Below are 107,546 nucleotides of genomic sequence, written 5' to 3'. Positions count from 1 at the left end.
AGGTGATCCGCTGTGACAACGGTCCGGAGCTGATCAGCCAGGCCCTCGCCGACTGGGCCGGGCAGAAGGTCGGACTGCACTACATCCCGCCGGGGGCACCATGGCGTAACGGCTATGTGGAGTCCTTCAACAGCAGGATCCGGGATGAGTGCTTGAACATCAACAGCTTCTACTCCCTGCTCCACGCGAGGGTCGTGATCAGCGACTGGAAGTATGACTACAATCACCACCGGCGGCACTCCTCACTGGGCTACCAACCCCCAGCGGCCTACGCCGCAGCCTGCCGCCACACAAGAGAAGATCAACCCCCGCAGCTCACATAAGAACTGGACCTAACACCGGGGGCATTCCAATGTCGTCGTGAGGACTGCGATGCCGAGTAAGGCAGAGGTGGTCCTCCAGCCGAGGAGGTCTGTTGAGTAGGTGACAGTGGGGATGAAGATTGGTCCGGCCAGTCCTGTGATCAGGGTGAGGATTCCCGCAGCTTTGTTTCGTTGTTCACGGGGAAACCATTGTTGGATAGCGATGAAACCTGGATCGAAGAGCACCATCGCGCTGCCTGGTCCGATGAAACCCCACCAGGCCAGCAGTACATGCCACGGCTCAGTAGCCACCGAGAAGATGAGGAAGCCAGTGCAGACAAGGATTCCGCCGAGTCCGATAATGCCTCGTATGCCGTGAGCGTCAGCATGACGTCCGATATGAACAGCGAACGCCGCACCGACCAAGACGGAGCCGGAGAAGGCGGTCGACAGCAGCGAGATGGAGAAGACCGATCCCGCTGCTTGGGAAGTCAGCATCACGGAGGTGCCGAAGAGAATCGCTCCGAAGCTGACCCCGATGCTGGTGGCCAGGGAATAGACGAGACGGCGGAAATGAGGTGCGCGGGCTGAGTGGGTCATGGATCTTTCTTGTGGTCGTGGGCATCAAAAGATGCCGACTCCACTCCTGAAGGTTTCTATCCCTTGAGATCCACGCTGCTGCTCATTGTGAGTGGCTGCGTATCGCGGCGCTTGAACCAGTCTCGACGTCGTGCGTCGACGGAACCCTAGCCGCCAGTGCTGGCCGGTGATCCATAGTGTACGCGTTCTTCCGTCCTGTGAGGTTGGCGGCATGCCATTGGGACATTGTGGATGAGGAACTTCTGGAGAAAGCTCAGCAGCTTGAGGACGACGACAAGCTGGAACTCGCCTACGCATTGCTGCGAACAGTGCAGGCTTCAGAGCCGGTCAGTCCGGAGACTGCCGCCCTGATCGATCAGCGAGTTGCTCATGCTGAGCAGCACCGTCTGGAGGAGCATGCGCGGTCGGGTGAATACGTCAGTAGTGACAAACTGGTCATTGAAAGCCTGCGAGATCATCTGGGGGAGCCGCAGGTCGATGAAGTTCCTGGGTGAACTCCAGCTTCCACGGCGCTCCGGATCTACATGGAGGAGTTCGCCACCGTGGTCCGTACCGCTCAGGTAGCCGCAGCCTCCTGGCCCACTTAGTTGCCCATCTTCTCGACAGAGTGACTATTACCGCTTGTTGATATTATCGCGGAGCGGTAATATTGGGTTGTGATCCAGTCGTTCAGAGATTCAGTCACGGAACAGGTTTGGACCACTGGTAAGCACAGAAAGTTCGATCCCCGCATTCTGAAGGTGGCGGTACGGAAGCTGCAGCAGCTCCACTACGCCCACGACCTCAACGACCTCAGGGTCCCTCCAGCCAATCACTTAGAAGCAATGGTCGGCGACCGTCGCGGACAGTACAGTATCCGCATCAACAAGCAATGGCGTATCTGCTTCACCTGGACGGCCTCCGGCCCTGCCGATGTTGAAATCACTGACTATCACTGAAATATGGAAGGAGCCACAGCGATGAGTCTTACGCACCACGTACATCCTGGAGAGATCCTGCTTGAGGATTTCCTCAAGCCCATGGGGATTTCTCAGTACCGGCTTGCCCAGGACATCGGAGTTAAGCCTACTCGGATCAACGCTATCGTTCACGGAAAGCGCGGGATCACTCCCGATACTGCGCTGCGTCTTGGTCGATACTTCGGGATGAACCCTGAGTTCTGGACCAATGCCCAGACTCACTACGACCTGGAGATTCAGAAAGCCGTGCATGCCGCGGAGCTGGAAGCAATCCGCCCTCTCCAAGCCGCGTAGAGCAGACCGAAGAAGCCAACGAGTGGGTCTAGTCGACGGCTTGGATGGCGAGCGTTGCTGCCATGACGATGAGGGCTGCGCCTGCTCCGCCTTCGATGATGCGGGTCCAGCGTTGACTCATCGCCCGGCGCAGACCGGCGATGAATCCTGCGCAGATGAAGCACCACAGCAGCGAGGACGCCATGAATGCGGCGAAGAACACCAGCAGTGCGCTGAGGGCTGCGTCTTCTCCGAGTGCGCCGCCGACGGCTCCTCCTGCTCCGCCCCAATAGACCACGTTCCACACGCTGGCTAAGGACATCAGGGCTCCAGCGACAAGGGGACCACTCTTCGTGCTGGTGGGTTCCGTTGCTGCACCTGAGGTGTTGGGTGTCGGTGTTTTGAGTGCTGCGTGGATTCCTTGTCCGCCGAGGAAAAGGAGAACCAGGCAGCCTGCCAGGGTGATCGGTATATGCAGATGCGGCTGGGTCAGCAGGGCAGCTGCTCCTGCCAGGCCGAGGATCGCCCAGGCTGCATCTCCGACCAGGGAGCCGGTCTGCACGCCAAAGGCGGGACCGAATCCGCCTCTGACTCCACGTCGCAGCGATTCGGTAAAGACGGGTCCGGGGGCGGCGTTGAAGACCAGTCCCAGCCAGAAGCCGGTGAGGATGACTTGAATCATGGCATCCAGAATCTCGCAGAGAAAGCACTCGGAACCCCTGCGGCAGCCATGTGCCTATCCTATGAGCCCCGTGCTGACGAGGTGAGGTGTGCTCCGCGCCAAGGCCACGTCATCAGGGCCCACACCACAGCGACCAGCACCGCTAACCAGAACACGTAGACCGGCCAGGGCCCCAAGAAATCAATAAGTGACGCCCCATCCGGCGGGCGATTCAGAAACGCATAGTTTGTGCCTAAAACCGCGTTAGCAGGCATCACCAGTCCCGCCCATGCTGCGGCCAACCCGTAGGCCACCGCGAAATCTCTCCACTGTGGGCGCCACCCGGTGGTCAGCAAGGCCAGCGGAGCCAGCAAGACCGCGATATGAGTCACCCAGTAGAACCCCGCATTCACGGAGAAATCCAGCATGGTGGGATGCGGGGTCACCAGCGCCTGGGAATTCAACGTCAGCCCCCAGAAATAGGTCACCGCCACCGCCCACTGTGCTCGGCGGATGAGCGCATAGGCGGTGATGTAGCGCAAGGCATCCGAATAGTGCAACGGCAGAGACTGCTCCAGGTCCCACTGACCGGGCAGCAGCAGCCACACCGTGTACATCACCGAAATGACCAGCAGCACCCACCCGGCGGTCGGCAAAACCCAGTTCTGTGCCGGCGTCGTACGGATCCGACGCATGCCGAAGACCACCAGCACCCCCAGGGCACCTGCGAGCCCGAGCAGCCCCCAGTGCAGGCCTGAGAACATCTCGGGCCGCCCCGCCGCAGCGATGAGTGCGCCCATGGGCTAGCGGGTGACAGTCGCCGTGGCGTCCAGGGCCTGTGTGAAATCCCGGTAGAGATCCTCGACATCCTCGATCCCCACCGATAACCGCAGCATGCCCTCTGGCACCGAATCGGGTTCGCCGGGATGACGACGACGCCGCTCGACTAAGGACTCCACCCCACCCAGGCTGGTGGCAGGGGTCCACACTCGGAGGTTCTCCAGCACCGCATCAGCGGCCTCGAGGCTGCCAGTGTCCACGGTGATGATGGCGCCGAACCCGCCCAGTTGCTCCGCGGCCCGTTCGTGCTGCGGGTGAGTGGGTAACCCCGGATAGGTCACAGAAACCAGGGTGGGGTCGACGTCGTCGTCGACACGTTGGTGCAACCGTGCCGCCAGCACGCCTGCGTTGCGTTCAGCAGCATCCAGCCGGACAGCCAGAGTACGCACCCCGCGCAGGGCCAGGAACACCTCCATGGGTCCAGGGATGGTCCCATGCAGGTTGCGGTGGGCATGCAGGGCGGTGAACAGCTGCTCATCGGAGGTGATTGCCGCACCCATGATGACGTCGGAGTGTCCAGAAAGGAACTTCGTTACCGAATGAACCACCACATCGGCCCCCCAGGCCAGCGGATTCTGACGCAGCGGAGTGGCGAAGGTGTTATCCACCGCGGTGCGTACCCCCAGCCGGTTAGCCTCCGCCAGCAGCGCCGGAACATCGGCGACCTCCAGCATGGGGTTGGTGGGAGACTCAATCCACAGCAGGGCCTCGGTTTGCTCAGCAGAAGCGACCTGAGCGACGTCCCTCAGCTGAGCGAGCACCTCGTCGGTCTCAGCGATATCCGCCCGATGCACCGTCAGCAATCCCTTGGCAGCCATCTGCTGGACCATGGAGTAATACCCCATGTAAGCGTGGCGCGGAATGATGAGGTGGGCCCCCAGCGGCAACTGCTGGACCACCGCGCTGATCGCCGAAAGCCCCGAGGAGAACACCAGGCCATGCCGCCCACCTTCCAGCTCTGCGAGCAACTCCTCCAACGGAGTGAAGCTGGGAATCCCCTCCCGAGCGTAGACCTGCGGGTAGTCGACACTGGGACGGTAGACGTAGGTGGAGGTGAAATTCACCGGCGGATTGACCGGAGAGTTCGGCTCATGGGGTCGCCCAGCCGCCACGACTCGAGTCCGCTTGTTGTGTTCCATAAGAGATCAGCCTAGCCATTGCCGGGATATCGGCGCGGCACATGGGACCATGGGAGCCATGACCGAAACGTCCCCGACTGTCAGCCAGGAGGGCGAGGACGCCGTCCTCGCCATCATCCGCGAAACCCTCGAACCGCACAACAGCGCAGTGGCGGAAAGTGGCCTGCTCCTGGGGCCAGGCGACGACGCCGCCGTGCTGCGGTCGGTAGCCGGAGGCGACACCGTGCTCACCACTGACACGATGAGTCAGGACCGGGACTTCCGACTCAGCTGGTGGAAAGACGCCGACGCCGGCGCCTACGACATTGGCATCAAAGCTGCCGCCCAAAACCTCTCCGACCTCAGCGCCATGGGGGCAGTACCCCGGGCCCTGCTCGTCAGCCTGACCCTGCCGGCGGAGACCACCGTCAGCTGGGTGAAAGCTTTCTGCGCCGGGCTCATCCGTGCTTGCACCGCAGACCGCACCCCCTACTGTGCTGTGGCCGGAGGGGACCTCGGTTCCGCGGAGAGCATCTCGGTGACGATCACCGCGGTGGGGACCCTCGGCGAGGATGGGTCGGCTCTGACCCGGGCCGGAGCCCAACCGGGGGAGCGACTGGCGATCGCCGGGCCTCTGGGCCGGGCCGCGGCCGGGCTGGCTCTGCTTGAGCGGCCACTGAGCGCCCCGGCCACCGAGACCCAGCGCAGCATCTGGCAGAAACACCGTGAGGTGTTCACCGCCTGTCTGAAAGCCCAAACCCGCCCGGACCCCGACCTGGGAGCCGGGCCGGCGGCGCTGGAAGCCGGAGCCACTGCCGGGATGGACATCTCCGATGGGCTGCTGCGCGATGCCCGCCGGCTCGCCCAGGCCTCCGGGGTCCGGCTCATCATCGACGAAGACATCATCGCCGCCGACGCCGAAGCACTGACCCCGGTGGCCCGCATGCTGGGCCAGGGCACCGCCGCAGCCGTGGATTGGGTCCTCAACGGGGGAGAGGACTACGCCCTGCTCGCGACATTCCCGCACGACGTCGAGGTGCCGGCAGGATTCCGCACGATCGGTTACGTCGAAGCAGGATCACCAGAGGCGGTCACCCAGCTGCGGCCCGGTCGCGACGGATGGGACTCACTCAGCGACTGAAGAGGAAAGGGGCCGAGGCCGCAGAGATGGAGCCAGTGGTGGCCGTGGCTGTGTTTATGCCCCGTCGCTGGAGAGCCCGTGGTCACCTTCGGGGTTGTTGCGCACCAGTTCGGTGAGCTGGTGGGCTGCTGCCACCACCACCGGAGCGAACTTCCGTCCTGGCTGGCGAGACAGCCGCTCGATCGGTCCGGAGATGGACACCGCGGCGATAACCCGCCCCGAAGGCCCGCGCACCGGTGCGGAGACCGACGCTACGCCAGCTTCGCGCTCGGCCAGCGACTCACCCCAGCCGCGACGGCGGACCCCCGCCAGCACCGTGGGAGTGAAGCGGGCACCCTGCAGGCCCTCCACCAGACGTTCGTGATCCTCCCACGCCAGCAGCACCTGGGCCGCCGACCCTGCCTTCATCGACAGCTGAGTGCCCACCGGGATCGAATCGCGCAGCCCAATGGGCCGCTCCGCTGAGGCGACGCAGATGCGTGCTTCACCTTGACGACGGTACAGCTGCGAGGATTCACCCGTCGCGTCTCGCAATTTGAGAAGAATAGGTCCAGCTGCTGAGACGAGCTGATCGTCCCCCGCGGCGGATGCCAGCTCAGCCAATCGCGAGCCGATGACATACCGGCCCCGGACATCCCGCGTCAGATACCGGTGATGGACCAGTGCGGAGGCGATACGGTGCACCGTGGGCCGAGCCAGGCCGGTGCACTCGACGAGCTGGGCCAGCGTCGCTGGGCCGGCCTCGAGCGCATCCATAATCATCACCGACTTATCCACCACACCGATCCCCGAGGGGGAGTGCAGCGGGCGAGGCGGGTCCGGAGGCAGGGCGGAACTGGGTCCAGCAGAATTGTTCGTCACCACGAGCCCTATATTATCTCGAATATTGAGATCGGCGTCGTGATCTGTGGAACTCTTCCAGCCACGAGTGGTTCTATCGATACCAGGAGCTTGTACCCGAGCTGCCCGACGCCGCATCCCACACCCCGGGGTCTGCGGCGGAAGAACTGACCTGGAGGAATGATGGCGGAGAAGCCGCTCACGCTCGCAGAGAAGGTCTGGCGCGACCACGTCGTCGTCCGTGGTGAGGACAAAGACGGTCAGCGCTCCCCGGATCTCATTTACATCGACCTGCACATGGTCCACGAGGTCACCAGCCCACAGGCCTTCGAAGGCCTGCGCCTGGCCGGCCGACCGCTGCGTCGACCCGACCTCACCATTGCCACGGAGGACCACAACACCCCCACCCTGGAGATCGATAAGCCGATCGCCGACCCCATCAGCCGCAAACAGGTGGACACCCTGCGGGCTAATGCGGAGGAATTCGGGGTGCGCATCCACTCCCTGGGGGATGAGAACCAGGGCATCGTCCACGTGGTGGGCCCCCAGCTGGGACTCACCCAGCCGGGGATGACCATTGTCTGCGGAGACTCCCACACCTCCACTCACGGGGCTTTCGGCTCCCTGGCCATGGGTATCGGCACCAGCGAGGTGGAGCACGTCCTGGCCACCCAGACCCTGCCGCTGAAGCCGTTTAAGACCATGGCCATCACCGTCAACGGCACGCTGAAGCCCGGGGTGTCCTCCAAGGACATCATCCTGGCGGTCATCGCCAAGATCGGCACCGGCGGTGGGCAGGGATACGTTCTGGAGTATCGCGGCAGTGCGATCGAGCAGCTGTCCATGGAAGCCCGGATGACCATCTGCAATATGAGCATCGAGGCCGGGGCCCGGGCCGGGATGATCGCTCCGGATGAGACCACCTTCGAATACGTCAAAGGCCGCCCGCACGCCCCCACCGGGGAGGACTGGGAAGCGGCAGTGGAGTACTGGCGCAGTCTGCGCACCGATGAGGGAGCGCAGTTCGACGCCGAAGTCATCATCGACGCCGATGAACTTGAACCCTTCGTCACCTGGGGAACTAACCCCGGGCAGGGAGTCAGTCTCAACGACGTCGTCCCCGACCCGAAGAACTTCCACGACCCTGGCGAGCGCGAATCCGCTGAACGGGCACTGCAGTACATGGACTTAGAGCCCGGAACTGCCATGAAGGACATCCGGGTCGACACCGTTTTCCTGGGCTCCTGCACCAACGCCCGGCTCGAGGACCTGCGCGCTGCAGCTGAGATCATCCGGGGCCGGCAGAAAGACCCGGATGTGCGCATGATCGTGGTACCGGGCTCACATAAAGTCCGCCTCGACGCCGAAGCCGAAGGGCTCGATGAGATCTTCAAGGACTTCGGGGCAGAATGGCGTTTCGCCGGCTGCTCCATGTGCCTGGGCATGAACCCCGACCAGCTCGCCGAGGGCGAACGGTGTGCCTCTACTTCCAACCGGAATTTCGAAGGCCGGCAGGGCAAAGGTGGGCGCACCCACCTGGTCTCCCCGGTGGTAGCCGCTGCCACCGCCGTGCGTGGCACATTGTCCGCACCCTCTGATGTGCTTCAGCCCGTTCCCGCCTAATCCAGCACCCCAAGGACCTCCCCATGGAACCGATTACCACCCACACCGGAATCGGCGTGCCGCTGAAGCAGGGCAACGTCGACACCGACCAGATCATCCCCGCCGTCTACCTCAAACGTGTCACGAAGACCGGGTTCGACGACGCCCTCTTCGCCAGTTGGCGGAAGAAACCTGAGTTCATCCTCAACCAGGAGCCCTACCGTCACGGCAGTGTGCTGGTGGCTGGTCCCGACTTCGGCACCGGCTCCTCTCGTGAGCACGCGGTCTGGGCACTACGCGACTATGGCTTCAAAGTAGTGATCTCCTCCCGCTTTGCCGATATCTTCTACGGCAACGCCGCGAAGAACGGAGTCCTGGCCGCCAAAGTGGCCCAGCCCGACGTCGAGCTCATCTGGAAAGAACTCGAAAAGGAGCCCGGGACTGAGATCACCGTCAGTCTCGAAGACTGCACAGTGCGCTGCGGATCGGTGGATACCACCTTCGATATCGACAACTACACCCGCTGGCGGCTCATGGAAGGTCTCGACGACATCTCCTTGACCCTGCGGCACGAAGACGCCATCACCCGCTTCGAGGAGACCCGTCCCGGCTTCAAGCCGAAGACCCTGCCCGTCAAAGTCTGACAGGCTCGTCTCCGATTCGTCACCGAATCGTTGTGCACCTCCACCGGGGAAACCGACGATCTCCCAGGCTCCGTTGGGTACAGTGTCCACGGCTGAGATTCCGCCTGCCACACGAAGGGACCCGACACGCACATGGCCAAACTGCTCACCATTCAGGGCGGGAAACCGCTTCAGGGAACCGTCCACGTCCGCGGCGCCAAAAACCTGGTGCCCAAAGCGATGGTGGCCTCCCTGCTGGGCAGTGAAACTTCCGAGCTGCGCAACGTCCCGGAGATCAAAGACGTCGAGATCGTCACCAACCTGCTCTCCATCCACGGGGTCAAAGTCGTCGCAGACCCGCAGACCGGAGACCTCAGCCTCGACCCCCGGGAAACCTACTCCGCAGAGCACTCCGAGATCGACGCGTACGCCGGCGACTCCCGGATCCCCATCCTGTTCTGCGGTCCCCTGATGCACAAGAACGGGGAAGCCTTCATCCCTGACCTCGGCGGCTGCCGCATCGGCGACCGCCCCATCAACTACCACCTGGAAGTACTGCGTAACTTCGGTGCGGTGGTAGACAAACAAGTCCACGGCATCCACATCACCGCACCCAAGGGGCTGCGCGGGGCCAAACTGGAACTTCCCTACCCCTCGGTCGGTGCCACTGAGCAGGTGCTGCTGACCGCGGTGATGGCCGAAGGCATCACCGAACTGAAGAACGCCGCGGTCGAACCCGAAGTCCACGACCTGATCGCCATCCTGCAGCAGATGGGCGCGATCATCACCGTTTACACCGACCGGACGATACGAATCGAAGGTGTGGAGAAACTCTCCGGGTTCAAACACCGCGCCATCCCCGACCGCAACGAGTCGGCCTCCTGGGCCTCAGCCGCCCTGGTCACCCGCGGGGACATCTACGTCAAAGGAGCAGTCCAGCGGGATCTGACCGCGTTTTTGAACACCTACCGGAAGATCGGCGGGGAGTTCGAGGTCGACGACGACGGCATCCGCTTCTGGCACGCCGGCCACCCCTTGCAGCCCCTCGTGCTGGAGACTGACGTCCACCCCGGCTTCATGACCGACTGGCAGCAACCCATGGTAGTGGCACTGACCCAGGCCCACGGGGTCAGCATCGTCCACGAGACCGTTTATGAGAATCGCTTCGGCTTCACCGAGGCGCTGAAACGCATGGGCGCCTCCATTCAGTTGCACCGCGAATGTCTCGGTTCCAACCCGTGCCGGTTCGGGCAACGGAACTTCCTGCACTCAGCGGTCATCTCCGGCCCCAGTGAACTGACCGGCACCGACATCGACGTCCCCGACCTACGCGGCGGGTTCTCACACCTCATCGCCGCCTTGGCGGCCACTGGAACCTCCCGGGTCACCGGCATCGAGATCATCAACCGTGGCTACGAGCACTTCATCGAGAAGATCGAAGCGCTCGGTGCTGACATCACCATCACCGAGCGGTGAGCCCCATGAACCCCCTGCTACCGGACGGTCCCATCACCCCCGGAGTACACGCCGCTGCCACTGTGCTGCGCCCGGTGATGAACGCTGCGGTGAGCAAGCAGTGGCACGGACTGGACCGGCTGCCCTCCGGTGGCTGTATCGCCGTGGCCAACCACGTCAGCGAACTTGACCCGGTCGCCGTCGCCCACGCCATCTACAGCAGTGGACGCACCCCGCACTTCCTGGCCAAGGATTCGCTGTTTCGTCTGCCGGTGGTCGGTCAGGCCCTCACCCGGTTGAAGCAGATCCCCGTGGCCCGCGGAGACCGCCAACGAGCCCAGGCCTCCCTCGAGGTCGCCCGGGAAGTACTCGCCGAGGGCGGGTGCATCGTGGTCTACCCCGAAGGCACCCTGACCCGTGACCCGGATTTGTGGCCCATGCGGATGAAAACCGGCGCAGCCCGTCTGGCCCTGTCCACCTCCTCACCGGTGGTGCCGGTGACCCACTGGGGGGTTCAGCAGGTCCTGCCGCCCTATGCCAAGGTGCCCCGCCCGGTGCCTCGTAAACGCTACCGCCTCCAGGTGGGCGACCCGGTGGACCTCGAGGACCTACGCAGCCGGCCGATGACCCGCACGGTCCTGGCTGAGGCCACCGAACGCATCGAAACCGCCCTGACGCAGGGCGTGGCTCAACTGCGCGGAGAGACACCCCCCGAAGGCATCTGGGACCGGGCGCTGAACCAACGGGTCCCCCGCGGCCAGTTGCGCGCCGCCGCCGAGCAGCAGAACCGGAACCGGCAGCCTCTCGACCCCCACGAGAAAACCACCCCGTCCGATGACACCAGCGGGGACGAGCGCCCGGAGGAGACGGCATGACCCGTATCGCCGTGCTCGGGGCCGGCTCCTGGGGGACCACCTTCGCCAAGGTGCTCGCCGACTCCAACGAAGCCACCGACGTCGTCCTCTGGGCCCGCCGGGAAGAAATCGCCGAGGAAATCACCTCCCGGCACACCAACACCAGCTACTTGGGTCCCATCGGTCTCCCGGAAACCATCCACGCCACCACGGAGATCACCGAAGCGGTGACCGGTGCTGAGCTGGTGGCCCTCGCTCTGCCCGCTCAGAGCCTGCGGGAACACCTCGAACATCTACGGGGCAGACTCGATAACGACGCCGTCGTCGTCTCCCTCATCAAAGGACTTGAACGCGGCACTCACTTGAGGATGACCGAGGTCATCACCGAAGTCCTCGGTATCCCCGGTGAACGTACCGCAGTGATCTCCGGACCCAACCTCGCCATGGAAATCGCCCGGGAGGAACCCACCGCCTCCGTGGTCGCCTCCGCGGCGATGCCCGTGGCCGAACGCATCGCCGGACTCTGCAGCACCCGGTACTTCCGGCCCTACACAAACACCGATGTGGTGGGTGTGGAGCTCGCCGGATTGGTGAAGAACATCATTGCCCTGGCCGTGGGGATCTGCGACGGTCAGCGGCTGGGGGATAACTCCAAAGCCAGTGTCATCACCCGAGGCCTGGCCGAAACGACCCGCCTGGCCACCGCCCTGGGGGGACGACTGGAGACTTTCTCCGGACTCGCCGGGCTCGGGGACCTGGTGGCCACCTGCGCGTCCCCGCTGTCCCGCAACCGCACCGCTGGCCGCCTGCTGGGGGAGGGGCGTACTGCCGCCGAAGTTGCCGCGGAGATGACCCAGACCGCTGAGGGGATGAAGTCGGCCTCCGCCGTGCTCGAACTTGCCGGTGAGTACCAGGTGGACATGCCGATCACCCAGGCCGTGGTCGCCGTGCTGGAGGGTACCCTCGCAGTGGAGAACATCGCCTCACTACTGCTGGCGCGTCACTTAAAGCCCGAAGGAGGCTGAGCAGATGGCCGATACTGCCCGCAAGCCCCGGGTCCTCGTGCTCTACGGGGGGCAATCCTCCGAGCATGCGGTCAGCTGTGTGACCGCAGCCGGGGTACTTAACGCCATCGACACCGATGCCTTCGACGTCGTCGAAGTCGGCATTACCGCCGAGGGGCAGTGGACTTCACCGGCGGTCGACCCCCGCACCCACCGGTTCGACGCCGACCAGATGCCGCGGGTGGTGCCCACTGATTCCTCTGTCCACCTGCACCCGGGGGCAGGCGGATCGGCGCAGCGCAGCGCTGAACTGCTGCAGATCAGCCCAGATTTGACCACCACATCCCTAGGCAGAGTCGACGTCGTGTTGCCGCTGCTGCACGGGCCCTTCGGTGAGGACGGCACCATCCAGGGGCTCTGCGAACTCGCCGGTGTGCCCTACGTCGGCGCCGGAGTGCTGAGCTCCGCGGTGGGAATGGACAAGCACTTCATGAAGCTGGCTTTTGCCGCCGCAGGATTGACCGTGGGGGCGTGGGAGACCATTACCGCTCGGCAGTGGGCTCGGGCTCCGCAGGCCTGCGTGCAGCGGGTCCGCCGACTGCGGCTGCCGGTCTTCGTCAAACCCGCCCGCGCCGGCTCATCCACTGGAGTCACTCGGGTCACCGACTGGGCTCAGCTCGATGAAGCCCTGGCTGCAGCCAGCAAATACGACCCCAAGGTGATTGTGGAGGAAGGCATCGAGGGTCGGGAGATCGAATGCGGAGTGCTCGGATCCCCTGGGGATCAGCCCGCCCGGGCCTCGGTGTGCGGGGAGATCACCGTGGACGCCGATGTCTCCAATCACCAGTTCTACGACTTCGAAGCGAAATACACCGACGACGCCGCAGCGCAGCTCTCCTGCCCCGCCCAGCTTCCTGAGGCGGTCAGTGAGGAGGTCCGGCGCCAGGCAGTCATCGCTTTCGACGCGGTGGACGCCGAGGGAATCTCCCGGGTCGATTTCTTCTACACCACCGATGGGGAGATCCTCATCAACGAGATCAACACCATGCCGGGCTTCACCCCCATCAGCATGTACCCCCAGATGTGGAAAGCCACCGGGGTGGGCTACACCGAGCTCATCACCGAGCTCATCGAGCTAGCTCTTCAGCGGCCCACCGGCCTCCGATAGCCGGGTCAGGACCGTCACAGCAGTGGGCCCTAGGTCCTATCGCCGGGTCTAACTTTTCAGCCGACCCCCGGAAATCCGCGGAAGTACGGTTGATTGTCCAGGTTGTGCCCAGCTTTTTTGCCCTACGATCCTGAAGCGAAGCGGAGCTAATTCCGAACTCTCAGGACGGGTACATGAGGACGGATACTGGGGTAGCAGTGCGCTCGATTAGCGCGGTCCCGGAGACCCTGGACCAGGCGCTGGAGCACATCCACGCCCTGAATGAACGTGACTGGGCCGTGCTCATCAGCAGTGAGCGTGAACACGCCCAGCGTCGCCGGCTGGTCTACCACGCGCGCGCAGCCGTGGAGGAGTCCCGGGTGGCCTTCCACGTCAGCGGGCTCTCCCCGCTAGGAATCCACGTGCTGGAGGAGCTGGCCCAGCAACTACGCCAGGTGGTCCCGGCCCACCAGTTGCTGGGTGCCCTGGCCGCTGTGGAGACCCGGATCCGGTGCTTGAGTGTCACCGACACGGTGACTTCCATGAACGCCCCGCCGGTGCCGTTTTTGCTGTATCTGCGCAGTTGGCTTCCCGGCGGAACCTACATCGCTGAGCTGGATCGCCGCCCACGGGCCTATTCCGCCAAGCACCCAGAGAAAGCGCTGCGACACATCGACCCGGCAGCTGAGAAGACAGTCGTTGCCGTGGCCCGGTCCACTGATGAAGGAGCCCGGGGCCGCCGGATCAACGACTGCCTCGATCAGTTGCTTGAGCACCTTCACCCCAGCCACACCGTGGAACTCGACAATCCGCAGCCGCAGTGGTGGGGCTCAGCCCGCGCCGGACAAGTGGTCGTCGCCCCAGTCCTGGAACTCGACGAGCCTGAGCGAAACCTTCCCCAGGCCGAACCCCGGGTCATGGAGGTTCCAGCGAAGGTGCTCTGTGACCTGAACCAGACCGCCGAAGAGGAGAACCGGTGAACCCCAAACAGCTGCGCGGACTGTTGACCCTGCTGCTCTCCGGACTGGGAGCAGTAGCGGTCTTCTTCGGGGTGGCTTCCTACGTCAACGATGTCCGGGCCGAGGTAGGTCCCACCACAGAGGTCTACGTGGCCGCCGAAGATATCGGGGTCTACGAGGAAATCGACCCCGAGCGGCTCGACACCGTCGATGTGCCGGAGAAATACCTCACCGAGCAGATGATTACCGATCCGGGCCAGCTCGAAGACCAGAAGGCCACCACGGTCATCACCGCCGGATCCTGGCTCTTTGAAGACATGGTGGAACCGACCTCCTCCTTAGAAGACGGTCAGCGGGAAATTTCCATCAACTTTGAAGGTGACATGGGCATCCACGGACGAGTCCAGCCCGGGGACCGGGTCGACGTCGTCGCCTCTTTTGCGCGCGATCAGAGCGGGGACGGCGGCACCGAGGACGCCGAACAAACTGCTGACATTCCCTACAACGTAGCGGGGATGCTCGTTGAAGACGCCCTGGTGGTCTCCGTGGGTCAACCCATGGACGGTGCCGCCGCACCGGGGGCCGCCTCCGGAGGAGCTGATCCCACCACGGTGGTGCCGGTGACCTTCGTGGTCTCGGTCGCTGAGGCCAACCGGCTGGCCTACGGGGAGTCCTTCGCCGTCTCGATGCGCATGATCCGCTCCGGCAACAACGAAACGGGTGAGGCCGTCACCGATGACGACCGATCCTTCCAGGACCCCGACCTCGGCCCGAACTTCAGCACCCCCGGGGAGGGGTCCGACGACGACAGCGATGAGGAGGCCGAGGACGAGTGAGCGTGCCAACAGCAGTCCTGTGCTGCACTGAGAATGACCGCACCGAAGAGCTCCGCCAGGCGCTCAGCGACGCCGGAGTGGAGGTCACCCGCCACTACGCCTCCAGCCAGGCGTTGCTCTCCGGACTGTCCCAGGGCGCAGACACCGACACTGACGTTCTGGTGGTCGATGAGTCCAGTGCACCGATGGCCATGTGGGACCTCGCCGCCGAGGTAGCTGGCCGGTACCCCTCCATCGCGGTGCTTACCGTGGTCAACCAGCCCACCGGCCAGGACTACGCCACCGCCCTGGACCGCGGTGTTCGCGGTGTCATCACCTACCCGCTGACCTTCGAAGACGTCGCAGCCCGGGTACAGTCGGCCACCAGCTGGGGGAGCAGCCTACGCAACGCGGTCCAGCGCACCCTGGATGACGAATCCTCTGTGGTCAGCGGGAAGATGGTGGCGGTGGCCTCCGCCAAAGGCGGGGCCGGATCCTCCACGGCAGCCCTGCATGTCGCCCTGCACACTGCCCAGCACACCGGTCGCCGGGTCGTGCTGGTGGACCTGGACCTGCAAAAGCCAGACCAGTCGATTCTGCTGGACGCGCCCCGGCAGCGGGACATCACCGACCTGTTGCCCGTGGTCGAAGAACTTTCACCCCGGTTCATCTCTGATGTGCTCTTCGAACACCCCAACGGGCTCTCGGTGCTGTTCGGCCCCGCCGAAGGGGAACGGGGTGAACTCATCAGTGAGGCGGCTGCCCAGAAGATCCTCGGCATGTTGCGGACTCGATTCGACGTCGTCATTGTCGACGTCGGCTCGGTGATGGGAGAGGCCAATACCGCCGCAGTGGAAATGGCCGACGACGTCTGCATCCTCACCCACACCGATGTGCTCGCTCTGCGTGGGGTCCGGAGGCTGACCGCCCTGTGGGAGCGGCTCGGAGTACGTCGGCCCGATGATGTGAAAGTCGTCTTCAACGCCGTGGACAAGCGCGCCGACATTCAACCCGCCGCCGCGAAGAAGATCGTAGGACTCAGCGTGCTGGACACCATGCTGCCCAAGACGCAACGCAGCCTGGAGCAGGCGGTCAACCGCAGGGAACCGGAGGTCGCGGGGGAACAGTGGTTCCAACGCATCGAACAACTGGCCGCCGAACTGGGTCTGCTGCCCGCAGCGGAGGAGAAACCCTCCCGGCGCGGCAAACGGCGGCGCGGAGGTAAGCACCGCCCACCGTCCGAACCGAGGCAATCCGGGGCGAAACAACCCACCCCGGAGCAGGATCCGGCGAAGACCGATGCAGCTGGTTCGGTGGAGAAGACCACCCAGGGTGCAGCCTCATCCAATGGACGCAGACGGCGCTTGGCCGGCGTCGGCGGGGACCGAGGCCAGTCCACCCTCGAATTCGCGGGAATGTTCGCCTTGTGGCTGGTCACCGCCATGGTGGCTCTGCAGCTCATCATCGTCGGCACCACCTGGGTTTTCGCCTCCCACGCGGCCTCAGAGGCTGCTCGGGCGGCCTCAGTGGACGCCTCGGTGGAGGAGGCGGCTGCGAACTCAACCCCGGGGGCCTGGCGAGATGAGATGACGGTCGAACACCACGGCGACCGGGTGCGCGTCGAACTGCGTGCGCCGGTGCTGGTGCCCGCCAGTGACAGTTTCGCATTCAGAATTCCAGCCAGTTCCGGAGTGACGGAGGAACCATGAACCGAGCAACACAGAAGACATCGCGTCTGAGGCAGACACGGGGTTCCGTGAGCATGGAGTTTCTGGGAACCTTCCTGTGGGTCTTCGTCATGGTCCTGGTGACCTGGCAGGGCTTTTTAGCGATGCATGCCCTCAGTCAAGCCAACACTGCAGCCCGAGACGCCGCCCGCGCCGAGTCGGTGACCCCAGGGACGGGACCGACCCAGGGTGCTGCCGCTGTCTCCGAGTCCCTCCACAGCGGAACGAGTGTCAGCTGTAGTCCGATCGCCCCGGATTCGGCGGTCTCCTGCACTGCCGAGGTCGAGGTGCCAGTGTTGGGGATGGACTGGGTGGCTGAGATGTTCCCCGAGTGGCGGGTCTCCCGATCGGCAACGATGCCCGCGGAGGCCGGGGCCTAATGGCGCTGCTGCGACGAGCAGAGAACAACCGGATCGCCCAGGGGTCCCCCGCGGACCACCAGCAGGAGAACACGGGCACACACCCGCAGCGCCGGCGTCGTCGGGGTCGGCCCCAGCGGGTCAACGCCGCCGACCGGGCCGTAGCCGAATACCACCAGCTCCTGGTTGAAGAGATCAACCTCGAAGAACTCTCCCGCTTGGACCCGGCCCAGCAGCGAGTCCGTCTGGAACGGGTCATGAGCCACCTGGTCTCCCGGCAAGGACCCGTGCTGACCTCCCGGGAACGGCAGACCATCATCCGCCGGGTCGTCGATGAGGCTCTGGGGTTGGGCATCCTCGAGCCCTTGCTGGCTGACCCTTCAGTCACCGAGATCATGGTCAATGGGCCCGACGATATTTACGTAGAACGGTCCGGGCGGCTGGAGAAACTCGACTACGGGTTCTCCAGTGCCGGCCAGCTGATGCAGACCATCGACCGGATCGTCGCCGGAGTCAACCGGCGAGTCGATGAGTCCTCACCCATGGTGGACGCCCGGTTACCCACCGGAGAACGCGTCAACATCATCGTTCCGCCCTTGGCGCTCGACGGCGCTGCGGTGACCATCCGTCGATTCCCCACCCCCTTCACCCTCGATGACCTGGTGGACAAAGGCAGCTTCGACCAGGCAACGTCCCAGTTACTGACTGCCTGTGTGAAGGCTCGACTCAACGTCGTGGTCTCCGGGGGAACCGGGACGGGGAAGACCACGCTGCTCAATGCGCTCTCCGGGCAGATTCCCGATGAAGAACGAATCGTCACCATCGAGGACTCCGCGGAGCTGCAATTGCAGCAACCCCACGTCATTCGTCTGGAGTCCCGACCGCCGAACGTCGAAGGCAAAGGGCAGATCACCATCCGCGACCTGGTTCGCAACAGCCTGCGTATGCGCCCGGACCGCATCATCGTCGGTGAGGTCCGCGGCGGTGAGACCCTCGACATGCTCCAGGCGATGAACACCGGCCACGACGGGTCCCTGGTCACCGTCCACGCCAACAACACCGAAGACGCCGTCTCCCGGTTGGAGACTCTGGCGAGTATGAGCGAACTGAACATGCCGTATCAGGCTCTGCGCGATCAGATCAACAGTGCGGTGGACATCATCGTGCAGCTGACCCGCACCGCCGACGGCGCACGTCGGGTCACCGAAGTGGCCACAGTTGCCTCCCGCGGACGGGAGGAATTCCTGCTGCGACCGCTGATGCGCTTTGAACAGGAGCCCCTGCAGAGCGACCGGGTCGTCCGTGGGGCCGTGCGGCTCTACGAGGTCCCCGCCGCACTGGCCGACCGGCTCTGGCTGGCCGGGAACCCGCTGCCGGAGTTCGTCCCGGTCGAAGACGGTGCGGTGTGCCGCCAGCGGGAGGTCACCGCGTGAGTCCCGGAGTGCTGCTGCTGGTGCTCGCCGGAGTGCTCGTGCTTGCGGTCATGGGGGTGATGATCTTCTCCTCCGGCACCGCCGACCAGCGGGCGGTTATCCGGGCCGAATCCGGCGGGCTGCGGGGAAACCTCCGGCTCAGCGTAGTCCGCCCCCTGGACCGACTGCTGCAGGCCCTGCCGGTAGGCCGTCGACTGGTCACCGCCCTCACCGAGGCGAACCTGCGGTCCCTCTACGCCTCGGAATACGCTCTGCTTGGTGTTGGTGTGGTGCTGGCGGTCCTGACCATCGCCATGCAACAGGTGGCCTGGTTCTACGCGGTCCTGGCCGGTATCGCAACCGGGTGGGGATTGCTCGTGCTGCTGAACCGGCTCCGCGAACGCCAGCGGCAGCGCTTCGTGGCCCAACTGCCCGAGCTGGCCCGGGTGCTGGCCAACTCCACCAACGCCGGGATGTCCATCAAAGGCGCACTGGAAGTTGCCGAACATGAACTGCGCGACCCCGCTGCCCGAGAAATCGCCGCGGTGAACCGGGAACTGACCGTTGGAACACCACTGGATGTGGCACTCGAACGCCTCGAGGAACGGCTCCCCGGACGTGACCTCAGTGTGTTGGTCTCCACCCTGGTGATCTCGCAGCGCTCCGGAGGCTCGCTGATCTCCGCCTTGCGGGGAATGTCCGTAGCGCTCGAGGCCCGGAAGGAAACCGCACGGGAAGTGAAGACCCTGATGACCCAATCCCAGTTCACCGGGTGGATGATGATCGCCTTCGGGGTGGGGACAGTGCTGCTGTTCAACGTCTTCTCCCCGGGCCTGCTGCACCAGATGACCACCACCATCGTGGGGCAGGCGGCAATCCTCATCGCCGCTGTGGCCTATGTGGTGGGCCTGGCCTTGATTAGCCGGATCTCGAAGGTGCGTGTCTGATGCAGGGACTCCTCTATGGTGCCGGTGCCGCCGCGGTCCTGGTGGGCTCACTGACCGGAGTGTCCTGGCTGCGTTCCGACCCGCTGGAGGGACTCTCCGAGGAAGACCGCGCCTTGCTGAACACCCGTTCGGCACGCCGGCGTCGACGTGGACCACTGGGCTGGGTCGGACAACGCCTGGGCCCGGAGATCGCCGCGTGGATGGGCCCGAACTACCGGGAGTTCATCGAACAGCGGGTCCTTTACGCACAGAGCCCGCACTTCGCGGATGCCTCGGACTTCTTCGCTATGAAGGCCCGGCTACTGCTTATCTTCGGGCTCGGGGCTCTCGGGGTGTGGGCACTGACCGGATGGTGGTTGGTTGCGGTAGTGATCGTCGTCGTCGGTTTCGCTCTGCCGGATCTGCTCATCTACTCCGCCGGACGCGCACGCGGCCGAGCGATCGACGCCGCCCTGCCGGACTTTCTCGACGTGCTGGCCGTGACGGTCTCTGCCGGGCTTTCCTTCCGCAGCTCTCTGCACCGGGTCACCGAACGGTTCGACGGTCCACTCAGCGAGGAGATGAGCACGGTCATTCAACACATGGAGGTCGGTGTCTCCCGCCGGGAAGCGTTCCGCCGCCTGCGGGAGAGGACCCAGTCCGAACCATTGGATGCGTTTATCACCGCGATGATTCAAGCCGAGGAGCTCGGTGCCCCGCTGGTTGACGCCCTGGAGCAGATCGCCGAGGACATGCGCCAGACTCGGGCGCAGGCCGCGCGTCAGGAGGCCAGCCGGGCGGCGCCGAAGATCACTGCGGTCAGCACCATCGTGATGGTGCCGGGAACGCTGGCGCTCATGGTCGCCAGTGTGTACTTTACTTCTGGGATCGACTTCGCCGAGTTCCTGGGGGTGATGGATTGATACGTGCGCCGCAGACTGCCATGCGGGAAGGCATCATCACCCAGTGCGGCAAGATCGCGCTGATCCTGCGGCTGTTGTGCACCTGCCCGGTGGTGCTCATCTGGGCCGAGACCCGGGATGTGGTGGAGCTGCTGTTGCTGCTGACCGCCATCGGTCTCTCCCTGGTGGCCCTGCTGGGCTGGGAACGGGTCGCCCCTCTGTTGCGTCGGCACCCGGTCCTCATCAGTGCCGACATTCTCATCACCTTGTTGATCTTCCTCAACGCCCCCACCCCCAGCGCCTATCTGGGGTACTTGGCTGCCACCGCTCTGCTGGTGGGGATTTTCTGCCATGTGGTCAGCTGTCTGCTGATGACCGGTTTCGTGGCGGTGGGTTACTTCGCAGTCATGGTTTACCAGTCCCAACGGCACGAGGACCTCAGCATTGGGCCCACCTCTGCGGTGGTCTCGGTGGTGCTTTTCGCCGTGGTGGCCTATGTGGGTCAGTCGATGCGGGCATTGCAGGACCAGGTCAACGAGGCACTCGACGGGGTGCGCACTGCTGCCGCGGAGGCCGCGCTGGGACGGGAACGGTCCCGATTGGCCCGGGAACTGCACGACTCCCTGGTGAAGACCCTGGTAGGCATCGATTTGCACGCCCAAGCGCTGAAGGCCTCTGGTGCCGCCGGTGAGGGGGCCGAGCAGATCAGTGCCGCGGCTAAGGATGCAGTCCGCGAATCCCGGCGCCTGCTGACCGGAATGCGCACGGCGGCGGTGCCCTCGCTGGCCGAGACCCTGGAGCACACCGCAGTGGAGTTGCAGGCGATGTACCCGGTCTGTATTGAGGTCGACGTCGACGAGCCCGCGGCATTAAGCCCGCAGTTGCGCTACGAGCTGGCCAAGATCGCGTGTGAGGCGCTACGCAACGCCGCTCAGCATTCTGGCACCGACCAGATCCGGTGCGCCGGGTGGGTGGCCGCCGGCCGCTTCTACCTGCGGGTCACCGACTACGGGCAGGGGTTCAGCCTGAAGTCCGCGGAGAAATCGGGGCACTACGGTCTGGCCGGGATGCGGGACCGCGCCCACGGGGTCGGCGCAGAGTTCGAGATCGACACGGAGACAGGCAGCGGCACCCGGGTCACCCTCAACGTGGCCTTGGAGACCTCCGCTGCACGGGGTGATGAAGGGAAAGAACGTGAACCAGACACTGCGCGTGCTGATCGCCGATGACAACAGTGTGGTCCGTATGGGCCTCTCCCAGGTGCTCGACGCCGCCGAGGGAGTCGAAGTCGTCGGGGCGGCGGAGAACGGAAAACAGGCCACAGACTTAGCCACTGCCGAAGCCCCCGATGTCTGCCTGCTCGATGTGCGCATGCCGGAGATGAACGGCATCGAAGCCTCCCGGCTGATCTCCGAGATCTGCCCGGTGGTGATGCTCACCCACAGTGAGGATGCTGAGACCGTGGCCGCGGCGATGAAGAACGGTGCCAAAGGGTATGTGGTCTACGGGGAACTGGAAGTCGAACAGCTCGTCGAGGCACTCAGTGCGGTAGCCCAGGGCGGGATGCTGATGTCGCCCTCGGCCTCCACTGCGGTCATGGCGAATCTTCCACAGCACGACGACGCCGGCTCCCCCCAGGATCAGCCACCTGCCGCTGAGCAGCCAGTCACCTTGGGATCCTCTCCGTTCGGGTTGAGCACCCGGGAGGCCGAGGTCATGGGCCTGGTCGCCGAGGGGATCAGCAACGGGGAGATCGCCCAACGGCTCTTCCTCAGCGAGAAGACGGTGAAGAACCACATCAACCGGATCTTCTCCAAGATGGCGGTCACCACCCGGGCTGAGGCGGTCAGCGTGTGGTTCCGCAATCAGCAGGTCTCAGCCCCGGGCCCGGCTTAGGCCCGGAGTCTCAAAGCCCCGGTTGGTGCTGTTCATGGGCCCCGGTGCCCTACTCCTTCGGCGCGGAGCCGACCAGCATAGTGAGTGCAGGTCAACACCGACGACGAAAGGAACAGCCATGACTCTGCAGACTCAGAACATCACCGAGGACACTCAGGCTCAGGACCTCCAGCAGGACAAGGAGGCCGGCCAGGGCGCCATCGAGTACATGGGTATCGCTCTGGTGGCGCTCATCGTCATTGCCGGCGCTGTGGCCCTGTTCGACAACCTCCTCGGCGGCGACGACGGCGGAACCATCGGTAGCTTCATCGACGGCATCGTGGACAGCGTCTTCAGCTGGTGATCTCCCGCTGAAGGATGATCCCTCCGCGGTGGCAGCCGGTAGATACCGGCTGCCACCGTCGCAGTTCTAGGACTTTAGCTGGGCCCGAGGGCTCTATCACCCCCGCAGAGCGGAATTTACCCTGTGGACCCGAGAACGGAATCTCAGGAGGACAGATGATGCGATGGGTTCAATGGCAGCGCTCAGCTGCTCTCTTCTGCGTGGGTGCCGTAGCTCTGGCCGGTTGTGCCCCCTCGGACACCGAAGAAGACACCGCAGACCAGGGCGAAACCCGCACTGAGGAAAGCGACCAGGACACTGGCGATGAAGCGGAGGAATCCCCGGACACCGAGGGTGAAGCGGAAAAAGACAGTGCGGATGAATCCGACGCCGATGAAGAGGGGATGACCGCCGCGGACGGGTACTGGCGGCCAGCAGTCTTCCCGGAACCGATCGCCACTACAGAAGTCTCTGCGCGCACCGAAGACGGTCTCGCCGAAGCGCAGCTGGAGGTACTCTCCCTGGACCGTGAGGGTGACACCGCCCGGCTCGTGCTGGCGTGGACTCCACCGCAGGACGCCGAGGCCTTCCTCGGAGCAGCGGACGCCCTACCGCATCCCAGCCGGGGTGGACGCGGATTCGAAGCTGAACGCAACGCTCCCCGGGTCGCCTTGGTTGACCACAGCAGCGACGAAGTGCTGGAACCGCTGTGGGTGGAACAGGATGAGTTCGACCCAGAGGCCTCCCCGGAACGTGAGGACTTCCCCGAGGCTGAGGTCGACGCCATGGACTACGAGTGCGCCTGCGCCCGCGCGTCCCTGCGCACCGAGGCTCACGCTGGTGAGGAGCCCGAAAGCGTCGAACTCATCTACTTAGACTTCCCCGCTCCCGAAGGTGATGAAGTGGATGTTCTGCCCGGGCGCTGGATCGAACCTGTGCCTTCGGTGCCGGTCAGTGACTCCGAGCCGCTTGAGTTGCCCGAAGACGAGACCTACACCATCACCGTGGGTGTCGACGAGACTTTGGACCAGTTGCCCGAAGAATACGGCGCCGGAGGGCGCTACGAACGACGTCTGGATCTGACGGCCCGCTCGGAGACCGCAGAGGGAGTCAACACTATTGAGGACGAGGACTCCCAGCAGATGAGTGTCCCGGCCGATGTGCTCTTCGACTTCGGCTCTGATGAGCTGGACTCTGAAGCTCACAGCATCATTGAGGATGCCGCAGAGATTCTCAATGACGAAGCCGCAGGCCAAACGGTGACGGTGGAGGGCCACACTGACAACGTAGGCGGTGAGGAACTCAACCAAGACCTCTCCGAACGGCGGGCCGAGGCGGTGGCCGAGGTGCTCACCGACCACCTCGACTCCGGCATCGAGCTGGAAACCGAAGGCCATGCCTTCCACCGTCCACTGGTGCCAAACACCGACGCTGAAGGCAACGACATTGAGGAGAACCAGGCCCTCAACCGACGGGTCAGTTTCCGTTATGAGCCCTCAGAGGAACGCTCCGAACACCGGATTGAGACCGGACAGGAAGCCGAGGAGATTCCTGAAGCAGAGGAAACTGACACTGCCGAGGGGGCGGAGGCCTCCTTCCTCATCGACCATCCGGACAGCGACGAAAACGGCGATGACCCGCAAGTGCGCTTGGACCTGCTTCAGGTCGAACGCGACGACGACTTAGTCACCCTGCGCGTTGCCTATGCGCACCCCGAAGGTACTGACGAGACAGTTTTCGACGGGCTCTTCTCCGCCCACTTTGGGCCGACGCCGTATGGCGGGGGTCCGGTGGACCCACCGACACCGAATATGGTCAACGCCAGTGTGCTCGACCTCGAGGCCGGAGAAATCCACCACCCAGTCACCGGCGGGACCGACCACTGCCTCTGCACCGGTTTCTCGCCGTCGGGCAGTGAGCTGTTTGCCGACCCGGTTCCCATGTACGCGCAGTTCCGGTTCCCCGAAGACCTCAGCGAGGACCTCGAACTGCGCATCGGAGAGGTCGCCCGGCTGCCCCTACCCGAATCATTGACGGACGAACTCAGCGGAAGCTAAGAGAGGACCCAGACGCCATGGCCGCGAAGCCCCCCACCCCGCTGGCCCGAGTGCACCGAGCTGCCCACACGGTGCAGTTGCGGACCCCAGCCGGTGAGGTCTTCGAAGTCCCGTTCGCCGGGACCGCGTGGCGGCGGTTAAAGGGTCTGCTCCCCGGCGGGGAGACTCTCCTGCTCTACCCCTGCCGCAGCGTGCACGGAGTCGGCATGCGCCAGCGGCTTGAGGTCGCCTACCTGGATCAGCAGCTGTGCATCGTTGATATCGCCCGGCTGCAGCCTGGAGGGTTCCACCGGCCACGGTGGTCGGCGGTTGCCGCCTGGGAAGCCCCGCCCGGTTTCTTCCGAGAGCACGGCCTAGTCCCCGGCAATCGCCTGAACCTGATGGAGTCCCCTGTAGGTAGGCAGGTGAGCTGAGATGGACATCCTGCGCTCCTGGGTCATCGCCACAGTGGTCTTCATCGGGCTGAGCCTGCTGCTGGAGGCCTCGGTAGGCCGGCACAGCTGGACCGCGCCGCTCTATCTCATTCCGCCGGCGCTGGCTGCCGCCTGTGCCTGTGCTTACCACGCTGAACACGGCACCGGCGGGTGGCTGCGGCATCTAGCGGCGGTTTTCCCTCTGCCGGTGCTCCTGCAGTCGCGGCACGTCATCCTCAACGGTGTCCCCGAGGTCACTGCTGAATGGGTCGACGCCGGCCAGGAGGTTGGGATCGCTGGAGGCACCGCCGCTGTCGGATTCCTCATCGTCATGACAACCCGGGCGCTCATGCTCTCCCGACGGCAACACTCCGTATCCGCATCCGAAGGTGGGATCCGAACCCATGCCACACGCTACTGAACTCCCGACCGTACACGACACCGCGCCCCGCGCACGGCACACAGCACCGCGCAGGGGCCGCGGAGATGCTGGTCAGATCTCCCAGATGAACATCGTTCTTGCCATCACGGTGCTCATCGCCGGGATGGGTCTGTTCATCTTTGGGCAGGCCAGCGACTCCCGCGGTAAAGCGCAGAAAGCCGCTGACGCTGCGGCTCTGGCCGCGGCGCAGGACATCCGGACCGACTGGGCGCAGACCTGGATCGAAAACCAGACCGCACCCACCTCCCCGGATTCCACCCCCAGCGTCACCGACGCCGGAAACTTTGCCTACCCCACTGGCTCCACCGGACATGCCTCTGCGGTGAACTACGCCACCCACAATGACAACTCCTCGGTGACTCACTTCGCCTCATCCAACGCCGGGTACCGCACCATCCACGTGCGGGTCGACACACTGGCCGAAGACACTGAGGAGGTCGGCACCGCCGATCGGTTTACTGGCGCCCCTCAGGCCGAGGCCAACGCCACCGCTGAAGTGCAGTGGGCGCCCGGGGTCAGCTGCTCGGTGGTGGATGTGGAGTTCGACGACGACGAACTGGAATCCTGGGCTATCCGCTGCACCGGTGCCAGTGCCGGCACTGTCCGCATCGAATACGAGGGCTCCGGTACCTTGGATGCCTCCTATGACCCCGACGAGGTCGCCAGTCTGTTCGAGGTTCGCCTTGTCGACTAGCCAGCGGCTACTGGCGGCGGGGGTCGCCCTCGCCAGTGTGACTCTGGTTGTGGTGGCCACCGAGCCGACTCTGGCTCGGTTCGCTTTACTATTACTCGCCGTCGTCGGGCCTTTTTTGGCGGCAGTCGACATTCAACAGCGGTGCCTCCCCGATGTCATGACTCTGCCCTTGGCGGCCGGTTGTGGAACTCTCCTCACGGTCACCGCGCTCCTTGACGGTGACCTCAGCCGCGGGTTGGTCGCCCTCGCTTGCGGGGTGGGTTCGGTCGGGTTCTTCTTTCTGCTGCATCTGCGGTCCCCGGGTGAGCTGGGATTCGGCGATGTGAAACTCATGCTGAGCCTGGGCCCGCTTCTGGGATGGCAAGGGGTCACTGCGACCCTGTTGGGCATCATGGCCGGGCTGGTCTCCGCACTGATTCTGGGTGGCATCCTCATCCTCACAGGGCGGGGGAGTCGGCGCTCACACCTGGCCCTGGGTCCACACCTGATCCTGGGAGCCTTCGTGGCGGGCCTTCTCACCTACTAGTGCGCAGTCGTAGAATTGGCCTATGAGCATCTTCGCCCACGCTGACTTCACGATGCACACCGCCGATCCGGCGAGTTCCCCGGCCCCCGGCGGCGCCGCGACGATCGAGCGGCAGACCACTCCTCAGGTGTCCGAACCCGGTGACCACGAGCGGTTCGCGCACTACGTGAAGAAGGACAAGATCACCCAGTCCATGGTGGAGGGCAACGCCGTCGTCGCCCTCTGCGGGAAGGTCTGGGTGCCCTCCCGGGACCCGAAGAACTTCCCCGTGTGCCCGGAGTGCAAGGAGATCTACGAGAACTTCGGCGAGTCCGGGGATGACTCCGGCTCCGGGAAAGGCCGCAGCTTCTTCGGCTTCGGCAAGAACTGAGGGTGAGTTCGCCCCACGCTGACGCCTCAGCCACGCTCTTCGACGTCGGTACCGACGTGGGAGCCCAGCTGCCCCCGGCGTATCCGCACCGAGCTCCGCGCGGCACCGCTGGAACGCTCCGCCAGTGGCAGCAGGAAGCCCTGGACCTCTACATCCAGAAGCGCCCCCGGGACTTCCTCACCGTGGCAACCCCCGGTGCCGGTAAGACGACCTTCGCTCTCCGTGTGGCGAAGTTACTCGTCGAATCCGGGGATGTGACCCGACTGTGCGTCGTCGCACCCACTGAGCACCTGAAACAGCAGTGGGCCGATGCCGCCGCCCGCGTAGGCCTGTCCATTGACCCGAACTTCAAAAACAGCGACGGACGTCACGGCAGCCAGTTCATGGGCGTGGCGGTCACCTATGCGCAGGTGGCCAATAAGCCGGCCCTGCACCGCAACCGCACTGAAGCCGCCCGCACCCTGGTGATCTTCGATGAGATCCACCACGCCGGAGATGCCCTCTCCTGGGGAGACGGGGTCAGGGAAGCCTTCGATCCCGCGGCCCGCCGTCTGGCGCTAACCGGTACACCCTTCCGCTCCGACACCTCGCCCATTCCGTTCGTCGACTACGTCGAGGACGCCGACGGCATCCGCCGGTCCAAGGCCGACTACTCCTACGGGTATGGTCCCGCCCTGCGGGATCACGTGGTCCGGCCCGTTGTCTTTATGACCTACTCAGGCACCATGAGGTGGCGAACCTCCACCGGCGAGGAGATGGAAGCCACTCTCGGCGGGGCAGCCACCAAGGACATCACCCAGCATGCCTGGCGTACCGCCTTAAATCCCGAGGGTGAGTGGATCCCCGCCGTGCTCAAGGCTGCCCACCAACGGTTGCTGCGGGTCAGAGAGAAAATCGACGACGCCGGCGGGCTCGTCATCGCCACCGACCACGAGTCAGCTCGCGCCTACGCCGACCAACTCGATGCGATCACCGGGCAAAAGACCACCGTGGTGCTCTCCGATGACAAAGACGCCTCCCGTCGCATCGAGCAGTTCCGCGATGACGGATCCCGCTACTGGATGGTGGCGGTGCGTATGGTCTCCGAAGGGGTCGATGTCCCGAGGCTCTGCGTGGGGGTCTACGCGACGTCGACCTCTACTCCGCTGTTCTTCGCCCAGGCGGTGGGACGCTTTGTCCGACTGCGGAAGAAGGCCGAAGTCGCCAGCGTGTTTCTGCCCTCCGTGCCGGTGCTCACCGACCTGGCCAATGCGCTGGAAGCCGAACGCGACCACGCACTAGGAGTCGAGGAGGCTGCCGAAGACACCGAGGAAGCGCTCGATGACGACCTGCTCGCTGAGGCGGAGCGCGAAGACCGCGCCGCCGAGGAACTCGCCAAAGGGGAGTTTGCCGCGTTGGGCTCATCGGCGGCCTTCGACCGGGTGATGTTCGACGGCGAGGAGTTCGGGCTCGGGGGAGAGATCGGCTCCGAGGATGAGCTCGGATTCCTCGGGATTCCCGGCTTGCTGGAGCCGGACCAGGTCTCTGAGCTGCTGCGCAAACAGCAGGCCGAGCAGTTGAAGCGACGGCCTGCGCAGACTCAACCTCCCGACGTCGTCGATCACCGCAAACTGAAGGAACTGCGGGCCAAGCTGAACAAGTCGGTCTCCGCCTATGCCGCCAAAACCGGTATGCACCAGGGCTCCATCCACACCAAGCTGCGCGAGAAGTGCGGGGGGCCGCCGGTGCCACAAGCCACCCAGGCCCAGCTCGAAGAACGGCTGAAGACCATTCAGCTCTGGTTCACCAGAGCGTGAACCGCCAGGTCCGGATAGGGCGCCGCCATGGCTGTAAGGTCGCGCTCATCGGGGGTTGAGGCAGAGCCGGGGCCCAGGCGGGGTGCACTCCCGCGCCATCGCCCACTGAGACCACCCCTCAGCAGAGCCGGGGTGCGGGCGGAGTGCACCTATGGCCGCGAGGTCCTCTGGATAGGGTGGACCTATGAGTGATTACCAGAAACTGCGGCAATGGGCCGCGGGGCTGTTCGAGGGGGAGCGGGTCAGCTTACGCGCCATCGAGGATCAGGACATCGAGACCTTCTGCGACTGGTGGGATGACCCGGAGATCACCCTGTTCAACGAGGGCACCATTGTCCGCCGGCCGCGTGAGGTCAACCGCGAGATGTTCCGGCAATGGGCGGCCAATAAGGACGACTCCGGTTTCGCCTATGCCGCAGAAGCCGCAGGCCAGCTGGTCGGGCAGGTGTCGGTGTACTCCATCAAGGCGCCGGCGATGATCGGCAAGCTGGGAATCGTCGTCGGGCCACAGTTCCAGGATCGCGGCTACGGCACCGACATCCTAGAGGTAGCCCTGCGGATCGCCTTCACCGAATACGCTTGCCGGAAGCTCGAACTACTGGTCTTCAGCTATTCCGACCGCGGCATCCACACCTATGAGAAAGTCGGTTTCCAGGTGGAGGGCCGACGCCGCGGCAACGTCTTCCACGCGGGCACCTGGTACGACGACGTCTCCATGGGCATCACAGCCGAGGAGTACTTCGCCCGCCACCCTCGCCCGTTCTGATCCTGCCCTGTTTCTGCCCCGGGAGTGCGATGACGGGAGTGTCAGCATGGGCTCGGCGGAGGGTCACGTGCGGCCCGGGGTGACAAGGGGGTGGGTGGCAAAGGGGGGCTGCATGGGCTCGGCGGAGAGTCACGCGATGCCTCTGGTGGCAAAGGGGAGTGGCAGCGCGAGTTCGGCGGAGGGTCACGTGCGGCCCCTGGGGAGGGCTGGTCGGCCCGTTCTCAGCCCGGAGATGACACATAGCGGGTGTTGTTGCTGGCTACCAGTCCTAGCTGCACCTGTTGAATGTCATGACGCATGGACTCAGGGCAGTTTCTGACATATAGCAGGTGTGCAACGCCGACGTCGCGCGCACCTGCACCTGAAAAATGTCACGGTCGGCGTTTTCCAGCCCTTCGTGCTGCCTCCTCAGCTCACCGGCGCGCTGCTTAGTCCCCCTCAACTCCGAAGAGCCCGTTTTCCACAGGCCTGAGCCAGGCGGTGGCGAGCTTCCGCGCGGATGGGCAGGATCGCGGTATGAACGGAGAACGGAATGACAGGCCGCCCTTGGTGCTCTTGCGTGCGGGCCGGGAGAGAGGACGTTCTGCGCCTACCCTGAACCGGCGAGTGCGAGCGGGGAAACTGCTCCGCCTGAAACCGGGTATCTTCGTCGATACCCGGCAGTGGGAAAGCGCCCGGCTCAGCCAGAGGCACCGCGCCTACGCAGCGGCGATAGGCCTCTGGCGACCAGGACTGGTCTTCTGCCGTCAGACGGCACTCTCGCTCTATGGCACACCACTGTTGACCTGGCCACGCACGGTCCACCACCGCACGCCCCATCGCGGTCACGTGGGCGTCACATCCACCCAATACTTTCCCGTGCAGGCCATCCGGTGTCTCCGGGGAGGCAACGAGTCAACGCAGACGCCCACCGTCCAGGTGCCAGTTCCCGACGTCGTTCTGGAGGGTGGGACTCCGGTCCGGGTCATCGTCGAGGCGCTCCCGTACGTGCTGATCGATACGTTGCCGCACCTTCCCCGACAGAACGCCATCGTTGTGCTCGACGCTGTTCTAGCTGGGAGGTACGGATTTGGAGTCACCGTGACAGAACAGGGTCTGGATACTGCTGAGCAAGCCCTTGACCCGGGCCCAGGGTGGGCTGTGCTGCGTCAGTTCGCTGATCCGCGCAGCGAGAGCGTGGGGGAGTCGCGCGCCCGGGTCCTCTTCGATGAACTCGGGTTCGAGCCGCCCAAGCTGCAGCAAGAACTCTACCTCCCAGGTATCGGCACAGTCCGCCCGGACTTCATGTGGGAAGACGTCATCTGCGAGTTCGACGGCAAGGTCAAATACACCCGAGCACTGGCCGGAAAGGACCCGGAGGAGACGGTCTACCGGGAGAAACTACGCGAGGATGCACTGAGAGCACAGGGATTCACCGTGGTGCGGCTGACCTGGGAAGACCTCGAACACCCCCAGCAGCTGGGCCGGAAACTGCTGAGGACTGGTGTGCCGCACCGGGCGCTGCGGGGCTTCGGGACCGCGGCGTGACCGCATAGGCTCGCCATATGGAACCCAGCCCATCCGAACAACGGGTGATTGACACAGCTGAGGAGCTTGCCCGGACTCTTGGCTCTGATCCCCACCACACGGTGGCCAGTGCCGCCATGGATACTTCCGGCCGGATCCATACCGCGGTCAACGTCTACCACTTCACCGGCGGTCCCTGTGCAGAACTGGTGGTCCTGGGCCTTGCCGCTGCCGCAAGAGCGGGACCGTTGGTCACGATGGCCGCAGCCGGAGATGGAGGCCGTGGGTGGTTCCAGGTTCCCCGCAGGCGGATTAGAGTTCGTCGGTCGTGAGCAGGGTGATGCCGGCCTCGCGGAACTCGGCGTAGGTCTCGGCGATACGCTCTTCATCCACACCGACGGTCAGGTCGGTGATGACGCGTACGGTGTAGTCGTTCTCCGCAGCATCCAGTGCAGTCGCCCGAACGCAGTGGTCGGTGGCGATACCGACGATGGTCACCTCATCGATACCCTGCTCACGCAGCCAGGTGTCCAGATCCGGTGCGGAATCGGGCACGACGTCGGCGGGCTCGACTCGCACGCCTTTCTCCCCTTCAAGGATCCCCACCCGCTCAGGCTCACCGAGCCGGCCTTCAAAACCGGAGTAGCCGTCGTCGTAGAGCCCCTTGAGGAAGCGCGCCTGAATGTGGTCAGTATCCAGATCCTCGTGGAGTTCGGCCCCCGGAGTCCCGGCCACGCAGTGCACCGGCCACGACCGCTGAAAGTCCGGGTTCTCCGAGAAGTGCGAGCCAGGGTCGATGTGCCAATCCTGGGTGGCGACGACGACGTCGTACTCAGCATGGGTGTCCTCCAGGAACTCGCTGAGTTCCGCGGCCAGAGAGGCTCCGCCCGGCACGGCCAGCGTTCCACCTTCACAAAAATCGTGCTGCACATCGACGACGATCAGTGCCTCAGCCATGGGCCTATCCTAACGAAACGGGACTCACCGGAACACCGTGGGCAGCACCGGCTCACCCTCGGAGAGACGGTGAGCATCTGGCGGTAACTCAGCGAAGGACTCACGGTAGCGTTCCGCAGCCTGCTGCAGCCCCTCGTGGCCGGTGAAGCCAGGCTGGATGTCCCCGGCCACCACCAGTGGAACCTGCAACTGGCGTACCGGTTGGCCCGCCACCTCGGATGCGGTGCCGGTGGCGATGATCTCCGCGGAGGCGATGCCGGCGTCGTCGTAGGCGCGCACTGCGTGTTTGATCCCGCCCCGGGTGGTCTTGCCTTCGGCGGCTTTCTCCACGGGCACTGGGGTTCCCGTGGCGTCCTGGCGCTGAACCAGTTTGTACACCATGGAGGCGGTGGGAGCCCCGGAACCGGTCACCACCCGAGTGCCCACTCCGTAGGAGTCCACCGGCGCGGCAGCCAGCCGGGCGATGGCGTGCTCATCGAGATCGGAGGAGACGATGATCCTGGTCTCGGTGTTGCCCAGGGAGTCGAGCAGCCGGCGGACCATCCAGGCCTGCTCCACCAGGTCCCCGGAGTCCAGGCGCACTGCCCCCAGCCGTGGGCCGGCGACCTCCACCGCAGTGCGCACCGCGGTTTCGACGTCGTAGGTATCCACCAGCAGGGTGGTTTCCGGGCCGAAGGCTTCCACTTGGGCAGCGAAGGCCTCGGCCTCGGAGTCGTGGAGGAGGGTGAAGGCATGAGCGGCTGTGCCGAGGGTGGGAATGCCGAAGCGCCGGCCCGCCTCCAGGTTCGAGGTCGCCGCAAATCCCGCCACCGCACAGGCCCGGGCGGAGGCCACCGCTGAGCGTTCGTGAGTCCGGCGGGAGCCCATCTCCACGCAGGGCCGGTCTCCGGCGGCTTCGGTCATCCGGGCGGCCGCGGAGGCCACCGCCGAATCATGGTTGAGCACTGAGAGGACATAGGTCTCCAGTAGGCAGGCTTCGGCGAAGGTGGCTTCGACCCGCAGCACCGGGGAGTGCGGAAAGTAGATCTCCCCTTCCTCGTAGCCGGTGATGTCCCCGGTGAAGCGGTAAGAGGCCAAGTAGTTGAGGGTGGCGTCATCGACCACCTCACGGTCCTGCAGCATCTGCAGCTCCGCCTCACCGAAGCGGAACCGTTCCAGGCCCTCTAACAGTCGGCCGGTCCCGGCGACCACCCCGTAGCGCCGCCCTGCGGGAAGCCGGCGGGCGAAGACCTCGAAGACACAGCGCCGGTGGGCCGCCCCGGAGCGCAGTGCGGCCTCCACCATGGTCAGTTCGTAGTGGTCGGTCAACAGCGCGGTGGAATCGCTCACAGCCGTTATCCTACGCCGAGTGAGGCTTGATCCCGCGGCGTAGAATAGGGGTTATGAGTTCTGCCGCATCCACGCTGCCCCGCGAGGAGACAGACCTGGAGACCGGCACCCGTCAGGTTCCGCAGCGGCCTTACCACGTGGTCGTGTGGAACGACCCGGTCAACCTGATGTCCTATGTCGCCTGGGTGTTCCGCAGCTACTTCGGTCACTCCAAGGAGCGCGCGCACCAGCTGATGATGCAAGTCCACACCGAAGGCCGCGCCGTCGTCGCCACTGCGGGCAAGGAGAAAGCCGAACAGGACGTCACGGCCATGCACAACTATGGCCTGCAGGCCACGATTGAGGAAGCCTAGTGGCACGGGCCTTCCGCGCGACCACGTACGGCTATAAGGCAGATCTCGGCGACCACGAACGCCGACTGCTCACCGGGCTGTGTGCCGATGTCATCACCCTGCTGGAGCGCCGTGGCCAGGAGGTGACCGCTGGTGGGGGCTTCACCGAATCCACAGAGTCCGACGACGCCGGCACCCCCGCCCAGCCGGAGGATTCTGTCTTCGCCCACTTCAGTGCAGAGCTGGCTGGGCTAGGTGAAGACACTCCGCTACAGCCGCCGCGGGACAAGGTGCTGGCCCGCCTGTTGCCCGATGCGCACACTGAGCCGGAGGAAGCCGGGCAATTGCGACGGCTTACTGAGGCGTCTTTGCGGGAGTCGAAGATCGCCGATCTGCGAACCGCCCGCATGCTGTTGGAGACCACGCCCGTAAAGCTGACCGAGGACCAGGCGCCTGCTTTTGGCCGGGCACTGAATGATGTCCGGCTCACTCTGGCTGTGCGGCTGGGTATTGAGACCGATGAGGATGCCGATCGCATCCGCGAGGTGGCCATCTCTGGGCATGCGAAGACCACGGAGAGCTTCATGGCGGAGATCTACACGTTCGTCACCTGGTTGCAGGAGACACTGTTCACCGCGATGATCGGGATGCTGCCCGATCAGCCCGAACGGGAGTAGCCCCAGGCCGCATACCAGTGCGCTGGCGGTCTGTGGGGCAGCCGCTATGCTGAGGGACGCGACGAGCGCGAGACACACCAGCGCCGAGACACAGACTGAGAGTTGTATGGAACTGACGATCATCGGCTGCAGCGGATCCTTTCCGGGACCCGACTCACCGGCTTCCTGCTACCTGGTAACCGCTGAGCAGGACGGGCGCAGCTGGAAGATCGCCGTGGACTTCGGATCCGGGGCTCTTGGAGCCCTGCAACGGCATATTCGCCTCGAAGAGCTCGACGCCGTGTTGCTCAGTCACCTCCACCCCGACCACTACATGGACCTCTGTGGTCTGCACGTAGCGGTGCGTTGGTGTCCCGAGGGGTGGAACCGGGGTCGTATCCCCGTTTACGGACCATCCGCCACCGCTGAGCGCATCGCCGTGGCATACGGGCTGGAACCCGATCCGGGGATGAGCCCGGACTTCGACTTCCGTACCTGGATCCCGCAACAGCCGCATACCATCGGCCCCTTCACCGTGACCCCCATCGGGGTTAACCACCCCATCGAAGAGGCCTATGGGCTGCGCATCGAAGCTCCCGGTGCTGACGGCACCACCAAGACCCTGACCTACTCCGGCGACACGGACGCCTGCCCGGGATTGGTGGAGGCCGCCCGCGATGCGGACCTCTTCCTCTGTGAGGCCGCCTGGCAGGACGGCCGTGATGACCACCTGCCCGAAGGCATCCACCTCACGGGAGCGCGGGCCGGGCAGTCCGCGGCTGAAGCGAGCGCCCGCCGCCTGATGCTGACTCACATCCCGGTGTGGACCTCCCCGGAGATCGTCGCCACTAAGGCCGCTGAACGCTTCGGAGCCCCGGTGGAACTGGCCGAACCGGGCGCCACCTACCGGATCTGAGAACCCACGAAGACCACGAAGAAGACGACAACCCACCAGGAGCTGCCCGTGAGTGAGAAGTACGTCCGCGCCGACGGCCGCGCCATCAACCAGCTACGCGAGGTGAAGATCACCCGCGGCTGGTCCGCCCACGCCGAAGGCAGTGCGCTCATCGAATTCGGCAACACCCGGGTGCTGTGCACCGCTAGCGTGGAATCCGAGGTGCCCCGCTGGTTGCGCGGCCGCGGCACCGGCTGGGTGACCGCCGAATACGCCATGCTGCCGCGAGCTACCAATACCCGCAGTTCGCGGGAATCCGTCAAGGGCAAGATCGGGGGCCGCACCCATGAGATCTCCCGACTCATCGGCCGGTCCCTGCGAGCGGTGGTCGACACTCAGGCGTTGGGGGAGAACATGATTACTTTGGACTGCGATGTTCTCCAGGCCGACGGCGGCACCCGCACCGCAGCGATCACCGGTGCCTTCGTTGCCCTCGCCGACGCTGTCGAATGGGCCCGAGCGGAGAAGCTCATCAGCCGCAAGGCCGAGGTGCTCACCGACTCGGTCTCAGCGATCTCCGTGGGGGTGTTGCCCGACGGAACTGCTGTGCTCGACCTGCCCTATGGTGAAGACTCCACTGCCGGCACCGATATGAACGTCGTGGTCACCGGGTCGGGAGACTTCGTGGAGATCCAGGGCACCGCCGAAGGCACACCTTTCACCCGGGCCCAGCTGGATGAGCTGCTTGACCTCGCCGTGGCCGGAACCCATCAGCTGGCTGAGATCCAGCGCAACGCCCTGGCCAGCTAATGAGTGCTCGTCTCGTCCTCGCCACCGGAAACCACGGCAAAGTCCGGGAGCTGCGAGCTTTGTTGGCGGCAGAACCCGCCTTAGCGCACATCAGTCTCGATGAGGCCGTCATCGACGCCGCCACTGCCGGCGTCGGGGACATCCCTGAGACCGGGATCACCTTTGAGGAGAACGCCCTCATCAAGGCCCGGGCCGTGGTGGAGCACACCGGTCTGCCTGCTGTGGCCGATGACTCCGGGATCGCCGTCGATGTCCTGGGGGGAGCACCGGGGATCTTTTCCGCCCGGTGGGCCGGTGCCCGCGCGTCCGACGAGAACAACCGGCGACTCCTCCTCGAGCAAGTGGCCGATATCCCCGCCGAGCACCGCACCGCAGCTTTCGTCTGTGCGGTGGCCCTGGTGCTCCCTACCGGTGAGGAGACCACCGCCCTGGGGCGGCTGGAAGGCACACTGCTGACCGAGGAACGCGGTGCCGGCGGCTTCGGCTATGACCCGATCCTGCAACCTGCCGGGGATAAGCGCTCCTGCGCGGAACTCTCCCGAGAGGAGAAGAACGCCATCTCTCACCGGGGTAAGGCCTTCGCAGCCCTGGCACCTCGTGTGGTGGAGGCGCTGGCCAACCCATGATTCCCGACCATCTGCGCCCCCAGCCCTCCGGCGCTTCCCGGGCTGGCACCCGCCCCACTGGGCCCCGCGCAACTGAACCCCGTAGCGCAGGCGCCGGTGCCGCACGAGTTCAGGAGCCGACGTCGTTGGCGGACCTTCGCCCGCCACGGATCAAGGGTCTGAACTTCACCGCCGTGGATTTCGAAACGGCCAATGGTTACCGAGGCTCACCGTGTGCCATCGGACTGGTGCGCATCCGCGACGGCAACGTCGATGAGCTCTACTTCAAACGCATGCGCCCTCCAGAAGGTTACGACCGTTTCGATCCCCGTAATGTCGCCATCCACGGGATCACCCCGGAGCGGGTGGCCAGGCAGCCACGGTTCGCTGAGCTCTTTGGCGAGATCCGGGACTTCATCGGTGAGGATGTGCTCATCGCCCATAACGCCGCCTTCGACATCGAAGTATTCGAAGCGGCACTGGAGGTCTCCGGGTTGGATTCCCCGGGGCTTCAGGCGCTGTGCTCAGTTCAGCTGGCCCGGGCGGTCTACCAGCTGGACTCTCACGCGCTGCCACAGGCCGCCGCGGAGGCAGGCTTCAATCTCAAACACCATCACCACGCCCTCTGGGACGCCCGCGCGGCGGCGGCCATTGTGGTCGACATCGCCGAACGTACCCAGCCTCATACAGTGGATTCGGTCCACCAGGTCTTTGCTGCCCATGATCTCGAAGCAGAAGTGCTCCCGGCATGGCAGGCCCCACGCAAGCGCCTCTCCCGAGCCACTCGCCAGGTGGAGCCCTTCGCCCACCTCTTCGACGCCCGGGTTGAGGGCGTGGACCCGGCGAAGCTGCCGGATCTGATGCGCTGGCAGGATGAGGGCCGCAACCCGATCCCCAGTCCGCAGGCCGATCCGGACCATCCGCTGGCCGGTGAGCAGGTGGTCTTCACCGGCACGCTCAGTGTTCCCCGCCCCGACGCTAAAAAGCTCGCCGCTGACCTGGGTGCCCAGACTGCTTCCCGGGTGACCGGCTCGACCACGCTGCTGGTCATCGGTGACGGGTTCAGTACAGAAGACGAGCACGACGCCGCAGCGGCCGCTGAAGAGGTCTCTTCCGGTCCGCTGGGCTCAGCCAAAGCGCAGGACGCCCTGCGCCGCCGATCCGCCGGACAGCAGATCCGGTTCATCGGGGAGGCGGAGTTCCGTCAGATGGTCGGTCCGCTGTGGCCGGAGCACCTCACCCCGCTGCCTACGGCAGAGTGACTCCACGCCACCGCTGAGCGAGGTCAGCCACGACGGTGGCCAGCAGCTCATGCCGGTGCGGTTCAGGCTGCTGGTCTGAGACCGGGGTTCGGGCCCGCTGGCGTGCCTGTTCGCGCAGCCGCGGATGGCCGTGGGTTAAGCAGATCGCCTCATCGGCCCACTTCGCGCGGGTCTCAGCCTCCACATAGGGGACCAGACTGATGGGCACTACCCGCGTGAGGGCGTCGTCGTCGTCATGTTCTGGCTGCGGTGGATCGGTGGGGTAGGCCATCTGCCCGGAGGCCAGACCTCGTAGAGAGGCATCGGCACTACCGTCAGTGAGGGTGAGACCTCCGGCACGCAGGATGAGCTCCAGTGCGTAGTCGCTGGGGCGTTGCGGTGGCTGCGGGGCGACTTCCGGGAGGTGACCGGTGACCAACCGGTACCAGCGCAGACAGCTCAGCCACATACTGGCCTGCGGGTCGGCGCCGGTACCCTCCCGGGACCACTCAAGTACTTCCAACAGGCCATCGGCGAGGCAGAGGCTCAGCAGGGTTTCGGCGTGTACGGGCTCACCGTCTGCCGGCAGCAGAGCCATCATCGCTGGCTCAAACGCGTCAATCACCGTCTGCGTCTCATCCACGAGGCTTAGAGTAGCGGGCCACGGCGGGGGACGCCGAGCATGTCACCGGTGACCGGTACGTTGGAGGCCATGAGGCTGTTACACACCTCGGACTGGCACCTCGGGCGCGGGTTCCATGGGGTCGACCTGCGTGAGACCCAGCAGGAGATGATCCGCACTGTCTGCACCGCCGTGGAGGAACACCAGGTCGATGTCGTGCTGATTTCCGGTGACGTGTTTGACCGTGCGCTGCCGCCGGAGTGGGCGGTCCGGGAACTCAGCAGCTGTCTGCGCCGGTTGCGAGAGGCTGGTGCGGAGGTGGTGTTGACCTCCGGCAACCATGACTCCGCGGTGCGTCTGGGTGCTCACCGGGAACTGATCGCCGCCTCCGGGGTGCATATTCGCACTGGTCTGACCGATGCCTGGACCCCGGTGGAGATCGAACGGGATGGCGACCGCCTGTTGGTCTACGGGGTGCCGTATCTGGAACCGCAGGTCTACGCCGCGGAGCTCGGCGTGGAGCGGGCCAATCACACTGCGGTGATGCGTGAGGTGATCGGCCGTATCCGGGCAGATATGGCCACCCGCACAGGGCACGACGCCGCCACGCCGGTGGTGGTGATGGCTCACCTCTTCGCCGCTGGGGGTCAGGCCAGCGAGTCTGAACGGCATATCGGGGCACCAGCGGCACCGGAGGAAACTCTCGATCACCAGGAAGACACTGTGGGTGGGCTGGCGGTGGTGCCACTGGAACTCTTCGAGGGATTTGACTACGTGGCCTTAGGGCACATTCATGGGCGGCAGACCCTCACCGACCGTATCCGGTACTCGGGGTCTCCCATTCGGTATTCCTTCTCCGAGGAGCATCAGCACAAAGGGGCTTGGCTGATCGAGACCACCCAGTTAGGTGATCCCCAGGCGGCGGTCACTGGCTTGGACTGGGTAGTCGGGCGAGGGGTCACACGGCTTCAAGGGACTCTTGCCGAGGTGCTCGATCCGGTGACAGTGGACAGGTTCAGGGACCATTTTGTCCAGGTCACCCTCACCGATGATGAGCGCCCCGAACGGGCTTACCCGCAATTGCGTCAGGTCTACCCCCACCTGATGCAGTACAGCTATGCCGGGGCGGGGTTAACCCGGTCGGTGGGAAGCTATGCCCAGAAGCTCGATCGTGCGGAGAGTGAACTCGACGTCGTCGCCGATTTTCTCGACCATGTGCGCCACCGCAAAGCGACCGCTGAGGAACGTCAGATCGTCGAGTCGGCTTTGCAGGCCGTGCGGTCCACGGCCGCGCAATCTGGGGAGAAAGCATGAAGTTCCACCGTCTGGAGATCTGCGCCTTTGGGCCGTTCGCCGGCACGGAGGTGGTGGACTTTGACGCGCTCAGCGCTGACGGTCTGTTCCTGCTGCGCGGTCCCACCGGATCAGGCAAGACCTCTGTGCTGGATGCCATCACCTTTGCCCTCTATGGGGATGTGCCCGGTGAACGCGGCAATGATGGCCTGAAGTCCCAGCACGCCCCGGTCGGGCGCCAGCCCTACGTGGAGTTGGAGTTCTCCCGGGGGGAAGACCGGTTCAAGGTGCGGCGCATCCCGCGCTACTGGCGGCCGGCCAAACGTGCCGGGGCTGCCGACCAGCAGGAGGGCCCGGCCCTGTTCTTAGAACGGTTCGAACACGCTGGGTGGAAGTCCCTTGCGGTGCATCGGATCGCCGAAGGGGACAAGGAGCTTAAGGACATCCTCGGGTTAGACATGGGGGAGTTCACCAAGGTCATCATGCTTCCCCAAGGGGCCTTCGCGCAGCTGATGCACGCCTCCAATGAGGAGCGCCGCAGGATCCTGGAGCAGTTGTTTGACATCTCGACGTATGAGCACCTGGAGCACTACCTGTGGGAGCGTAAACGGGAATCCGAAGCTCAGCTGGCGCAGCTGAAGACTCAGATCGGTGTGCGCAGTGCCGCTGTGCAGTCGGCGGCCGCATCCCTGTTGGAGGACCGGATGCCTGCGGTGGAGGACCTTCTCCCCGAGGAGCTGGCCACATCCCTGCTGCAGCAGGGGGAAAAGGTGCGTGAGGAACTGCAGAACGCTGCCGCTGAGGCTCATACTGCTGCTGAAACCAGGAGCGGGGAGTATGAGGAGTTGACGCGTCGGCGTCGGCAGCTGCAGCGCTGGGCGGAGTTCTGCCAGCTCCGTGAAGCACATGAAGCTCAGCGCCCGCAGGTGGAGACCGCCGAGCAGCAGGTCACCGCTCACCGGGCAGCCGATGCGGTGCACCTGTGGCTTCGCCGGGCCGATGAGGCCCGGCAGCAGGCCCAGCAGCAGGCTGAGGCCCACGCTGCGGCTGAGCAACGAGCCGTTGAAGCCCTGGCTGCGCAGTCCGATGTTCAGGCCCGCACCGTGCAGGATGCGGCTCAGCAGATCCCCCCATTGCTTGCCCGGCTCACCGACCCGGAGACAGCCGGGCTCGAAGACGAGCACGCCGCAGTGCACACCACGGCACAGAGGGCCGGCGATGCGGCAGCAGCTGCTGGCACCGAGGCCGAGCAGGCGGCACAGAAGCTCGCCGTCACCGAACAGACCCTGATGCAACTGCAGTCGCAGCTCATCGGTGCCGAAGAGACCGATGAGGCTCTCGACCGGGCCCAAGAGGCTGTGACGGCGGCTACCCGCCAGGTTGAGCAGATCACCGAACGCGATGAACTCACCACCCGGGCGGCCACATTACGCCGACAGGTGGCCGAGGCTGCCGACCGAGTGGAGAACCAGCAGGAGGTGTATCAGGACCTCTCCCAGGGGCACCTGCGTTCTCTGGCGTATGAACTGGCCACCCAGCTGGAACCCGGTAGCCCGTGTATGGTCTGCGGATCCACCGAGCACCCGGCCCCCGGCCAGCAGGAACCTGACACCGTCACCCGGGAAAGGGTGGACGAGGCCGCCGAGAAGCTACAACAGGCCCGCTCCCGGTGGGACACGCTCCGGGACAGGCTGAAAACCGCCGAAGACAACCTCCAGCAGGCGCGTGGAGCCCTGGGGGAGGCCGCTGACCTGACAGCAGAGCAGGCTCAGCAGCAGCAGTCTCAGGCGCAGGAGCAGCTCACCGCGGCTCGGAAGCAGCGCATCGCTCAGCGGGAGCTGAGTCAACGGGTGGACCAGGTGCGTGAAGAGGTCAACGACCTGCGCGAAGCACACACCGCAGCCCTGCACCGGGCCGAACGGGAGGCCACTGAAGCCAAGCGTCTGCACGCTGAGGCCGACCGGCTGGCCACTCGGGTGGCCACACTGCGTGGGGACCATCCCACAGTGGGGGCCCGAGTCCAGGCCCTGGAGGAACTGCTGAAAGTGGTCACCGCCGCACAGCAGGCCCAGCACCAGGCAGATCAGGCAGCCAGCCAGGCGCAGCAGCGCGTCGATGAAGCCGCTGCCTCCCTGCAGGAATCACCGTTCGACGACGCCGAGGCGGTCACCGCCGCATTGCTCGCCGAAGAGGAACTCACCCGGCTGGAAGAACTCATCACTGGGTTCACCCGCACGGAGGAACGACTACGAGCCCAGGCGGCTCTGGACGAGGTACAGGCCGGGAAGGCGCGGGCGGAGGCTCAGGAGCAACTCCCCGATGAGGACCAGGTCGAGTCTGCTCGCCTCCGTGCGGAGGAAGCCGCTGCCCACGCCCAGAGCGCACGGGACCGTCTCACCGAGTACACCGCGCAGCTGGCCGGTCTCAAACGCGGCCTCGCCGAGTTGGAAGAGACCCTCGCTGAACATCAGCAGCAGTCCGCCGCGGCTCAGCGAGAAGCTGAACTCGCCGAGGCGGTGCGTGGTACCGGCGGGGACAACACGAAACGGATGAGGCTGACGACTTTCGTGCTAGCTGCGCGCCTGGAGCTGGTGACAGAAGCAGCCTCCCGGCATTTAGGGGCGATGACCGGTGGCCGTTACCAGTTGATGCTCGATGCTGAACGGTCTGGACGGGGACTGCGCGGGCTCGATCTGAAGGTCTATGACGAATACGCCGAACAGGAGAGGCCCGCTGAATCGCTCTCCGGGGGAGAGACCTTCATGGCGGCACTGTCCCTGGCCCTGGGACTGGCCGAGACGGTCCAAGCAGAATCCGGGGGGATTGGTTTGGACAGTCTGTTCATCGATGAGGGTTTCGGTTCTTTAGACGATCAGACCCTGGATGCTGTGATGTCCGCGCTGCACACCCTCCAGGGGGAGGGGCGTCGGATCGGGGTGGTGAGCCACGTGACGGAGATGCACCAGCAAATCCCTACCCAGCTGCGGGTGAAGACCTCCCGTGCCGGGTCGACCTTGGAGATGGTGGTACCAGGATGAGCGCTCCCGTGGGGCTTCGGCTGCTGTCTGCAGCGGCACGGCTACCGGCGGTCTTGCTGCCACCGGCGGTGGCGATCGGGGTCGCAGGTGATTACCGTCCGGTGGTGGCAGCCGCAGCGGTGGTGGCTGCACTGTGCGGCACCGTGGTGGGCTCTCGGGTGGCGGTGCTGGCCGCAGCCCGGTTCAGTGTGCGCAGTGTGGCGGTCTCCACTGCTGCAGTCCACGTTGTGGTCCTTGTGCTGCTCATCACCGCAGCTGGGCACACCGCCGCCCCCGTGGTGCTGATCCTGTTCAGCTTCGCTGCTGGGGCCTCAGCTCCACCGGAGCACGCGGTGGACCCCCACCGCCGGCTCGACCGCACGGTGTTCTTCCTCGCCGCGGTGGTGGCTGTGGGATTCGCCCTGGCCTTCGAGGGCACCGGACTGCTGGTGGCTTCGGCAGTATTGACTGCCCTGGCCGTTCCGGCCCTGGAGATGGTCCGTGACAGCGAAGACCACCTGCCGGTTCACCCCATTGCCCTGCTGAGTGCAGCGGAGGCACTGTGGTGGGGAGCCGGCGTCGTGCTCATTGTGGTGTTCTCCGCTGTGGCGGAACTCGTTGAGGCGCGGTGGACTGTGGGACTGGTGGTGGTCAGCCTGATCAGTTGTCGAGTTGCAGCACCGAGCTGGTCCGCTCGTGCACCTCGGCGAGCAGCTTCGGGTCCTCATTGAGTAGCCGCCCGTATGAGGGAACCATGCTCTCCAGGCGTGGTTTCCACGCCTGAGCCTGAGCGGGGAAGCACTGCTCCAGCAGCCGGAACATGATGCTCGGTGCCGTGGAGGCTCCGGGGGAGGCGCCCAGCAGCCCGGCGATGGACCCGTCACTGGAGGAGACCAGTTCAGTGCCGAACTGCAGAATCGGTTTGCCGTTCTCGTCCTGCTTCATCATCTGGACCCGTTGGCCGGCGGTGATGAGCTCCCAGGCGTCACCGTCGGCCTCGGGGAAGAACCGGTACAGCTCCTCGAGCTTCTTGGACCGGGACTTGGTGACTTCTTTCATCAGGTAGGTGGTCAGCTCAAAGTTGCTGACCCCCACGCCTAGCAGGGTCTTGAGGTTGTGCGGCCGCACGGAGAGCGGCAGGTCCAGGTAGGAGCCGGTCTTCAGGAAGTTGGTGGAGAACCCGGCGTAGGGGCCGAACATCAGCGAACGCCGGCCCTCCACAAACCGCGTGTCCAGGTGCGGCACCGACATCGGCGGCGCGCCCTTGGTCGATGCCAGCCCATAGACCTTCGCGTGGTGCTGTTCGGCCACTGATGAGTCCGTGGCACGGAAGAACTGGCCTGATACGGGGAAGCCGCCGATCTTGTGGGCCTCTTTGATGCCGGAGGCCTGCAGCAGTGGCAGGGCCCCACCACCGGCACCGACAAAGACGAACCGGGCCGTGGCGGTGAATTTCTCTCCGGAGCTGGACTTCACGGTGACGTTCCAGCGGCCATCGGTGCCGCGGCTGATGCCGGCGACTTCATGGCCGTAGCGGATATCCGTCCCGGCGCCCTCCAGGTGCGAGGCCAGCTGCCGGGTGATCGCCCCGAAGTCCACATCGGTGCCGTCGTCGAACTTGGAGGCCGCCACCCGCTGCTGGGGGTCACGGCCCCGGGTCAGTAGCGGCGCCCAGGAGGCGATGGTGTCCTGATCTTCGGTGTGCTGAATGTGGGAAAAGAGCGGCTCGGCGCGCATCGCCTCGTAGCGGGCCTTGAGGTATTCGGCGTTTTCATCCCCCCAGACGAAGCTGATGTGCGGCAGAGCGTTGATGAATGTGCGAGGGGAGCCCAGGACACCGTTGTCCACCCAGTGGGACCACAGCTGCTTGGAGACGTGGAACTGCTCGTTGATCCCTTTGGCCTTGGCGGTGGGGACCGACCCGTCAGCGGCTCGGGGGGTGTAGTTCAGCTCGCAGAGCGCAGCATGGCCGGTGCCGGCGTTGTTCCACGGGTCGGAGGATTCCTTGCCGGCACCGTCGAGCTTCTCGAACAGTCCCACGTGCCAGCTGGGTTCCAGCTCTTTGAGGAGGGTGCCCAGCGTGGTGGACATAATGCCGGCGCCGATGAGGATGACGTCGAAGCGGTTGTCCGGGCCGGATGGTTTGGGGGTGGTCGCTGGGGTCTCAGTCACAAGTGCTTCCTTCGCAACGTCTGTTGGGGCAGCGTGTCTCGTTTAGGAACCTTACCTGAGGATTTCAGGTCTCCTGAGCGGGGACGATCTCGGCGAACGGCTCGTTGAGGACCGGGGACATTGGGTAGTCGGCAACGCGGGAGCCCAGGGCCAGCCCGGAGATGGGGAAGGCAAGTGGCACAGCGGGCAGGTCTTCGGCGATGAGGGTGGCGGCTTCGGCGTAGAGGGCGGTGCGTTCTTCGTCGTCGGCTTCGGCGCGGGCCTCGGCGAGGAGTTCGACGACGTCGTCATTGACGTAGTGGAATTCTCGGCTCGGCACGGAGAACAGGGAGCCCAGGAAGCTGTGTGCTGAGCGGTAGCCGCCGTTGCGGCCCAGCAGGTGCATCGCCCGGTCGTCGTCGGCCATGAGTTCGTCCACGTAGCCGTCATCCCACTTCACCGGCCGCGGTTGGAGGACGAATCCCGCTTCGGTGAGGTTGCGGGCCACAGCGGCGTAAACCGCCTCAGGTCGAGGAAGCCAGCTGCGGGTGGTGGCCATCGGGTAGTAAAAGGGAAGTGGTTCGCCGTCGTATCCGGAGTCGGCCAGCAGTTCTTGGGCTTCTTCCATATTGTGTTCGTAGCGGGGAGCTTCTTCGGATTCCACCCCCAGAGACGGCGGGGTGAAGTGGTACGCGGCGCTGGTGCCTTCTAGGAACAGGTCTTCGACCAGGCTGGGCCGGTGGATGGCGCGGGCGGCGGCTTCGCGGATCTCGTGGTCACCCATGATGGGGTGTTCGAGGTTGAACCCCAGGTAGAGCACGGAGAAGGGGTCACGCTGCAGGATGATCCGCCCGGCCTGCACCAGGGGTCGGAGGTTGTCTGCGGTGATGTGGTCATAGACGTCGATCCGGCCACGGGTGAGTTCACGCAACCGGTCGAAGGAACGGGCGATGGGCCGCACCGTCACCGAACCGACGGCGGGTGCAGCGCCCCAGTAGTCCTCGAAGGCTTCAAGCCGTAGCCCTTGTTCGTCGGGCTCGGTCTCCACCAGACGGTAGGGGCCGGTGCCTTGGGGGCTGCGGGAGACCAGTTCCGGGTCGGCGTCGGAGAGCACGGAGGTCGAGGCGATGGCGAAGGCCGGCTGGGTCAGGGCCTGGAGCAGGAACACCACGGGTTCGGAGAGGGTGAGGACCACGGTGTAGTCACCCTCGGCCTCGACGTCTTCAAGCACGCAGGTCTCGTCACCGAAGAAGCCGCCGAAGACGGCCGGGAAGGCCAAGGGAGTAGAGCGGGCCACATTGCCGTACCCGTAGAGGTAGTCCAACTGTCCCCAGCGTTGGATATTGGCGACGACGACGTCGGCGGTGAGGTCTTCGCCGTCGTGAAACGTCACATTCCGGCGCAGTCGGAAGGTGTAGGTCAGTTCGTCCTCGCTGACCTCCCATTCCCGGGCCAGCAGCGGGGTGACCGAACCGGTGTCGGCGTCGATGCCGACCAGGGTTTGGAAAATTTGCCGACAGATCCGTTCAGTTTCGGTGTCCACCGCTAGGGCCGGGTCGAGTGAACCGGGGGTGGAGATCGCCCCGATGGTCAGTGCACCTTCAGCCGGGGTAGGGGGCTCCTCGGTTTCCGCCGGGTCGGTGTCTTCCGGATCGGGTGCCTCGGTGGCGGCGGTGAGTGTCAGGGCGACACCGCCGAGTCCGGCAGCTTCAAGCAGCTGCCGTCTGGATAGATACGTCACCCCGCGATTCTAGAGCCCTGGGCGCTGAGAGCAGGAAGTCATCCTGCGGGAGGATGTCGCCACCGTGGTCTGCCTCCTAGAGTCGGTTCCATGGCTGAGAACACAGAGAACACCTACCGTTTCCTCAATGACCCGTGGGCGCAGGCGGCCACAGTGGGTGCGTTGACTTTGGTGCCGGTACGGAAGTACCCCGGATGGTTGAAGACCACACTGGCGTGGGGGCCTGCGTTGGGTGCGGCCGCGATGGTGGCTACCCCCGGGGCGACCACCAAGGCGTTGCGCAAGCTCAGCGAGTGGGTTGGTGATGACCCGGAGGGTGTGCGTGAGGTGCACATCACTCCCGGGGCGCGGGCTGTTGCTGCAGTGACCGCTGGGGCGGTCATGTATGGCGGGTGGAAACTGTCGCTGTGGTCAGATACCGCGGTGGAGAACGTGGTGCGCAAATTGCGCGTTCCTGCACCGCGTGTGACGATGAGCCTCGCAGCCGGGTGCGCGACGTGGTGGCAGGTGAAGCAGGCCAACGAACGCGTGGCAGCCCAGAAGTCGGCCCAGTCCGCATAGGTCTGAACGATGAGGCCCGAGAACCTCAGACTCGGCGCCTCAGTAGCTGGCCTTTGTTTGAGGGGTCTGCGAGCATCTCCATAGTGTGTCGGAGTGAGCACGTAGGGTATTCAGATGAGCACTCGAACGTTGGCACCTGCCCTCTCCGTACTGGGTATCAGCCTGTTGGTTACCTCCTGCGTGGGTGATGCTTCCGCCACCGATGAACCGACGGCCACGGCCAGTGGTGAGTCAGCGGCAGGTGAGGCTGCGGCCGACGAGCGGGTTCCGCTGAGCGAGGAGGAAACGCAGGAGTTCGAGGACGGCGGACCACAGCCCCATGATCTCTATGCAGAACCCCGGCCTCCCGCGAGTGAAGATCCGCCCATATATGACTACGAGACGGTGCCCACGCCTGAAGCGCCGTTCGACCATTCCCCGGTGGAGCAAGCGTATTCTGACGCGCTCGAGGACGGAGCCGAACCTGATGAGGCTGGGCTGATTGAGTTTGAACAGCCTGTCATGGAACTGACGGTCAATGGCGAGACATTCACCGTTGATGGAGCCATTGACCCGGGTAGAGCCACGCCGCTGTATGAGGACCAACTCACTCAGGACGGCGTGGGGCCGCTTGCAGAGGAACTGACGAATATTCCGTGGCATAGCCGCAGAGAGGCGATGCTCCAGGACAATGCCACTGCCACAAGCTGCGGTGAAGGGACACAGCACCTGTGGGTAGCTTTCGACACTGATGAAGACCCCACCTGCTTTGAGGAACCAGGCGGGGTGATAGACCCGTATTTCCGCGGAATCAGTGCCTTTTGCGCCGTGGAGGACGCTCCTAGTGCGCGCACCGTTTACATGGGCTTCGGAGGGGAGCACTCATTTGACGTTGAGTGGGGAGGCCAGGACGGCTGGGACATGATGTACCGCGGCCCGAACGGGGAGGGTGAGAACAGCTGCTATGCGTTCACCCTCCCCGTCCGAGGAGCAACCACTGAGTAGATAGGCCCAACTGCCCGGAAACTCTGTGAGGTATTGCCTATATATGGGTCCCAGGCAGGCCGAGGTTGATGGAACGCTTAACTGAACCGGGTGCGCGAGGCGGGACTTGAACCCGCACGTCAAAGACACTGGAACCTAAATCCAGCGCGTCTACCAATTCCGCCACTCGCGCTTGCGCCGTCGAAGACTACGATGGCGACTCACTAGTCTACTCGGCTCCGGCCAGTCCTAGCTGCTTACGCAAACGAGTGACATGCCCGGTGGCCTTCACGTTGTATAGCGCGTGCTCCACAGTGCCGTTTTCATCAACCACGATGGTGGAGCGGATTAGCCCTTCCACCGTCCGGCCATAGTTCTTCTTCTCACCCCATGCGCCATAGGCCTCCGCCACCGCATGGTCTGTATCCGACAGCAGAGGGAAGCTCAAGCTCTGCGTCTGCGTGAACTTCTCCAACGCGGAGACCGGGTCGGGGGAAATCCCCAGCACCTGGTAGCCGGCCGCCTGAAGAGAATCCAGGGAGTCACGGAAATCGCAGGCCTGGGTGGTGCACCCGGGAGTGGAAGCCTTCGGATAGAAGTAGACAATCACCTTCTGGCCACGGAAGTCGGCCAGGGAGACGTCTTCCCCGGAAGCAGAGGGCAGGGTGAATTCGGGGGCGGAATCGCCCACAGACAAACGGTTGCTCATAGCCCCTAAGCCTATATTCAACCTCCCAGGTGGCACCTAGACTGGCCGCATGGTGATTCACACCGAGCGCAGCCCGGCCGAGGAAGGTCTCATCGCCGCCTTCCGTGCCCGTTTCGACGCCTCGGTGATGAACTTCGGGGCCTACAACCTGCTCTACGCAGAGAACGCCCTGGCAGCGGCTCAGAGCCCCGGTGAGGAGATCTCAGCCCAGGAGAACCTCGTGGCCAGCCGGCACCTGCTGGTAGGTTACCGCCGCGAACCCGCGGAGATGGTGCTCTGCCCAGTGAACCTGGAGGAAGTGCTCACTGCCGCAGCCGGTGCCGACGTCGCCATCAGCCGCTCCGTACCGGTGCCCGTGAACCTGACCAACCTGGCAGGGCTGGCCGCTGAAGATTCAGAGGTAGAAATCGCTTTGTCCACCGGACGGCGAGTGAAACTGCAGCTACGCGAGCAGACACGGTTTACGTCCCTGCCGGAAGTGCCGTTGAACCAGCACCGCGACGTCGAGGATTTCTACGCATTCCTCGACCACTTCATGGATGCCGTGGAGAGAGTCCGCGCCTAAATGGTGCGGACAGAAAAGTCGTGGGCCCCCCGGGACTCGAACCCGGAACCTGCAGATTAAGAGTCTGATGCTCTGCCAGTTGAGCTAGAGGCCCGTCTCCGGGCAACGACAGATAACCTTAGCACCCGCTGAGAGCGGCGGGCAACTTCGCTGCCGCCCGCCGCTCTACGGGTGAGAAGAGGACGTTACTCCTTCTCCTCCGGGTCCTGTTGGGCCTCGGAATCCTCCGTGCCCTCAGCATCAGCGTCGGCCTCGGTGGTCTCGGCTGAGTCGGCGACGTCGTCGTCCTCGCTCGGTGGGTTGACGAACTCACTGAGGTCGACGTCGTTACCTTCAGTGTCCACCACCGCAGCGTGCTCCAGCACCTTAGCCAGGGCCTTACGGCGCCGCACCTCACCCAGAATCATCGGGATCTGGCCAGCCTGCTCAAGCATCTGCGCGAACTGCTGTGGCTGCATGCCGTACTGGCCCGCGGTGGCCACGATGTACTCAATGACCTCGTTCTGCTCAACCTGGATCTCCTCGCGCTCGGCGACGATGTCCAGCACCAGTTCATTACGGAAGGCCTCTTCGGTGCGCTTGCGGATCTCCTCGCGGTGCTCCTCGGTGTCATGATCGTCACCCTCGGAGTGGCCCTGGGAGCTGAAGTGCTGCTGCACCTGCTCCTCCACCACACCAGCCGGCACCGGAACCTCCACCAGGTTCACCAGCTTCTCCAACACCTTGTCCTGAGCCTCGGCCCCCTGCTGCTCCACGAGCTTCTCAGCGGCCTTCTTCTTCAGGTCCTCGCGGAGCTCCTCAATGGTGTCGAACTCGGAGGCCATCTGAGCGAACTCGTCGTCAGCCTCGGGCAGTTCCCGCTCCTTGACCGCGGTGAGGGTCACCGTGACCTGCGCCTGCTCACCGGAGTGCTCCCCGCCGGCCAGGGTGGTCTCGAAGGTGGCGTCCTCACCCGGGGTCAGGCCGTCAAGTGCCTCATCGAGGCCCTCGAGCATGTTGCCGGCCCCCACCTGGTAGGACAGGCCCGTGGCGGAGTCGACTTCCTCGCCGTCGATCTTGGCAACCATGTCGATGGAGACAAAGTCACCGTCACCAGCTGGGCGGTCAATCTCCTTCAAAGTGCCGAAACGGCTGCGCAGCTCGTCGAGCTCCTTCTGGACCGCCTCGTCGTCGACCTCGCGGGCTTCGACCTGAACCTCAAGACCCTTGTAGTCAGGCAGGTCGATCTCCGGCTTGATGTCCAGCTCACCGGAGAACTTCAGCACACCCTCATTGGTCTTCGGGTCAGGGATCTCCTCGACCTCCACCTCGGGGCGGGAGAGCGGGCTGATCTCCGCGTCGGCCAGACCAGCCTGGTAGAACTCCTGCAGCCCATCATTAATGGCCTGCTGGATGACATACTCCCGGCCGATGCGCTGATCGATGATGGCCGCAGGCACCTTGCCCTTGCGGAACCCAGGGATCTGAACCTGACCGGCAATGCTCTTATAAGCTGCCTTGATCTTGGGCTCGAGCTCCTCGCTGGACACCTCGACGGTGAGTTTGACTCGAGTCGGATTCAGTTCTTCGACGGTACTCTTGACCACGTAAGGGCTCCTGTAAGGATGTTGAGGGGACTGGTCGTAGGCCGCACTAGCCTAACGTCTCGCGGCCATGACCGCCATTCTGCCTGCGTCATCCACCCTGTGGCGACGTCGTCGTCGGCTAGCATGGGGCAGGTGTCAACGCGGCCGATGCACATGAGGGGGTTGGGGGATTGGCGGAAACAGACGTCGTAGAAGCGGTTCCGCGGTTTAAGGCGTACAGCGGTGAGGACCCGTTCTGCTTCATCAGCTACTCGCACCGTAACACCACCGAAGTCCACGACCTGATGGCCGTGCTCGCCGACCACCGATTCCGGTTCTGGTACGACGACACCATGGAAATCGGCAGCGACTTCCGCGACGAACTCCGCCTGCAGATCAGCCGCTGCAGTGCCTTCGTCATGTTCATCTCCAACGAGTCCATGAACTCCAAGTTCTGCGGCATGGAGCTCATCACCGCCCACCAGCTGGGCAAGCGGATCTACCCGGTGATGCTCTACCCCGATGTGCAGATCCCACCGGCACTGCAATTGATCCTGGAGAATCTCCAACACGTCAAGGGGTACACCTCTGAACCCCGCTACGTGGAAAAACTCGTTGAAAGCCTGCCCCCGGAGACCATGGAACGGCTGGTCATCGAAGACGGCGTCGTACTCAGTGCCATCGACAACGGCCGTCACGTCGACATCCCCGAAGGTGTCACCAAGATTGCCGACGGCGCCTTCAAAGAACGCCTCCAACTACAGACCGTCAGCCTGCCGGACTCCCTGGTGGAGATGGGCCGGGAAGCCTTCCGCGGCTGTACCGCCCTCACCGGGATCGAACTCGGACCCAATTTGGAGCGCATCGGACACAGCGCCTTCCGTGACTGCACCGGGATGGAAAACCTCGCCATGCACAACCCCGAGGCCTACCTCGGCGGACGCGTGTTCGAAAACTGCGTCTCCCTGAAGAACGTCATCGTGCCCGACGAACGCGAAGAAATCGCCGAAGGCTCGTACAACTCCTGCTCCTCGCTGGAATCCTTTCCCTTCCCCTCCAAACTGAAAACCGTAGGGGAGGGCGCCTTCGCCGACTGCACCGGGCTACGGGAAGTCGTGCTACCGGAGGAGACCTTCAAAATCGACTCTGGAGCCTTCGCCGACTGCACGAACCTGCAGCGGGTCCACATCCCCGACCGGCTCTCCAAGATCGGCCGGTTCGCCTTCAAAGGGTGCTCAAGCCTGAAGAGCATCGATATTCCCACCGGGGTGAGCAATATCAGCTCCGATGCGTTCCGTTCGGCCAGCAGTCTGGAAGAGATCCGGGTGGAGGAAGGCAACCGCCACTACAAGGACCAAGGCGGGATCCTCTACAACAAGCCCAAGTCCACCATCGTGGCCTACCCACCAGCGCGCGACGTCGACTGGTTCGTCGTTCCCGACAGCGTGGTCTCCATTTCCTCCTGGGCCTTCGCTGACGCCCGGGCGCTGACCAGCATCGAACTGCCCGACTCCGTTGAAGACATCGGCGAGGGAGCCTTCTACAGCTGTACCGGGCTGACCGAACTCGTGGTGCCGCCGTCGGTGACCTACATCGATGACATCGCCTTCCGTAACTGCACCGGGCTGCGCCGGGTGGTGCTCCACGAGAGGCTGCTGCACATCGGCTGGGGTGCCTTCCACGGCTGCCCGGATGTGGAGATCGCCTGCCCGCCGAACTCCTACGCCTGGGGATACTGCGCGGAGAACGACATCCCGCACACCGCCCTGTGAGTCGGCAGGCCGGTGCCGTGACGAGCTCATCCCTCCTGCAGACCCTCCGCGGCTGGATCGTCTCCCACACCTTCGCGGGCATTGCAGTGCTACTGGCTGTGGCCAGCTGCTTCGCCGTCCCCCCGGACGGGGAATACCTGGACTACATCGACTACCGGACCATCGTGGCGCTGACCTGCATGCTCACCGCCATTGCCGCCCTGGAGCGGGTGCACGTGTTCACCATCGCCGCCGAACACCTGGTGACCCGGCTGCGCAGCCGCCGGAGTCTCATCACCGGGCTGGTCCTGCTGACCGGGATCGGATCTATGGCCATCTCCAATGACATGGCCCTGTTGACGTTCCTGCCCATCGCCGCCCGGGCGCTGAAGATCACCGGCGATGAACGCTACCTCGCCTACGTCTTCACTCTTCAGGCCGCTGCAGCCAACCTCGGCGGAATGATTATGCCCTTCGGCAACCCGCAGAACATCTTCATCTACCAGACCTATGAGATGAGCTTCGGGGAGTTTGTCTCCACCATGGCCCTGCCCTTCAGTGTGGCGCTGGTGGTGCTGACCGTGATGGCTCTGTCGGTACGCAGCAGCCGGGTGGTCCCGCTGCCACCGGCCACCACTGGGGACAGAACCCGCACCCTGCTCTACGGGCTGGGCTTCGCCCTGGCGGTACTGGTGGCCGTACGGGTCTTACCGGTGTGGGTGGGCCTGGCCGTGGTCGCCCTGCTGATCCTCTCTGACGTAGCGATCGCCGCAGGCATCGACTACGGGCTGCTCATCACTTTTGTCAGCTTCTTCATCATCACCGGGAATATCGCCCGCATCGATGCGATCTCCACCACGGTGACCTCCATGGTGGAAGGCAACACGCTCATCGCCGCAGTCCTCGCCAGCCAGGTGATCTCCAATGTCCCCAGTGCGATTCTGCTCAGCGGGTTCACCGAGAACTGGCGAGAGCTGCTGGTGGGAGTCAACGTGGGCGGCGTCGGGACTCTCATCGCATCCCTGGCCAACCTCATCGCCTTGCGGCAGTTCCAGGTGCACTCCTCGCACGGGATGGGGCGGTTCCTGGTGCTGTTCCTGGCGGTCAACCTGGGGCTGCTCATCCTGCTGACGGCACTGATGTGGGTGGTGTGGTCATGATCCGGGCCCGACGACGTGAAGTAGGTTTAATCCCATGAGCGCACCTGAGCTGAGCGCACCTCAGCCTTCCCTCTGGCAGCGGAGCAAAGACTGGTACCGCAGTCACCGCGGTCTCATTGTGCTCTGCCTGGTGGTGCTCATCGCCATCCTGGGCACCTGGGGAATCCGCATCGCAGCCCCGGAGAAGCCTTGGGACTGGACCGCCTACCACGTGCTGCGGCTGTTCACCCTCAACACCCCACCGGTACCGGATGAGGCGAATGTCCCCTGGCAGCTGAATCTGGCGCGGTTCCTCGCCGCGGCGGTGCTGTTCTACGGGGTGGCGCTGGTGGCCTACCGGATGGTCTCTGCCCGCCGGGTGATGTCGAAGGCTATTCGCTTCCAAGACCACATCGTCATCCTGGGGCACAGTGAGGAAGTGGTGCCTGCGGCACTGAACCTCAAGGTGCGCACCGGTCAGAAGGGGCGGCGTGGCGGAAAGTGGCTGCGCCGCGTGGTGGTTATCGGTCAGCTCAGCGAGCACGAGCGGCTGGAACTGGCATCGGCGAAGATCGCTCACCTCAGCGCAGTGCCGGATACCTACCTGCAGAAGATCCTCGCCGGAGCCGAGCGGATCGTGGTGATGGACCTTGACGACGAATACACCACCGAGCTGGCTCAGAAGGCCCGGCACTTCGCTGATGAGAAGACCCCCATGTTCGTGCTCTTCAACGACCGCAAAGTCGCCGAGCAGTGGCGCAACGAGACCGGGGACTTAGCCCTGTGCCGCTCCAGCCTGGTGGCCATGATGCTGCTGCGTCAACAGCCGCCCTACGCCGAGGACGCCGTCTCCCCGCCGCCGATCGTCGTGGGGGATTCTCCGGTGGCCGGGGCGATTCTGCGGCGCATTGCCGTGGGTTGGCAACAACCCGCTGAGCAGCGCCACGTGCAGGTCGCCTCCCGGGATGAGGAGTGGATCGAACCGGCCATCATCGGGGTGGAGGACAAAGTCCAGGTCACCTGGCGGCGGATGAACCCCTATGTGGAAGTCTGCGCGGAGACTGTCCGCGGGATTGTGGACTCCTGGGTGCGGGACCACAAAGAGCGCTATGCCACGGCCTCGCCCACCATCTATGTGGCATACCGTTCGAGCGTGCATTCCAGCCCGATCGCTAAGAAACTGGCGAAGAAACTTCCAGAAGCCACTGTGGTCGCCGTCGTGCGTGACCGTGAGACCTGGGAGATCCCCGGTGCCGAGACCGACCAGTTGACCTTGGTTTCCCCGCGGGAGATCCTCTCCAGCGCCGACACCATCTTGCTGCACCCCCATGATCTGCTGGCCAAGGAGATCTCCGCGGACCAGGCCCGCTGGCCGGCGGATATGCCGGGGCTGTTCGAGTCACTGCGTGAACCCGGTGCCCGGCCGGATGAAGTGGCAGCAGTGCAGGCGGTGGCTGAGCAGATCAAGGAGATCCTCGGTGCCGCCGGGGTGCGCTTGGCCTATGACGACAACGACGACGACGCCGTCACCATCCTCGCCCCGGATCAGCTGCGTGCGGTGGCCGGTGCACTACGGCAGACCCTGGATCAGGTAGACGGGTACGACCTCACCCGTGCCGGTGATGAGCAGGAGCAGTTCCACCGGCTGGTGGAGTTGGCTTCGCGGCTGCCGGTGCTGGTCTCGCGCTGCGGATGGTCGCCGGTGAGTGCTCGTAGTGCTGAGCAGCGTCGCTTCACCCAGAACCTGAAACACCTGGCTCAGCAGGCTCATGCCCAGTACGTACAGACCGCGCAGAAGACCGCGAACGCCACAGAGTCGGCCAACGCGGAGCGGGCGTGGGAAGAACTGGACAGTTACGCGCAGCGGTCGAATATTGCGCAGATGGCGAATATTCCGGTGAAGCTGGCTATTGCGGGACTCTCCTGGCGGGTGAGTGACCATCCGGCCATCGCCGAGTTCACCGATGAGCAGGTGGAGCAATTGGCGGAGTTAGAACACCGCCGGTGGTTCCACTTTGAGCTGCGCAACGGACGCACTGACCACAAACATCAGCGCGAGTGGGATGAGCTCACCGACGGGCAAAAGGAATACGATCGCGAACCCGTCCGCCGGTTCCCCGTACTGTTGGCCGAGATCGGCCTGGAGATCACCCCGGCAACGCTGTCCTGACACGTCACAACGGACGGGACAACACACGGTCGGGACAACAGGATTTGAACCTGCGACCTCCCGCTCCCAAAGCGGGCGCTCTACCAAGCTGAGCTATGTCCCGGTGCCCGCCTCGTGAGCAGACTGCACGAGTCTATAGTGTCGCGTGTGCCGACGGCGAACACCCCCGTGTGGGCGCCGTGGTGTGTCACCGGTGTGAAGTAGTGTTCTGGATCAGAACGCACTGACCCAAGCGACGAGGAGAAGTCCATGTCTGAGCAGCTGCCCACGGCCTCGAGCGTGGATCCGGCATCCCAGGAGAACTACATCTACAACCGGCTCCTCAAGGAGCGGATCATCTGGCTGGGCTCCGAGGTGCGCGATGAAAACGCCAACACCATCTGCTCCCAGATGTTGCTGCTCTCCGCCGAGGACCCCGAGCGTGACATCTACCTCTACATCAACTCCCCGGGTGGTTCGGTCACCGCCGGTATGGCGATCTACGACACGATGCAGTTCATCCCCAACGACGTCGTCACCGTCGCCACTGGCCTGGCCGCCTCTATGGGGCAGTTCTTACTGTCCAGTGGAACTCCCGGGAAGCGCTTCGCCACTCCGCACGCCCGCATTCTGATGCACCAGCCCTCCGGCGGCATCGGCGGTACCGAATCCGATGTGCGCATCCAGGCCCAGCTCATCCAGCACATGAAGCAGGTCATGGCCGAGTTGACCGCCGAACAGACTGGCCAGTCCATCGAGACCATCCTGCGGGATAACGCCCGCGACAAGTGGTTCACCGCCGAAGAAGGGCTCGAATACGGGTTCTTCGACAAGATTGCCCAGCGCTCCCACACCGTCTCCGGCGGCGGAGGCGTCTGAGCCGCCCGGCCCGGAGCACCGCAGGACTTCAAGGACACAGGAGAGACATGAACTTCACCGCTGACCAGACCCCCGAGGCAGTTCCCGCAACCGCCGCACCGGCAAGCCGCTACGTCCTGCCGCAGTTCGAGGAGCGCACCCCTTACGGTTTCAAGCGCCAGGACCCCTATGCCAAGCTCTTCGAAGAGCGCATCGTCTTCCTCGGTGCCCAGGTGGATGACGCCTCCGCCGATGACATCATGGCCCAGCTGCTCGTGCTGGAATCCATGGACTCCGAGCGGGACATCACCCTCTACATCAACTCGCCCGGTGGTTCCTTCACCGCGATGACTGCCATCTACGACACCATCCAATACATCCGCCCCCACGTGCAGACGGTATGCCTGGGGCAGGCCGCCTCCGCAGCTGCAGTGCTGTTGGCCGCCGGAACCAAGGGCAAGCGTTACGCCCTGCCGAATGCCCGGGTGCTCATCCACCAGCCGGCTATGGGCGGGGCTCGTGGTACTGCCACCGACCTGGCCATTCAGGCCGATGAGATCCGCCGGATCCGCACCTGGATGGAACAGGTGCTGGCTGAGCACACCGACCGCAGCGCCGAACAGGTCAGCGAAGACATCGACCGGGACAAATTCCTCTCTGCCGAGCAGGCCAAGGAATACGGCCTGGTCGATGAGGTGCTGGCCTCCCGCAAACTGCCCGTCTAGAAGCGTAGGCTGGATTCCATGGCACGACTTGGCGACAGCGCTGACCTGCTCAAGTGCTCCTTTTGCGGGAAGAACCAAAAGCAGGTCCGGTACAAACTCATCGGCGGCCCCGGCGTCTACATCTGCGATGAGTGCATCGAGCTGTGCAACGAGATCATCGAAGAGCACCTCAACGAGGTCGCCGAGCCCCATGACTTCGAGCTGCCCACGCCTAAGCAGATTTACGACTACCTCGATGAGTACGTCGTCGGGCAGAACAAAGCCAAGCGCACCCTCGCTGTGGCGGTGCACAACCACTACAAACGAGTCGCTGCCACCGGCGCCTCAGCGAAGACCGCCTCCATCGGAGGAGGGGAGTACGACGACGTCGAAATCGGCAAGTCGAACATCCTCATGATTGGTCCCACCGGGTCGGGGAAGACCTACCTGGCCCAATCCCTGGCCCGGAAACTGCAGGTTCCGTTCATCGTTGCCGACGCCACTAGCCTCACGGAAGCCGGTTATGTGGGTGAAGACGTGGAGAACATCCTGCTCAAGCTCATCCAAGCCGCCGATGGGGATGTGAAGAAAGCCGAACAAGGCATTGTCTACATCGACGAGATTGACAAGATCTCCCGCAAATCCGAGAACCCCTCCATCACCCGGGATGTCTCCGGGGAGGGTGTCCAACAGGCCCTGCTGAAAATCCTGGAAGGCACCACGGCCTCTGTGGCGCCGCAGGGGGGACGAAAACATCCTCAGCAGGAATTCATCCAGATCGATACCTCCAATGTGCTCTTCATCGTTTCGGGGGCCTTCGCCGGATTAGAGGAGATCATCGAGTCCCGGGCCGGCAAGAAGGGCATCGGGTTCGGGGCTCCGCTGTCCACCTTGACTCGGCAGGAAGTCAGTTACGCCGACGTCGAGCCCGAAGACCTCCACAAATTCGGGCTCATCCCCGAGTTCATCGGGCGACTTCCCGTGGTGGCCACCGTTGAAGAACTCGACCGCAGTGCCCTGGCTCAGATCCTCACCGAGCCGAAGAACGCGCTCATCAAGCAGTATCAGAAAATTTTCTCCATCGACGACGTCGAACTCGAGTTCACCGAGGACGCTATTGAAGCCGTCGTCGAACTCGCCGAAGCGCGCGGCACCGGGGCCCGTGGACTGCGCAGCATCCTGGAAGCCGTGCTCAACCCCATCATGTTTGAACTCCCTGACCGTGAAGACATCGCCACGGTCACCATCACCGGCGAGGTGGTCCGCGAAGGCGCCGAGCCTCTGCTGCTGACCAGGGCCGAAGCCAAGAAGCTCCGCAAAAAGACCGCCTGACATATCAGGCCCGCTGGCATATAGTGTGCGTAGCAGACCGATGATGTGAACGGCATCACCTCGATGTGGAGGTAAAGGTTTATGACGGGCTCCCGACCACGGGTGGCTGCCACGGCGATGATCGCCGCACTGGCACTGACCGGATGCGGGGAGACAGACGACACCCCCGTGCTGACCTGGTACATCAACCCCGATGACGGTGGACAAGCCGCACTGGCCGAACAATGCACTGACGAGGCCGACGGCGAATACATCATTCAGACGTCCCTGCTGCCCAATGACGCCCCCGCCCAGCGGGAGCAGCTGGCCCGTCGCCTCGCCGCCGGGGACTCATCCCTGGACATCATGTCCGTCGACCTGCCCTTCATTCCCGAGTTCGCCGAACCCGGATTCCTGGCTCCGGTGCCCGACGATGTCGCCGAGAACACCACCGAAGACACTCTCGATGGGCCCCTGGAAGCCGCCACTTGGGGTGATGAACTGGTCGCCATCCCCTTTACCGCAAACCCACAGTTGCTCTGGTACCGCGAATCGGTGGCTGAAGAAGCCGGTTTGGACATGGACGAACCCGTCACCTGGGATGACATCATCGACGCCGCCCGTGAGACAGACACCTACCTCGGTATCCAAGGCGTGCGGGAAGAGTCCATGACCGTCTGGGTCAACGCGCTGATCGCCTCCCAAGGGGAGACGATCCTGGCCGACGAACAGGCAGAAGCCGACCAACTCCAACCCCAGCTGGGCTCCGAAGCCGGGCAGCGTGCCGCAGAGATTATCTCCACCATCGGTTCCGAAGGGCTCGCCGGGCCCGGTGTCGCATCGCTTGACGAGGAACAGGGCATGCGGCTCTTCCAGGGGGACAACGGTTCCTTCATGGTCAACTGGCCCTTCGTCTGGCCGGCCACCAACGCTGCAGTCGAAGGTGGAGACCTCGACGAAGAAGTCCTCGACGACATCGGATGGGCGCAGTACCCGCGGGTTGAGGCCGACACCGAATCCGCCCCGCCACTGGGCGGAGTGGCACTGGCCGTGGGGGCCGAATCCGAACACCCGGACCTGGCCTACCAGGCGGTGGAGTGCATCGTTCAACCGGAGAACCAAGCCGACTACTTCCTCACCGACGGGCTGCCGCCGTCGTCGGACTCCGCCTACGCCGACGACCGCTTCGAGGATGAATTCCCCATGGCAGAAGATATCCGGGAAGCGATCGACAACGCTGCGCCCCGGCCGCAAACCCCCTTCTATAACGAAGTCTCCGAAGGCATTCAGAGCCGGTTCACCCCCATCTCCGGGATTGACCCGGAGACCACTGGTGAGCAGACCGACACCTTCATCCAGCAGGTCCTGCGAGGGGAGCGACTGCTATGACGGCCACCGCGGAGAAAAACCCCGCCTCCCGCCGCGCCCGGCAGGAAGCCCGCCTCGGCTGGTACCTGGCCGGCCCGGCCTTCCTAGTGATGCTGGCGGTCACCGCCTACCCCATCGCCCAGGCGTTGTTCGACTCGTTATTCAGCCACCGGCTCACCGCTCCCGACGAGCGCGAATTCATCGGCCTGGGCAACTACACCACCATCCTCACCGACCCGGTCTTTGGGCGGGCCATGGCGGTGACCCTGTTCATCACCGTGGTGACCGTCGCTGTGGAGCTGGTACTCGGCTTCGCCCTGGCGTTGGTGATGCACAAGGCGCTCAAACGGCTCCGAGGGCTGCTGCGAACCTCCATCTTGGTGCCCTACGGGATCATCACTGTGGTGTCCGCCTTCGCCTGGTACTACATGTTCGACATCAACTCCGGGTTCATCAACAGCTGGTTCTCCTGGGTGCCTGGGATCACCGAAGACCTCGACTGGTTTTCCAACTTCTGGACCGCGGTGACGGTCATCATGCTCTCCGAGATCTGGAAGACCACTCCATTCATCGCCCTGCTGCTACTGGCCGGGCTCGCCCAAGTCCCCGATGACCTGCTGGAAGCGTCACGGGTTGACGGTGCCACCTGGTGGCAGCAGATGTACAAGGTCATCATCCCCAATATGAAGGCCGCCATCATGGTGGCGGTGCTCTTCCGGGCCCTGGATGCCTTCCGGATCTTCGACAACGTCTTCATCATGACCGGGGGAGAGGCCGGTACCGAAGTACTCGCCCTGCTGACCTACCACCAGACGATCAGCCGCCTGGAGATTGGGCTCGGTTCAGCGCTCTCGGTCATTATGTTCCTCTGCGTGGTGCTGATGTGCTGGGCAGCCATCAAACTGTTCAATGTGGACCTCGCCCGGGGTACCGACGCCTCATCGGGGAAGGGGGAGAAGTGATGGCAGCCGGAAAGCTCACCTCCAAACAGCGAGTGGCCTGGACCTTCTTGACCATCGGGGTGCTGCTCTATGCACTGTTCCCCGTGGCTTCGATCTTCGTCACCAGCTTCAAGACCCAGGCCGACCTCGGCAGCAACCAGTTCTGGCCGACCACCTGGACCTGGGACAACTACGAGATGATCTTCGTCGGCGGAGCACAGGAACTCTTCCTCACCGCACTGCGCAACTCGATCGGGATCACGCTCATCGCCACCGCAGTCGCCGTCGTCCTCTCCACGCTGTGCGCCTACGCCATCGCCCGGCTGAACTTCCCCGGCAAACGGATCATCCTGGGCACCGCACTGGCGGTTTCTATCTTCCCGGTGATCTCCGTGGTGACCCCGCTGTTCAACCTCTGGCGGACCATCGGGCTCTACGACACCTGGCTCGGACTCATCATCCCGTACCTGTCCCTGACCCTGCCGATCTCCATTTGGACCCTCTCGGCGTTCTTCCGGCAGATCCCCTGGGAGCTGGAACAGGCGGCACTGGTTGACGGTGCCACCCAGTGGCAGGCCTTCCGCAAGGCCATCGTCCCCCTGGCGGCACCCGGGGTGTTCACCACCGCGATCATCGCGTTCTTCATCGCGTGGAACGACTTCGTTTACGGGATCTCCCTGACCTCCACTGAGGCCGCACGCCCTGTGCCGGCTGCTCTGGCATTCTTCACCGGGGCCAGCCAATTCGAAGAACCTACCGGGGCGATCTCCGCCGCCGCCATCGTGGTCACCATCCCCGTGGTGGTACTGGTACTGCTGTTCCAACGGCAGATTGTTTCCGGACTGACCCAGGGTGCAGTCAAGGGATAGACGTCGACGGCGAGAACGAAAGGACCACAGAACATGGCTTCGATCAGCATCAGAAATCTCGTGAAGGAATACGGGGACGGCTACCCGGCTGTCAACGACGTCTCCCTAGAGATCGAGGACGGCGAATTCGTCATCCTGGTGGGCCCTTCGGGCTCGGGGAAATCCACGGTGCTGCGGATGATCGCCGGGCTGGAAGACATCACCTCTGGTGAGCTGCTCATCGACGGTGAACGGGTCAATGAGAAACCCCCGCGCGAACGCAATGTGGCCATGGTCTTCCAGAACTACGCGCTCTACCCGCACCTGTCGGTCTACGAGAACATTGCCTTCCCCATGCGGCTGCACAAAGGTCAGTTCAGCAAGGAAGAAGTCGACCAGAAAGTCCGCAAAGCCGCCGAGACCCTGGAACTGACTGAACACCTGGACCGCAAGCCGGCCAACCTCTCCGGTGGGCAGCGTCAGCGGGTGGCCATGGGGCGGGCCATTGTGCGTGAAGCCGCCGCGTTTCTCTTCGACGAACCGCTGAGCAACCTGGACGCCAAGCTGCGCGGCCAGATGCGCACCGAGATCTCCCAACTGCAACGGCGGTTGAACACCACCAGCGTCTACGTCACCCACGACCAGACCGAGGCGATGACCCTCGGTGACCGGGTCGCGGTGCTGAAGAAGGGTGAACTGCAGCAGGTGGCCTCACCGCGGGAGCTCTACGAACAGCCGCTGAATCTCTTTGTGGCCGGATTCATCGGAGCGCCCTCGATGAACTTTTTGCCCGGAAGCGTGGAAGGCACCACGCTGAAAACTCCCATCGGGGAGATCGAGCTGAACGAGAAACAAGCCGAGGCCGGGCGTGACAAAGAAGTGGTCCTCGCCGGTATCCGGCCGGAGTTCTTCGACGAAGCCAGCCAGGTTGACGCCTCCCAGCGAGCCAAAGGCCAGGTCTTCACCGCAGAGCTCTCCCACACCGAATGGCTAGGCAATGAACAGTACGCCTACGTCAACTATGAGAACGACCCGCGGGTCACCGACGTCCTGCAGTCCCTGGCCGAAGACATGGACGCCGATGAGTTGCGCACCCAGCTGGTGGTCGCCGTTGACGCAATGTCCACGATCCGTGGCGGAGACACTGCCGAGTTGTGGGTCAACACCCGGCGCATCCACCTCTTCGATCCCGCCACGGGGGAGAACCTCACCCGGGATGCCGAAGCCGGTGCCAGGCTGACCGAAATGGCACGCGAAGACCGGCAGCGCGAAGCCGAGCGCGCGGGTGCTAAGTTGTCCTCATGAGTAACATTCCGGAGAGCCTGAAATACAGCGCCGAGCACGAATGGGTTGCCCCCGCAGAGACTGAAGGAGTGGTCCGGGTCGGCATCACCGACTTCGCTCAGGACGCACTCGGTGAAGTGGTCTACGTGGAACACCCGGAAGAAGGTGCGACCGTCTCCGCCGGTGATGTGGTCGGAGAAGTCGAATCCACCAAATCGGTCTCCGATATCTACGCTCCGGTCAGCGGGGAGATCGTGGCGGTCAACACCGCGCTCGACGACGAACCACAGGCCATCAACGCAGAACCCTACGGTGCCGGCTGGCTCTTCGAACTCAAGCTCTCCGACAGCTCCGAACTGGATAAGCTGCTCACCGCAGAGGAATACTCGAAGCAAGCCGGGTGACTGTTATATAGTTGTGATCTACTATAGGTAGGTCACAGTTAAGTAGCGCCAAGGAGGAGGTCGCCGTGGAGTCCGCACGCCCTGAGTCGCCGTCGTCGGGCGGAAACGCTCCGCGTGCCTCGGAGACGACGTCGATCTCTCTGCCCCCGGCCAAGGGTGGACCAGAGCCCAGCCTCTCTGAAGCCGATGCCAAAGCCATCGAGGCACTGCCCGCACACTCTGCGCTGCTGATCGCCCACACCGGTGCCAACCAAGGGGCCCGCTTCCTGCTTGACGAGGATGTCACCACTGTGGGGCGACACCCGGAGGCCGATATCTTCCTCGACGATGTGACCGTCTCCCGGCGGCACCTGAAGTTCTTACGCCGCGAGGGCGGGTTCGAACTAGAGGACCTCGGCAGCCTCAACGGAACCTACGTCAATCACGACCGCGTAGACCACCACACCCTGCAGAATGGTGACGAAGTGCAGATCGGAAAATTCCGGCTCACCTACTACGCAGGCACTAAATAACGCAGGTAACGGTCTCAACGCGTTATCCTGAGGCAGGCTTCACCTTCCCCTGAGCCTGAAAGAGGATACCGACAGTGAGTGCACGACCCGCGCGCACGCCCAAGGCGGCGTCCACCGGCGAGACCCCCGCAGACGCGCATGTCTTCACCATCTCCGAGGTGCTGCGCGAACTACAGAACGAGTACCCCGACCTTTCCGCCTCCAAGCTGCGGTTTCTCGAAGAACGAGACCTCGTCAAGCCGGCTCGCACACCCTCGGGCTACCGGAAGTACTCCGCTGCCGACGTCGAACGTCTCCGGTTCATCCTCGCTCTGCAGCGCGATCGCTACATGCCCTTGGACGTCATCAAAGAGACGATGGACGCCATCGACGCCGGGGAAAAACCAGAAGCCCTGCCGGAATCTGCGCCCGTGGGGCCACGTGAAGTCACCGGGGACATGGCCGCTGCGATCACCGGCCGGGCCCGTCCCATGGGACGCAAAGAGCTGCGCGCCCTCTCCGGTGCCACCCGGGGGATGCTCGACACCTTGGAGAAGTTCCGGATCATCTCCGCCGATGAGCACGGCAACTACAGCCACCACGACCTCAAAGCCGTCAAAGCAGTGCGGGTCCTGGCTCGCTACGGGTTGGAACCCAAGCACCTGGTGAACATCCGGCGCTCCGCGGACAATGAACTCGACCTCATCGCCCGGGCCATGGCGCCGCATGCCGCCCGCAAAGACGCCGCGGCCCGAGCTCGTGTCGCCGAATCGTCCAAAGAGATGCTCCAGTGCTTGAAAGATCTCCGCTCCTCCATCATGGATTCCGCGGTGGAGAAGCTCGATAAGAGCTGAATTCAGCTGCACAAACCCCAGGTCGCGGCCCTACACTGGTGACATGGAGCACCAGGTTGAGCTCGAAGTCGTCGGAGTCCGCGTCGAACTGCCCAGCAACCAGCCTGTCCTCATCCTCCGCGGAGCAGAACCGGAGGCTGCTGAGTACCACGTCGCCGTCGTCGTCGGCCCCGCTGAAGCTGCTGCCGTAGCCCGCGCGCTCCAAGGCGAGATCCCGCCCCGCCCGATGACTCATGACCTGCTGACCAGTGTGCTTGAAGACCTCGGTGGCGGCGTCGCCAGTGTGGAGATCGGGTTACACGATGAAAGCACCTACTCCGGGACCATCCGGTTGGCCAGTGGTAAAGAAGTTGATGCCAGAGCCTCCGACGCCGTCGCGGTCGCCGTACGTGCCGAATGTTCCCTCACCATGGATCGGGCCACCCTAGAGATGGTCTCGATCACTCCGCAGTACAGCGCAGAAGGCAACCAAGCCGCACCGGTCAGCCCTGAAGCTCAGCACGTGGCAGCACGCGGTCCCATCTCCGAAGAGGAGATCGAAGAGTTTCACCGCTTTCTCGACCAAGCCGGTCCCGAAGACTTTGACCGCCAATGAGACGCGCTGAGGTCACTACCGGCCCCGAAGCCTTCGGCGTGGATACACTGAACAGGACTGCCCATGAATGTGAAAGGTGACCGGTGAGTTTGGACCGACGCGCTGATACGCCGCCGCTCTTCGACGACGGCCTTCCCGACCTCAACGAGGAGATGGGCTACCGCGGGCCGGTGGCCTGCGCTGCCGCGGGCATCACCTACCGGCAGCTGGACTACTGGGCCCGCACCAAGCTCGTCGAGCCGTCGCTGCGCAACGCCTCAGGCTCCGGCAGCGCCCGGCTGTACTCCTTCCGGGACATCCTGGTGCTCAAAGTGGTCAAGCGTCTGCTGGACACCGGGGTCTCTCTGCAGCAGATCCGTGCCGCCATCGAACACCTGCGTGAACGAGGAGTAGAAGACCTCGCCCAAATCACCCTGATGTCCGATGGTGCCTCCGTCTACGAATGCACCTCACAGGACGAAGTCATTGACTTAGTCCAAGGCGGGCAGGGCGTCTTCGGAATTGCTGTGGGCCGGGTGTGGCGCGAAGTCGAAGGCAGCTTGGCCGAACTGCCACGGGAACGCAGCGAAGATGCAGTGCGCCCGGCAGCCGAACAAACCACTGTGAACTTCCAGGACGAACTCTCCCGGCGCCGGGCAGAGAAGCAGCAGAAAGCGTCCTAGGCGCCATCTGATAGGCGTACACCTGGGCGGCTCACCGGTCCACGACCCCACGCGCTCCACCGGGCACCGGGCAGCGCCCTGAACAGTTCGTGCCTGCGTCCTACTGGAGAATTAGCCGCTGAGTTTCTTAGCCGGTACGAGTTGGCGGAGCAGCTCATCGAAGCTCTTGGCCATATCCCGCACCTGATCTCCGGGCCACTGATGCACCGGGTAGGCAGCTCCCTGAATTTGCTGCCAATGGGGGTTCTCTTCCAGCACCGGGAGCATGAGTTTATCCGCGTAGAGCCGTTCCATCTCCAACAGGCGGTATTCGTGCTCCGCGGAGTCAGCCCGGGCGCGGTTGACCACCACACCCGCCTGTGTCAGCTGGGGGGCGAATTCATTGGAGAACATGCGAATGGCCCGCATCGTGCGTTCGGTCCCGGCCACGGAGAACAGGCTGGGTTCAGCCACCAACAGCACTTGGTGGGAAGCCGCCCAGGCAATCCGCGTCAGTCCAGACAGGGACGGTGGGCAGTCCACCAGCACCAGGTCATAGCCGCTGACCCCGTCCACCAGGGTCTTCAAACGTTTCATATCCCGGGGGCGGATATCCGGTCTGTCGAATGTTGCCGAGAGAGCCGAGCCGACGATGACATCCAGCCTGGCGTTCTTACGCTTCTCCGGGGGCAGCAGCTCCAGCCACCCCGAAGGCACCGCGTGGTCATTGAGACGAGCCTTACGGGCCTCTTTCAGCAGCAGCCCCGCTTCCCGGCCGGCCCCGCGGGAAACAGACAGCCCCGTGGTGGCGTCGGCATGCGGGTCAAGGTCGATCACCAGCGTCTTCACGCCATTATTGAGGGCCGAGGAGGCCAGGCCCATGGTGACCGAGGTCTTCCCGACCCCGCCTTTCAGACTAGAGACGCTTAAGATCTGCACCCCTCCATCATAGGGATACGGGCCCTACCGCTGTGGGAGGTTCCCGCCGGAGGGTCAGTCAGCCCTTCTGCATCTCTCCCATCTCTTCCCATCCCTCGGCGTCGATGGTCCGGGAGATGATCTTGGGCGTGGCGGCCAGGGCCTGGTACATCTCGCTCTCAGTGCTGGTTGCCTTCTTAAAGTGGTCGCTGGTGACGTGAGCCTCGGCGGCGTCGTCCTCAAATCCTTCCACCAGGACGTATTCGTTGGGGTTCTCAAGGCTGCGGGACCACTCGAAGAACTTATTGCCTGGTTCGGCGCGGGTGGCCTCGGTGAACTCCCGGGTGATCTCCGGCCAACGGTCGGCGTACTCGGGCTTAACGGGGAACTTCACAACGATGAGGATCATGGACCCCATTTTAGGACCTCACACCGTATTGTTCACCGCGCCGACCACCATGAGATGGATCACCAGCACCTTGGGGGTGAGACCCTCGAAGAGGGCTACAGGCTGGTGATTGAATAGGCCCATGGCTTCACCTCTCACCGCCGACCTGGCGATCATTGGCTCCGGCTCTGGCAACTCGCTCATCACCCCGTTCTGGGATGACAAGAAGGTCGTGCTCGCTGATAAGGGCATCGACGCCACCGGGGCGTTCGGGGGCACCTGCCTCAATGTGGGGTGCATCCCCACCAAGATGTTTGTCCGACCCGCCCACCTGGCCCGTTTGCCCGAAGAAGCGGCCCGGGTGGGAGTGAACGCCCAGACGCTGGGTGCCGATTGGGCCGGTATCCGGGACCGGATTTTCGCGCGGGTGGACGCGATCTCCTCCGGTGGGCGTCAGTACCGCGAAGAGCTCGCCCATGTCGAACTGCTCAGCGAGAAGGTCACCCTCACGGGGACGCATTCTTTCCGGACCGCTTCAGGCCAACAGGTCACCGCCGAACAACTGGTCATCGCCGCCGGTTCTCGTCCGGCGGTCCCGGAGGTGCCGGGTATCGGGCTGGAGCAGGTGCACACCTCGGAGACCATCATGCGACTGGAGGAGTTCCCGCAGCGGCTACTCATCATCGGTGGTGGCTATATTGCGTGCGAGTTCGCCGGGATCTTTTCCGGTTTGGGCAGCGAGGTCACCCAACTCAACCGTAGCCAGGGGTTGATGAACCAACTCGATGCCGAGATCGCCGATGCATACTCCGCCCAGGCCGAGCAGAACTGGACGGTGCGGTATCAGCGGACCTTAGCTGGCGTCGTCGAACGCTCTGAAGGTGGGGTGACCGCGCATGTGGTGACCTCTGATGGTCGGGCAGAAGAGTACGACGCCGACGTCGTGCTCATTGCCATCGGTCGGGTCCCCAATAGTGACCTGGTGGGAGCTGCCGAGGCCGGGTTGGATCTCCACGCTGACGGGCGGATCGCCGTGGATGCTTACCAGCGGGTTCTTGCTGGCGGTGAACCGGTCGAAGGGCTCTACGCGCTGGGGGACATCAGTTCGGAGGCGATGCTCAAACACGTCGCCAACCATGAGGCGAGAGTGGTCGCCCACAATCTGGAGAACCCGGGGCAGCTGCGTACCGCACGGCACGAGGCGATCCCCTCGGCGGTGTTCTCCCACCCGGAGATTGCTCAGGTAGGGCTGACACAGCAGCAGGCGATGGACCAGATCGGTGCTGAGCACGTCACGGTCAAGACGCAGCGCTATGGTGACACGGCCTACGGGTGGGCGATGGAGGATGAGACCGGGCTGTTCAAGATCATCGCCGACCGGCGTAACGGGCAGATCCTAGGGGCCCACGCGGTGGGATATCAGGCCTCCAACCTCATTCAGCCGGTGGTGCAGGCGATGAGCTTCGGCACCGACGCCTACACCGCGGCCAGGGGGCAGTACTGGATCCACCCGGCGCTGATGGAAGTGGTGGAGAACGCACTGCTGGGGCTTGAGGTCCCCGTCCCCGCCGACGCCCCGCTTTAACCTCCCCCGCCCCAAACTTCCCCCGCTGTCACATCCCTGCCCGTGCCGCCCTGCCTCCCCGCCCCGCCCCAAACTTCCCACCCAAATTACTCTTTCCCACGGGAATTCCGGTGGGAAGCAGCATTATCGGTGGGAAACATGAAGCTGGGGGGGAGGAATGACGACGACGTCGGCGTGGTTGGCACCACAGGAACACCTTTGTTTCTCAACTCAAGGAGAGTCTCATGGCTGAGCGCGTTGACTTCTGGTTCGATCCCCTGTGCCCCTTCGCCTGGGTGACTTCACGCTGGATCCTGGAAGTGGAAAAGGTCCGCGACATCGAAGTGCACTGGAATGTGATGAGCCTCGGTGTGCTCAACGAAGACAAGAACCCCTCACCAGCGGAGGACCCTGAGGTTGCCGCCCGCTGGATCCCTTCCCGCGCAGCCACTGCTGTGGAGGTTGCCCACGGCCCAGAGAAGGTCGGGGAGTTCTACACCGCGGTCGGAACGCAGATTCACAACGAGGGCAATAAGGACTTCGCTGACGCTACCGCCAAAGCGCTCCAGCAGATCGGTGCGGATGCCTCACTGCTAGAAGATGCCAAGACAGATAAGAATGATGAACGGATGCGCGCCTCCCACCAGGAGGGTATCTCCAAGGTAGGCCAGGACGTCGGCACTCCGATTGTGGCTTTCCAGGGCACTGCGTTCTTCGGCCCGGTCATTACCCGGATCCCCACCGGGGAAGAGGCCGGCAAGATTTTCGACGGTGCGGTCGCGCTGGCCAGCTACCCGTACTTCTTCGAGCTCAAGCGCAGCCGGACCGAGCGCCCCGTCTTCGACTAGGCGCTCTCAGTGGGAGCCTCTCTCCGCGGCTGAGGCCGTCCATGGCGGGATTCCGTCGCGAGGCCGCTGCGATTCCCCCGCGGCGTCGGCCTCAGCCTCTGCGGATAACTTTGTGCTGGGCGGCCTGGGCCACCGGCCGGACCACGACCTGATCTAAGTTGATGTGGTGCGGAAGCATCACTGCCTGGGCGATCACCGCGGCGACGTCGTCGGCAACCAGCGGCTTCTCCACTCCGGCGTAAACCTTCTCCGCGGCGGCGGCATCCCCGCGTAACCGTTTGGCGGAGAACTCCTCGGTTTTCACCATGCCGGGGAGGATCTCCACCACGCGGACATTGTGTTCGGCCTCTTCCAGCCGCAGGGCGCCGGTCAGGGCGTGCTCGCCGAACTTGGCCGCGTTGTACCCGGCTCCGCCTTCGTAGGGCACCAGTCCGGCAGTGGAGGTCAGGTTCACGATGGTGCCTTCACCGTGCTCACGCAGCATGGGCAAAAACGCCTGAATCATGTTCAGGGTGCCGAGGACGTTGACCTCGTACATCCACCGCCAGTCCTCTAACCGGCCTTCGGCCACCGGGTCCACACCCAGGGCTCCGCCGGCATTGTTAATGAGGGTATCGATGCCTCCGGCCTCAGTGACGGTTTTCAGTGCCTCAGCCACCTGCGCAGGCTCGGTGACATCGCAGACCACTGGCACAATGCCTTCCTGCTCGGCGAGGTGTTCAAGCTTCTCGGCCCGGCGGGCCAGCGCGAACACTCGCCAACCTTCCGCGGTGAGGCGGAGAGCGGTGGCGGCACCGATCCCGGAGGAGGCACCGGTCACCAGGGCACTGCGGGTCTGCGGCTGAGTCATCATGCGTCCCAGGATAGTCTCCAGCGGTGCCCAGCGTGAGAGACTGAGCAACATGGCTGAGAACACCCTGGGCACAGACGCGCCCACACCCAAGACCCCTGACGTTCCGGAGAAGCCCGCACTCGAAGGGTTGGAGGACAAGCTCAACGCCGCGTGGCGGGATGAGCGGTTGTACCACTTCGACGAATCGGCGAGTCGTGACGAGGTGTACTCGATTGATACGCCACCGCCGACGGCGTCGGGCTCCCTTCACGTGGGGCACATGTTCTCCTACACCCAGACTGACGTCGTCGCCCGCTTCCAGCGGATGCGCGGCAAGAAGGTCTTCTACCCCTTGGGGTGGGATGACAACGGGCTGCCCACTGAGCGCCGGGTGCAGAACTACTACGGGGTCCGCTGTGATCCCTCCCAGCCGTATGACCCGAACTACACTCCGCCGCAGAAGCCGGCCAAGAACCAGCGGGACTGGGACGCCATCAGTCGGCGGAACTTCATTGAACTCTGCGAGAAGCTCACCGTGGAGGATGAGAAGGTTTTCGAGGACCTGTTCACCCGACTGGGGCTGTCCGTGGATTGGCGCCAGACCTACCGGACTATCGACGATGAGTCCCGGGCCGCGAGCCAGCGTGCTTTCTTACGCGACGTGCGCTCTGGCAATGCCTACACCGCGGAGGCGCCCACGCTGTGGGACGTCAGCTTCCGGACCGCAGTGGCCCAAGCAGAACTTGAGGCGAAGGAACGCCCGGGGGCTTACCACCGTTACCCGTTCTTCACTCAGACGGGGGAGCCGGTCTTCATCGAAACGACCCGCCCGGAGCTGCTGCCGGCCTGTGTTGCCCTCGTCGCCCACCCGGAGGATGAGCGGTATAAACCGCTGTTCGGCACCACAGTGCGCTCTCCGCTGTTCGACGTCGACGTCGAGGTCAAGGCACACTCGCTTGCCGACCCGGAGAAGGGCTCCGGTATTGCGATGATCTGCACCTTCGGTGACATGACTGATGTGACGTGGTGGCGGGAGCTGCAGTTGCCGACCCGGGCGCTTATCGGCCGTGATGGTCGGTTCTTGCGGGAAACCCCGGAGTGGATAACCACTGAGACCGGGCGAGAGAACTACCAGCGGTTGGCGGGCAAGACCGTGCACTCGGCGAAGGAAGCCGTGGTGGACCTGCTGCGTGAGCACAACTTGCTTGACGGGGAACCAAAGCCGATTACCCACGCGGTCCACTTCTACGAGAAGGGGGACAAGCCGCTGGAGGTCGTCACCTCCCGGCAGTGGTACATCCGTAACGGCGGGCGCGACGCCGATCGGCGGGCTGAGCTCATTGAACGCGGCCGCAACATCGACTGGCACCCTGGGTTCATGCGGGCCCGGTACGAAAACTGGGTGGAGGGTCTCAACGGGGACTGGCTGATCTCCCGTCAGCGGTTCTTCGGTGTGCCGATCCCGGTGTGGTACCGGCTCGATGACGAGGGCGAACCTGACTACGAGAACCCCATTCTGCCGGAGGAGTCTCAGCTGCCGGTGGATCCTTCGTCTGAGCCGGCGCCTGGGTTCTCCGAGGAGCTGCGCGGGGTGCCTGGTGGTTTTACCGGGGAGCACGATGTGCTCGACACCTGGGCGACGTCGTCGTTGACCCCCCAGATCGCTGGCAAGTGGGAGCGGGACAACGAGTTCTTCACCCGAGTTTTCCCGTATGACCTGCGGCCGCAGGGGCATGACATCATTCGGACCTGGCTGTTTTCCACTGTGGTGCGTGCTCACTCGCTGCACGATTCGGTGCCGTGGACGAACACCGCCATCTCCGGGTGGATCCTGGATCCGGACCGGAAGAAGATGTCGAAGTCGAAAGGTAACGTCGTCGTGCCCGATGACGTGCTGGAGAAGTTCGGCACGGATGCGGTCCGGTATTGGGCGGCTTCGGCGAAGCTCGGGGCGGACACCGCGTTTGAAGAAGCGCAGATGAAGATCGGCCGGCGTTTGGCCATCAAGTTGCTGAATGCCTCGAAGTTCGCTCTGGCTCAGGGAGTCACCGAGGCGCACATCGTGACCGGTGAACGGGGTGCGGAGGTGGTGACTGAGCCGCTTGACCGGGCTCTGCTGGCGGCACTGCGGGAGGTGATCCAGCAGGCTACTGAGCACTTCGAGAACTATGACTACGCGCGGGCGCTGCAGATCACCGAGAGCTTCTTCTGGCAGTTCACAGATGACTATGTGGAGCTGGTCAAGGACCGTGCCTATGGTGGTCGGGGAGAGGCGCCTCAGGCGTCTGCGCATGCGGCCCTGGCCACGGCTTTGGATAAGTTGCTGCGGCTCTTCGCCCCGGTGCTGCCCTTCGCAACCGATGAGGTGTGGCGTTGGTGGCGGAAGGGTTCGGTGCACGCCGCTGCCTGGCCAGAGCCTGAGGAGCTCGACGACGTCGCCGGCTCAGCTGCTCTGCTGGATTCAGTGGGGGAGGCGCTCACCGGGATTCGCCGGGCGAAGTCTGATGCCAAGGTCAAACAGCGCACCGAGATTATCTCCGCGCGGATTACCGGACCTCAGGAGCAGGTGGGGCAGATTGAATCCGCGCTGGGGGATATCTGTGCGGCGACGAAGGCTCGCAGCCTGGAGCTGGTGACCGAGTGGGAGGCGGCTCAGGAGATCACGGTCTCCCAGGTGGAGCTGGCTTCTCAGGAGTAGGACGAGGAGTAGACCATGAGTGTGCCACCGAATATCCCACCTCACCGGCCGGGCTACGGCCCGCCTGGTGGCTCGGGCGTTTCCTCGAGGAAGCCGGGCCGGGGGCTGCGGATTGCGGCCGCGTGGACCGGGGCGATTGGTGTGATTTTCACTGTGGGTGGGGTGGTGGCCCTGGTGGTGGCGTTCTTCAGTATCTCTGGGTTGACTCCTGGCGGGTTGATCGACGACGACGGCGGCCCCGGGCCGGATGCGGTCGGTTACACCGAGGTGCCGGGCTCCTTTGAGGCGGATCTCGCGGCGGACCAGGATTACCGTTTTTATCTGGTCTATGAGGCGGGCCGGGGTGCTGAGTCGCGGATTAGCCGGTACCAGCTGGAGGTCACCGGCCCGGATGGTGAGATGGTCCGTGATCGCATGCCGGAGATCAGCACACAGGCCACACGTCATGGGTGGTCGGTGAATTCTGCCCGGGACATCACCCCCCAGGAGAGTGGGACCCACACCGTGGAGCTGAGAGAAGATGTCCTGGATGCTTCGCAGAATGTGGCCGTGGTGTTGGCTCCGGTGGGGGACTCCCAGGGGTTCGGCAGTCTCTTCACCGGGGTGTTCGCCATCATCGGTGGGATCGGGGCGTTGATCTTCGGGGTGGTGTTGCTGGCAGTGGCACTGGCGCTGTGGCTGACCCAGCGGTTTAGCCGCCCGGCTGCACCCCGAGTCTGACCTGTACGTGTGTGCAGGCAGGTGCCATTGTCTTGTGACCGCCTCTGACCGTTTGGGTGTCCTGTGATGGCCCTCTAGTACACTGTGGGCAGCGGCGTCGATCCGGCCATCACCGGGGAGCTTGCGGAAGAAAAGGTGCGTTCGGCGATGTCGTGCGCATCCGAGTAGAACCGCACGGGTAAGCCCGTCACAGCAGTCATGGAGCGGCACGACTCCGGTTGAACCGGGGCCGTGCAAGCAAGGTGGTACCGCGCCATAGGAGCGGCAGGGTTCGACCCCGCAGCTCACCTGGCGTCCTTGCGGCAAGTGCAGATAGTGCCCGTCAAGACCACGTTCGGCCCAAGCAGGATGGACTCCATGACAGACTCTCCCGTCTACCCGCGCGCGACCTCCGCTCCGAAGCGCGAGGTCCCCACCTCCGTGCGTTTCCCCGAGATCGAAGAGCGCATCCTCAAGTATTGGGAGGCCGACGGGACCTTCCAAGCCTCCTTGGAACAGCGCGACCCCGCCCAAGGTGCCGAAGAGTTCGTCTTCTACGACGGCCCGCCGTTCGCCAACGGGCTGCCCCACTACGGTCACCTGCTCACCGGATACGTCAAAGACCTCGTCCCGCGCTACCAGACCATGCGCGGCAAACGTGTGGAACGCCGGTTCGGCTGGGACACCCACGGGCTGCCCGCCGAACTCTCCGCCATGAAAGAACTCGGCATGAAGGACAAGGCCGAGATCGAAGCCATGGGCATCGAACACTTCAATGACGCCTGCCGAAACTCCGTACTGAAATACACCAAAGAGTGGGAGTCCTACGTCAACCGCTCCGCCCGCTGGGTGGACTTCGAAAACGACTACAAGACCCTCAACGTGGAGTTCATGGAGTCGGTCATCTGGGCCTTCAAACAGCTCCACAACAAAGGCCTCACCTACCAGGGCTTCCGGGTGCTGCCCTACTGTTGGAAAGACGAAACCCCGCTGTCCAACCACGAACTGCGCATGGACGACGAGGTCTACCAGGACCGGCAAGACCCCTCGGTGACCGTCACGTTCCCCATCACCGAAGGCCCCCAGGAACTCATCGGAGTCAACCTGCTCGCCTGGACCACCACCCCCTGGACCCTGCCCACTAACTTCACCGTGGCCGTGGGTCCCCAGGTGACCTACGCCGTCGTCGAAGCTCCCGATGAGGGTCCACTGCCAGGCCGGCACATGCTCGCCGAAGACCTCGTCAGCGCCTACGCGGCGGATCTCGGATTCGACGACGCCGAGGCCGCCACCTCAGCCATCGTCGCCCGCTACACCGGGCGTGACCTCGGCGGATTGAAATACCAGCCGTTGTGGGACTACTACACAGACACCGAGACCTGGGGCACCGAGCACGCCTGGCAGGTGGTCGTCGAAGACTACGTGACCACCACAGACGGCACCGGGCTGGTCCACCAGGCCTCCGCCTACGGTGAAGAAGACCAACGCTCCTCCGAAGACCACGGTGTGCCGGTCATCCTCTCCGTGGACGCGGCAGGGAAGTTCCTGCCGATGTTTGCCGAACCCACGCCGTCGGGCGATACCCCCTTAGCTGAGATCGCTGGGGTGCAGGCCTTTGACGCCAACCGGGCCATCATCAACCGGCTCAAAGCCGACGGGCGGCTAGTCCGCGAGAAATCCTATGTGCACTCCTACCCGCACTGCTGGCGGTGCCGCACCCCGCTGATGTACAAAGCGGTGACCTCCTGGTACGTGGCAGTCACCCAGTTCAAAAACCGCATGGTCGAGCTCAACGAGCAGATCAACTGGATCCCTGACAACGTCAAGCACGGCCAGTTCGGCAAGTGGCTCGAAAACGCTCGCGACTGGTCCATCAGCCGCAACCGGTACTGGGGCAGCCCCATCCCGGTATGGGTCTCCGATGACCCCAACTACCCGCGCACCGAGGTCTACGGCTCCCTGGAGGAGCTGAAGGAAGCCTTCGGCGATTACCCGCGTAACGCCGCCGGGGAACCCGACCTGCACCGGCCGTGGATCGACCAGCTCACCCGGCCCAACCCCGACGACCCCACGGGTAAGTCCACCATGCGCCGAGTCGAAGACGTCCTCGATGTCTGGTTCGACTCCGGGTCCATGCAATTCGCTCAAGTGCACTACCCCTTCGAGAACCGCGAATGGTTCGACCACCACCACCCGGCCGACTTCATCGTCGAATACATCGGCCAAACCCGCGGCTGGTTCTACACCATGCACATCCTGGCCACCGCACTGTTCGACCGGCCCGCCTTCACCAACGTGATCTCCCACGGCATCGTGCTGGGCTCCGACGGGCAAAAGATGTCCAAATCCCTGCAGAACTACCCCGACGTCGACGAAGTCTTCGACCGGGACGGGTCTGACGCCATGCGATGGTTCCTGATGAGCTCACCCATTCTGCGCGGCGGAAACCTCATCGTCACCGAAGAAGGCATCCGCGAAGGTGTCCGGCAAGTACTGCTGCCCATGTGGAACGCCTGGCACTTCTTCGCGCTCTACGCCAACACGGCCAACCACACAGCGGGGTACCAGGCGAAGATCGCACATGCCGACGACGTCGCCCACCCCCTGGACCGCTACATCCTCGCCGCCACCGGGGACCTGGTGCGTGAGGTCACCGCCGCACTGGAGGAATTCTCCGTCGCCGGTGCCTGTGACGCCCTGCGTCGCTACGCTGAAACCCTGACCAACTGGTACATCCGCCGGTCTCGGCAACGGTTCTACGACGAAGACTTCACCGCCTACGACGTGCTCTACACCGCACTAGAAACCATGACCCGGGTCGCCGCCCCCATGCTGCCTCTGGTCACTGAAGAGATCTGGCGCGGGCTCACTGGCGGCCGCAGTGTTCACCTGGCCCAGTGGCCGAACCCGGCCGACTACCTCACCGACCACCGGGCCGTAGAGCTGATGGACCGCACCCGAGCCATCACCCACGCTGGCTCCGCGCTGCGCAAGCAGGCCAAAATCCGCGTGCGCCAGCCGCTGGCCCAACTGACCGTGGTGGTCCCTGACGCCCAGGCCCTCAGCGGCACCTACCAGCAGATCATCGCCGAGGAACTCAACATTAAACAGGTTCAGCTACTCGATGCTGCCGAGGTCAGCGAAGCACAGTTCGGTATTGGCCGGCAGCTGGTCGTCAACGCCCGGGCCGCCGGGCCGCGGCTTGGCAAAGATGTCCAGCACGCCATCAAGGGCGCCAAATCCGGTGACTGGAACGTGGAGGGGGAGACCGTCGTCGCCGGTGGGATCACCTTGCAAGACGGTGAATACGAGCTGACCACCACCGTGGCTGACGACGCCGGAGACACCGCGGTCACCACCCTGGATGAGGGCTTCTTAGTCCTCGATACCCACATCACTGAAGAACTGCGAGCCGAAGGCACCGCACGGGACGTCATCCGCACCATCCAAGCGGCCCGCAAGGACGCCGACCTGCAGGTCTCCGACCGGATCGCCACCACGGTGACCGCCCCAGCCGAGGTGATCGCCGCGGTCGGAGAACACACCGAGCTGGTCCAGGCCGAAACCCTCACTGTGGAACTGAACCTGGTCGAAGCCACAGACCACACCGACACCACTGCGGACGTCGTCGTCGTGGAGGACTCCCATGTCTGAGACACCCGCACCCGGAACACCCCAGGAACCGGTGGACCACTTCTCCGTGGCCAGTGTCTACGCGGAGATGCTCTCCCGCGCCCCCGAATCGGATATGCAGCCGCGTCTGGAACCGGTCCAACTGGCCGTTGACATTCTCGGTGAACCCCACCGTTCGGCACCGGTGATCCACGTGGGCGGAACGAACGGCAAAACCTCCACCGCCCGAATGATCGAAGCCGGGCTGATGGCCCACGACCTGCGGGTGGGCCGCTACACCTCCCCGCATATGGGGTCAGTCACCGAACGCATCGCCATCGAGGGTACACCGGTGGCCGATGAGACCTTCGTGCGCATCTGGGACGAAATCCGCCCCTACATCGCCTTGACCGACCAGAAGCTCGCCGAACGTGGGCAGGTGCCCTTAACGCTCTTCGAGTGCCTCACCGTGCTGGCCTTCGCCATCTTCGCCGACGAGCCCGTCGATGTCATGGTGCTCGAAGTCGGGCTCGGGGGCGCATGGGATGCCACCAACGTCGCCCACGGGCAGGTGCAAGTCATCACCCCCATCAGCCCCGACCACACCGCCATGCTGGGGGAGACCGAAGCTGAGATCGCCGAAGAGAAAGCCGGCATCATCAAACCCGGCGGGTTCCTCGTCTCCGCGGCCCAGGTGCCTGAGGCCGCCGATGTGTTGCTGCGCGCCGCCCGTGAAGCCCAGGTGCCCTTTACCTTCGAGGCGGTGGAGTTCGGCGTCGAATCCCGACTGCCCGGTGTCGGTGGACAGCAGGTCACCATCAACGGGCTCGCCGGACGCTACCCGGACCTGCTGCTGCCGCTACACGGTGCCCACCAGGCGGAGAACTTCGCCCTGGCCGTGGCGGCGCTGGAGGCGTTCATCGGCGGCGGGGAACAGGAACTGAACCTGGAGAACCTCCAGCTGGCCTGCGAGCACATCAGCTCCCCAGGCCGCCTGGAGACACTGCGCACCGGCCCTGCGATCATCGTCGATGCCGCCCACAACCCCGCCGGTCTTGAAGCCTCGGCGCTGGCACTGAAAGAAAGCTTCGGGCTGGACAAGCTCGTGCTCGTCGTCGGCATCCTTCAGGAGAAAGACGCCGAGGCGATGCTGGCCACCCTGTTCGAACACTACGGGGACTTAGTCGCCGATATCTGCTTCACCGAATCGACCTCCCCGCGGGCCATTCCCGCCACCGAACTGGCTGATCTGGCGCTGAATGCCGGGTTCCGGGAAGAAGCCATCCACAGCACCGCGCGGCTGGATGAAGCGATCGACTGGGCAGTGGGCAGAATCGACGACGACGGCGCCACCGCCAGTGGGGGAGTGCTCATCACCGGTTCCATCACTCTGGTGGGCGAAGCCCGCACCCTGCTCGGCGCGGAGGTGAAGTAAATGACATCCCCAGAGAACCAACCATCTGGTCAGCAACCGAAACCGCCTCGCTCGGTGAAGACGCTTTTTGCCTCCAGTGTGCTGTGCCTGGAGGCTGCGCTGATGGTCTTTTTTGGCCTGGCCGCCTGGGGGCTGAACCAGCATCAGTGGTACGCCTGGTGGCTCTTCGGGGCTTCCCTGGTGCTGGCCGGAGTGCTGGTGGCCGCCTGCGCGGTCTTGCAGCGGCCCATTGGCTACCCGCTGGGATGGGCGCTGCAGTTCGTCATGATCGCTGTTTTCGTCCTCGGCGCCATGGTCTCCGGGGAGGGGCTCATCGTCTCCATGGCGTTGCTGCCCGGACTGGGCTTTTTGGCCTGCTGGTGGTACGCAGTGACCACCGGGGAACGGTTGGACGCCGAAAAGATGGAAAGATACCGGTTGGAACAAGAGTATGCCGCCGGCGAGGACCTGCCGGCTGACAGTGAGGAGAAGGATTCATGAGCGAACGCACTCTGGTGCTCATCAAACCCGACGGTGTCCAGCGCGGACTCACCGGTGAGATCCTGCGCCGCGTAGAAGCTAAGGGCTACCGCATCGCCGAGCTGAAACAGATCCGCGCCACCGAAGAACAGCTCACTGCCCACTACGCCGAACACGAAGGCAAACCCTTCTTCCAGCCGCTGGTGGAGTTCATGCTCTCCGGCCCCATCGTCGCAGCCATCGTCGAAGGCGACCGGGTCATCGAAGGCTTCCGCTCCCTGGCCGGTTCCACGGAGCCGACGACGGCAGCACCGGGTACTATCCGCGGCGACCTCGGCCGTGACTGGGGAGAGAAAGTTCAGAAGAACCTCGTTCACGGCTCCGACTCGGTAGAATCCGCAGAGAGAGAAATCAATATCTGGTTCGGGTGATTCCGGGTAAGGCCAGTCCCGCCACCTGAGGGAGGGGACTGGTGACATGCTCGGCTTCGGGCTCTATCTTTACATCGGCCTGTATGTAGCCCATATCGTCACTGACCTGGCGACCGATCAGGGCAGCCGCGAACGCCGCCGGTTCCGCAGTTCCGGCGGGTGGAGGGCCGTAGATCCGTGGCTCGATGAGCTCCAATCGGCCGGAGTCGTTCTCAAAGACCTCGAAACCCCGCAGGGCGCAGATGGCCGCAGCGGCACCCGCCAACTGCGCCGCATGGTGCGCCGATCCCAGTTGGCACCGCTGATCCCGGTGATCCTCATCGTGGCGATGCAGCTGATCCTCGGTTTCGCACCCTGGATCGCCGCGGCGTTGATCGCCGGCTACGTGGCCCTGCACAGCGTCAGCTCTGTGGTGGTCAGCACCACCGAGACCCGCGCCTATGAGAACTCCTGGGCCTTGTTTGTTCTGGCCTGTCTGACCAAGAGCGCACTGGTCTTCGCCGGCGTCGTGCTCGCCTATGAGGGCATCCTCCGGTTGAACCAGGACGCCGGGCACTGGACGGTTGCGGTGGCCTGTCTGGTCGCCTCCTTCCTGCTCATCACCTACTGCTACCTGCCGGTGACCTGGTTGGAACGCCGGGCGATGAAACACCGGGAAGCCCGCTTCGCCACAGAAGCCTCCACTGAAGACACCCTGTTTCTCCGGTCCTTTGACGATGACACCTTCGAACTGCGCACTCCCATGGCCGGGCTCGGGCCTCGGTGGAGCTTTGTACCCGGACGACGCCGGTTCGAAGAGTTCGCCGCCGCAATGCTCTCCCGCTCCACCGAGTTGGTGGCCATCGGCCGCCCGGGAGAGAAGATCCCCCACCTGGGTGCCTCCCGCACCTACTGGACGGATGACACCTGGCAGCAAGCGATCCGCTCTACCGCAGCCCAAACGAAAGCGCTCATCGTGGTGGCCGGACGCACCCAAGGGCTCAGCTGGGAGGTCGGGCAGCTGAAGGAGATGGGACTGCTGCCCAAGACGATCGTCATTCTGCCCCCGGATGGTGCTGAAGGCACCCGTCAGCGGTACCAGTTCCTGGTTGACGCGCTTGAAGCCCCGGCTGCTCAGCAAGTCCCCCTGGAACTGACCGGGCTCATCACCGCGGTGACATTCCGCGAGGACGGCACGATCGAGCACTTGGTGGCACCGGGCCGGGACTGGTCGGCCTACGCGGGGGCGCTGTTGAGTTTCATGGCCACTTTAGAGGGCGCAACGGGGCTGAGTCGGGCCGAGGCCCAGGCCCTGCAGCGCATCGCCCAACAGGAAGACCTCCCAGGGGTGGGTGAGATCGATGCGGATTTCGCCGCCAGTGCCGAACGTACTCTGAACCAGCATCGGGTCGACTCCGCACACCGCGCCGCCGGGGTGGTGACCCTGCCGCTGAGGCACCGCAGCTACCTGATGCGCTTTCTGCTGAAGTACGGCAAGGCGGAACAACGCGGTGACCTCACCGGAATCATCCGGCTGCACCAGGATGTGGCCCGCTGGTTCTCCAGCCACCCGGACCCCCAGCACGGTTGGGTCACCGTGGTCCAAGCGCTCGAGCTCGATGCGGCCGAAAAGCTCATCGACGCCGGACACTACGACGACGCCGATGAACTCATCGAAGGGGTCATCACCACCACAGAGGGCCCCCGGGTGCGGGTTGATCCCACCGAGCCGGCCTGGGACCCGGTGCAGATCGGTCACGCGGGTGCGGAGTTGGCCTGCCGGGCCGCCCGCGAACAGGGTGACGACGACGCCGAAGAGGCGGCTTTGCACCAGCTGCGCGACTACACCGAAACCCACCGCCTCAAGAGCGAAGCCGTCCAGGCCGCCAACGCTCTGGCGGTCTTCCACCAGCAGCGCCGCCAGTGGGAGAAGGTCCACGTCTGGTCACAGACCCGGTGGAAGGAGGCCGCAGCCCTGGGGCAGACCCCCGATGCCAGCACCGGGGCACGGTGGTCCGCGCTCGCGCTGGTGGAACTCGGCCGGGCGCAGGAGGCAGAAGCCCCGGTCACCGAGTCCCTGCGTTTAGCGCGATACTCCCAACACCCCGACCTGCTCCCACCGGCAGTGGAGGCTTTCACGGAGGTGTACCTGGCTGCGGGTAAACCCGCAGAAGCCCTCGCGGAGCTGGAAGCCCTCGAGCGTGAACACAGCGGTGAAGCTGCCGCGCAGAGTGCCGCGGCAGAGCAACTGACCACCGCGTTAAACCGGTGCCTGGCACGGGTCCGCGACGCTGATCCGCAGCCGGCCTAGCTGCATTGTGGAGCCACAGCCGGTCGAACTGGGCTGTTGAGCACTGGCTGAAGCCGACGGTGTGCGGCGAGCGAGGGTGAGGTCCCCCACGCGGTGACCGCTAGGCGGGGGAAGCGGTTCAGTTGGCTCTGGCCCCGCCGGCGCGGGTGGGTCGGGTGCCCTCGGTGAATTCGATCTGCACCGGGGCGAGCTTCAGCATCGTCCGGTCATAGACGATCTGGGCTGAGCGCACCCGCCCATTGGATTTGTGGTCGGTGTACTCCTGGTACTGGGAGCAGACCCACTCAGGATCACCGTCGGCCAGAAGCCGACCCTGTTCGATCCAGATCACCCGGGTGCACATTTGTTTGATGGTCCCCAGCGAGTGGGACACCAGGAACACACAGCCAGCCTGAGAGCGCACCTGGTCCAAGCGTTTCTTAGTCCGCGCGCGGAACTGCGCATCCCCAGTGTTCAGGGCCTCGTCAATGAGCAGGATGTCCGGGTCCACAGCGGTGGCGATGGCGAACTGAAGCCGGGACTGCATACCCGCCGAGTACGCCTTCAACGGCATATCGAGGGCATCCTCCAGTCCGGAGAGTTCCACGATCATGTCGAATTTCTGCTCGGCTTCCTTGGGGGAGAGCCCCATGGCCAGGCAGCCGAGTTTGATGTTCTCCCGTCCGGAGATCTCCTTGACCAGCGCGGCGTTGACTCCCAGCATCACCGGGGTGGAGGTGGCATAGACCTCCCCAGCGGTGGGGCGGATCTTCCCGGTGAGCAGTTTCATCAGGGTGGACTTACCGGACCCGTTGGTACCGATGACACCGACGGTCTCACCGCGGTTGACCACAAAGCTGACTTCCTCCAGGGCGGGGATCTCCAGCCACCCGGAGCCCAACACCCGCTTGACCTCCCGGGCCACGCGTTTTTTGGATTTCAAGTACTCATTGGAAGAACGCACCCGGTAGGTCATCGCCGCCCCATCGACGACGACGGAGACCTTCTTCGGGTCGATCTTCTCGATCGTCGGTGCGCTTTGGGTCAGAGGAGCGTCATCCCAGGCGATCTCCTCGATCTCACCGAAGCCGTCGTCGAGAGTCTCTGGGTCGACGTCGTAGCCTTCAGTGGTCTTCGCCGCGGGGCTGGCCAGCCAGTTTGCTCGACGTGGGGTGTAGCCGTTGACCGGTGCGCTCATCGTTCCTTCCCGTAGGACTCTTCGCCCAGCCAGAAGACGATGAACCCGATGACCATGGCCCCGACCGCCCAGGCGGAGAGCACCACCCAGCGGTAGGGGTCGGGGAACTCCGCGTAGAGCCAAGCGGAACGGATGATATCCAGCACGCAGAACGCCGGGTTCAGGTGCATCACTGTGATGATCCAGTCGTGGCCAAGATTAGAGAAGCGGTCCACCCCAAAGATCACCGCGGAAGCGTAGAACCAGATCCGGGTACCGATCTGTACTAAGTGTTTGATGTCATTATGCGCGTTGACCATACGCGCCAACATGAGTCCCAGCCCCGTCATGACTAGCAGAGCTAAGAAGATCGCTGGGAAGAACAACAACCAGTGCCAGGTTAAGTGGATCGGCTGGACCCCTTCTTCCAGACCGCCGATCTCATAGTCGCCGAGGAAATACACCAGCACCGCCATCATGAAGAACACCGGCACACTGGCGAAGAGTTCCCGAATGGTCGCCGAGATCGGTAGCGCGGCCCGCGGGAAGTTGAAGGACTGCACCACCCGCTGGTTCCGGGCAATGGAATCCGCCCCGCCGGTGACCGCCCCGGTAATGAACCGGAACGTGAACACCCCAATGATGATGTAGCCAATGAAGTTCACCACACCACGGCTGGTCTCCAAGATGATGCCGAAGATCGTTAAGTACACCAGAGCTTGCAGGGCCGGGTTTACCAGCATCCACACCCGGCCCATGGAGTCCAAGTTGTTCTGCGAGGACACCCGGGAACGGGAGTCGTAGAACAGGAAGTGCCGGAACTGCCAGAGCTCTTTGATGTACTGCCCCAGGGAGAGCCGGGCACCGACCCGCACCAGCTTGGAGCCGTTCACCTGCGCGATGCGGCGGGCCCCGATGCTGAATGTGGGCGCACTGGACTGCTGACCCGACCGGCCATTGGCAGGCGCGGTGCGGGGGTCAGTCTGGGTCATAAAAGGCGTCCCTTCCTCAGAGGTTCCGTCCCGGGACCTCTCACTCAGGTTCGTCCCAGTCTAACAACCCCGTCTCCCGGGGTCGGTCCGCGAACCGGGCGCGCAACCTGATCTGATCGGCGATGGCCCCGGGCAGCAGCCGGCGCGTGCCCACCGCGGGGTACCGGTGCATGCGCAGACTCGCCCGCGGGTCGACGTCGAGTACCACCGCCTCATCGGCCGAGTCCAGATCCGGGGTGAGTACATCGACTGCGGTGACGGTCAGGCCGGGAATGGCTGCGGCGGCGTCCACGGCCAGCTGGGTGAGGTCCTGGCTGATCGTTTCGGTGACATCCACCGGCAGGGCACCGCGCAGCACGGCCGGGGCGCGGCTGAGGATCCGCAGCTCGTCACGGGCCGGAACGGCGTTGAGGTCAGCCCCTTCGACGAGCTCCTCGGTGATCTCCGGGATCGACAACTCCAAGGCTCGGTTGCGCCGACGATGGTCAAAACTGGCCTGCAGCAGTGCACGGATGCTGCGCCGCCCGTCACCCACCACAAACAAGGGGACCCGTACCGTGGCCGCCCGTGGGGCCGAACCGATGATGAAGAACCGCACCGTCAGCGCCTCGAGGAACTCCTCAAGCAGCACCTCACCCTCGGAGTGGGCGTGCTCTTGACCGGCGTGGACAGCCGCTTCCCAGGGTTGCTGGAAGGACTCGGCTCCGGTGATACCGAAGGTCATACCTTGAGCGTGGCGGGCATGATCTGACTTCAGCACCAGAGGAACGGTCGCGGAGGAAGCGTAGCGGGCGGCGTCGTCGTACTGATCCCGGGTGAAGAGCTCCCCGGTGGGTACTGGAAGCCCGGCGGCGGTGAAGTACTGGCGAGAGAGCCACTTGGATTCGGCGGCCTCGGCGGCCTGATCGCTGACCAGGGTGGTCAGCCGGCCGAAACTGCCCCCGGCGACCCGATTGCTGTGCATGAAGACCCGGCCAATATTGCGGAAGCCTGTGACGCTGAACCCGCGGCGCTCCAATTGGCTGAGCACAAACCTCATATGTGAACGCACCAGCGGAAACTCGTTGAGTTCATCCCAGAACGGTAGGACCTGTTCGGTGATGAACGTCCCTACGGGACCCTCGGGTGCGGCGTGCATGGATGCCAGCCTATCGGCCCCCGGTGCCTGCCGGTTGCAGCCGGGATAGAGTGGCCACCGATGAGTCGAATCACACCGCTGCGCCGTGCAGCCGGGCGTCTGTACCGCAGGGCCCGGGGTGATGAGCTGTCCCGGTTGCGTGACGAACTCACAGTGCTCGCCGGGGAGGTCAACACTCTCAGTGCCCAGTACGAAGCACTCCTGAGAGAACAGGAACCCACCGGTGTGACGGGGGTGAAACGGGTCGACGTCGCCATGCTCAGTGATCTGCGTCTGCCCGGGGGGACCACAGCCTCCATGGCGCAGGAAGCCCGGGCGCAGTCGGCCGCAGGGCTGAGGACCGCTTTGATCCACGCCCAAAGCGGCATCACATCTTTGACTACAGGGTTTAGTGACCATATCCGCGGCGTGATGTCCCTGCCCGGGGTGCATATTGTCTCCGCGCGGCAGCAGCTGGAGGCGAAAGTACTCATCATCCGGCATCCCAAGGTGTTGGCGACCACCCCGGTGGATATCTCCGGGATCCGGGCCGAGCACGTGGTGGTGGTGGCCAATCACCCGGCAGTTGATGCCGCAGGGCAGTGGCACTACGACGTCGCTGGCGTGAACGCCGAGCTGAAGCGCATGATAGGCACCGACCCGGTCTGGGCACCGATCAGCCCGGTGGTGCGCACCAGCATCGCCGAGCAGGGTGCAGCAGTGCGGCTCGACGACGGCGACTGGGTCAATATTTTCGGTGAACCAGTCCGACTCACCCCCCGGGAGGGTTTCACCGGCCGACCTCCGGTCATCGGACGGCACTCCAGGCCCCAACGGGAGAAGTGGCCGGCGACCGCCGAGGCGATCCTCTCCGCCTATCCGGAGGGTGAGGACTACCAGGTGAAGATTCTCGGCGGAGCGCAGGTGCCCGAACAGATCCTCGGGCGGGTGCCGCAGACCTGGCAGGTGGCCGACTTCGGAGCTGAAAAGCCTGATGCGTTCCTCGCGGGGGTGGACTTCTGGGTTTACATGCACCATCCGGACTGGCGGGAGGCCTACGGGCGGGCGATTATCGAGGCGATGGCCGCCGGCTGCGTGGTGGTGTTACCGCCCTACTTGGAGGCGATCTACGCTGAGGCCGCTCTCTATGCAGAACCCGATGAGGTGCTCAGTGTCATCGCACCCTACCGGGACGACGTCGCCCGCTTCCTCCAGCAGTCCCGCACCGGGCAACAGTTCGCTCAAGGGTGCGGACCGCAGACCCATCTGCAGCGGCTGGCACGTTTCGCGGTGACCCCGCCTCAGGTGCAGCCGCCCGCATCAGAACAGCCTGAGGCAGGCGAAGGATGAACCACACCGGGCACGGTACTGCACTGACCGCGGTGTGCGGGGTGCTCAGCGCGGATCTGCCCGCTGATACTCAGCGGGCCCAGCAGATTGCCGCCTGCGCAGAAACCGAAGGAGTGACCTTCACCCGCCGGCACACCGGGGAGAACATCATGGTCTGGGGCACCGACGCCCTGGGACTGGTCGAGGGGGAAAACCACCTGGCTGCCGGATGGACCACAGCCGGGGCGCCTGACGGCCACCAGCTCAACCAGCCCTGGCCACAGCTGGCACGGGTGGCCGATGCCTGCGGAGTCCGGGCCGAGCCGGGGCAGTGGCCACTGGTGCACGGTCATGTCTCCGGAGCGGGTGTGGTCTACGTGCTGCCCACCACCCGGGCAGTGTTTTTCGCCACCCGGTTGCGGTGGCTGGCTCAAACCGCCGAGCAACTTGCCCCGGACTGGCAATCCTGGGCGGAGATCCTCGCCTTCGGTGCACCCCTGGGTGGGGCGACTACCTTCACCCGGATCCGCCGGCTGCAGCCCATGGAGTACGTCGAACTGACCGACCAGGGACCCCGACTGGGTCGGGAACACTGGCCCTGGGAAGACTACGAACCTCGGGCTGGAGCTTCGGTGGCCGAGGCCACCGCGGAGGTGATCGAACACTTCACCGCGGTGATGCGCCCACATCTGAGCACTGAGGCAGGCCCTGCGGCCCACCCGATGCTCTCCGGGGGGCGGGATTCCCGGTTGCTCACCGCATTGGCGGCCCGGCACGCTGATGCGCCCGTGCCGGTCACCGGCTGGTCGACCAGTTCGGACACCGGCTCAGCCCTGGAGCAGATCGTCGCCGCCGACGTCGCCCACACCCTTGGGGTGGATCACCGGGTGGTTGTCGGGCGGTACAGCGAATTCGGCCGGGATTTCGCCCACTACGCCGACGCTGTGGACCATCAGGCTTCCTTCCACGTGTGGCTGATGCCCGCAGCCCGGCAACTGGCACAGGCAACGCCGGGAACGGTGTTTGACGGTATCGGTGGGGGTGTCTTCTACGGAGGAGGCTTCGCCGACCCACCGGGCACGGCCAGTACTCAGCTGGCCACCACCCGGATTCAGGCGCGATCGCACTATCTGCACGCTGCCGGTGCCGTGCTCTCAGCAGATGCAGCGCAGACCCTCACTGCCCGGGCTGCAGAACGTGCCTGGCCCATTGCCCGCCGTTATACCGGGCACCCCAACGGCCACACACTGACCTCCTATCTGATCCGTACCGTGCCGGGCATCTCCCTGGCCCCGACCAAGGTTCTCGGCTCCGCACAGCCGACCGTGACGCCCATGCTCACCGACCCGGCGATCCGCTGCGCCATGGAACTGCCCGCCGAGGCTAAAACTGACGGCCGCTGGTACCCGGAACTGCTCACCACCGCCGATGCCCGGCTACAGGGTGTACCCACTGCTGATGACCTGCTGGGCACGCATCATCACAAGCGGCGCATCGCCAGCCGGGAGGGGGCTGGGTATCTGGCTCAGCTCATCGGTACCAGCCCGGTGTACACACTGCTGTCCCGCCGACTGGCTGAAGCCGACCCGGCTGATCCCACAGGGCTGGTCACCTGGCAGCGCACACTGAACAGCACCCGGCCCCAGCACCTGCTGCGCGGACTGGGCATGCTCGCCCTGTGGTTGGAGGACTACGCCGATGTCCTCACCGACACCGATCCCCGGGGAGTGGCCGATGCCGGATAAACCTGTAGAGACCACGTGGGCCGCCCGCCGGTTGGATCCGGCCCTCCGGCGGGTTCGGCGTGCGGTGCGCACAACAGGGCGCCTGGTCCGCAGTACGCTCCGGCCACGGATCCTGCATGTGGAAGAGGTGAGTCGAGATCAGGGCACCGGGCAGCTCAGCCGAGGGGTCGACGTCGTCGTTGTCGACATTCCAGCTGAGAATCCGGCCCCCGGTCGCATTCCACCTCAGTACGTGCCGGGCCTGATCTGCGCGGAGACCCAGAGCATCCCCACGGTGCTTGAGGTGCGGCGAGCCGACGACGTCGACCATGCCCTGGCCGGGGTGGTCAGTCACCTCATCACCCGGGAGGCGGAGTTGCTGAGCGTGGTGGAGGATTTCGCCGGCACGGAGCGCACCGCCTACCTGCCACCGGAGGCCACCGGCGCGGAGGTCACCCGGGCCCTGTTGCGGCTGACGCGGGTCCACACCCCCAAAGCCCGTTAAGGCCAGACGGCGGGTAATGCGAGCTAGCGAGGTCACCGGGGAGACGGTGCCCTGCGCGCTGGCGGGGCGCCTCAGCATGCGACGACCTGGAGGTACCTGGCTGTATCTGGCGGGGCTCTTTCAGGCTTAGATGACGCCGCGAGCCCGGTAGTAGGCGGCCGCCCGCGGGTCGGCCAGCAGCGGGCCGTGGACTTGCAGCACGTTCATCCCGGAGTTGATGTTCGCCTCCAGGATGACCGGACCGGTTGCGGTGATGACCACGTCCCAGCCGATGTACTCCATGAATGCCAGCCGGTCGGCGGCCTCCAGGATGAGTTTTTGGGTCTCCTCCCAGTACGGCACTTGGTGGCCTTCGATCTGCGCTCCGGAATCCGGGTGGGTGGAGAACCAGTGCAGCTGGTCGTCTTCGGGCAGCTGGGCGGCAGCGGAGAGCACCCCGGTGTCTAAGTCCACGTTGGCGCTGAGCCCACCTTTGGTCCAGTTGTCGATATGTCCGGACCGCACGGTGCCGATCCGCTGGGAGGCCCGAGCGATGAACGGGGAGTGATCCCCGGTGACATCTGGCATGGTCAGCAGGCGGATGGTGTTGGTGGAGTGGGGGTTGAGCCCAGCCTGGTCGGGGTGCTGGGTCAGGGCGGCTTCAAAAAGGACCGGCCGAGGGAATTCACGCACCCAGGTGGCGATCTCCTCCACAGAGGAAGGCCCGCCGTCCATCCGGTAGCCGGTCTCGGTCAGCTTCAGGGAGCGCACCCCGTTGGCTTCGGCCCCGTGCAGCGGTTTGACGAAGATATGCCCGCGTTCGGTGAGCGCTTCGGTGAGGAAGTCCTCCAGCGGGATGCGGCGGTTCTGCGGGAAGGGGTGGACGTAGCCGCGGGTGTGCAGACCCAGGAGGTCAACGACGTCGGACTCCAACCCCAGGTTATTGATGAGCAGGAAGAAGGAGAACTTGTTGTTCAGCACTTCCTGCAGGTGAGGGTTGACCATCTGCTTGGTGCGGAAGTACCGCTGGACATCGTTGATGTAGAGGGAAGGGTCGTTCTCCGGCAGCTGGTACAGGGTCACAGAGCGGGAGAGGAACCCTTTGCGCCACCATTCGGGTTTGCGGTTGGACCAGTTGGTCTCCCAGCGGAACTCTTTGCGCAGGAACCGGCGCGCGGCGCCGAACTGGCGACGCCGGTAACGGTAGGTCTTCGCGGTCCGCTCCGGGATGCCCCGCGGGTCGGTGAGGTTACGCAGAGTGCGCTTGGCCGCCCGGATGGGGAACGGTGGCTTGGAGCTGCGCGGGGGGACCGAGGGCGTGACGGCGTCGGAATCCTCTTCGGTGGGCATGAGGGGATGGTATCGCCTGTGGGGCACCACCGAGCGAATCAACGCCATGAAACGGCGGGTTTGCGGAGGATTCAGGGGGTGAGGTCCGCCAAGAGAAGGCGGGGAACATCGCGGGGACGCAGCCCATCGGGGATGGACAGAGGGGTCAGGGGTGCACCGGGGAGTATCCCCGCCGAGCCTGAGGTGGACCGAATGTGGTGATGGTGGTCTGCCCCCTCCGTGGTGCTGCGCGGGTGGCCACCACTGCGTGCGTATGCGAGGAAACTGCGACGTTCGAGGTCGCTGCCGCCGCCGTGTCCACCGGCATCGGTGTGTCCGTGGTCGGTGGTGATGGCGATATGCCAGGTCTGACTCCCTGTGCGGACCCGCTCAGCGATCCGGCTGAGCAGTTCGGCCAGGTGGGCATCCACCCGAGCGCAGGCTTGCCGGTACTGCCCGCTGGTGCCTCCGTAGAGGTGGCCGGCTTCATCGATCTCACCGAGGTAGACGAAGGCGAGGATCGGGGCTGCTGTCTGTTCACGGAGCATGAGGGAGGTCGCGGCAGTGATCTCTGCATCGGCCCACCGGTACCCATAGGTTTCGCCGTCGCGGATCACCAGATGGTGGCGGCCGGCGCGCTGGTCAGCTGCCCGGGGTTGCAGGATTGGGCCGGGTCCTTGAGGGTCGGCCAGTGGCGGCCATCCGGTGGCTGCGAAGGTGAAGGCCGCAGAGTCTTCAGCGGCCCCGGAGCTGAGGACATCGGAGAAATCCCGCAGCCGGTGGCCGAGGAAGAAGTTGTCCTTCACCCGGTGTTCCTGGTGGGAGGCTCCGGTGAGCAGAGAGGACCAGCCGGGTCCAGAAATGGTGGGGACTTCCATGGTCATCTCTGTGTAGGCGGCGTGCTCCACGAATGTCTTCAGTGCCGGGACGGTGCCTTCGGTGAGGGCATCGCGGATGCGGAGCCCGTCGATGCCGATGTAGAGAAGGTTTGTGCTGGTCATCGGGTGTGCTCCTTCAAGGGTGCCAGTGGTTCGGTCAGCACTTCGGGCGCTTCGACCGTGCAGGTCACCGTTGTTCCGGCGTCAAAGTGCACAGCTTCCCGGGTGGGGATATCAATGCGCACCGGCTGGGACAGATGAGGCCACCGGACTTCCACGCTGGTGGTGGCCCCGCGCAGGATGATGGCCTCGACTTCTCCGTCTCCCTGCGGGTCTGGGGTGAGGGTGATGTCCTCGGGGCGGACGTGGGCCCACACCGTGGTGCCGGGAGCGTGGTGTGTCCGGGAAGGGATCGTGTGGCCGAAGAGCTGAACGGAACCGTTGTGAACGGTGGTGCGGATTCGGTTGACCGCGCCAAGGAACCCGGAGACGAAGTCATTGGCTGGGCTGCGGTAGAGCTCTCCCGGGGGACCGATCTGTTGGATGGTGCCGGCGTGCATCACCGCGACGCGGTCGGCGATCGTCAGGGCTTCCTCCTGGTCGTGGGTGACCATGATCGTGGTCACCGCGGACTCCCGCTGGATCCGCCGGATTTCTCCGCGCAGTTGGACTCGGACTTGGGCGTCGAGTGCCGAGAGCGGTTCGTCCAGCAGCAGGACTTCCGGCTCAGTGGCCAAGGATCGAGCCAGTGCCACGCGCTGCTTCTGTCCGCCGGAGAGCTGATGAGGGTATTTCTCCGCGTGTTCGGTCAGCCCCATCAGGTCGATGAGGTCCCCGGCCCGCTGGAGGCGCCGTGCCTTGGAGATACCCCTGAGGCGAAGGCCGTAGCCGATGTTCTGCAGAGCGGTCATATGGGGGAAGAGCGAGTAGGCCTGGAAGACCACCCCCATATTGCGTCGATGTGCCGAGACCCGGGTGATGTCCCGGCCGTGGAGACGGACCTGACCGGTGTCGGGGCGCTCAAAGCCGGCGATGATCCGCAGCGCGGTGGTTTTGCCGCAGCCTGAGGGGCCAAGCAGGGTCAGCAGTTCGCCAGCGGGCAGTGTCAGTCCGATGTTCTCCAGCACGGTGCGTCCTGCGAATGCCTTGGTGACGTCATCCAGACGCAGGTGGGCGTCTTCACTCATTGAGGTCTCCTGGGGGTGTGTAGGGTGCGGGCCACTGCGGCCAGAAGCAGCCACGTTCCCACCATGGTGAGGAACGCCAGGGCGGCTGCCGCCCGCGGGTTGTCCTGTCCGGCTTGGGCCAGGAAGACGGGGAAGGTGTTGTGCAGCAGCAGGGAGGCCATGACGAACTCCCCGAGAACCATGGCTACACAGATCAGCGAGGATGCGATCATCGCCGGAGCCAAGTTCGGCAGCAGAATCTGAATCAGGATGCGCAGCCGCCGTGCCCCCAGGCTTTTGCCGGCGTCGACCAGGGTCCGCAGATCAAGGGCGAGCATGCCGGAGTCCAAGGCCCGGTACATCAACGGCATGGTGATGATGACGTAGAAGGGAACCAAGGAGAGCAGGTGGGTGAGGAAGCCGGGATAGATGCTGCGGAAGAAGAGGTTCGCGCCCATGACCAGAGCCACCGGTGGGACTACGAATGGCAGCACGGAGAGCCCTTCGGCAATCGGCAGCAGTTTTCGGGCCCGCAGATGTAGCCACAGCAGGGTGCTGGTCAGCAGTGCGGAGCCGACGACGGCGGTACAGAGGGCTAGAAGCAGTGTCCGGCCCAGCTGATCCCAGAACGCCGAGCGGCCCGTAGCCAGGCGCATCAGCGGTTCAAAGGTGAACCCTCTGCCGGGGAGAGTGAAACCGAAGTAGGCCGAGGCGAGGAAGGGCAAGGCGAAGAAGCTCACGGCCCCGAGGAGTACGGCGATGCGCAGAATGGTGGAGGTACGGTTCATTGCATCCACCGGGTGGTTCGTCGGGTCAACAGCCAGCGCAGCACCATGGCCACCGTGATGACCGCGATCATTCCGGTGGACAGCGCCGCACCGAAGCTGTAATCCATCATCACGTTGCCGGAGACGAAGAAGCCCACCAGAATCGGCACCAGGTTGGCGCCGCCGCCGGCCAGCGCATAGGCGGTGGCGTAGGCGCTGAAGGCGTTGGCGAAGAGCAGCAGCAGCGCTCCCGCCGTCGCCGGGGTGAGAATCGGCAGAGCAATATCCTTCAGGTAACGGGCCCGGCCGGCCCCCAGACTTGCCGCGGCCTCTTGCCATTCGGTCCGCAGCCCGCTGAGGGCGGGCAGCATCAGCACGGCCATCAGCGGAATCTGAAAGTAGAGGTAGACCACGGTCAGTCCGGTGAATGATGACAGGCGGAAGGTCTCAGCCAGGTTCCAGCCGGTGAGCTCAGCAATGGCGGTGGTGAGTAGCCCCTGGGTGCCGAGGAGGGCGACGAAAGCAAAGGCCAGGGGGATTCCGCCGGATTGTGACGCCACGGTGGTGAAGGACAAAACCCCGTCGCGCAACCACGCGGGCCGCTGGGTGGTGGCCAGTGCCCAGGCCAGCAGCAGACCCAGGGCGCCGCCGATCACTGTGGTAACGACCGAGAGCTGGGTGGAGTTCCAGAAAGCGCTTCGGTACTGCTCCTCACCCAAACGCAACAGTGGCTCAAGGGTGAAGACCCCGTCAGGGGTGCGCACACTGGTGAGCAGGTTGACCGCGATGGGCAGCAGCAGGAAGACGCCGACGAAGACAAAGTAGGGCGCGGCGCCCAGAGCCGGGAGTAGCTCTGAGCGCCGGCGCGCATGGCGGGTTTCAGTCATCGGAAGCGAAGGTCAGCGGTTGGCGACCTGGGGTCCCCAGTTCTCCACGACGACGTCGCTGGCTGTGTCGCCTTGTTCCATGGAGGGGAAGGCGATGGACTCCAGGATCTCCGCCGGTGGCAGCCCGGCCTCAGCCTCGGGGGTGAGGGTGCCCGCATCAACCATGGCCTGATACCGGGCAGGAACAGCACCGGCCTCGGCGTAGACGTTGGCGCCCTCATCGGAGAGCAGCCATTCGATCCACAGCCGCCCGGCGTTAGGTTGCGGGCTCTCCACGGTGACCGGCTGAGCGTAGAAGTTACCGAAGACGCCGTCTTCGGGGGTGACCACTTCCATGTTCACACCGGCGTCAGCCAACTGGTCCTCAATACCGGTGTAGTTGTAGTTCCAGTCAAAAGTCACCGCAGCTTCTCCAGTTTCCAGGGCTGAGGCTACCGAGGTGCTCTCGACCAGGCAGTCGTTTTCAGCGAGTTCGGCGAAGAAGTCGATCCCCGGCTGGATGTCATCGAGACTGCCACCATGAGCCAAGGAGGCGGCGAAGACCGCAGCGAAGACCGAAGCCCCTTCACGGGGGTCACCTACGGTGATCTGGCCGCAGTACTGCTCATCGGTCAGGTTCGCGAAGCTGGTGGGGACTTCGACGGCGTCGGCGTCGACTCCAATGGAGAGCACCCCGTAGTAGGCGCCGACCCAGTAGCCGTCCTCGTCGATGAGATCGGCGGGAACTTCATCGGCCACAGTGGGTACGTAGTGATCCAGTAAGTCCTCGTCCTTGGCGGGTTCAGTGAATGAGAACCCGATGTCGAGAACATCTGGCTGAGTGGACTGTCCGCGGAGGGTGCGGACCGCCTCCAGCTCCTCGGCCGAGGAGGCGTTAGGGCTGGAGACTTCGATCTCCACCCCGGGGAAGGCTGCTTCGAACTCGTCGAAATGCTTGGCGTAGTTCGCCCAGGTCTCTGGGTAGGCGATGAGGTGGACGGTGCCTTCCTCCTGAGCCAGCTGATGCAGTTCGTCGATGGATTCACCGATCGTTCGGTCGTCTTCGGTGGTGCCGGCGTCGTCGTTGTCGTTTTCCGCGGCACCGTTGGTCTCGGCGGAGGCCTCATTTTCAGAGAGGTTGTCGGCGCAGGCGGTCAGGGCCAACAGTGCAGCCAGCGAACCGGCGGCGAGCAGGCGGAGCCCGGCGGTGCCAGACACAGCGGATGGAAGGGGTGCGTTCACTGAAGCTCCTCAGGATCAAGGCGGTGAGGCAGGCGGTCGGCCTGTCGGTCCCTGATCTTTGTGCCGAAGGTTGACGCCGCGGTGAACGGTTCATGACTCGTTCATGAATGCCGGATGAATAATGATCTAGACCAAAAGATGGTGTGGGTGTTCACGGCAGAGTTACGGCTCAGCCGATGCGACTGGTGGAGGTCACCTGAACCCGGTCGGTGCGGAAAACATCCCTGGAGTACTCGATGGGGATGCCTTCAGCGGTGTGGGCATGCCGTACACGCAGCAGCACCGGACGATCCGGGGCGATCTCCAAGCTGCTGCCATCATCACCGGCCAGGACCGCGCTGAGTTGTTCATCGGCGTGGGTCGGGCCGTGACCGTAGCGGCGCAACAGGCTGTACAGGGAGCCCTCCAGGTCTTGGTCTAAGAAGTCGGGGAGCAGCGCGGCGGGGAAATAGGAGCGCTCCCGGGCGATGGGAGAGCCATCAGCCAACCGGATACGGTCGATGAAGTACACCTCATCACCGGGGTGAAGATTCAGGGCACTTGCGGTGGCGGCACTGGCCTGCTGGAGCCGTGCCTGCCGGACGATGGATCCTGGCCGCTGCCGGGATTCCTGGATCTGGAATGCCAGGCCCGGAAGAGTGGCCAGGTCTACTTTGATGGCCGGGGAGGTGACAAAAGACCCTCCCTTGCGACCATGGGTGCGGCGGATGAGTCCGCGCAGTTCCAGTGTCTGCAATGCCTGGCGCAGGGTCATGCGACTGACTCCCAACCGACGTGAGAAGTCCCGCTCCGTGGGAAGGCGGGTGCCTTCGGCAAGCTGTCCAGACTCGATGAGGTCACTGAGCCATTCGGAAATCTGTAAGTGAATGGCTGTGGGGCCCTCTGGCGCTGGGGTGAATTCCGGCAGCACAGCCGCAGGAGCATCCGTAGCCGAGGAGTTCTCTGCCGGAGGGTGTGCGCCGGAGGGATGGGCCAAGGGGAAGTCCTTTCCTCATGGGGCCGTCGCCCAGGTGATAGTAGCCGCATCAGGCACAATAGGGGGAATCATGCACCTGAAAACCCTGACGATCCGCGGATTTAAGTCTTTCGCCTCGGCTACGACGTTCCAGTTCGAGCCCGGGGTGACTGCCGTCGTCGGGCCCAATGGGTCGGGTAAATCCAATGTGGTCGACGCCCTGGCCTGGGTGATGGGGGAGCAGGGGGCCAAGTCGCTGCGCGGCGGGTCCATGGAGGATGTGATCTTCGCCGGGACCGCGGAGCGCCAGGCGCTGGGGCGAGCATCAGTGAGCCTGACGATCGATAACACCGACGGTGCCCTGCCCATCGAATACTCTGAGGTGACGATTTCGCGGACGATGTTCCGCACCGGCGGCAGTGAGTACACCATCAACGGCAGTCCTTGCCGGCTGCTGGATATCCAGGAGCTGCTCTCAGACTCCGGGCTGGGTCGAGAGATGCACGTCATTGTGGGCCAGGGGCAGCTAGACCAGATTCTGCAGGCGACTCCGGAACAGCGGCGCGGTTTCATCGAGGAGGCAGCCGGAGTCCTTAAACACCGACGACGCCGGGAACGCACCGTGCGTAAGTTGGAGAACATGCAGGGGAACCTGCAGCGGCTCGAGGACCTGGTCACCGAGACCTCCCGGCAGTTGGCACCGCTGGGGCGGCAGGCGAAAGTGGCTCGTCGGGCCCAGCGGATTCAGCACGATGTACGTGATGCGCTCTCGCGGATCATCGCCGATGACCTGGTGCAGGCAGCCACGGCCCTGGCGGAATCCAGCCAGGGGGAAGCCTCCGATGTTCAAGCCGCCGAGCAGCTGAAACACCAAGTGGAAACCATCGACGCCCAGATCGCCGAACTGGCCGGTGCAGCAGAGGCCGCCCGCTCCCGGGCGGAGGCCCTGGGCTCGGGGCACCACCGGCTGGCTCAGGTGCAGGAACGGTTGCGTTCGGTGGCCCAATTGGCCGCTGAACGGGCCCGGAGCCTCACCGCGGTACCGGTGCGCACAGACTCCGGCCGGGACCCCGAGCGGTTGCGTGCTCAAGCCGAGGAAGTGCTCACCGAAGCCGGGGAGGTCCACCAGCAGGTAGACGCCGCCCGTGCGGAGCTGGAGACCGCTGGGCAGGTGCGTGCTGAGGCCGAAAGGGCTCTGGCTCAGGAGGAGAACCGGATCACTGAGCAGTTGCGGGCCGCTGCAGATAAGCGTGCCGGGCTGGCCACACTGCGCGGACGGGTGGAGACGGTCCAGGGACGCATTGAGGCCGCCCAGCAACGGCGAACCCGCGCCGAGCAGCAACGGCAGGCCGATCAGGCCGCCCTGGAGTCCTCGGCTGCGGATTTAGAAGAACTGCGCCAACGCAGTGCGGAGTTCAGCGCTGGTGTGGCTGAACTCGCCGAGCAGTTCGAACAGGCGCGTGAAACCCAGCAGCACTGTGCCGAACAGCACCAACAGCGCACGGTACGGGCTCGGGACTTGGAGATCCTGGTCTCCGAGCAGCGCGCCCGGCTCTCCGGACTGGAGGCGGCTGTGGCGGCCGCTGATGAGGCCGTGGCACTGGATGACCCCGGCGCGGCGTTCCGTCTGGATGTGGTGCAGGCCCAGGCCGCTGTGCAGCAGCGCTTGCGGGAGGTTCTGGCTGAGGCGGTGCTGGTGGGGGAGTCCTCGTTCGGTGAGGAGCTGGTCTCTCGCGGCGAGGCTGCAGCAGCTCTGGCGGTCGGTGAAGCCGTCATCAAGGACGGAGAACGGATCCGCAGCGGGGTTTCCTCCCAGGCGGGGGACTCCTTGGCCGAGCAGATCGAGGCTTTGCGCACTCAGATTGAGCAGACTCAACGGCAGCTGGAGCAGGCGCAGGCTGAGGCAGAGGACAGCGCGGCTGCGCTGAAGGAGGCCGAGGCCCGGACCGCTGAGGCCAGGGAGGCCCACCAGGCTCGGGAGGCGGCGATTGCCTCCACCGCGGAGCAACTGCAGCGGCTCACCACGGAGGTTGAGCGCGCTGAAGAACGCATTGAGACCTCGCAGCAGGAGATCGACGACGCCGAAGCGGCCAGTAGGGAATTGCAGGCTCAGAAATCTGAACTTGAAGCGCGGTTGCAGGCTGCTGAGTCTGACGACGTCGTTGAAGACCCGTCCACTGCAGAACGTGACCGTTTGGCGGAGGAGGCTTCGCGGCGTCGTCGTGAGGAAGTCGATGCCCGCTTAGCGTTGCGAGCCGCAGAGGAGCAGCACAAGCAGCTGAGCGAACGGGCTGCCTCCCTGCGGCGTTCCGCCCAGGCGGAGGAACACCGCAGGGAGCAGGAGGCCCGTGCCGCCCGGGCACGCGCCGAACGAGCTCAGCGGGCTGAGCAGATCGGGGCTGAGGCTGAGGCTGCTGTCGCGCAGGTTTCTCAGCAGCTGAGCGAAGCGGAGGTGGCCACTCAGCACGCTCGGGCCGAACACCGGGAGCTGAGCCAGCGGGCTGAGCAGTTGCGGGGCGTTCGTGCGGAGACCGCCCAGCAGTTGGAGGCGGTGACGGCGCGTTTGCATGCCGCTGAGGTGAAGCAGACCGAGCTGCGTCTGGCACTGGAGGCCGCGGAGTCGCGGGCCCAGGAGGAACTGAGCCTGAGTGCGGAATACCTGATTGAGCACTACGGTCCGGACCAGCCGGTACCGGACCCGGATGCCGAAGCGCCCGGCGAGGGCGAGGAGGCTGAGGGGGAAGTTCCCACGCGGCCATACAACCGTGCGGAGCAGGAAGCACGGCTGGCCCGGGCGAGAAAAGACCTCAAGGCACTGGGGAAGGTGAACCCCCTGGCCTTGGAAGAGCATGCGGCCCTGGAGGAGCGCCACCAGTACTTGCAACAGCAGCTGGCGGATTTGAAACAGTCCCGGCAGGACTTACTGGCGATCATCCGGGAGGTCGACGCCGAGGTGGAGCGAGTCTTCGCCGCCGCGTGGGAGGACACCAAGGAACAGTTTGAGCGGGTTTTCTCTCGGTTGTTCCCCGGGGGCGAGGGTCGGTTGGAGCTGACGAACCCGGAAGATCTGCTGACCACAGGGATTGAGGTGCACGCCCGTCCACCGGGCAAACGCATCCGCCGGTTGTCGTTGCTCTCCGGTGGGGAACGGTCACTGACCGCCGTGGCGCTGCTGGTGGCGATCTTCAAGGCGCGTCCCAGCCCGTTCTACGTGATGGATGAGGTCGAGGCCGCCCTCGATGACACAAACCTTTCCCGGCTGTTGGTGATTTTCGAGGAACTGCGGGAGAGTTCGCAGCTGATCGTCATCACCCACCAGAAGCGCACCATGGAGATTGCCGACGCGCTCTACGGGGTGTCCATGCGCCAAGACGGGTCCACTCGGGTAGTGTCCCAGCGGCTCCGTGGTATCCATGAGGGCGAGTCCACGAAGGAAACAGTATGAGACTTTCCATCCCTGTGCCGGGCAGGCGGCCTGCCTACCTGTCCATTATCGAAGCAGAAGCCATTGCATACCGGGTTCCGATGGACCTCACGGCAGAGGAAGCTCAGAGGACGGTAGCGCCCTTCAACTACCTCATCACGTTGCAGGCAGTTACGTCTGAGGGTGAGACCATCATTGGGCTCGGAGAAGCGCAGCCTCGGCCCAATCAGACCGGGGATCTGCACGAAAGGTCCTGGCCGTTTCTTGACGGCATGCTCGGTAGCCTCCTCGGGCAGCAACTGGAGCTTGCCGACGTTGTGAGCACAATCCGCAGCAGAGTGACCTCTATGGAGGAAGCGGCAGGGTCGGATGAGGAGAGCGTCCTTTTCCGTAACCGGGCCACGATCATGGGGATTGAAGCGGCCTTGCTCGACCTCGCTGCAAAGGCGAAGAACGTGACACTCGCCGACCTGCTAGGTCGTCGTCGGGTCCGCTCATCCTCGGCCCCCCGGGTGCTGCGTTCCCGAGAGGCTGAGGACGTTGAGGGGTTCTTTAAGAAGCTTCCCCGCACTCATCGCGGTTTGGTGCGTCTGGTCGGCGGAGAGGGGGTTGAAGAGGATCTCACTCATATTCTTCATGTCGCAGAGACCCGCCGTCGGGTCCGCAGCGGCCTGGACTCTGCCCCGCTGTGGATCAACTTCCGCGCACGCTATGACGTGGAGACTGCGCAGGAGGCCATCCGTCGTCTCCACTCCGAGTCTGCAGCCGGACGCCTGCCGCAGACCATCATTATTCAGAATCCAGTCGGAGAGGGAGCGATCGTACATGCACCCTCACTGCAGGGGTTCGCAGACTCCTTGGGAGAGGGCACGGACATCCAGATCCTTAGTCGCAGTGCCGGTCCGTACGAGACCTCGGAACTGCTGGTCGGTTCAGGCGAAGCCCTCCGTGTTGTGAACCTGAGGCCCGCGCAACTCGGTGGCATTCTGAGGACCATTGAGACGGCTTACGAGATTACTGAAGCCCTGCCGGACACCAAACTGCTGCTGACTCAGCCGCCTGGGGCCTCACGTGTTACCCAGATCCTTCATCGGGACCTGGCCAAGGTTCTTCCTGGCCTGGCTTGGGGGATAGCCTCCGCCGAAGTGGACAAGCACTTCAGGGTTTCTCGCCGCGCCTCTACTCGTCTGCGCTCCCCTTTCTTGAGACGCGGAACAGGGCTCGTGCCCGACTACGAGGCGCTGATCTCACGAGCTCGTGCCAGGGTGCGGCATCCTCGCCCGGCAGCCACTGCGCAGCTTGGTGCGAGCCTGCCGAATACATACGACGACGTGGAGTACATCGCTCCGATCGGCTCGTATGCGGTTCACGGCCATATTGTGGAGCGGGAGGCGCTGGCAAGAGGACTCAACAGCTGGCGCTTCACCAAATCAAGCATTGTTGTCTCGGACAATGAGGGACATCAGCTCCCATTCCGCACTACGCGTTGGCCCCTCTCGGGTGTCGTTGCCTCTTCTGTGGCACGGCACAAGGAAGCGACTCGTATTCTTCTTAAGCGCGCTGGTGTGCCAGTACCTGAGGGGCGCACTTTCCACGGCGGTGATCAGCAGCTGGCATTACAGTACGCCGCCCGTATCGGCTATCCCGTGGTGTTAAAACCAGCAGAGGGGTCCATGGGCGTCGGTGTCATGGCAAACATCCGTTCCGAGCAGGAGCTGGTCCGCGCGCTCGAGCTTTTCGCCGGCACTACCCACGGAAATAACGAGTTCATTGTCGAGAAGCACATCAACGGCGGTGACTATCGGATCATGGTTATCGGCGATGAGGTCGCCGCAGCAGTGGAGCGGATTCCCGCGAACATCACTGGGGATGGTGAGCAGACTGTTGCGCAGCTGATCATTGACAAGAACATGGCCCGCCGTGAGAACTCACACTTGGGCCCGCTCAAGATCAAATGGACTCCTGCTGTCCAATACGAGCTGGAGAAACAAGGGCTCAGCATCAGCAGCGTCGTCCCCAAGGGGCAAAGGGTCTACTTGCTTAGCACGAACAACCTGACGCAGGGTGGCGACTCCGTGGAGCTGCTCGATGAGCTGCACCCGAGCATCAAGGAAGCCTGCGTCCGAGCCGTTCAAGCTGTCCCGGGTATGGGCTACTGCGGTGTTGACTTCCTCCTAGAAGATCACACCAAGCCGTTGGATGAGCAGGACGCAGCCATTTGCGAGCTTAACGCTATGGCTGCGCTGCCCGTCGCGGAATATCCGATGTATGGCACCCCGCGACGGCTCTCCGAACAGTTCGTGCTGAAATGTGCCGAGGAGTTCGGCTTGGAGATCTGGTCGGAGCGTGCCGATGAACTCACCCTCCATCTGCGTATCCGGGGAGGCATCACCGGAGTGGGCTATCGTCGGTGGTTCGGACGCAGAGCGGAGCGTTCGGGGTTGACCGGGTGGATCCGCAGCACCGGAGAGAGGGAAGCCGAGGCTGTGATCGCCGGCCCGACAGCCGCGGTCACTGCCATGGTGATGCTCGCAGTGCTCGGCCCTCCTAAGGCGGCACCTGAATCGGTTCTTTCCACCCACCTTGCGGACACTCTCCATAGTCAGGACTTCGTGGTTCTCGATGAGGATGAGGATCGAGAGGGGACCGGCGCAGGGGAGCCTGGCACAGGGCACGACGAGGACGACTTCGACATCGAAGGTCCCCGGGAGCCCGCTCCAGAAGAGGCGAAGGACACGCTGAGGGAGGACGTCTCCTTCGCCGAAGGCAGAGGCTTAACACCGGAGGAGCTCGACGACAGGGTCGAAGAGGCAGGAGATAATGATGCTGAACGGCGTTGAGGTGATGAGACCAGCACCCCTTCGGGCGGTGGAGACAGGAGTGCCCACCCCTCTGGACAAGTGCCCGGCAGAGCTGGCAGATGGTTGGCTCGTTCATGCAGCGGCACTGCGCCGCAGGCTGAACACTCTGTTGTTCCCCGGCCAGGCCCTGATGGTATACGAGGGCAGGGACCCCAGCTCGGGAGGCGCTTTTGCCCACGGAGTCCCGAACACTACGTGGCTCTCAGCCGCGACTCTCCTCCAGGACAAGCGGATGACCCGGGATTTGCTCGCGGAGGCCGGGATTCCTGTTCCGGCAGGACGGACGTTCTCTCTGAAGCGAGGCCGGCCGTTCGCCAAGGAATTTGCAGCAGAGCTCGGCTACCCGGTGAGAGTGAAGCCGATGATCGGCGAGTCGACAGTGGAAGTCTTCGATGACGTGCAGAACGAAGCCTCATTGGATGCAGTGCTGGACTACTTAGATATTGTGCCCACGCGCCGTCCTGACTTCACGACCTCCTCCTACGCCTTCACCCAGATCCTTACACCACGATCGGCGGAGAGCGAGCGGACCAGAGGGACCTACCGCTACGTCGTGGAGGAGACAGTGCCGGGAGAATATGTGAGATTCCTTTTGGTAAGAGGAGAAGTAGTCTCTTGCCTCCACCTCCCGGAAGGGCCCTGGGGTGCGGCTGCCGCAGCCCGGGAGATTCTGGAGGAACTGCATCCAGACTTCCTGGCTTTTGCTCAGCGGGTGGCCCAAGCGCTTCCTGGACTGGCTGCGATGGCACTGGACGTCAGGACAGCTGATTTCTCCGCGGGGCTCGATGCCCAGCAGCCGGTGGTCATCGAAGTCTCCGAGCGGCCGTGGCTTCAAGCGCAGTGCTGGACCACGAACGCAGATCCGGACTACCTGGCCGGTCTCCTTCTGAAAGAGGGCGTTCCGGATGCGGGGGAGACTTCGCCCGAGGAAAACGACGTCACAGTGGTCTTCCGCTGGGAAGGCCTTTCAAAGGTAAGCGAGGACGCACGTACGCTTGAGGAGATCTCAGAGAAGTTGCCTGTCGCACTCCAGATCACAGAGGAGGATTCTGTCAGCGGTATTCTCATGGGAAGGATGGAGGGGGCCCCGAGATTGGTAGCCCTGCTGAACGAACTAGCCGCCGAGAGCAATCTGCTCTCAGCCCCGGCCATGGCAGTGGAGACACGCTGTGGAAACTAATACGTACCCTATCGCTGAGCATCTGCAGCATTTCGGTCGGCGTCCCCTCAGTACAATTCTGTTGGAGCGTGACGCCCTTGCCCGAGGCCTGAGCACTCTGCGTGTAGGACCCTGGGATTTCATCGCGTGGGACCAGCACGGCCGTTCGGTTCCGTTCTCGCGAACAGCTTCGGCGCTAGCCCAGCGACCAGCGGCACCTATCACACGCAACAAGCATTCCACTCGACTCGTCCTCCAGAGAGCAGGTGTACCGGTCCCGCAGGGAAGGCGTTTCACTCCAGCAGATGTGGAGCAGGCGCAGAGATATGCATCGCAGCTCGGCTTTCCTGTGGTCGTCAAGCCATTGGAGGGCATGGAAGGCAAAGGGGTCGTCACGGACATCATGTCCTCGGAAGATATCGCCTGGGCCTTCGAGAACCTCAAGAGGACCGCCTACGCCAAGGGCGATGTCGTAGTCGAGGAGCAGATCCGTGGCGAGGCTTACCGATTTGTGGTCATGGACGGTGACGTCATATCAGTTCTCTACAAGCGTCGAGGCCGCATTATCGGAGACGGGATGAGATCTGTCTCTGCGCTCATTGACGAGAAGCAGCAGCAGAGACGGATGAACCCGCATTTGCTCTCCCGTCCTCTGCACGTGGATGAGGTCATGGAACGGCTTGTGGCCTCCCAAGGCCACTCTCTGTTCAGCGTGCCTGCGGCGGGTGAGGAGATTCTGATTACGTATGGATCGAACACTCACCAGGGTGGGGAGCACACGCAGGTGATGGACAAGATTCATCCGTCCTTCATGGAAGCGTCTGTCCGTGCCGTGCGTGCGATTCCCGGAATGACCTTCGGGGGCGTTGATTTCTTGATTGAGGATCCGGGGCGTCCACTGGACGACCAGCGCGCAGCGATCTGCGAAGTGAACTCGGTGCCGGGAGCAGATACGCATGAGTACCCGCTTGCTGGAGAGCCCCGTCCCGTGACCAAGGAGCTGCTGACACGCTCTGCGGCGAAAGAGGGCGTTCAGTTGGGCGAGGAGGTATCCGAAGTCGCTGTCGACGTGCAGATTCGGGGGCGGTTTAAGGATGATGCCTTTCTGTCTGCTCTGTCTGAGCGAGCGGAGAAACTTGGAGTCACCGGGACAACTGCGATGATGAGCAGGACACTTGTCCGCGGCGTATGGTGCGGCACACCTCATATGGTGAGCGTACTGATCTCTTCAGCGCAGCAGGGAGGGGACGGAGCACGAGTGCGCAGCATCCGTGCTGAGCAGGTCGAGACGGGCAAGTACAGCCGTTTCACCATCGGGACTGCGGGGAAGGAGAAGACCCCATGAGCGGATCCACGATGGCGGAGTTCGAGGCACGCGCCCGGGAGCTCAGTGCCGCAGACTATGATCGCTGGCTCATCGTCTGCCACCTTTTGGATAGAGGAATGAACGTCCACCTACTTCCGGGCGGAGTCGCGTTCACCAATTCCGAGGCTGGGAAGGGTATGGCGTTTCTGGGGATGAGCTCAGCCTCGACCACCTCTTTCGGAGGGATGGCGATGAGCCGCAGGGTCACCAGTGCTTGGCCGCTCCTGGAGGAGGCAGGCCTGCCCGTTCCCCTGTGGAGAGCGTTTAAGGCTACCGCTGCCAAGACGGCTGGCCGTTTCGCTGAAGAAGCCGGCTACCCCGTGGTTGTCACCACTGAGAAGGGGGAACGTTTTTGGGCGGTGGAATCACAAGATCAGCTGCGAAGTGCCATGGAACGCATCCAGGCTGGCCCAAAGCCGCATAAGACGATCATCCGCAAGAAGTTGACAGGCGGCACGATGCGCTTCTTGCTTCTGGAGGATCGGCCGCTACTCGTCATGGCACAGCAGCCGGACGCTGCTCCCGCTCTTCTGAGGGATGAGGACATCTCTCCGGGGCTCCTCAGATTGGCGCAGCAGGCTCTGCGCGCCGTGCCGGGGATAGAACTCGGGGAGGTTCTCATGGAGCTGGACGTGCAGAATCCTTCGGCAACCAAGAACGACATCCAGGTCGTGCAGGTGAACCCGGCGCCGAGTCTGCGCGTCTATGGAAAAGAAGAAACTGCCTCTCACCAGTATGCCGTGCGTGCCGTGGTGGAGCATCATGCTGAAGAGGAGGGAATCAGCCTCCCTGCTCTTCAGAGCGTCGACATGGTGCGACTGGAGTGCTCAGGACTGATTGTGCCGGAAGAGTTCTATGAGAACGTATCCACTGCAGCAGCAGCTCTTGGCTGCGATCTCGCCCTGGAAGATGTTCCCGCTGAGGAGAGCCTCAGCATGACGTCTGCAGGAGCGGCGGAGGCTTCCGCTCTTCTTGCCTCGACTGCCTTGACAGGCGTTGGGTCGAAGAAGCACAAGGCGCACATGGTCTCGGTCTCTCCGGTTTAGAGCCCGGCCGGGTCTTCTTCTGGCAGGAGTTGGGGCATGCGGAAGCCCATGGTGACGGGGCCGTGCCAGGGCTCGCTCTCCGGCAGGCTGTGGGAGAGTGCCCGTGAAACGGCGGCAGCAAACTCTTCGACTGTCTGCTCGTCCTCGGAGCTAATCATCAGGAGCATGCCGTTTTCGATCTTTTCAAGAAAACCGCAGAGGCGCCCCCTCCGGGCCATTTTCTGAAGCTTCTTTTGCTTGGCCTCCGTCAGCTCCGCGGGGCGTTCTGATTCACGGAAAAAGTAGCTCCGCCGGATGGGGTAATGGTGCTTGGGCAGCGGGCGGACAGTGATCTCGTCAACAGTTCCTCCGTGAAGTGCGGCTCGTAGAGGACGCACATCGAAGGTGAGCAGCTCGTCATAAGGCAGCCCGGGTCGGGGTGCTTCAGGGAAGAAGTAATCGAGCATACCCTTGGGTACGTCTTGCCCCTCCCCATGAGTGGGATACATATTCACGGCGATGTGGGTGGAGTGACCCCTTGATTTCGGTCCAGTAGTTATGTGAGTTGCACTGGCGCCCGCTCTTGGCGGGAGGAAGACTGGTGTAACCATGACAGCGAAGAGGAAGCGGCACTCCCCGGAGCAGATCATCCGCAAGCTCGGTGAGGCTGAGAAGATGCTGGCCCAAGGCCATGATGTCGCCGCGGTTGCCCGGGAACTCGGAGTTACTGAGGGCACCTACTACCGGTGGAAGAACCAATACGGCGGGCTCAAGGCCGAGGACGCCAAGCGACTCAAAGAGCTCCAGAAGCAGAATGACCGGCTCAAACGACTGCTGGCCGAGGCAGAGCTTGAGAAAGCTGCGCTGAAGGAGCT

General features: G+C 64.2%; 103 protein-coding genes and 3 tRNA genes. 76 read left to right on the top strand and 30 right to left on the bottom strand.

Features of this window, described 5'->3' with window-relative positions; genetic code table 11:
* Positions 1 to 323, top strand: a 323-nt coding sequence (locus H578_RS0108245) for an integrase core domain-containing protein (protein ID WP_028464087.1), incomplete at its 5' end; no start/stop codon positions are given.
* Positions 324 to 332: 9 nt separating this feature from the next.
* Here the strand turns inward: H578_RS0108245 and H578_RS0108240 are convergent.
* On the bottom strand, positions 333 to 902 hold the full coding sequence (locus H578_RS0108240; protein WP_022873223.1) for an MFS transporter: 570 nt from the start codon (positions 900 to 902) through the stop codon (positions 333 to 335).
* Between the two features lie 227 nt (positions 903 to 1,129).
* Here H578_RS0108240 and H578_RS0108235 point away from each other — a divergent pair, with 227 nt between their 5' ends.
* The 3 genes from H578_RS0108235 to H578_RS0108225 all read left to right on the top strand — a co-directional run bounded on the left by H578_RS0108235 (position 1,130) and on the right by H578_RS0108225 (position 2,155).
* A complete protein-coding gene (locus H578_RS0108235) occupies positions 1,130 to 1,396 on the top strand; it encodes a hypothetical protein (protein ID WP_022873222.1) in 267 nt (88 codons plus the stop codon).
* 162 nt (positions 1,397 to 1,558) lie between these two features.
* Positions 1,559 to 1,840 carry a type II toxin-antitoxin system RelE/ParE family toxin gene (locus H578_RS0108230; protein WP_022873221.1) on the top strand — a complete coding sequence of 94 codons (282 nt, stop codon included), beginning with the start codon at positions 1,559 to 1,561 and terminating at the stop codon, positions 1,838 to 1,840.
* Between the two features lie 21 nt (positions 1,841 to 1,861).
* Positions 1,862 to 2,155, top strand: a complete 294-nt coding sequence (locus H578_RS0108225; protein WP_022873220.1) for a HigA family addiction module antitoxin — start codon at positions 1,862 to 1,864, stop codon at positions 2,153 to 2,155.
* A gap of 28 nt (positions 2,156 to 2,183) precedes the next feature.
* On the opposite strand, the gene H578_RS0108220 is transcribed toward H578_RS0108225, so the two are convergent.
* Genes H578_RS0108220 through H578_RS0108210 form a run of 3 tightly spaced genes read right to left on the bottom strand, consistent with a single transcriptional unit; the run spans position 2,184 to position 4,774 of the window.
* Positions 2,184 to 2,816: a LysE family transporter gene (locus H578_RS0108220; protein WP_022873219.1), complete on the bottom strand. Its 633-nt coding sequence runs from the start codon at positions 2,814 to 2,816 to the stop codon at positions 2,184 to 2,186.
* Between the two features lie 59 nt (positions 2,817 to 2,875).
* Positions 2,876 to 3,595 carry a YwaF family protein gene (locus tag H578_RS14195; protein WP_022873218.1) on the bottom strand — a complete coding sequence of 240 codons (720 nt, stop codon included), beginning with the start codon at positions 3,593 to 3,595 and terminating at the stop codon, positions 2,876 to 2,878.
* Positions 3,596 to 3,598: 3 nt separating this feature from the next.
* Positions 3,599 to 4,774 (bottom strand): trans-sulfuration enzyme family protein, encoded by a 1,176-nt coding sequence (locus tag H578_RS0108210; RefSeq protein WP_028464086.1) that lies wholly within the window; start codon positions 4,772 to 4,774, stop codon positions 3,599 to 3,601.
* 58 nt (positions 4,775 to 4,832) lie between these two features.
* Between H578_RS0108210 and thiL the strand changes: the two genes are divergently transcribed.
* Positions 4,833 to 5,894, top strand: coding sequence for a thiamine-phosphate kinase (thiL, locus tag H578_RS14190; protein WP_022873216.1), 1,062 nt, complete (start codon positions 4,833 to 4,835; stop codon positions 5,892 to 5,894).
* A 54-nt stretch (positions 5,895 to 5,948) separates the two neighbouring features.
* Here thiL and H578_RS0108200 read toward each other — a convergent pair whose 3' ends face one another.
* Positions 5,949 to 6,722: an IclR family transcriptional regulator gene (locus tag H578_RS0108200; RefSeq protein ID WP_425411260.1), complete on the bottom strand. Its 774-nt coding sequence runs from the start codon at positions 6,720 to 6,722 to the stop codon at positions 5,949 to 5,951.
* Between the two features lie 195 nt (positions 6,723 to 6,917).
* On the opposite strand from H578_RS0108200, the gene leuC reads away from it, so the two are divergent.
* From leuC to H578_RS15930, 26 genes are all read left to right on the top strand, one after another.
* Positions 6,918 to 8,357, top strand: a complete 1,440-nt coding sequence (leuC, locus tag H578_RS0108195; protein WP_022873214.1) for a 3-isopropylmalate dehydratase large subunit — start codon at positions 6,918 to 6,920, stop codon at positions 8,355 to 8,357.
* Positions 8,358 to 8,380: 23 nt separating this feature from the next.
* Positions 8,381 to 8,980 carry a 3-isopropylmalate dehydratase small subunit gene (leuD, locus tag H578_RS0108190; RefSeq protein ID WP_022873213.1) on the top strand — a complete coding sequence of 200 codons (600 nt, stop codon included), beginning with the start codon at positions 8,381 to 8,383 and terminating at the stop codon, positions 8,978 to 8,980.
* Between the two features lie 132 nt (positions 8,981 to 9,112).
* Complete coding sequence (gene murA, locus H578_RS0108185) at positions 9,113 to 10,435, top strand: UDP-N-acetylglucosamine 1-carboxyvinyltransferase (protein WP_022873212.1); 1,323 nt, start codon at positions 9,113 to 9,115, stop codon at positions 10,433 to 10,435.
* Positions 10,436 to 10,440: 5 nt separating this feature from the next.
* On the top strand, positions 10,441 to 11,289 hold the full coding sequence (locus H578_RS14185; RefSeq protein ID WP_022873211.1) for a lysophospholipid acyltransferase family protein: 849 nt from the start codon (positions 10,441 to 10,443) through the stop codon (positions 11,287 to 11,289).
* A complete protein-coding gene (locus H578_RS0108175) occupies positions 11,286 to 12,293 on the top strand; it encodes an NAD(P)H-dependent glycerol-3-phosphate dehydrogenase (protein WP_022873210.1) in 1,008 nt (335 codons plus the stop codon). Before H578_RS14185 ends, H578_RS0108175 begins: the two co-directional genes overlap by 4 nt.
* A 4-nt stretch (positions 12,294 to 12,297) precedes the next feature.
* Entirely contained in the window at positions 12,298 to 13,440 is a 1,143-nt protein-coding gene (locus H578_RS0108170; protein WP_022873209.1) for a D-alanine--D-alanine ligase family protein, read from the top strand.
* Between the two features lie 173 nt (positions 13,441 to 13,613).
* Positions 13,614 to 14,399: a hypothetical protein gene (locus H578_RS0108165; protein ID WP_156837270.1), complete on the top strand. Its 786-nt coding sequence runs from the start codon at positions 13,614 to 13,616 to the stop codon at positions 14,397 to 14,399.
* Entirely contained in the window at positions 14,396 to 15,214 is an 819-nt protein-coding gene (cpaB, locus tag H578_RS14180; RefSeq protein WP_022873207.1) for a Flp pilus assembly protein CpaB, read from the top strand. Before H578_RS0108165 ends, cpaB begins: the two co-directional genes overlap by 4 nt.
* Positions 15,211 to 16,902, top strand: a complete 1,692-nt coding sequence (locus tag H578_RS0108155) for a CpaE/TadZ family protein (RefSeq protein WP_022873206.1) — start codon at positions 15,211 to 15,213, stop codon at positions 16,900 to 16,902. Before cpaB ends, H578_RS0108155 begins: the two co-directional genes overlap by 4 nt.
* A 53-nt stretch (positions 16,903 to 16,955) precedes the next feature.
* Entirely contained in the window at positions 16,956 to 17,300 is a 345-nt protein-coding gene (locus H578_RS14175; RefSeq protein WP_033420453.1) for a hypothetical protein, read from the top strand.
* Positions 17,252 to 18,712 carry a TadA family conjugal transfer-associated ATPase gene (locus H578_RS14170; protein WP_425411259.1) on the top strand — a complete coding sequence of 487 codons (1,461 nt, stop codon included), beginning with the start codon at positions 17,252 to 17,254 and terminating at the stop codon, positions 18,710 to 18,712. The genes H578_RS14175 and H578_RS14170 overlap by 49 nt, the downstream gene beginning before the upstream one ends.
* Positions 18,709 to 19,638 (top strand): type II secretion system F family protein, encoded by a 930-nt coding sequence (locus H578_RS0108140; protein ID WP_022873203.1) that lies wholly within the window; start codon positions 18,709 to 18,711, stop codon positions 19,636 to 19,638. The genes H578_RS14170 and H578_RS0108140 overlap by 4 nt, the downstream gene beginning before the upstream one ends.
* A complete protein-coding gene (locus H578_RS14165) occupies positions 19,638 to 20,540 on the top strand; it encodes a type II secretion system F family protein (protein ID WP_022873202.1) in 903 nt (300 codons plus the stop codon). The genes H578_RS0108140 and H578_RS14165 overlap by 1 nt, the downstream gene beginning before the upstream one ends.
* Before the next feature lie 20 nt (positions 20,541 to 20,560).
* Entirely contained in the window at positions 20,561 to 21,748 is a 1,188-nt protein-coding gene (locus H578_RS0108130) for a sensor histidine kinase (protein WP_022873201.1), read from the top strand.
* Positions 21,714 to 22,415: a response regulator gene (locus H578_RS0108125; protein WP_022873200.1), complete on the top strand. Its 702-nt coding sequence runs from the start codon at positions 21,714 to 21,716 to the stop codon at positions 22,413 to 22,415. The genes H578_RS0108130 and H578_RS0108125 overlap by 35 nt, the downstream gene beginning before the upstream one ends.
* 118 nt (positions 22,416 to 22,533) lie before the next feature.
* A complete protein-coding gene (locus tag H578_RS0108120) occupies positions 22,534 to 22,758 on the top strand; it encodes a hypothetical protein (RefSeq protein ID WP_022873199.1) in 225 nt (74 codons plus the stop codon).
* Between the two features lie 155 nt (positions 22,759 to 22,913).
* Positions 22,914 to 24,794: an OmpA family protein gene (locus H578_RS15625; RefSeq protein ID WP_022873198.1), complete on the top strand. Its 1,881-nt coding sequence runs from the start codon at positions 22,914 to 22,916 to the stop codon at positions 24,792 to 24,794.
* 17 nt (positions 24,795 to 24,811) lie between these two features.
* Entirely contained in the window at positions 24,812 to 25,207 is a 396-nt protein-coding gene (locus H578_RS14155) for a DUF192 domain-containing protein (protein WP_022873197.1), read from the top strand.
* A 1-nt stretch (position 25,208) separates the two neighbouring features.
* The gene (locus H578_RS0108105) at positions 25,209 to 25,628 is read left to right on the top strand and encodes a hypothetical protein (protein WP_022873196.1); all 420 of its coding nucleotides are present in this window, start codon (positions 25,209 to 25,211) and stop codon (positions 25,626 to 25,628) included.
* 85 nt (positions 25,629 to 25,713) lie between these two features.
* Positions 25,714 to 26,343: a pilus assembly protein TadG-related protein gene (locus H578_RS15620; protein WP_084710091.1), complete on the top strand. Its 630-nt coding sequence runs from the start codon at positions 25,714 to 25,716 to the stop codon at positions 26,341 to 26,343.
* The gene (locus H578_RS14145) at positions 26,333 to 26,869 is read left to right on the top strand and encodes a prepilin peptidase (protein ID WP_022873194.1); all 537 of its coding nucleotides are present in this window, start codon (positions 26,333 to 26,335) and stop codon (positions 26,867 to 26,869) included. Before H578_RS15620 ends, H578_RS14145 begins: the two co-directional genes overlap by 11 nt.
* A gap of 22 nt (positions 26,870 to 26,891) precedes the next feature.
* A complete protein-coding gene (locus H578_RS0108090) occupies positions 26,892 to 27,239 on the top strand; it encodes a DUF3039 domain-containing protein (RefSeq protein WP_022873193.1) in 348 nt (115 codons plus the stop codon).
* 2 nt (positions 27,240 to 27,241) lie between these two features.
* Complete coding sequence (locus H578_RS0108085) at positions 27,242 to 29,035, top strand: DEAD/DEAH box helicase (protein ID WP_022873192.1); 1,794 nt, start codon at positions 27,242 to 27,244, stop codon at positions 29,033 to 29,035.
* A 184-nt stretch (positions 29,036 to 29,219) separates the two neighbouring features.
* Positions 29,220 to 29,801, top strand: a complete 582-nt coding sequence (locus H578_RS0108080) for a GNAT family N-acetyltransferase (RefSeq protein ID WP_022873191.1) — start codon at positions 29,220 to 29,222, stop codon at positions 29,799 to 29,801.
* A gap of 606 nt (positions 29,802 to 30,407) precedes the next feature.
* The gene (locus H578_RS14140; RefSeq protein ID WP_156837269.1) at positions 30,408 to 31,328 is read left to right on the top strand and encodes a PDDEXK family nuclease; all 921 of its coding nucleotides are present in this window, start codon (positions 30,408 to 30,410) and stop codon (positions 31,326 to 31,328) included.
* 17 nt (positions 31,329 to 31,345) lie between these two features.
* A complete protein-coding gene (locus H578_RS15930; RefSeq protein WP_245554955.1) occupies positions 31,346 to 31,639 on the top strand; it encodes a cytidine deaminase in 294 nt (97 codons plus the stop codon).
* Here H578_RS15930 and H578_RS0108070 read toward each other — a convergent pair.
* Positions 31,620 to 32,264 carry an isochorismatase family protein gene (locus tag H578_RS0108070; RefSeq protein WP_022873189.1) on the bottom strand — a complete coding sequence of 215 codons (645 nt, stop codon included), beginning with the start codon at positions 32,262 to 32,264 and terminating at the stop codon, positions 31,620 to 31,622. The two genes, H578_RS15930 and H578_RS0108070, sit on opposite strands and share 20 nt — an antisense overlap.
* Before the next feature lie 24 nt (positions 32,265 to 32,288).
* Entirely contained in the window at positions 32,289 to 33,548 is a 1,260-nt protein-coding gene (locus H578_RS0108065) for a nicotinate phosphoribosyltransferase (RefSeq protein ID WP_245554956.1), read from the bottom strand.
* Positions 33,549 to 33,646: 98 nt separating this feature from the next.
* Between H578_RS0108065 and clpS the strand changes: the two genes are divergently transcribed.
* From clpS to H578_RS0108035, 6 genes are all read left to right on the top strand, one after another.
* On the top strand, positions 33,647 to 33,946 hold the full coding sequence (clpS, locus tag H578_RS0108060; RefSeq protein WP_028464079.1) for an ATP-dependent Clp protease adapter ClpS: 300 nt from the start codon (positions 33,647 to 33,649) through the stop codon (positions 33,944 to 33,946).
* Complete coding sequence (locus H578_RS0108055) at positions 33,946 to 34,602, top strand: DUF2017 domain-containing protein (RefSeq protein WP_022873186.1); 657 nt, start codon at positions 33,946 to 33,948, stop codon at positions 34,600 to 34,602. The genes clpS and H578_RS0108055 overlap by 1 nt, the downstream gene beginning before the upstream one ends.
* A 106-nt stretch (positions 34,603 to 34,708) precedes the next feature.
* Positions 34,709 to 35,497 carry an MBL fold metallo-hydrolase gene (locus H578_RS0108050; protein WP_022873185.1) on the top strand — a complete coding sequence of 263 codons (789 nt, stop codon included), beginning with the start codon at positions 34,709 to 34,711 and terminating at the stop codon, positions 35,495 to 35,497.
* A gap of 48 nt (positions 35,498 to 35,545) precedes the next feature.
* On the top strand, positions 35,546 to 36,286 hold the full coding sequence (gene rph / locus H578_RS0108045) for a ribonuclease PH (protein WP_022873184.1): 741 nt from the start codon (positions 35,546 to 35,548) through the stop codon (positions 36,284 to 36,286).
* Positions 36,286 to 36,912 carry an RdgB/HAM1 family non-canonical purine NTP pyrophosphatase gene (rdgB, locus tag H578_RS0108040; RefSeq protein WP_022873183.1) on the top strand — a complete coding sequence of 209 codons (627 nt, stop codon included), beginning with the start codon at positions 36,286 to 36,288 and terminating at the stop codon, positions 36,910 to 36,912. The genes rph and rdgB overlap by 1 nt, the downstream gene beginning before the upstream one ends.
* Positions 36,909 to 38,153 carry a 3'-5' exonuclease gene (locus H578_RS0108035; RefSeq protein ID WP_211215192.1) on the top strand — a complete coding sequence of 415 codons (1,245 nt, stop codon included), beginning with the start codon at positions 36,909 to 36,911 and terminating at the stop codon, positions 38,151 to 38,153. The genes rdgB and H578_RS0108035 overlap by 4 nt, the downstream gene beginning before the upstream one ends.
* Here the strand turns inward: H578_RS0108035 and H578_RS14135 are convergent.
* Positions 38,140 to 38,775, bottom strand: coding sequence for an ADP-ribosylglycohydrolase family protein (locus H578_RS14135; RefSeq protein WP_156837268.1), 636 nt, complete (start codon positions 38,773 to 38,775; stop codon positions 38,140 to 38,142). The two genes, H578_RS0108035 and H578_RS14135, sit on opposite strands and share 14 nt — an antisense overlap.
* 69 nt (positions 38,776 to 38,844) lie before the next feature.
* Here H578_RS14135 and H578_RS0108025 point away from each other — a divergent pair, with 69 nt between their 5' ends.
* From H578_RS0108025 to H578_RS0108015, 3 genes are read left to right on the top strand one after another with little or no spacing between them, the layout of a single operon-like run.
* Positions 38,845 to 40,068 (top strand): exonuclease SbcCD subunit D, encoded by a 1,224-nt coding sequence (locus H578_RS0108025; RefSeq protein ID WP_028464077.1) that lies wholly within the window; start codon positions 38,845 to 38,847, stop codon positions 40,066 to 40,068.
* Positions 40,065 to 43,085 carry an AAA family ATPase gene (locus H578_RS0108020; protein ID WP_022873179.1) on the top strand — a complete coding sequence of 1,007 codons (3,021 nt, stop codon included), beginning with the start codon at positions 40,065 to 40,067 and terminating at the stop codon, positions 43,083 to 43,085. Before H578_RS0108025 ends, H578_RS0108020 begins: the two co-directional genes overlap by 4 nt.
* Complete coding sequence (locus H578_RS0108015; RefSeq protein ID WP_156837267.1) at positions 43,082 to 43,795, top strand: hypothetical protein; 714 nt, start codon at positions 43,082 to 43,084, stop codon at positions 43,793 to 43,795. Before H578_RS0108020 ends, H578_RS0108015 begins: the two co-directional genes overlap by 4 nt.
* Here the strand turns inward: H578_RS0108015 and H578_RS14130 are convergent.
* Together H578_RS14130 and H578_RS0108005 are read right to left on the bottom strand one after the other, a co-directional pair.
* A complete protein-coding gene (locus H578_RS14130) occupies positions 43,725 to 45,236 on the bottom strand; it encodes a malate:quinone oxidoreductase (protein WP_022873177.1) in 1,512 nt (503 codons plus the stop codon). The two genes, H578_RS0108015 and H578_RS14130, sit on opposite strands and share 71 nt — an antisense overlap.
* Positions 45,237 to 45,300: 64 nt before the next feature.
* A complete protein-coding gene (locus H578_RS0108005; protein WP_022873176.1) occupies positions 45,301 to 46,956 on the bottom strand; it encodes an ABC transporter substrate-binding protein in 1,656 nt (551 codons plus the stop codon).
* 90 nt (positions 46,957 to 47,046) lie between these two features.
* Here H578_RS0108005 and H578_RS0108000 point away from each other — a divergent pair, with 90 nt between their 5' ends.
* Both H578_RS0108000 and H578_RS0107995 read left to right on the top strand, forming a co-directional pair.
* On the top strand, positions 47,047 to 47,517 hold the full coding sequence (locus tag H578_RS0108000) for a hypothetical protein (protein WP_022873175.1): 471 nt from the start codon (positions 47,047 to 47,049) through the stop codon (positions 47,515 to 47,517).
* Positions 47,518 to 47,631: 114 nt separating this feature from the next.
* A complete protein-coding gene (locus H578_RS0107995) occupies positions 47,632 to 48,501 on the top strand; it encodes a hypothetical protein (protein WP_156837266.1) in 870 nt (289 codons plus the stop codon).
* A 91-nt stretch (positions 48,502 to 48,592) separates the two neighbouring features.
* On the opposite strand, the gene H578_RS0107990 is transcribed toward H578_RS0107995, so the two are convergent.
* A tRNA-Leu gene (locus tag H578_RS0107990) sits at positions 48,593 to 48,673 on the bottom strand.
* A gap of 36 nt (positions 48,674 to 48,709) precedes the next feature.
* Positions 48,710 to 49,189, bottom strand: a complete 480-nt coding sequence (gene bcp, locus H578_RS0107985) for a thioredoxin-dependent thiol peroxidase (protein ID WP_022873173.1) — start codon at positions 49,187 to 49,189, stop codon at positions 48,710 to 48,712.
* A gap of 49 nt (positions 49,190 to 49,238) precedes the next feature.
* On the opposite strand from bcp, the gene H578_RS0107980 reads away from it, so the two are divergent.
* Positions 49,239 to 49,754, top strand: coding sequence for a hypothetical protein (locus H578_RS0107980; RefSeq protein ID WP_022873172.1), 516 nt, complete (start codon positions 49,239 to 49,241; stop codon positions 49,752 to 49,754).
* 21 nt (positions 49,755 to 49,775) lie between these two features.
* On the opposite strand, the gene H578_RS0107975 is transcribed toward H578_RS0107980, so the two are convergent.
* Together H578_RS0107975 and tig are read right to left on the bottom strand one after the other, a co-directional pair.
* Positions 49,776 to 49,848, bottom strand: a tRNA-Lys gene (locus tag H578_RS0107975).
* A gap of 91 nt (positions 49,849 to 49,939) precedes the next feature.
* Entirely contained in the window at positions 49,940 to 51,340 is a 1,401-nt protein-coding gene (tig, locus tag H578_RS0107970; protein WP_022873171.1) for a trigger factor, read from the bottom strand.
* A gap of 170 nt (positions 51,341 to 51,510) precedes the next feature.
* On the opposite strand from tig, the gene H578_RS0107965 reads away from it, so the two are divergent.
* The 3 genes from H578_RS0107965 to H578_RS0107955 are packed head-to-tail and all read left to right on the top strand — an operon-like array spanning position 51,511 to position 56,379.
* Entirely contained in the window at positions 51,511 to 53,091 is a 1,581-nt protein-coding gene (locus H578_RS0107965) for a leucine-rich repeat protein (protein ID WP_022873170.1), read from the top strand.
* 17 nt (positions 53,092 to 53,108) lie between these two features.
* On the top strand, positions 53,109 to 54,230 hold the full coding sequence (locus tag H578_RS0107960; protein ID WP_169558510.1) for an SLC13 family permease: 1,122 nt from the start codon (positions 53,109 to 53,111) through the stop codon (positions 54,228 to 54,230).
* Between the two features lie 34 nt (positions 54,231 to 54,264).
* Positions 54,265 to 56,379, top strand: a complete 2,115-nt coding sequence (locus H578_RS0107955; protein ID WP_022873168.1) for a hypothetical protein — start codon at positions 54,265 to 54,267, stop codon at positions 56,377 to 56,379.
* Between the two features lie 29 nt (positions 56,380 to 56,408).
* Here the strand turns inward: H578_RS0107955 and H578_RS0107950 are convergent.
* Positions 56,409 to 56,482, bottom strand: a tRNA-Pro gene (locus tag H578_RS0107950).
* Positions 56,483 to 56,628: 146 nt separating this feature from the next.
* Between H578_RS0107950 and H578_RS0107945 the strand changes: the two genes are divergently transcribed.
* From H578_RS0107945 to H578_RS14125, 12 genes are all read left to right on the top strand, one after another.
* Entirely contained in the window at positions 56,629 to 57,237 is a 609-nt protein-coding gene (locus H578_RS0107945; RefSeq protein WP_022873167.1) for an ATP-dependent Clp protease proteolytic subunit, read from the top strand.
* A gap of 47 nt (positions 57,238 to 57,284) precedes the next feature.
* Positions 57,285 to 57,941 (top strand): ATP-dependent Clp protease proteolytic subunit, encoded by a 657-nt coding sequence (locus H578_RS0107940; RefSeq protein ID WP_022873166.1) that lies wholly within the window; start codon positions 57,285 to 57,287, stop codon positions 57,939 to 57,941.
* 18 nt (positions 57,942 to 57,959) lie between these two features.
* Entirely contained in the window at positions 57,960 to 59,252 is a 1,293-nt protein-coding gene (clpX, locus tag H578_RS0107935; RefSeq protein ID WP_022873165.1) for an ATP-dependent Clp protease ATP-binding subunit ClpX, read from the top strand.
* Between the two features lie 81 nt (positions 59,253 to 59,333).
* Entirely contained in the window at positions 59,334 to 60,620 is a 1,287-nt protein-coding gene (locus H578_RS0107930; protein WP_022873164.1) for an extracellular solute-binding protein, read from the top strand.
* Entirely contained in the window at positions 60,617 to 61,561 is a 945-nt protein-coding gene (locus tag H578_RS0107925) for a carbohydrate ABC transporter permease (protein WP_022873163.1), read from the top strand. Before H578_RS0107930 ends, H578_RS0107925 begins: the two co-directional genes overlap by 4 nt.
* On the top strand, positions 61,561 to 62,409 hold the full coding sequence (locus H578_RS0107920; protein WP_022873162.1) for a carbohydrate ABC transporter permease: 849 nt from the start codon (positions 61,561 to 61,563) through the stop codon (positions 62,407 to 62,409). The genes H578_RS0107925 and H578_RS0107920 overlap by 1 nt, the downstream gene beginning before the upstream one ends.
* Before the next feature lie 33 nt (positions 62,410 to 62,442).
* A complete protein-coding gene (locus H578_RS0107915; RefSeq protein ID WP_022873161.1) occupies positions 62,443 to 63,693 on the top strand; it encodes an ABC transporter ATP-binding protein in 1,251 nt (416 codons plus the stop codon).
* On the top strand, positions 63,690 to 64,076 hold the full coding sequence (gcvH, locus tag H578_RS0107910) for a glycine cleavage system protein GcvH (RefSeq protein WP_022873160.1): 387 nt from the start codon (positions 63,690 to 63,692) through the stop codon (positions 64,074 to 64,076). The genes H578_RS0107915 and gcvH overlap by 4 nt, the downstream gene beginning before the upstream one ends.
* Positions 64,077 to 64,141: 65 nt before the next feature.
* Positions 64,142 to 64,588, top strand: a complete 447-nt coding sequence (locus tag H578_RS0107905) for an FHA domain-containing protein (RefSeq protein WP_022873159.1) — start codon at positions 64,142 to 64,144, stop codon at positions 64,586 to 64,588.
* 74 nt (positions 64,589 to 64,662) lie between these two features.
* On the top strand, positions 64,663 to 65,421 hold the full coding sequence (gene ftsR, locus H578_RS0107900) for a transcriptional regulator FtsR (RefSeq protein ID WP_022873158.1): 759 nt from the start codon (positions 64,663 to 64,665) through the stop codon (positions 65,419 to 65,421).
* 43 nt (positions 65,422 to 65,464) lie between these two features.
* A complete protein-coding gene (locus H578_RS0107895; RefSeq protein ID WP_022873157.1) occupies positions 65,465 to 66,016 on the top strand; it encodes a bifunctional nuclease family protein in 552 nt (183 codons plus the stop codon).
* Between the two features lie 83 nt (positions 66,017 to 66,099).
* The gene (locus tag H578_RS14125; protein ID WP_022873156.1) at positions 66,100 to 66,678 is read left to right on the top strand and encodes a MerR family transcriptional regulator; all 579 of its coding nucleotides are present in this window, start codon (positions 66,100 to 66,102) and stop codon (positions 66,676 to 66,678) included.
* Between the two features lie 111 nt (positions 66,679 to 66,789).
* On the opposite strand, the gene H578_RS0107885 is transcribed toward H578_RS14125, so the two are convergent.
* Positions 66,790 to 67,596, bottom strand: coding sequence for a ParA family protein (locus tag H578_RS0107885; protein WP_022873155.1), 807 nt, complete (start codon positions 67,594 to 67,596; stop codon positions 66,790 to 66,792).
* Between the two features lie 58 nt (positions 67,597 to 67,654).
* Complete coding sequence (locus tag H578_RS0107880; RefSeq protein WP_028464074.1) at positions 67,655 to 67,984, bottom strand: putative quinol monooxygenase; 330 nt, start codon at positions 67,982 to 67,984, stop codon at positions 67,655 to 67,657.
* A 121-nt stretch (positions 67,985 to 68,105) separates the two neighbouring features.
* Between H578_RS0107880 and H578_RS0107870 the strand changes: the two genes are divergently transcribed.
* Positions 68,106 to 69,548 (top strand): mycothione reductase, encoded by a 1,443-nt coding sequence (locus tag H578_RS0107870; protein ID WP_022873152.1) that lies wholly within the window; start codon positions 68,106 to 68,108, stop codon positions 69,546 to 69,548.
* Positions 69,549 to 69,772: 224 nt separating this feature from the next.
* Complete coding sequence (locus tag H578_RS0107865) at positions 69,773 to 70,375, top strand: mycothiol-dependent nitroreductase Rv2466c family protein (RefSeq protein WP_022873151.1); 603 nt, start codon at positions 69,773 to 69,775, stop codon at positions 70,373 to 70,375.
* Between the two features lie 91 nt (positions 70,376 to 70,466).
* Here the strand turns inward: H578_RS0107865 and H578_RS0107860 are convergent, their stop codons facing one another.
* Entirely contained in the window at positions 70,467 to 71,228 is a 762-nt protein-coding gene (locus H578_RS0107860; protein WP_028464073.1) for an SDR family oxidoreductase, read from the bottom strand.
* A 49-nt stretch (positions 71,229 to 71,277) separates the two neighbouring features.
* Between H578_RS0107860 and valS the strand changes: the two genes are divergently transcribed.
* Together valS and H578_RS0107850 are read left to right on the top strand one after the other, a co-directional pair.
* Complete coding sequence (gene valS / locus H578_RS0107855) at positions 71,278 to 73,905, top strand: valine--tRNA ligase (protein WP_022873149.1); 2,628 nt, start codon at positions 71,278 to 71,280, stop codon at positions 73,903 to 73,905.
* 15 nt (positions 73,906 to 73,920) lie between these two features.
* Positions 73,921 to 74,625, top strand: a complete 705-nt coding sequence (locus H578_RS0107850; protein WP_156837265.1) for a hypothetical protein — start codon at positions 73,921 to 73,923, stop codon at positions 74,623 to 74,625.
* A 74-nt stretch (positions 74,626 to 74,699) separates the two neighbouring features.
* Here H578_RS0107850 and H578_RS16690 read toward each other — a convergent pair whose 3' ends face one another.
* On the bottom strand, positions 74,700 to 74,825 hold the full coding sequence (locus H578_RS16690) for a hypothetical protein (protein WP_281163351.1): 126 nt from the start codon (positions 74,823 to 74,825) through the stop codon (positions 74,700 to 74,702).
* A 157-nt stretch (positions 74,826 to 74,982) separates the two neighbouring features.
* Here H578_RS16690 and ileS point away from each other — a divergent pair, with 157 nt between their 5' ends.
* The 5 genes from ileS to H578_RS0107825 are packed head-to-tail and all read left to right on the top strand — an operon-like array spanning position 74,983 to position 82,831.
* Positions 74,983 to 78,258 (top strand): isoleucine--tRNA ligase, encoded by a 3,276-nt coding sequence (gene ileS, locus H578_RS0107845; protein WP_028464072.1) that lies wholly within the window; start codon positions 74,983 to 74,985, stop codon positions 78,256 to 78,258.
* Positions 78,251 to 79,651 (top strand): bifunctional folylpolyglutamate synthase/dihydrofolate synthase, encoded by a 1,401-nt coding sequence (locus tag H578_RS0107840; RefSeq protein ID WP_022873146.1) that lies wholly within the window; start codon positions 78,251 to 78,253, stop codon positions 79,649 to 79,651. Before ileS ends, H578_RS0107840 begins: the two co-directional genes overlap by 8 nt.
* Positions 79,652 to 80,131, top strand: coding sequence for a DUF4233 domain-containing protein (locus H578_RS14120; RefSeq protein WP_022873145.1), 480 nt, complete (start codon positions 79,652 to 79,654; stop codon positions 80,129 to 80,131). It abuts the gene before it with no gap.
* Positions 80,128 to 80,541 (top strand): nucleoside-diphosphate kinase, encoded by a 414-nt coding sequence (ndk, locus tag H578_RS0107830; protein WP_022873144.1) that lies wholly within the window; start codon positions 80,128 to 80,130, stop codon positions 80,539 to 80,541. The genes H578_RS14120 and ndk overlap by 4 nt, the downstream gene beginning before the upstream one ends.
* A 46-nt stretch (positions 80,542 to 80,587) precedes the next feature.
* Complete coding sequence (locus H578_RS0107825) at positions 80,588 to 82,831, top strand: hypothetical protein (protein ID WP_022873143.1); 2,244 nt, start codon at positions 80,588 to 80,590, stop codon at positions 82,829 to 82,831.
* A 118-nt stretch (positions 82,832 to 82,949) separates the two neighbouring features.
* On the opposite strand, the gene H578_RS0107820 is transcribed toward H578_RS0107825, so the two are convergent.
* The 3 genes from H578_RS0107820 to H578_RS0107810 are packed head-to-tail and all read right to left on the bottom strand — an operon-like array spanning position 82,950 to position 86,117.
* On the bottom strand, positions 82,950 to 84,008 hold the full coding sequence (locus tag H578_RS0107820; protein WP_022873142.1) for an ABC transporter ATP-binding protein: 1,059 nt from the start codon (positions 84,006 to 84,008) through the stop codon (positions 82,950 to 82,952).
* The gene (locus tag H578_RS0107815; protein WP_022873141.1) at positions 84,005 to 84,979 is read right to left on the bottom strand and encodes an ABC transporter permease; all 975 of its coding nucleotides are present in this window, start codon (positions 84,977 to 84,979) and stop codon (positions 84,005 to 84,007) included. The genes H578_RS0107820 and H578_RS0107815 overlap by 4 nt, the downstream gene beginning before the upstream one ends.
* A 40-nt stretch (positions 84,980 to 85,019) precedes the next feature.
* Positions 85,020 to 86,117 (bottom strand): hypothetical protein, encoded by a 1,098-nt coding sequence (locus tag H578_RS0107810; RefSeq protein WP_022873140.1) that lies wholly within the window; start codon positions 86,115 to 86,117, stop codon positions 85,020 to 85,022.
* 60 nt (positions 86,118 to 86,177) lie between these two features.
* Here H578_RS0107810 and H578_RS14115 point away from each other — a divergent pair, with 60 nt between their 5' ends.
* The 3 genes from H578_RS14115 to H578_RS0107795 are packed head-to-tail and all read left to right on the top strand — an operon-like array spanning position 86,178 to position 89,654.
* Positions 86,178 to 87,446, top strand: coding sequence for a glycosyltransferase (locus H578_RS14115; protein ID WP_022873139.1), 1,269 nt, complete (start codon positions 86,178 to 86,180; stop codon positions 87,444 to 87,446).
* The gene (locus H578_RS0107800; RefSeq protein ID WP_022873138.1) at positions 87,443 to 89,170 is read left to right on the top strand and encodes an asparagine synthase-related protein; all 1,728 of its coding nucleotides are present in this window, start codon (positions 87,443 to 87,445) and stop codon (positions 89,168 to 89,170) included. Before H578_RS14115 ends, H578_RS0107800 begins: the two co-directional genes overlap by 4 nt.
* Entirely contained in the window at positions 89,160 to 89,654 is a 495-nt protein-coding gene (locus H578_RS0107795; protein ID WP_022873137.1) for a hypothetical protein, read from the top strand. The genes H578_RS0107800 and H578_RS0107795 overlap by 11 nt, the downstream gene beginning before the upstream one ends.
* Before the next feature lie 126 nt (positions 89,655 to 89,780).
* Here H578_RS0107795 and H578_RS0107790 read toward each other — a convergent pair whose 3' ends face one another.
* From H578_RS0107790 to H578_RS14100, 7 genes are all read right to left on the bottom strand, one after another.
* Complete coding sequence (locus H578_RS0107790; RefSeq protein ID WP_022873136.1) at positions 89,781 to 90,983, bottom strand: sugar-transfer associated ATP-grasp domain-containing protein; 1,203 nt, start codon at positions 90,981 to 90,983, stop codon at positions 89,781 to 89,783.
* A 71-nt stretch (positions 90,984 to 91,054) separates the two neighbouring features.
* The gene (locus tag H578_RS14110) at positions 91,055 to 91,963 is read right to left on the bottom strand and encodes an alkaline phosphatase family protein (RefSeq protein WP_022873135.1); all 909 of its coding nucleotides are present in this window, start codon (positions 91,961 to 91,963) and stop codon (positions 91,055 to 91,057) included.
* Entirely contained in the window at positions 91,960 to 93,027 is a 1,068-nt protein-coding gene (locus H578_RS0107780) for an ABC transporter ATP-binding protein (protein ID WP_022873134.1), read from the bottom strand. Before H578_RS0107780 ends, H578_RS14110 begins: the two co-directional genes overlap by 4 nt.
* Entirely contained in the window at positions 93,024 to 93,794 is a 771-nt protein-coding gene (locus H578_RS14105; protein ID WP_022873133.1) for an ABC transporter permease, read from the bottom strand. Before H578_RS14105 ends, H578_RS0107780 begins: the two co-directional genes overlap by 4 nt.
* Complete coding sequence (locus tag H578_RS0107770) at positions 93,791 to 94,660, bottom strand: ABC transporter permease (protein WP_022873132.1); 870 nt, start codon at positions 94,658 to 94,660, stop codon at positions 93,791 to 93,793. Before H578_RS0107770 ends, H578_RS14105 begins: the two co-directional genes overlap by 4 nt.
* Positions 94,661 to 94,672: 12 nt before the next feature.
* The gene (locus H578_RS0107765) at positions 94,673 to 95,881 is read right to left on the bottom strand and encodes an ABC transporter substrate-binding protein (RefSeq protein ID WP_028464067.1); all 1,209 of its coding nucleotides are present in this window, start codon (positions 95,879 to 95,881) and stop codon (positions 94,673 to 94,675) included.
* Positions 95,882 to 96,050: 169 nt separating this feature from the next.
* Positions 96,051 to 96,857 carry a GntR family transcriptional regulator gene (locus H578_RS14100; RefSeq protein WP_022873130.1) on the bottom strand — a complete coding sequence of 269 codons (807 nt, stop codon included), beginning with the start codon at positions 96,855 to 96,857 and terminating at the stop codon, positions 96,051 to 96,053.
* Positions 96,858 to 96,927: 70 nt separating this feature from the next.
* Between H578_RS14100 and H578_RS0107755 the strand changes: the two genes are divergently transcribed.
* The 5 genes from H578_RS0107755 to H578_RS0107735 are packed head-to-tail and all read left to right on the top strand — an operon-like array spanning position 96,928 to position 106,692.
* Positions 96,928 to 100,281 (top strand): chromosome segregation SMC family protein, encoded by a 3,354-nt coding sequence (locus tag H578_RS0107755; RefSeq protein WP_022873129.1) that lies wholly within the window; start codon positions 96,928 to 96,930, stop codon positions 100,279 to 100,281.
* Complete coding sequence (locus tag H578_RS0107750; RefSeq protein WP_022873128.1) at positions 100,278 to 103,100, top strand: ATP-binding protein; 2,823 nt, start codon at positions 100,278 to 100,280, stop codon at positions 103,098 to 103,100. Before H578_RS0107755 ends, H578_RS0107750 begins: the two co-directional genes overlap by 4 nt.
* Complete coding sequence (locus H578_RS0107745) at positions 103,081 to 104,301, top strand: ATP-grasp domain-containing protein (protein ID WP_156837263.1); 1,221 nt, start codon at positions 103,081 to 103,083, stop codon at positions 104,299 to 104,301. The genes H578_RS0107750 and H578_RS0107745 overlap by 20 nt, the downstream gene beginning before the upstream one ends.
* Complete coding sequence (locus H578_RS0107740; protein ID WP_084710077.1) at positions 104,291 to 105,625, top strand: ATP-binding protein; 1,335 nt, start codon at positions 104,291 to 104,293, stop codon at positions 105,623 to 105,625. The genes H578_RS0107745 and H578_RS0107740 overlap by 11 nt, the downstream gene beginning before the upstream one ends.
* Positions 105,626 to 105,636: 11 nt before the next feature.
* Positions 105,637 to 106,692, top strand: a complete 1,056-nt coding sequence (locus tag H578_RS0107735; RefSeq protein ID WP_156837262.1) for a hypothetical protein — start codon at positions 105,637 to 105,639, stop codon at positions 106,690 to 106,692.
* On the opposite strand, the gene H578_RS0107730 is transcribed toward H578_RS0107735, so the two are convergent.
* A complete protein-coding gene (locus H578_RS0107730) occupies positions 106,689 to 107,186 on the bottom strand; it encodes a hypothetical protein (protein ID WP_156837261.1) in 498 nt (165 codons plus the stop codon). The two genes, H578_RS0107735 and H578_RS0107730, sit on opposite strands and share 4 nt — an antisense overlap.
* Positions 107,187 to 107,280: 94 nt before the next feature.
* Here H578_RS0107730 and H578_RS0107725 point away from each other — a divergent pair.
* On the top strand, positions 107,281 to 107,546 hold a 266-nt coding region (locus H578_RS0107725; protein ID WP_022873123.1), incomplete at its 3' end, for an IS3 family transposase.

This window comes from Nesterenkonia alba DSM 19423 (assembly GCF_000421745.1).
Lineage (GTDB): Bacteria > Actinomycetota > Actinomycetes > Actinomycetales > Micrococcaceae > Nesterenkonia > Nesterenkonia alba.
Note: the sequence above shows the minus strand (reverse complement) of the source record. Positions and strands in the feature narration are given on the sequence as shown.

Excerpts from the sequence above, each read along its gene's own strand:
- H578_RS0108240 (WP_022873223.1), bottom strand. The coding sequence starts at position 902 with ATGACCCACTCAGCCCGCGCACCTCATTTCCGCCGTCTCGTCTATTCC.
- H578_RS0108225 (WP_022873220.1), top strand. The coding sequence starts at position 1,862 with ATGAGTCTTACGCACCACGTACATCCTGGAGAGATCCTGCTTGAGGAT.
- H578_RS0108220 (WP_022873219.1), bottom strand. The coding sequence starts at position 2,816 with ATGATTCAAGTCATCCTCACCGGCTTCTGGCTGGGACTGGTCTTCAAC.
- H578_RS14195 (WP_022873218.1), bottom strand. The coding sequence starts at position 3,595 with ATGGGCGCACTCATCGCTGCGGCGGGGCGGCCCGAGATGTTCTCAGGC.
- H578_RS0108210 (WP_028464086.1), bottom strand. The coding sequence starts at position 4,774 with ATGGAACACAACAAGCGGACTCGAGTCGTGGCGGCTGGGCGACCCCAT.
- thiL (WP_022873216.1), top strand. The coding sequence starts at position 4,833 with ATGACCGAAACGTCCCCGACTGTCAGCCAGGAGGGCGAGGACGCCGTC.
- leuC (WP_022873214.1), top strand. The coding sequence starts at position 6,918 with ATGGCGGAGAAGCCGCTCACGCTCGCAGAGAAGGTCTGGCGCGACCAC.
- leuD (WP_022873213.1), top strand. The coding sequence starts at position 8,381 with ATGGAACCGATTACCACCCACACCGGAATCGGCGTGCCGCTGAAGCAG.
- murA (WP_022873212.1), top strand. The coding sequence starts at position 9,113 with ATGGCCAAACTGCTCACCATTCAGGGCGGGAAACCGCTTCAGGGAACC.
- H578_RS14185 (WP_022873211.1), top strand. The coding sequence starts at position 10,441 with ATGAACCCCCTGCTACCGGACGGTCCCATCACCCCCGGAGTACACGCC.
- H578_RS0108175 (WP_022873210.1), top strand. The coding sequence starts at position 11,286 with ATGACCCGTATCGCCGTGCTCGGGGCCGGCTCCTGGGGGACCACCTTC.
- H578_RS0108170 (WP_022873209.1), top strand. The coding sequence starts at position 12,298 with ATGGCCGATACTGCCCGCAAGCCCCGGGTCCTCGTGCTCTACGGGGGG.
- H578_RS0108165 (WP_156837270.1), top strand. The coding sequence starts at position 13,614 with ATGAGGACGGATACTGGGGTAGCAGTGCGCTCGATTAGCGCGGTCCCG.
- H578_RS14175 (WP_033420453.1), top strand. The coding sequence starts at position 16,956 with ATGGAGTTTCTGGGAACCTTCCTGTGGGTCTTCGTCATGGTCCTGGTG.
- H578_RS14165 (WP_022873202.1), top strand. The coding sequence starts at position 19,638 with ATGCAGGGACTCCTCTATGGTGCCGGTGCCGCCGCGGTCCTGGTGGGC.
- H578_RS0108130 (WP_022873201.1), top strand. The coding sequence starts at position 20,561 with ATGCGGGAAGGCATCATCACCCAGTGCGGCAAGATCGCGCTGATCCTG.
- H578_RS0108120 (WP_022873199.1), top strand. The coding sequence starts at position 22,534 with ATGACTCTGCAGACTCAGAACATCACCGAGGACACTCAGGCTCAGGAC.
- H578_RS15625 (WP_022873198.1), top strand. The coding sequence starts at position 22,914 with ATGATGCGATGGGTTCAATGGCAGCGCTCAGCTGCTCTCTTCTGCGTG.
- H578_RS14155 (WP_022873197.1), top strand. The coding sequence starts at position 24,812 with ATGGCCGCGAAGCCCCCCACCCCGCTGGCCCGAGTGCACCGAGCTGCC.
- H578_RS0108105 (WP_022873196.1), top strand. The coding sequence starts at position 25,209 with ATGGACATCCTGCGCTCCTGGGTCATCGCCACAGTGGTCTTCATCGGG.
- H578_RS15620 (WP_084710091.1), top strand. The coding sequence starts at position 25,714 with ATGAACATCGTTCTTGCCATCACGGTGCTCATCGCCGGGATGGGTCTG.
- H578_RS0108090 (WP_022873193.1), top strand. The coding sequence starts at position 26,892 with ATGAGCATCTTCGCCCACGCTGACTTCACGATGCACACCGCCGATCCG.
- H578_RS0108080 (WP_022873191.1), top strand. The coding sequence starts at position 29,220 with ATGAGTGATTACCAGAAACTGCGGCAATGGGCCGCGGGGCTGTTCGAG.
- H578_RS15930 (WP_245554955.1), top strand. The coding sequence starts at position 31,346 with ATGGAACCCAGCCCATCCGAACAACGGGTGATTGACACAGCTGAGGAG.
- H578_RS0108070 (WP_022873189.1), bottom strand. The coding sequence starts at position 32,264 with ATGGCTGAGGCACTGATCGTCGTCGATGTGCAGCACGATTTTTGTGAA.
- H578_RS0108065 (WP_245554956.1), bottom strand. The coding sequence starts at position 33,548 with ATGGTGGAGGCCGCACTGCGCTCCGGGGCGGCCCACCGGCGCTGTGTC.
- clpS (WP_028464079.1), top strand. The coding sequence starts at position 33,647 with ATGAGTTCTGCCGCATCCACGCTGCCCCGCGAGGAGACAGACCTGGAG.
- H578_RS0108050 (WP_022873185.1), top strand. The coding sequence starts at position 34,709 with ATGGAACTGACGATCATCGGCTGCAGCGGATCCTTTCCGGGACCCGAC.
- rdgB (WP_022873183.1), top strand. The coding sequence starts at position 36,286 with ATGAGTGCTCGTCTCGTCCTCGCCACCGGAAACCACGGCAAAGTCCGG.
- H578_RS0108035 (WP_211215192.1), top strand. The coding sequence starts at position 36,909 with ATGATTCCCGACCATCTGCGCCCCCAGCCCTCCGGCGCTTCCCGGGCT.
- H578_RS0108025 (WP_028464077.1), top strand. The coding sequence starts at position 38,845 with ATGAGGCTGTTACACACCTCGGACTGGCACCTCGGGCGCGGGTTCCAT.
- H578_RS0108020 (WP_022873179.1), top strand. The coding sequence starts at position 40,065 with ATGAAGTTCCACCGTCTGGAGATCTGCGCCTTTGGGCCGTTCGCCGGC.
- H578_RS0108015 (WP_156837267.1), top strand. The coding sequence starts at position 43,082 with ATGAGCGCTCCCGTGGGGCTTCGGCTGCTGTCTGCAGCGGCACGGCTA.
- H578_RS0108000 (WP_022873175.1), top strand. The coding sequence starts at position 47,047 with ATGGCTGAGAACACAGAGAACACCTACCGTTTCCTCAATGACCCGTGG.
- H578_RS0107995 (WP_156837266.1), top strand. The coding sequence starts at position 47,632 with ATGAGCACTCGAACGTTGGCACCTGCCCTCTCCGTACTGGGTATCAGC.
- bcp (WP_022873173.1), bottom strand. The coding sequence starts at position 49,189 with ATGAGCAACCGTTTGTCTGTGGGCGATTCCGCCCCCGAATTCACCCTG.
- H578_RS0107980 (WP_022873172.1), top strand. The coding sequence starts at position 49,239 with ATGGTGATTCACACCGAGCGCAGCCCGGCCGAGGAAGGTCTCATCGCC.
- H578_RS0107955 (WP_022873168.1), top strand. The coding sequence starts at position 54,265 with ATGAGCGCACCTGAGCTGAGCGCACCTCAGCCTTCCCTCTGGCAGCGG.
- H578_RS0107945 (WP_022873167.1), top strand. The coding sequence starts at position 56,629 with ATGTCTGAGCAGCTGCCCACGGCCTCGAGCGTGGATCCGGCATCCCAG.
- H578_RS0107940 (WP_022873166.1), top strand. The coding sequence starts at position 57,285 with ATGAACTTCACCGCTGACCAGACCCCCGAGGCAGTTCCCGCAACCGCC.
- clpX (WP_022873165.1), top strand. The coding sequence starts at position 57,960 with ATGGCACGACTTGGCGACAGCGCTGACCTGCTCAAGTGCTCCTTTTGC.
- H578_RS0107930 (WP_022873164.1), top strand. The coding sequence starts at position 59,334 with ATGACGGGCTCCCGACCACGGGTGGCTGCCACGGCGATGATCGCCGCA.
- H578_RS0107925 (WP_022873163.1), top strand. The coding sequence starts at position 60,617 with ATGACGGCCACCGCGGAGAAAAACCCCGCCTCCCGCCGCGCCCGGCAG.
- H578_RS0107920 (WP_022873162.1), top strand. The coding sequence starts at position 61,561 with ATGGCAGCCGGAAAGCTCACCTCCAAACAGCGAGTGGCCTGGACCTTC.
- H578_RS0107915 (WP_022873161.1), top strand. The coding sequence starts at position 62,443 with ATGGCTTCGATCAGCATCAGAAATCTCGTGAAGGAATACGGGGACGGC.
- gcvH (WP_022873160.1), top strand. The coding sequence starts at position 63,690 with ATGAGTAACATTCCGGAGAGCCTGAAATACAGCGCCGAGCACGAATGG.
- H578_RS0107895 (WP_022873157.1), top strand. The coding sequence starts at position 65,465 with ATGGAGCACCAGGTTGAGCTCGAAGTCGTCGGAGTCCGCGTCGAACTG.
- H578_RS0107880 (WP_028464074.1), bottom strand. The coding sequence starts at position 67,984 with ATGATCCTCATCGTTGTGAAGTTCCCCGTTAAGCCCGAGTACGCCGAC.
- H578_RS0107870 (WP_022873152.1), top strand. The coding sequence starts at position 68,106 with ATGGCTTCACCTCTCACCGCCGACCTGGCGATCATTGGCTCCGGCTCT.
- H578_RS0107865 (WP_022873151.1), top strand. The coding sequence starts at position 69,773 with ATGGCTGAGCGCGTTGACTTCTGGTTCGATCCCCTGTGCCCCTTCGCC.
- H578_RS0107860 (WP_028464073.1), bottom strand. The coding sequence starts at position 71,228 with ATGATGACTCAGCCGCAGACCCGCAGTGCCCTGGTGACCGGTGCCTCC.
- valS (WP_022873149.1), top strand. The coding sequence starts at position 71,278 with ATGGCTGAGAACACCCTGGGCACAGACGCGCCCACACCCAAGACCCCT.
- H578_RS0107850 (WP_156837265.1), top strand. The coding sequence starts at position 73,921 with ATGAGTGTGCCACCGAATATCCCACCTCACCGGCCGGGCTACGGCCCG.
- H578_RS16690 (WP_281163351.1), bottom strand. The coding sequence starts at position 74,825 with ATGACTGCTGTGACGGGCTTACCCGTGCGGTTCTACTCGGATGCGCAC.
- ileS (WP_028464072.1), top strand. The coding sequence starts at position 74,983 with ATGACAGACTCTCCCGTCTACCCGCGCGCGACCTCCGCTCCGAAGCGC.
- H578_RS0107840 (WP_022873146.1), top strand. The coding sequence starts at position 78,251 with ATGTCTGAGACACCCGCACCCGGAACACCCCAGGAACCGGTGGACCAC.
- H578_RS14120 (WP_022873145.1), top strand. The coding sequence starts at position 79,652 with ATGACATCCCCAGAGAACCAACCATCTGGTCAGCAACCGAAACCGCCT.
- ndk (WP_022873144.1), top strand. The coding sequence starts at position 80,128 with ATGAGCGAACGCACTCTGGTGCTCATCAAACCCGACGGTGTCCAGCGC.
- H578_RS0107825 (WP_022873143.1), top strand. The coding sequence starts at position 80,588 with ATGCTCGGCTTCGGGCTCTATCTTTACATCGGCCTGTATGTAGCCCAT.
- H578_RS0107820 (WP_022873142.1), bottom strand. The coding sequence starts at position 84,008 with ATGAGCGCACCGGTCAACGGCTACACCCCACGTCGAGCAAACTGGCTG.
- H578_RS0107815 (WP_022873141.1), bottom strand. The coding sequence starts at position 84,979 with ATGACCCAGACTGACCCCCGCACCGCGCCTGCCAATGGCCGGTCGGGT.
- H578_RS0107810 (WP_022873140.1), bottom strand. The coding sequence starts at position 86,117 with ATGCACGCCGCACCCGAGGGTCCCGTAGGGACGTTCATCACCGAACAG.
- H578_RS14115 (WP_022873139.1), top strand. The coding sequence starts at position 86,178 with ATGAGTCGAATCACACCGCTGCGCCGTGCAGCCGGGCGTCTGTACCGC.
- H578_RS0107800 (WP_022873138.1), top strand. The coding sequence starts at position 87,443 with ATGAACCACACCGGGCACGGTACTGCACTGACCGCGGTGTGCGGGGTG.
- H578_RS0107795 (WP_022873137.1), top strand. The coding sequence starts at position 89,160 with ATGCCGGATAAACCTGTAGAGACCACGTGGGCCGCCCGCCGGTTGGAT.
- H578_RS0107790 (WP_022873136.1), bottom strand. The coding sequence starts at position 90,983 with ATGCCCACCGAAGAGGATTCCGACGCCGTCACGCCCTCGGTCCCCCCG.
- H578_RS14110 (WP_022873135.1), bottom strand. The coding sequence starts at position 91,963 with ATGACCAGCACAAACCTTCTCTACATCGGCATCGACGGGCTCCGCATC.
- H578_RS0107780 (WP_022873134.1), bottom strand. The coding sequence starts at position 93,027 with ATGAGTGAAGACGCCCACCTGCGTCTGGATGACGTCACCAAGGCATTC.
- H578_RS14105 (WP_022873133.1), bottom strand. The coding sequence starts at position 93,794 with ATGAACCGTACCTCCACCATTCTGCGCATCGCCGTACTCCTCGGGGCC.
- H578_RS0107770 (WP_022873132.1), bottom strand. The coding sequence starts at position 94,660 with ATGACTGAAACCCGCCATGCGCGCCGGCGCTCAGAGCTACTCCCGGCT.
- H578_RS0107755 (WP_022873129.1), top strand. The coding sequence starts at position 96,928 with ATGCACCTGAAAACCCTGACGATCCGCGGATTTAAGTCTTTCGCCTCG.
- H578_RS0107750 (WP_022873128.1), top strand. The coding sequence starts at position 100,278 with ATGAGACTTTCCATCCCTGTGCCGGGCAGGCGGCCTGCCTACCTGTCC.
- H578_RS0107745 (WP_156837263.1), top strand. The coding sequence starts at position 103,081 with ATGATGCTGAACGGCGTTGAGGTGATGAGACCAGCACCCCTTCGGGCG.
- H578_RS0107735 (WP_156837262.1), top strand. The coding sequence starts at position 105,637 with ATGGCGGAGTTCGAGGCACGCGCCCGGGAGCTCAGTGCCGCAGACTAT.